This window comes from Paenibacillus rhizoryzae, assembly GCF_059686995.1.
In genome coordinates, this window is sequence record NZ_JCAALT010000005.1 from 288,357 (window position 1) to 403,699 (window position 115,343).

At 50.5% G+C, this 115,343-nt stretch carries 87 protein-coding genes and 1 pseudogene (2 of these 88 cut by a window edge); 21 read left to right on the plus strand and 67 right to left on the minus strand.

What is annotated here, in order from left to right; all coding sequences use genetic code 11:
- Positions 1-193 carry the 3' portion of a hypothetical protein gene (locus AC6ESO_RS16840; RefSeq protein WP_497092360.1) on the plus strand. It extends 98 nt beyond the left edge of the window, so the window shows 193 of its 291 coding nt (coding positions 99-291); its start codon lies beyond the left edge, outside the window; the stop codon is at positions 191-193.
- Complete coding sequence (locus AC6ESO_RS16845; protein ID WP_497092361.1) at positions 186-986, plus strand: phytanoyl-CoA dioxygenase family protein; 801 nt, start codon at positions 186-188, stop codon at positions 984-986. Before AC6ESO_RS16840 ends, AC6ESO_RS16845 begins: the two co-directional genes overlap by 8 nt.
- A 121-nt stretch (positions 987-1,107) precedes the next feature.
- Here AC6ESO_RS16845 and AC6ESO_RS16850 read toward each other — a convergent pair whose 3' ends face one another.
- A complete protein-coding gene (locus AC6ESO_RS16850; protein ID WP_497092362.1) occupies positions 1,108-1,884 on the minus strand; it encodes a helix-turn-helix transcriptional regulator in 777 nt (258 codons plus the stop codon).
- Positions 1,885-2,028: 144 nt separating this feature from the next.
- On the opposite strand from AC6ESO_RS16850, the gene AC6ESO_RS16855 reads away from it, so the two are divergent.
- On the plus strand, positions 2,029-2,889 hold the full coding sequence (locus AC6ESO_RS16855; RefSeq protein ID WP_497092363.1) for a phytanoyl-CoA dioxygenase family protein: 861 nt from the start codon (positions 2,029-2,031) through the stop codon (positions 2,887-2,889).
- A 58-nt stretch (positions 2,890-2,947) separates the two neighbouring features.
- Here AC6ESO_RS16855 and AC6ESO_RS16860 read toward each other — a convergent pair whose 3' ends face one another.
- Positions 2,948-3,793 (minus strand): helix-turn-helix transcriptional regulator, encoded by an 846-nt coding sequence (locus AC6ESO_RS16860; RefSeq protein ID WP_497092364.1) that lies wholly within the window; start codon positions 3,791-3,793, stop codon positions 2,948-2,950.
- Between the two features lie 146 nt (positions 3,794-3,939).
- On the opposite strand from AC6ESO_RS16860, the gene AC6ESO_RS16865 reads away from it, so the two are divergent.
- On the plus strand, positions 3,940-8,379 hold the full coding sequence (locus AC6ESO_RS16865) for a S8 family serine peptidase (RefSeq protein WP_497092365.1): 4,440 nt from the start codon (positions 3,940-3,942) through the stop codon (positions 8,377-8,379).
- 116 nt (positions 8,380-8,495) lie between these two features.
- Positions 8,496-8,951: a hypothetical protein gene (locus tag AC6ESO_RS16870; RefSeq protein ID WP_497092366.1), complete on the plus strand. Its 456-nt coding sequence runs from the start codon at positions 8,496-8,498 to the stop codon at positions 8,949-8,951.
- Here the strand turns inward: AC6ESO_RS16870 and AC6ESO_RS16875 are convergent.
- Genes AC6ESO_RS16875 through AC6ESO_RS16885 form a run of 3 tightly spaced genes read right to left on the minus strand, consistent with a single transcriptional unit; the run spans position 8,935 to position 11,682 of the window.
- Entirely contained in the window at positions 8,935-10,299 is a 1,365-nt protein-coding gene (locus AC6ESO_RS16875; protein WP_497092367.1) for an alkaline phosphatase family protein, read from the minus strand. The genes AC6ESO_RS16870 and AC6ESO_RS16875 overlap by 17 nt on opposite strands.
- Positions 10,300-10,315: 16 nt before the next feature.
- The gene (locus tag AC6ESO_RS16880) at positions 10,316-11,005 is read right to left on the minus strand and encodes a 2-phosphosulfolactate phosphatase (RefSeq protein ID WP_497092368.1); all 690 of its coding nucleotides are present in this window, start codon (positions 11,003-11,005) and stop codon (positions 10,316-10,318) included.
- The gene (locus AC6ESO_RS16885) at positions 11,005-11,682 is read right to left on the minus strand and encodes an HAD-IA family hydrolase (protein WP_497092369.1); all 678 of its coding nucleotides are present in this window, start codon (positions 11,680-11,682) and stop codon (positions 11,005-11,007) included. The genes AC6ESO_RS16880 and AC6ESO_RS16885 overlap by 1 nt, the downstream gene beginning before the upstream one ends.
- Before the next feature lie 250 nt (positions 11,683-11,932).
- Between AC6ESO_RS16885 and AC6ESO_RS16890 the strand changes: the two genes are divergently transcribed.
- Together AC6ESO_RS16890 and AC6ESO_RS16895 are read left to right on the plus strand one after the other, a co-directional pair.
- The gene (locus AC6ESO_RS16890) at positions 11,933-12,667 is read left to right on the plus strand and encodes a response regulator transcription factor (RefSeq protein ID WP_497092370.1); all 735 of its coding nucleotides are present in this window, start codon (positions 11,933-11,935) and stop codon (positions 12,665-12,667) included.
- On the plus strand, positions 12,660-14,459 hold the full coding sequence (locus tag AC6ESO_RS16895) for a sensor histidine kinase (protein WP_497092371.1): 1,800 nt from the start codon (positions 12,660-12,662) through the stop codon (positions 14,457-14,459). Before AC6ESO_RS16890 ends, AC6ESO_RS16895 begins: the two co-directional genes overlap by 8 nt.
- Before the next feature lie 56 nt (positions 14,460-14,515).
- On the opposite strand, the gene AC6ESO_RS16900 is transcribed toward AC6ESO_RS16895, so the two are convergent.
- The 3 genes from AC6ESO_RS16900 to AC6ESO_RS16910 all read right to left on the minus strand — a co-directional run bounded on the left by AC6ESO_RS16900 (position 14,516) and on the right by AC6ESO_RS16910 (position 21,087).
- Positions 14,516-18,097 carry a hypothetical protein gene (locus AC6ESO_RS16900; RefSeq protein ID WP_497092372.1) on the minus strand — a complete coding sequence of 1,194 codons (3,582 nt, stop codon included), beginning with the start codon at positions 18,095-18,097 and terminating at the stop codon, positions 14,516-14,518.
- 18 nt (positions 18,098-18,115) lie between these two features.
- Positions 18,116-19,654: an S-layer homology domain-containing protein gene (locus AC6ESO_RS16905; protein ID WP_497092373.1), complete on the minus strand. Its 1,539-nt coding sequence runs from the start codon at positions 19,652-19,654 to the stop codon at positions 18,116-18,118.
- A gap of 137 nt (positions 19,655-19,791) precedes the next feature.
- On the minus strand, positions 19,792-21,087 hold the full coding sequence (locus tag AC6ESO_RS16910) for a Gfo/Idh/MocA family oxidoreductase (RefSeq protein WP_497092374.1): 1,296 nt from the start codon (positions 21,085-21,087) through the stop codon (positions 19,792-19,794).
- Between the two features lie 598 nt (positions 21,088-21,685).
- Here AC6ESO_RS16910 and AC6ESO_RS16915 point away from each other — a divergent pair.
- Together AC6ESO_RS16915 and AC6ESO_RS16920 are read left to right on the plus strand one after the other, a co-directional pair.
- The gene (locus tag AC6ESO_RS16915; RefSeq protein ID WP_497092375.1) at positions 21,686-26,443 is read left to right on the plus strand and encodes an S-layer homology domain-containing protein; all 4,758 of its coding nucleotides are present in this window, start codon (positions 21,686-21,688) and stop codon (positions 26,441-26,443) included.
- A 587-nt stretch (positions 26,444-27,030) separates the two neighbouring features.
- The gene (locus tag AC6ESO_RS16920) at positions 27,031-34,641 is read left to right on the plus strand and encodes an S-layer homology domain-containing protein (protein ID WP_497092376.1); all 7,611 of its coding nucleotides are present in this window, start codon (positions 27,031-27,033) and stop codon (positions 34,639-34,641) included.
- Between the two features lie 169 nt (positions 34,642-34,810).
- Here the strand turns inward: AC6ESO_RS16920 and AC6ESO_RS16925 are convergent, their stop codons facing one another.
- The 21 genes from AC6ESO_RS16925 to AC6ESO_RS17025 all read right to left on the minus strand — a co-directional run bounded on the left by AC6ESO_RS16925 (position 34,811) and on the right by AC6ESO_RS17025 (position 57,760).
- Positions 34,811-35,584, minus strand: coding sequence for an MgtC/SapB family protein (locus AC6ESO_RS16925; RefSeq protein ID WP_497092377.1), 774 nt, complete (start codon positions 35,582-35,584; stop codon positions 34,811-34,813).
- A 28-nt stretch (positions 35,585-35,612) separates the two neighbouring features.
- Entirely contained in the window at positions 35,613-36,548 is a 936-nt protein-coding gene (locus AC6ESO_RS16930; protein WP_497092378.1) for a U32 family peptidase, read from the minus strand.
- 14 nt (positions 36,549-36,562) lie between these two features.
- Positions 36,563-37,729: a M20 family metallopeptidase gene (locus AC6ESO_RS16935; RefSeq protein ID WP_497092379.1), complete on the minus strand. Its 1,167-nt coding sequence runs from the start codon at positions 37,727-37,729 to the stop codon at positions 36,563-36,565.
- Between the two features lie 19 nt (positions 37,730-37,748).
- Positions 37,749-38,513, minus strand: coding sequence for an SDR family NAD(P)-dependent oxidoreductase (locus AC6ESO_RS16940; protein ID WP_497092380.1), 765 nt, complete (start codon positions 38,511-38,513; stop codon positions 37,749-37,751).
- Between the two features lie 40 nt (positions 38,514-38,553).
- The gene (gene gucD / locus AC6ESO_RS16945) at positions 38,554-40,020 is read right to left on the minus strand and encodes an alpha-ketoglutaric semialdehyde dehydrogenase GucD (protein WP_497092381.1); all 1,467 of its coding nucleotides are present in this window, start codon (positions 40,018-40,020) and stop codon (positions 38,554-38,556) included.
- A 23-nt stretch (positions 40,021-40,043) separates the two neighbouring features.
- Entirely contained in the window at positions 40,044-41,765 is a 1,722-nt protein-coding gene (locus tag AC6ESO_RS16950; RefSeq protein ID WP_497092382.1) for a dihydroxy-acid dehydratase, read from the minus strand.
- Between the two features lie 51 nt (positions 41,766-41,816).
- A complete protein-coding gene (locus AC6ESO_RS16955) occupies positions 41,817-42,704 on the minus strand; it encodes an SMP-30/gluconolactonase/LRE family protein (RefSeq protein WP_497092383.1) in 888 nt (295 codons plus the stop codon).
- Positions 42,701-43,582 carry a protein phosphatase 2C domain-containing protein gene (locus tag AC6ESO_RS16960; RefSeq protein WP_497092384.1) on the minus strand — a complete coding sequence of 294 codons (882 nt, stop codon included), beginning with the start codon at positions 43,580-43,582 and terminating at the stop codon, positions 42,701-42,703. Before AC6ESO_RS16960 ends, AC6ESO_RS16955 begins: the two co-directional genes overlap by 4 nt.
- Positions 43,572-44,132, minus strand: coding sequence for a GNAT family N-acetyltransferase (locus tag AC6ESO_RS16965; protein ID WP_497092385.1), 561 nt, complete (start codon positions 44,130-44,132; stop codon positions 43,572-43,574). Before AC6ESO_RS16965 ends, AC6ESO_RS16960 begins: the two co-directional genes overlap by 11 nt.
- Positions 44,129-45,361: a Gfo/Idh/MocA family oxidoreductase gene (locus AC6ESO_RS16970; protein WP_497092386.1), complete on the minus strand. Its 1,233-nt coding sequence runs from the start codon at positions 45,359-45,361 to the stop codon at positions 44,129-44,131. Before AC6ESO_RS16970 ends, AC6ESO_RS16965 begins: the two co-directional genes overlap by 4 nt.
- A 40-nt stretch (positions 45,362-45,401) precedes the next feature.
- Complete coding sequence (locus AC6ESO_RS16975) at positions 45,402-46,529, minus strand: GNAT family N-acetyltransferase (RefSeq protein ID WP_497092387.1); 1,128 nt, start codon at positions 46,527-46,529, stop codon at positions 45,402-45,404.
- Positions 46,530-46,620: 91 nt separating this feature from the next.
- Positions 46,621-48,030, minus strand: coding sequence for an NTP transferase domain-containing protein (locus tag AC6ESO_RS16980; RefSeq protein WP_497092388.1), 1,410 nt, complete (start codon positions 48,028-48,030; stop codon positions 46,621-46,623).
- A gap of 16 nt (positions 48,031-48,046) precedes the next feature.
- The gene (locus AC6ESO_RS16985; RefSeq protein ID WP_494821278.1) at positions 48,047-48,895 is read right to left on the minus strand and encodes an ABC transporter permease subunit; all 849 of its coding nucleotides are present in this window, start codon (positions 48,893-48,895) and stop codon (positions 48,047-48,049) included.
- Between the two features lie 33 nt (positions 48,896-48,928).
- A complete protein-coding gene (locus tag AC6ESO_RS16990; protein ID WP_497092389.1) occupies positions 48,929-49,810 on the minus strand; it encodes a carbohydrate ABC transporter permease in 882 nt (293 codons plus the stop codon).
- Positions 49,811-49,884: 74 nt separating this feature from the next.
- Positions 49,885-51,189, minus strand: coding sequence for an ABC transporter substrate-binding protein (locus tag AC6ESO_RS16995; RefSeq protein WP_497092390.1), 1,305 nt, complete (start codon positions 51,187-51,189; stop codon positions 49,885-49,887).
- Positions 51,190-51,211: 22 nt separating this feature from the next.
- Positions 51,212-52,858, minus strand: coding sequence for a protein O-GlcNAcase (locus AC6ESO_RS17000; protein WP_497092391.1), 1,647 nt, complete (start codon positions 52,856-52,858; stop codon positions 51,212-51,214).
- A complete protein-coding gene (locus AC6ESO_RS17005) occupies positions 52,855-53,592 on the minus strand; it encodes a sugar isomerase domain-containing protein (RefSeq protein WP_497092392.1) in 738 nt (245 codons plus the stop codon). The genes AC6ESO_RS17000 and AC6ESO_RS17005 overlap by 4 nt, the downstream gene beginning before the upstream one ends.
- A 1-nt stretch (position 53,593) precedes the next feature.
- Positions 53,594-54,574 (minus strand): BadF/BadG/BcrA/BcrD ATPase family protein, encoded by a 981-nt coding sequence (locus AC6ESO_RS17010; RefSeq protein ID WP_497092393.1) that lies wholly within the window; start codon positions 54,572-54,574, stop codon positions 53,594-53,596.
- 347 nt (positions 54,575-54,921) lie between these two features.
- Positions 54,922-55,761, minus strand: coding sequence for a sugar phosphate isomerase/epimerase family protein (locus AC6ESO_RS17015; protein ID WP_497092394.1), 840 nt, complete (start codon positions 55,759-55,761; stop codon positions 54,922-54,924).
- A 24-nt stretch (positions 55,762-55,785) separates the two neighbouring features.
- Entirely contained in the window at positions 55,786-56,667 is an 882-nt protein-coding gene (locus AC6ESO_RS17020) for a sugar phosphate isomerase/epimerase family protein (protein WP_497092395.1), read from the minus strand.
- A gap of 22 nt (positions 56,668-56,689) precedes the next feature.
- Positions 56,690-57,760 carry a Gfo/Idh/MocA family protein gene (locus AC6ESO_RS17025; protein ID WP_497092396.1) on the minus strand — a complete coding sequence of 357 codons (1,071 nt, stop codon included), beginning with the start codon at positions 57,758-57,760 and terminating at the stop codon, positions 56,690-56,692.
- A gap of 81 nt (positions 57,761-57,841) precedes the next feature.
- On the opposite strand from AC6ESO_RS17025, the gene AC6ESO_RS17030 reads away from it, so the two are divergent.
- Complete coding sequence (locus tag AC6ESO_RS17030; RefSeq protein WP_497092397.1) at positions 57,842-58,699, plus strand: helix-turn-helix domain-containing protein; 858 nt, start codon at positions 57,842-57,844, stop codon at positions 58,697-58,699.
- 60 nt (positions 58,700-58,759) lie between these two features.
- On the opposite strand, the gene AC6ESO_RS17035 is transcribed toward AC6ESO_RS17030, so the two are convergent.
- The gene (locus AC6ESO_RS17035; RefSeq protein ID WP_497092398.1) at positions 58,760-59,347 is read right to left on the minus strand and encodes a guanylate kinase; all 588 of its coding nucleotides are present in this window, start codon (positions 59,345-59,347) and stop codon (positions 58,760-58,762) included.
- A gap of 287 nt (positions 59,348-59,634) precedes the next feature.
- Between AC6ESO_RS17035 and AC6ESO_RS17040 the strand changes: the two genes are divergently transcribed.
- The 4 genes from AC6ESO_RS17040 (at position 59,635) to AC6ESO_RS17055 (ending at position 63,130) form a co-directional block, all read left to right on the plus strand.
- The gene (locus AC6ESO_RS17040; RefSeq protein ID WP_497092399.1) at positions 59,635-60,465 is read left to right on the plus strand and encodes a hypothetical protein; all 831 of its coding nucleotides are present in this window, start codon (positions 59,635-59,637) and stop codon (positions 60,463-60,465) included.
- A 76-nt stretch (positions 60,466-60,541) separates the two neighbouring features.
- Entirely contained in the window at positions 60,542-61,834 is a 1,293-nt protein-coding gene (locus AC6ESO_RS17045; RefSeq protein WP_497092400.1) for a LysM peptidoglycan-binding domain-containing protein, read from the plus strand.
- Between the two features lie 295 nt (positions 61,835-62,129).
- Positions 62,130-62,357 (plus strand): PspC domain-containing protein, encoded by a 228-nt coding sequence (locus AC6ESO_RS17050; protein ID WP_494821291.1) that lies wholly within the window; start codon positions 62,130-62,132, stop codon positions 62,355-62,357.
- Positions 62,358-62,428: 71 nt separating this feature from the next.
- Positions 62,429-63,130 carry a PspA/IM30 family protein gene (locus tag AC6ESO_RS17055; RefSeq protein WP_497092401.1) on the plus strand — a complete coding sequence of 234 codons (702 nt, stop codon included), beginning with the start codon at positions 62,429-62,431 and terminating at the stop codon, positions 63,128-63,130.
- A gap of 81 nt (positions 63,131-63,211) precedes the next feature.
- Here AC6ESO_RS17055 and AC6ESO_RS17060 read toward each other — a convergent pair whose 3' ends face one another.
- On the minus strand, positions 63,212-63,877 hold the full coding sequence (locus AC6ESO_RS17060) for an HAD family hydrolase (RefSeq protein ID WP_497092402.1): 666 nt from the start codon (positions 63,875-63,877) through the stop codon (positions 63,212-63,214).
- A 129-nt stretch (positions 63,878-64,006) separates the two neighbouring features.
- On the minus strand, positions 64,007-64,501 hold the full coding sequence (locus AC6ESO_RS17065; RefSeq protein ID WP_494821294.1) for a hypothetical protein: 495 nt from the start codon (positions 64,499-64,501) through the stop codon (positions 64,007-64,009).
- A gap of 158 nt (positions 64,502-64,659) precedes the next feature.
- On the opposite strand from AC6ESO_RS17065, the gene AC6ESO_RS17070 reads away from it, so the two are divergent.
- The 5 genes from AC6ESO_RS17070 (at position 64,660) to AC6ESO_RS17090 (ending at position 68,272) form a co-directional block, all read left to right on the plus strand.
- Positions 64,660-64,848 (plus strand): hypothetical protein, encoded by a 189-nt coding sequence (locus AC6ESO_RS17070; protein ID WP_497092403.1) that lies wholly within the window; start codon positions 64,660-64,662, stop codon positions 64,846-64,848.
- A 142-nt stretch (positions 64,849-64,990) separates the two neighbouring features.
- The gene (locus AC6ESO_RS17075) at positions 64,991-65,926 is read left to right on the plus strand and encodes a helix-turn-helix transcriptional regulator (RefSeq protein ID WP_497092580.1); all 936 of its coding nucleotides are present in this window, start codon (positions 64,991-64,993) and stop codon (positions 65,924-65,926) included.
- A complete protein-coding gene (locus AC6ESO_RS17080; protein WP_497092404.1) occupies positions 65,923-66,924 on the plus strand; it encodes a hypothetical protein in 1,002 nt (333 codons plus the stop codon). The genes AC6ESO_RS17075 and AC6ESO_RS17080 overlap by 4 nt, the downstream gene beginning before the upstream one ends.
- Before the next feature lie 25 nt (positions 66,925-66,949).
- Positions 66,950-67,948 (plus strand): hypothetical protein, encoded by a 999-nt coding sequence (locus tag AC6ESO_RS17085; RefSeq protein ID WP_497092405.1) that lies wholly within the window; start codon positions 66,950-66,952, stop codon positions 67,946-67,948.
- A gap of 102 nt (positions 67,949-68,050) precedes the next feature.
- The gene (locus tag AC6ESO_RS17090) at positions 68,051-68,272 is read left to right on the plus strand and encodes a hypothetical protein (RefSeq protein WP_497092406.1); all 222 of its coding nucleotides are present in this window, start codon (positions 68,051-68,053) and stop codon (positions 68,270-68,272) included.
- 47 nt (positions 68,273-68,319) lie between these two features.
- On the opposite strand, the gene infC is transcribed toward AC6ESO_RS17090, so the two are convergent.
- The 23 genes from infC to AC6ESO_RS17205 form a co-directional block, all read right to left on the minus strand.
- A complete protein-coding gene (gene infC / locus AC6ESO_RS17095; protein WP_497092407.1) occupies positions 68,320-68,808 on the minus strand; it encodes a translation initiation factor IF-3 in 489 nt (162 codons plus the stop codon).
- A gap of 23 nt (positions 68,809-68,831) precedes the next feature.
- A complete protein-coding gene (locus AC6ESO_RS17100) occupies positions 68,832-69,242 on the minus strand; it encodes a GtrA family protein (RefSeq protein ID WP_497092408.1) in 411 nt (136 codons plus the stop codon).
- Positions 69,239-70,228: a glycosyltransferase family 2 protein gene (locus AC6ESO_RS17105; RefSeq protein WP_497092409.1), complete on the minus strand. Its 990-nt coding sequence runs from the start codon at positions 70,226-70,228 to the stop codon at positions 69,239-69,241. The genes AC6ESO_RS17100 and AC6ESO_RS17105 overlap by 4 nt, the downstream gene beginning before the upstream one ends.
- Positions 70,215-71,846: an ArnT family glycosyltransferase gene (locus AC6ESO_RS17110; protein ID WP_497092410.1), complete on the minus strand. Its 1,632-nt coding sequence runs from the start codon at positions 71,844-71,846 to the stop codon at positions 70,215-70,217. The genes AC6ESO_RS17105 and AC6ESO_RS17110 overlap by 14 nt, the downstream gene beginning before the upstream one ends.
- Before the next feature lie 38 nt (positions 71,847-71,884).
- The gene (locus AC6ESO_RS17115) at positions 71,885-73,930 is read right to left on the minus strand and encodes a cyclic di-GMP-binding domain-containing protein, MshE-related (RefSeq protein WP_497092411.1); all 2,046 of its coding nucleotides are present in this window, start codon (positions 73,928-73,930) and stop codon (positions 71,885-71,887) included.
- 22 nt (positions 73,931-73,952) lie between these two features.
- Entirely contained in the window at positions 73,953-75,314 is a 1,362-nt protein-coding gene (locus AC6ESO_RS17120) for a sugar phosphate nucleotidyltransferase (RefSeq protein ID WP_497092412.1), read from the minus strand.
- Positions 75,315-75,562: 248 nt separating this feature from the next.
- On the minus strand, positions 75,563-76,891 hold the full coding sequence (locus AC6ESO_RS17125) for a translocation protein TolB (protein ID WP_497092413.1): 1,329 nt from the start codon (positions 76,889-76,891) through the stop codon (positions 75,563-75,565).
- A 132-nt stretch (positions 76,892-77,023) separates the two neighbouring features.
- A complete protein-coding gene (locus AC6ESO_RS17130) occupies positions 77,024-77,905 on the minus strand; it encodes an NAD-dependent epimerase/dehydratase family protein (protein WP_497092414.1) in 882 nt (293 codons plus the stop codon).
- Positions 77,906-78,027: 122 nt separating this feature from the next.
- Positions 78,028-78,315 (minus strand): late competence development ComFB family protein, encoded by a 288-nt coding sequence (locus AC6ESO_RS17135; RefSeq protein ID WP_494821307.1) that lies wholly within the window; start codon positions 78,313-78,315, stop codon positions 78,028-78,030.
- Between the two features lie 118 nt (positions 78,316-78,433).
- Positions 78,434-79,501, minus strand: coding sequence for a glycoside hydrolase family 76 protein (locus AC6ESO_RS17140; RefSeq protein ID WP_497092415.1), 1,068 nt, complete (start codon positions 79,499-79,501; stop codon positions 78,434-78,436).
- Positions 79,502-79,528: 27 nt separating this feature from the next.
- The gene (locus tag AC6ESO_RS17145; protein WP_497092416.1) at positions 79,529-80,677 is read right to left on the minus strand and encodes a glycoside hydrolase family 76 protein; all 1,149 of its coding nucleotides are present in this window, start codon (positions 80,675-80,677) and stop codon (positions 79,529-79,531) included.
- A gap of 141 nt (positions 80,678-80,818) precedes the next feature.
- Complete coding sequence (locus AC6ESO_RS17150; protein WP_497092417.1) at positions 80,819-82,351, minus strand: glycoside hydrolase family 76 protein; 1,533 nt, start codon at positions 82,349-82,351, stop codon at positions 80,819-80,821.
- Between the two features lie 133 nt (positions 82,352-82,484).
- Positions 82,485-83,363: a carbohydrate ABC transporter permease gene (locus AC6ESO_RS17155; protein ID WP_497092581.1), complete on the minus strand. Its 879-nt coding sequence runs from the start codon at positions 83,361-83,363 to the stop codon at positions 82,485-82,487.
- 69 nt (positions 83,364-83,432) lie between these two features.
- Positions 83,433-84,320, minus strand: coding sequence for a carbohydrate ABC transporter permease (locus tag AC6ESO_RS17160; protein ID WP_497092418.1), 888 nt, complete (start codon positions 84,318-84,320; stop codon positions 83,433-83,435).
- Positions 84,321-84,422: 102 nt separating this feature from the next.
- On the minus strand, positions 84,423-85,754 hold the full coding sequence (locus tag AC6ESO_RS17165) for an ABC transporter substrate-binding protein (RefSeq protein ID WP_497092419.1): 1,332 nt from the start codon (positions 85,752-85,754) through the stop codon (positions 84,423-84,425).
- 265 nt (positions 85,755-86,019) lie between these two features.
- Positions 86,020-87,192 carry a GntR family transcriptional regulator gene (locus AC6ESO_RS17170; RefSeq protein ID WP_497092420.1) on the minus strand — a complete coding sequence of 391 codons (1,173 nt, stop codon included), beginning with the start codon at positions 87,190-87,192 and terminating at the stop codon, positions 86,020-86,022.
- 214 nt (positions 87,193-87,406) lie between these two features.
- On the minus strand, positions 87,407-87,577 hold the full coding sequence (locus AC6ESO_RS17175) for a hypothetical protein (protein ID WP_177246080.1): 171 nt from the start codon (positions 87,575-87,577) through the stop codon (positions 87,407-87,409).
- Between the two features lie 354 nt (positions 87,578-87,931).
- Complete coding sequence (locus tag AC6ESO_RS17180) at positions 87,932-88,654, minus strand: YwaF family protein (protein ID WP_497092421.1); 723 nt, start codon at positions 88,652-88,654, stop codon at positions 87,932-87,934.
- Between the two features lie 489 nt (positions 88,655-89,143).
- Complete coding sequence (locus tag AC6ESO_RS17185; protein WP_494821310.1) at positions 89,144-90,028, minus strand: ABC transporter permease subunit; 885 nt, start codon at positions 90,026-90,028, stop codon at positions 89,144-89,146.
- A gap of 18 nt (positions 90,029-90,046) precedes the next feature.
- Positions 90,047-90,904, minus strand: coding sequence for an ABC transporter permease (locus AC6ESO_RS17190; RefSeq protein ID WP_497092582.1), 858 nt, complete (start codon positions 90,902-90,904; stop codon positions 90,047-90,049).
- Between the two features lie 119 nt (positions 90,905-91,023).
- On the minus strand, positions 91,024-92,784 hold the full coding sequence (locus AC6ESO_RS17195) for an extracellular solute-binding protein (RefSeq protein ID WP_497092422.1): 1,761 nt from the start codon (positions 92,782-92,784) through the stop codon (positions 91,024-91,026).
- A 173-nt stretch (positions 92,785-92,957) separates the two neighbouring features.
- Positions 92,958-94,571, minus strand: a complete 1,614-nt coding sequence (locus AC6ESO_RS17200) for a response regulator (RefSeq protein ID WP_497092423.1) — start codon at positions 94,569-94,571, stop codon at positions 92,958-92,960.
- Entirely contained in the window at positions 94,546-96,327 is a 1,782-nt protein-coding gene (locus AC6ESO_RS17205) for a sensor histidine kinase (RefSeq protein ID WP_497092424.1), read from the minus strand. Before AC6ESO_RS17205 ends, AC6ESO_RS17200 begins: the two co-directional genes overlap by 26 nt.
- 255 nt (positions 96,328-96,582) lie before the next feature.
- On the opposite strand from AC6ESO_RS17205, the gene AC6ESO_RS17210 reads away from it, so the two are divergent.
- A complete protein-coding gene (locus AC6ESO_RS17210; RefSeq protein ID WP_497092425.1) occupies positions 96,583-97,602 on the plus strand; it encodes an LLM class flavin-dependent oxidoreductase in 1,020 nt (339 codons plus the stop codon).
- A gap of 68 nt (positions 97,603-97,670) precedes the next feature.
- Here the strand turns inward: AC6ESO_RS17210 and AC6ESO_RS17215 are convergent, their stop codons facing one another.
- From AC6ESO_RS17215 to AC6ESO_RS17260, 10 genes and pseudogenes are all read right to left on the minus strand, one after another.
- Entirely contained in the window at positions 97,671-98,090 is a 420-nt protein-coding gene (locus AC6ESO_RS17215) for an NUDIX hydrolase (RefSeq protein ID WP_497092426.1), read from the minus strand.
- 29 nt (positions 98,091-98,119) lie between these two features.
- Positions 98,120-98,710: a hypothetical protein gene (locus AC6ESO_RS17220; RefSeq protein ID WP_497092427.1), complete on the minus strand. Its 591-nt coding sequence runs from the start codon at positions 98,708-98,710 to the stop codon at positions 98,120-98,122.
- A gap of 67 nt (positions 98,711-98,777) precedes the next feature.
- The gene (locus tag AC6ESO_RS17225; RefSeq protein ID WP_497092428.1) at positions 98,778-99,839 is read right to left on the minus strand and encodes a S66 family peptidase; all 1,062 of its coding nucleotides are present in this window, start codon (positions 99,837-99,839) and stop codon (positions 98,778-98,780) included.
- A 20-nt stretch (positions 99,840-99,859) separates the two neighbouring features.
- A pseudogene (locus AC6ESO_RS17230) lies at positions 99,860-100,723 on the minus strand (SDR family NAD(P)-dependent oxidoreductase).
- A gap of 25 nt (positions 100,724-100,748) precedes the next feature.
- Positions 100,749-101,732, minus strand: coding sequence for a phosphotransferase family protein (locus AC6ESO_RS17235; protein ID WP_497092429.1), 984 nt, complete (start codon positions 101,730-101,732; stop codon positions 100,749-100,751).
- A gap of 412 nt (positions 101,733-102,144) precedes the next feature.
- Complete coding sequence (locus AC6ESO_RS17240; RefSeq protein WP_497092430.1) at positions 102,145-103,953, minus strand: ABC transporter ATP-binding protein; 1,809 nt, start codon at positions 103,951-103,953, stop codon at positions 102,145-102,147.
- Positions 103,954-104,115: 162 nt separating this feature from the next.
- Positions 104,116-105,858, minus strand: a complete 1,743-nt coding sequence (locus tag AC6ESO_RS17245; RefSeq protein WP_497092431.1) for an ABC transporter ATP-binding protein — start codon at positions 105,856-105,858, stop codon at positions 104,116-104,118.
- 35 nt (positions 105,859-105,893) lie between these two features.
- Positions 105,894-108,218, minus strand: a complete 2,325-nt coding sequence (locus AC6ESO_RS17250) for a hypothetical protein (RefSeq protein ID WP_497092432.1) — start codon at positions 108,216-108,218, stop codon at positions 105,894-105,896.
- A 174-nt stretch (positions 108,219-108,392) separates the two neighbouring features.
- Entirely contained in the window at positions 108,393-109,301 is a 909-nt protein-coding gene (locus tag AC6ESO_RS17255; RefSeq protein ID WP_497092433.1) for a DMT family transporter, read from the minus strand.
- A 23-nt stretch (positions 109,302-109,324) separates the two neighbouring features.
- Positions 109,325-109,642, minus strand: a complete 318-nt coding sequence (locus tag AC6ESO_RS17260) for an MGMT family protein (protein WP_091224408.1) — start codon at positions 109,640-109,642, stop codon at positions 109,325-109,327.
- 163 nt (positions 109,643-109,805) lie between these two features.
- On the opposite strand from AC6ESO_RS17260, the gene AC6ESO_RS17265 reads away from it, so the two are divergent.
- Entirely contained in the window at positions 109,806-111,038 is a 1,233-nt protein-coding gene (locus AC6ESO_RS17265) for an aminopeptidase (protein WP_497092434.1), read from the plus strand.
- Positions 111,039-111,093: 55 nt separating this feature from the next.
- On the opposite strand, the gene AC6ESO_RS17270 is transcribed toward AC6ESO_RS17265, so the two are convergent.
- Positions 111,094-113,685: an S-layer homology domain-containing protein gene (locus tag AC6ESO_RS17270; protein WP_497092435.1), complete on the minus strand. Its 2,592-nt coding sequence runs from the start codon at positions 113,683-113,685 to the stop codon at positions 111,094-111,096.
- Positions 113,686-113,889: 204 nt separating this feature from the next.
- Positions 113,890-115,343: the 3' portion of an S-layer homology domain-containing protein gene (locus AC6ESO_RS17275; RefSeq protein ID WP_497092436.1), read on the minus strand. It continues 3,283 nt past the right edge of the window; the window shows 1,454 of its 4,737 coding nt (coding positions 3,284-4,737); its start codon lies beyond the right edge, outside the window; the stop codon is at positions 113,890-113,892.

The window sequence follows — 115,343 nt, forward strand, 5'->3', positions numbered from 1 at the left end:
TGCGGATGCACTGCCCATGAACACCGGCGACTCCAACGAGCCGCCATACAAATCCGTTCTCCATGCCATGAGAGATGGCTGGAATGTCATCCAGGTCCCTTCGCTGCCGCACTATCCCGCAGGACAGGAACATGATACCGGCCATCTGCCTTACGAATATGTACTTGAGAGGAAGGTGCCCGTACATGAGTAGCTTGAACATGACGCCGGCAGATCCGAAACATCTGCTCACTGCTGCGCAAATGGCTAAGTTCGTCACGGACGGATTTCTGCTGCTGGATGCCTTCATCCCTCAGCACCTGAACGAGCTGGTTTATAAGGAGCAAATTCAGCACAGCCAGGGCCATATGTTCTGGAAGGAATCCAAGCATATCCGCAGCGTATTCGAATTGCCTGAGGTACAGGGCATTATTCAAAGCTTGGTCGGGCTCGAGCCTGTATACGACCATTCTTTTCAGCATATCGTTCCTGCGAACTACCCGATCGCGCAGGATTGGCACGGCGATTCCATCATTGATGTCCGGCCGTATGCCTTCGATATCCAGCTGTTCTACTTCTCGCACGACGCTCCGCCGGAGATGGGACCGACCCTTATTCTGCCGGGCTCCCATTTGCGCAAGATCAACACCTTCAGTCTCGCAAGGTACAAAAATATTACCGGTCAACGGCAGCTCGCAGGCAAAGCCGGCTCGCTCGCCATTCTCCATCATGGCATCTGGCACTGCGCGCAGCCGAACTATACGGACAAGACCCGCTACGTCTTCAAGCTCCGCTTGCGTCCGGGCCAGGAGCAGCGCGGTCTGTTCAATCTCGAAGGCTACCGCGATCCGGAAGTCGCCCGTATTATCCAGCAGGGCTACCAGCGCTGGCAGGGCAACGAAGACCGCCTCGATCATATGCAGCGGGCGAAATTGTGGCGTTATGTAACCGGCGACGACGATGTCGATGTGTCCTTCGAAGGTGCGCTGACTCGGATGGGCATCTAACGGCTAGCGACTAACGTTTGGCGTTCAGCAAAGTAACATCCAGCATTAGCTTTCAGCTAGGTTGTTCTCCCAATAACGAAGCCCTCTGCTTCCGCTAATCCGCGAAAGAGAGGGCTTTTTATCATGGGATCGCTTCTTGCGGGGCAAGACTCTTCGTTCTTCTCCGATAAACGACTGGCTGCTCGCCTGTTAGCTCCCTGAAAAGTCTGCTGAACTGCGACGTCGTAGAGAAGCCGCAATCCATCGCAATGGCAGCCAGCTTCTTATCGGTATTGGCGAGCTCCAGCTTCGCTTGATTGACACGCCGCTGGATCAAATACTGGACCGGCGAGAGACCTGTGCTGCGCTTGAACAGATGCCTGAAATAATCGTAGCTGTAGCCGGTGATTTGCGCCAATTGCGGCATATTCAGCTTCTGGCTGTAATTCTCATCGATATACAGCCTCGCGTGCAGCAGCTTCTCGCTATCCGGCAGCGCGGATACTCTTTTTCCCGTACGCTCCAATTCAATTACAACAAGCTGTGTGAGGACATCCAGTTTGACGCTGAACAGCGGCTTCTTCTCCAGCATTTCGTGCTTCATCTGCAGCAGCAGCGTTAATAAGGTCTGGTTCGCATCATCCATGTAAATGCCATTGGCAAGCGGAATCGGATAATCGTCGTACGTAAACCCGATAAAAATCACTTCCGTCTCCGTATCATGACGCTCGTCATGCAGATGATCCGGCCTCGTTAACGTAATCGTATTCGCGCTGTAGGGGTACCATTCCCCGTTCAAATTCATCATACCGGTGCCGCTTACATAATAAACGAGCTCATAGCAGTTATGCTTATGCAAGTCCACGTAGGTGTCCGGCTTATGTGTGAAATAAAACAAAAAATCGAACTGACACTGCATGCTCGGCCCGCCTCTCCAAATAACCGAATCGTGCTAGAAAAGAACCGTTTGATTGTCGCTGTCCCCCGCGTCTTCGTTTACATTTATTGTATTCGAAGCTCATTATACAACCACTTAGTAGTATTGAGAAGGAGTGCAGCGGACATGAGTGCATGGCGTGACGGACTTACCGAAGATGAGGTGCGGCAATATTGGGAGGATGGGTTTCTCGTGTATGACGATGCGCTTACGGCCGAGGAGGTCGAGCTCTACCGGACGATTTGCGCAAGCGATGCCGTTGTATCCCATCGCTCGCAAGCGACGTATAAGCAAGAAACGGTTCATCTGCTTGGTTTAACGACAATGCATCCGGCGCTGCTGGATTTGGCAAGACATCCTGCTATCGTATCCAAAATCATTCCGCTCCTCGGGCCGGACATTCAAATTCAGCATTCGAAGCTGGCTACGAAACCGCCGGCCAAGGGACTTGGCGAATTCCCGTGGCATCAGGATTTTGCCTTCTACCCGCATACCAACACGGATTTGCTGTCGGTCATGATCATGCTGGACGACGCGACGCCGGAGAATGGATGCATGCAAATGGTCAAGGGAAGCCACAAGCTAGGGCTGCTTGATCACTCGATGGACGGTTATTTTGTCGCAGGCTGCCAGGAGCCGCAGTATTGGGAGGATGCAGCGGATCAGACCGTGCAAATTACGCCAAAAGCAGGAGGAATCAGCATTCACCATTGCTTGACGCTGCACGGCTCCCCTGTCAATCTATCCGGAAATGAACGCAGAGGCATCGTGATTTCGTACCGGGCCGATGATGCCTATCAGCTCGCGGATAATTTGTTCAACGACACGGGCATTATGGTCTGCGGTGAGCGCAAGGAGTTAGTACGGTGCGAGTCTGCGACTTATCGTTTGCCGAAGCGCCATCAGCCGCTCTCGAAGTCCGGAACCTATCGACCGTTCGGAACCGCTTGGAATCAGGTCGGCAGCGAAGTGACCGATTATTCCTAGCAACAATAAGCCCTCCACAGTCGCCAAACGGCGATCGTAGAGGGCTTTTAACGCTCCGTTACTGCTGAGGTGACTGCTCACGCATTACTTTGCGGTAGTCGCTGGGGCTGACGCCGGTGTGCTGCTTGAACATTTTGGAGAATTGATATAACGAGCTGCCTATCCGCTCTGCCGCTTCGGAAACGGACATGTCGGTCGACTGCATCCACTGCTTCGCTTTCTCCATCCGCCGCTGGTTCAAATACTGAATCGGCGAGCAGCCGGTTACCGACTTAAACACGCGAATGAAGTAATTCGGGTGAAAATGGACAAGCTCCGCCAGCCGATCCAGCCTCACGTCATCGGCCAAATGATGATCCAAATAAGCCAGCACCTGGCTAACCTTATCCAGCGACCCGCCAGCCTCGGATTGGCGCAGACGCGCTTCGCCTCCCTGCTCCAGAAACTCGCACAGCAGCTCCTGCAGCAGCAGCTTCGCCCGAAGCATGGAGGTCAGCCCATTCTCCCGGTAGTGGCGCACAAGCTCGCCGAACCGCTCCGACGTCGCCGCCTGATCCGGAACATCGACGCAGCTTGGCGCCTCCAATAGTTGAAAGAGCTCCTGCTCCCCCGCTTTTGCATTGAAGTGGCAGAAGAATTTGCTGAACACCCGCTCCTCCAGTGTACGCACCGACAGCATCGTTCCGGCAGGCAGAATGACAAGCTGTCCGCGCTTCGGATACAGCTCCTCATCGCCAATTCGAACATGCCCTCCGTCCCCCAGAAAATAATAGAGCCGATTGAAATCCGACAACACATCCATATGGTACCAGCTTGAGGTGCAAGTGAAGAATGCCGCCTCCGATATATGCATATGCAGGTTCGAAATATAGCTGCCCAGCGCTTCTCTTTGCAAGCTTAACAAACCCCGCTCCCGTTCCTACGTGTATTTAGCTCATCCTCCTAATCTACTACAATTTAGGAAAAATTGAATAGGCAACTTGCTAGAGTCGTGCTAGAATTTTATACGATACAGTTTGTATATATAAGTTTGCGAAGGAGAGACGCTATTTGTCATTAAAAAGACTGATCAAAACGACCTCAGTCAGCTTATGCTCAACACTTCTCGCCACCCTACTCTTGCAGCAAGTCGCATCCGCACAATCTTTAACGACCTCAACGATTAGTCCGAATCTCATCCACTTCAACAGCCAGTCAAGCAGCCTGCCCGCCTCCCTCTCACCTAAGTCATCTGCCCGCAAACCTGCCTTTATCTCACCTCATTTGCATACCGGATCATCCGCAGTCACTCGCGTCATCGTTCAACTTAGCAGCCAACCCATAGCTGCAGGTCAATTCGCTGCAAAATCAGGCATCAGCTCGCTTGCAGCCGAATCGTCGGAGAGCTCGCTTCGAACGGAACAAACCGGTTTTATCAACACAGCGCTTACTAAAGGCATCAATCTCAAGGTTAACTACCGCTTCAATACGGTATTGAACGGTCTCGAGGTGTCCGTGCCTGCTAATCAAATACCACAGCTAGCCAAGCTGCCGGGCGTGCTTTCCATTTACGAGAACCGTACCTATACGAGCATTCCGGTGACGGAGCCCACAGCGGCTGAAGAAGATACGCCTTACGACATCAACCCGATCCATCAGATCGGCGCTGATGCCGCTTGGGCAAAAGGCCTTACCGGTAAGGGACTCAAAGTCGGCGTTATCGACACCGGTGTTGATTATTTGCATCCGGATTTAGCCGGTGCCTATAAAGGCGGTTATGACTCCGCCAACGCAGACAATGATCCTTACGAAGACTACGGTTTAGCTTCATCAGAGCATGGGACGCATGTATCCGGCACCATTGTCGGTAGAGCGGCCAATCCTACCTCAAGTGTTGTACAGAAGGGGATCGCGTACGAATCTGATCTGTATGTCTATAAAGTATTGTCGGCCGATGCCAGCGGCAATGCCACAGGTACAACAGCAACCGTCATCGACGGCATCGAGCATGCTGTTAAGGACGGTATGGACGTTATTAATTTGTCTCTCGGCGCTGACGGAGACTTGGATCCAAACTCGCCGGATGCCATTGCCGTTAATAATGCCGTTCTCTCCGGCATTGTAGTCGTTATCGCAAACGGTAACGCCGGTGATGGTTATCCCTACTATTACACGATGGGAACGCCGGCCTCCTCACAGCTTGGCATTTCTGTAGGTGCTGCGGACAGTCCGGGAAGCCGTTTTGCAGCTGACGCTGTAAGCTCGCTAAGCAGCACATCCTATGAGCTTCATGCCATGGGCTGGCGGACGGCCGAGGAGAATTTTGAAGAAACGCTTGGCCCGGCACCACTAAATGCAGTGTATGTCGGCCTTGGTGCTGAGGCTGATTATACGAACTTGGATGTAACCGGAAAAGTAGTTGTGATTTCCCGAGGCACGCTCGCGTTCGTTGACAAAATCGCAATTGCCAAGAGCCACGGCGCCAAAGCAGCCGTTATCTTCAACGGCAATGCCAAGGCGGGTAACCCTGCTGAGGCTGACCTCTCGGCCTCCCTTACAGGTCGTGACGGCTTCATCGGAGAGAATGGTTTCCTTGGAGACAGTTTCGATTTCATCCCGACCTATGACATGTCCGGTGTGGAAGGCCGTGCTTTTGCAAACGCCATCTTAGCTAATCCTGGCACGGCTCTTACACTGACGTTCAGCGGCTTCGAAAGCGCTATGGCCAGCGGCGACCATATGGTTGCTTTTAGCTCCAGAGGACCAAACTCGGACGGCATTTACGGGATTAAACCGGATTTTGCCGCACCGGGCTACAGTATTATGTCCACATGGCCGAAGTATGCCAAATATGACCCGGAAGCTACCTATGAGGAAGCTTACAACCGTATCTCCGGAACGAGCATGGCAACGCCTCATGTTGCCGGTCTATCCTTGCTGCTGCTGCAAGAGCATCCGGATTGGAGTCCTTTCGATATACGCGCTGCATTAGCGAATACGTCGGACACGCTTTACGATCAGGATGGCGTGCAATATGACGTATACACGCAAGGCGCGGGCCGCGTTAATGTCGCGAATGCGATTGAGACGCCTGCTTTGCTGCAGACGATTGACGAACTGACGATCTATGACAAGAACCTTAAGCCGGTCCAAGTGACTAACTATGGCGACTCTGCTAGCTTCGGTTTAATGCACGCTGGCGATCAAGCCGCGACTGAACAGTTGCAGCTGAAGAACACTTCTGATGCCGACGTGTCTTACCATGCTTCGATTGTTTTGCATAAAGACCTGTATTCGTATCTCGATACGCCTGACCCGAGTGCTCTTGACGTTCAACTAACAGGATTGACTGACGGGGTGATAACGGCTTCCGCTCAAGCAGCGGCACCATTTGCACTTACGCTTGCACCTCATGCGGATGCTGCGGAAGGGATTTATGAAGGCGAAGTGGTGCTTGAGAGCGCCGGGCTGCCTGAACTGCATCTTCCTTTTGCGGTTCATGTCGGGGAGCAAACACCGGATAATGGTTATGGCGTACAGGATGTCGAGCTGTCGCCTAAAGTCATTTCCCCTCCTTTCGAAGGAATTGATGGTGTGCCGGAGTCGATGAAACTAAGCTTTGACTTACGCGCTCCTGATGCTTACGGAATCGATGTCCGCGTGTACAATTTGGAAGATCAATTCATCGGCTACCTTATGCTTTATACCAACACCGACGAGGCTGGAAATCTGGTTCCTCTACAACCGGATATCTACGAGATTACGGATTTGACTACAACCTACTTGGCCGTCGATGAAGAAGGCAATATTAAGTTCGATGATCAGGATGAACCGGTCTTGGGTGAGCTTGCTGACGGTACTTATCGTTTAGAAATAGCTGCCCCGGTACTCGGGGAAGATGGCAAACCGCTCGTGGATGAGAACAATATAGGGTACGCCTACTCTACACTCGCCACCTTCTCTGTTCACTCCTACGGCGCACTGGTTCAGGCGGCGGCGAATGCTGTTGCAGAAGATCGCTCCTATACGACCGTCCTTAATCAACCCGTTCTGTCCTTTCGGGCAACGGATGGGATCTCCTATCAGGTTACAACTAGCAGTGTACCTGATCTGATTGACAACGCGGGTATTCTTAGAGCATTCCCGAACGCCACCACAAAAGTAGATCTTACCGTAACCATTGCTTCTTCCGTTTCACCGGAAGTCAAAACAACCCTCGTTAAATCGGTCGATCTTACGGCAGTCAGTTACGGCGGTGGGTTCATTCCTAGTTCCCCGGCGATCGCTAATGATAGCCCAACGATCGCGAAGCTGCTGGAGCAAGGACAGCACGCTTCCTTCCTCAACTCCTCTACTTCAACAACTGGAACAACGTTGAAAGTAACCATTTCGGATGATGAGCTGAAGAAAGCGTTGCAGGAAGCCTCCCCTGCACCTGCTGCATTCGTCCTGAAAGTGAACGCCGACGAGAAGCAGCAGGCGGCGCTGGAGCTGACACCTGCACAATTGAAGCTGCTAGCTGGCGCAACTGCTGGCAGCACCGTTATTTTGACAACAGGTTCATCGTCGATCTCACTTCCGGTGTCCCTGTTCGCGAATCTTCCTGCTGATGCATCCGTTCGCGTGACAATTGCAGCAGACGGAGCCGCTGCGGATACATTCAAGACGGAATACCCTGGTGCCGTTATTATTGGAACACCGATTTCCTTCGAAGTGGATACCTTGACGGATAAAGGAGCAACTCCACTTCCGGTACCGATTACGACGCTAATTAAGCGCACCTTCACTGTGAAAGGCAATAGTGATGTGGATAGACTCGGCGTATTATTCGAGGAGAACGGCAGCTACTTCTCTGCTCCGGCCGCCTCTGAAACTCACGCGGATGGTACCATTACGGTTGTAGTGAGCCGCCCAGGTCTTTCTACTTACGCCGCGGCTTACCGGAATACGGCCTTTACGGATATTAAGTTCTCATGGGCCAAGTCGGCTATTCAAGCACTTTCGGATACGTTCCTGCTCAACGGCGTAACTTCTACAACCTTCGCGCCAAAACAGCAAGTCACGCGTGCCGAATTCGCTGTCATGCTTGCTCGTGCACTTGGCCTGCAATCGTCGGACGCGAAGTCCACCTTTGCCGACGTGCCTCAGGATGCTTGGTATGCAAATGGAGTCGCCGCAGCCGTGGAAGCCGGACTAGTGAAAGGCGACGATAAAGGCTTATTCAAGCCAAATGCTCCAATCAGCAGACAGGATCTATCGGTCATCCTGGCTCGCGCGCTGAAACTGCTTCAAGTACCTGCTTCAACGCTTCCGCCGCATACGGCGTATCACGATGAAGCCGATATCGCTTCGTATGCAGCGGATAGCATTGCACTCGTGACAAACAGCGGCCTGATGAAGGGCATCGACCTGAATGGCGAAGCGAACTTCCAGCCAACGGTTCCTGTCACTCGCGAAACAGCGGCAAGTGTGATTTATAACCTGCTGCGTGAGGCGAAGCTAATCAATTAATGAGTGGTGAGAAAGCCGTAACCCCCGCAGCGCGGGAGTTACGGCTTTTTTAATGCGACATGCTGGTGGCAACATAAAGCAGTTGCTGATCGTTATAAGGGATAGAGGTGAGTGCGATGAAGAAAATATGGGGTTTGCTGGTTGTTTGCCTACTGTTCATGGCCATGGTTTGTATCGGCTGCTCGCGAGGAGAACAGTCGACCTCTGAAGCGATCTCGACTGAACCACCCCATGCTTTCGGGGTTGCCGATCAGGTAGAGGTTCCGCTTATTAAAGGCTCCTACCAATGGAATAACGCCATCGCAGACGCGCCAGCTCCCGACATGCTGGTCCGTGATTCGAAGGTTTATACCGTTAACTCTCGATCAGCAGTAACGATCTCTTTTCACAGTGGACCGAAGCCAACGGAAACTTGGGCCGGGATTTGGGTCAATCAGAATTTCACGCCATTAACGAAACAAGACGGTGAGTTCCTGCTTCCGTCTGAACCCGGCCAATACATTCTCGTCGCAGGCGGAAAGTGGCCGGAAGGCGAATGCAGCTACGCCGCGATTATTAAGGTCGTTGATTAGTTTCGCGCAGCTCTGGCCGGATCGCTTCGGATAGAATCCTGCCGTCGAAGCCGGCTTCATCTCGAAGACCGATCAAATGGCAAACCGTCGGAGCAATATCGACAATGCTGCATGGCTTATCGGAAACATAGCCTTGTTTGAAGCTCCCGCCGACTCCCAAACAAAAAGCATGAACGTCATAGGGACTAGCCGTGCCGTGCGTCGCATGAATTGCGGAGGACGTCAGCGCATAAATCGTACCCGGCACTCCGTATTCATTCGCTGAATGATCCCATTTGGGCTGAACCGCAAGCAGAGGAGCGCGAGTGTGGTGAATCGGGCCGAGCAAATGCCGGAGCGGAAGAACATCAGGCAAATCGCAGAGTGAAGACTCCCCGGCGTAAACGGTATCACACCACTTCTGGGCCTGCAGCCATTCAACAAGAGAAATGATTTCCTCCACTGACGGCGCTTGCCCAGCCTCAGCATAAATAGAGTGCCCCGCTGCGACAAACCGAGATTTAAGCCCTAACTCTTCGTATGCCTTCTGAAGATGTTCCTGCAACGACCCCTGTGCTTGAAGTGTCGAATGGCCGTGATCGCTAATCAGAAAGATATCCAACTGATCCATTAAACCTTCTGTCTCCACGGCCTTTAGCACTTCCGATACGCAATGATCGATCAGCTGGAGCGCTTCTTTATTTGCCGGAGACCCAAGCCCGTAATCGTGCTGGCTCGCATCCGGTTCGGATAGCCATAAGACCATCACTTGGTTATCCGGGTTTTGCAATTGATTGTCGATCAAGGCCCGCACCGCCCACAACGCGCGCTCCTTCTTTACGCGGCTTTGCTCTTCCGGAACGGGGCCAAGTCGGTCATGCTGCTGCTCGAGCTCGCGTCGACCATACCAAGAAGACGGATTGATGACCGTTTCAGGATGATTCAAGTTCCACAATAACGAGGCACCAGGCGAGCTGGAGGCGGCTACGGCAAGACATTTGCCCTGTGCATGAAGCCGATCTCCCAAGGTCGGAACCAGAATGAAAGGCTCAAGCATGCTCTCTCGGTAAGTCAGCAGATGCTTATCGTTTCCGGTTTGGACAAATCCGTCTTGCCCAAAGCCGGGGACATATTTCAAATTACCGACTACGCCGTGCCTGCCAGGGTAACAGCCGGTCGTAAGCGTTGTCATACTGACCCGCGTTTCCGACGGATAAGCGGCATGAAACGAAGTGAAGAGCGTGCCGCGTTGTATGAGCTCGGCATAGGTGGGCATTAGCTCAAGGTCAATACTATCCGGCCTCAGCCCGTCCGTTCCTATAATCAGTACCCGGCGATTACCTGCATGTCCATTAACAAGTGATTGCATCTTATCCCACTCCCTATCACACTTTATGAAGCTTCACCAAAGCGTCTCCGTAAGGCACGGCTTTTAACACAAAGGAGAACCGATCCAGACTTAAGCACAGATCAAAGTCTTCAGCCGGTGCAGAGGCCTCGCCGCGAACATCAAGGAATTTCCCGGTCTTGCTATCATGACGTAAATAGTTAACGATGGCATCATAATCGTTCGGCTTCCCTTCCAACGCGTTCTTCACATAATTCGCGAACAGCGTATCTTCATCAGCCTCTTCAAGGGCTTCCCAGCCCATGCACACCAAGGATACGTAATCCGGATTTTTCGCACGGATATAATCGATAATGGCCTGCGCGTTAACGAAACTTCCGGTAATGATTTCATCGGCATGAATCGCGTTTACGATCCCCTGCGTCCCTGCACTTGTCGTATGCACGACGGTTCTTCCGAGAAGATTAGCAGCTTGAACAGCAGCCGGGGAGTTGCCGTAATCGAAGCCCGGCTGAATGACTCCGCCTCTTTCGCCCATCAGAATGAATGCAGGATTCTCTTCCTTGAGCTTATAAGCCATCTCGATGCTGCCGATCGGAACCAAGTTTTCTGCACCGTTATTCATAACATAGCAAGCAACGGAGAAAGCCCGGAAGACATCGATAATGACAGTTAAGCCTTTCGCTTGCCTGGCCCCTTCTACAAACTGATAAATATTGATTTCCATCAGCCGTTCATCTCCTTTCCGCGAACCGCTACGTTTAATCGTGTTTTCAATTCCAGCAAGTCATCCATAATGACGTCTGCTTGTGCAAGCTCATCTTCTTGAGCAAAGTCAAACCGACAGCCAATCGAAAGCAAGCCATTATTTTGGGCCGCCATAATATCAATAAGCCTGTCACCTACTACTGCAGCATCAGCAATGTTGTACTTGTTCAAAATATGGAATACTAAGTCGGCCTTATTCTCCGATTGTATCTGCCCAATACTGAACGTTTCAGTCACCCATTGATCCAGCTTGTAATAGCTTACGATCGTATTCAGATACTCCTTATCCCCGTTACTCGCTATATAGATGGAGCATCCCGCCTGTTTCAAGTAATCGAACACCTCATAGACATGCGGATATAGGGCACCGCTTCCATTAAGAATGTTCTTCTTTAGCTGCTCGTGGAAAATATCATTAGCACGCTGCCTGATCACGTTTGAATGCTCCGGCAGCAGTGTCTCCCATACAACTTGCAGAGGAACCCCCATAATATCACGATACTTCTGGGTTGGGGTTTCACCTGACCATTCATGATTAGTCCTCAAATAATCAAACGTTTCATTTAGAGATAAATCCAAAATTTTATCCGTTTGAAACAACGTCCCATCCATATCGAAAATGATTGCTTCCGTCATATCGCGCTCTCCCATTCTCGTTCAACTTAACCCACAATTTCAGTTTAAAATAGGTTGGAATGGAGTGATACTGCGGACAAGTTGCAATTCCTATCTTTATATGCGCATCTATAACCCGATAATCTATCACCTTTTGTTAAAGCTATCCATAATTGGTGTGTTACTTTGTTAATTCTGTATAACTGACTTTAGATGTTGTATACTTTCTGAGAGTTCGAAGATCCCTGGAAATGGTTCGAGGAGGCATCATATGTACACTTTGATGATTGTGGATGACGAAATTGAAATCCGCACCGGTTTGAAAAATTATTTTCCATGGAATGATATTGGTTACGAAGTAGTATGCGAAGCGGAAAACGGCCGCCAAGCTTTAGAACTGCTTAAAGAGCATCAGGTTGATGTTATTCTTAGCGATATTATGATGCCGGTTATGACGGGGCTTGAGCTGGCCAAAGAGCTGCACGACAACGAGTCTACTATCAAATTGGTATTTCTAAGCGGCTACTCGGACTTTCAGTATGCCAAGCAAGCTATGACCTACAGCGTGAAGAACTATCTCGTGAAACCTACCGTCTATAAAGAGCTCGTTGAAGTGTTCCAGGTCTTAAAATCGGAATTGGATAAAGTACGCATCAAATCCGAGCCGCAGCTTGAAGAAGCAGATCCAAAGCAGGAAAACCGCTATATTGCTGCTATAAAAAAGTATATAGACGAGCATTACACTAATGTTAATCTTGAAAGCGCATCCAATCATGTGCACTTGAACCATTCCTACACAAGCAAGCTATTCAAGCAGCAGACAGGCATCACGTTCATGGACTATGTCATACAGGTCAAAATGCAGAAAGCAGCCGAGCTGCTGGCTGACCCGAAGTATAAAACCTATGAGATCAGTGAAATGCTGGGCTATACGAATCCGCATAATTTTACCCGGTCCTTCAAGCGGATCTACGGCAAAAGCCCGAGGGATTACCGAAATGGATAGAAGTCGGCTTACAACGGCTCATCGTTCCATGCTTGGCCATCTCGTCACCTTATTAATCCCCATGCTGGTTCCGTTGCTGATCTTGGGGTCTCTTTCTACTTTTCTTATAAAACTCTATATTCAAGATCAGATTGATGCCAATGATGAAGCCAACTTGTCCCAAACTAAATCCTATATGGAGCTTTCCTTTCGCGAGATGGATTCCCTCAGCGCGAACTTCTCCGCAAACCCGGGTCTAAGCGTAGCCATGAAGGACATCTTTGACACCGGACAGATCACTGGAAGCAATTTCGATCTGCTTAAGGTTATCCGTAATTTCGTCGATTCAACGGTCTATGCGAATCCTTTCATTTACTCGCTCTATATTTATTTCGATAACGAGGACAAGCGCTTCTTATCCTCGGTTACCGGCTTGAATACCGTAGATAAATTCTATGATCATGAATGGTACTCGCTATATAACAATCATACCAACGAACGCGTGTGGACGGAGAACCGCATCCTGAAAAGGCGTGCCTCCGATGCCGGAACGCGCGTTATCTCGATCTATAATAGGCTGCATCTTAACAATGGCGGCGGTGTTGTCGTCATGAATATTAAAGCCGAATATATCGAATCGCTGCTTCACCAGCTTCCTACGGTCAATGGCCAAAGCATTCTTCTAATGGATAAGCAGAACCATACCATTGCCAAGAATTCTGAGCTCAACTACTTGCCATTCGTCGATTATAACGTTCTGAACAGCAATGAATCGTTCTCACGGGATATGGGGATAAATGGCCGCACGTATAAGATTAAAATGCTGACGTCATCACGTTTTGGCTGGAAGTTTGTCTCGATTGTTCCCAAATCCGCACTTTACTCGCTTCCGAGCAAGCTTAGACTGCTGACCGGACTGCTGCTGCTCATTTCCACCTTGATCGGATTGTTTCTCGCTTACTCCTTATCGAAGAGAAAATACCGCACGCTTCAAATGGTCAATGCCATTCTCCAAGCCGCTGAACGCGGCAAACCGCTGCCGCAAGTGGTTTCAGGCACGAAGAACGATACTTACGGCTATATTACGGAGAATATTGTAAAGAAATTCGTTGAGAACGAGTTTCTCACGGTGCAACTATCTGAGCGCAAATACAAGTTGCAAGTCATGGAGTTTATTGCCCTTCATGCTCAGCTTAACCCGCATTTCTTATACAATACATTGGAAACGATTTACTGGAAGGTTGCCAGCTATACGGGCAAACCTAATGAAGCCAATGAAATGATCGAGAATCTCTCGGGTGTGCTTAGATATTCCTTAGACAGCTCCGTACCCTTTGTTCCGCTGCAAACAGAGGTGAAGTTTACCATGCGTTACGTGGACATTCAGAATATCAGGTACAAAGAGAAATTTGATGTCATCTGGCGCATCGATGAGGCTGTGGCCGACTGCGATGTGATGAAGCTGATTTTGCAGCCGATTATCGAGAACAGCATTTACCATGGCATTCGGATGAAGAATGGAAAAACTACACTCCGGATAAAAGCAGAAATGGTCGGTGATTATTTAAGACTCACCGTCACGGACACCGGTGTTGGGATGGATAAGGCGCGGAAGCGGGAGGTGCTGGCCAAGCTGGATTCCGAGATTGAAGGCGGCCAACACATCGGACTGCATAATACGCATAAACGATTGAAAATTACGTATGGCGATCAATACGGGATATCGATTCTAAGCAAGAAGGACTGGGGAACTTCAATCTGCCTTACGTTCCCGATCCGGAAACAACCTGAGTCAGTATCAAAGATATCGTAATAAGGGCAGCCGATTGTCGGCTGCCCTTCCCTTTTGTCTTTACCGATGTTTCATCATTACGAGCCGGCGTTCAAGGATACACTGCCCGTTACGCCGCTTGCTCCACCAAGCACTACCTTTAAGTCAAGAGCCTGCGCTCCGCTGTTAGAAAGCGCCTGGATCGTCGCAGGGGTAAGGATGATCGTCAGCAGTCCGTTTGTTTCGTTGAACGTTTGCGGAGCCACAAAGGACGTAGTGTAATCAACGCCGTATACCAAGGTTTGGCTGCCAGCCGTGATCGAAGAAACATACGTAGTTCCGGTCGATCCGCGGCCTGCATTAACCGTGATGGAAACCGGTGCAGAACCGTCAACGCCGAAGCTAGCGCTTGTTGTTACGAAACTAGGCATTACCGAATATGGCGCTTGAACCGTTTGAACAGGCTGCTGCTCTGTAATGATGCCGTTAGCTACGCCAACCCAATAGCAAGTTGTAAAGATGGACGGATCGTACAATAGGCCGAAGCTTTGATTCACATAACCGGAAGTACCGCCAGTCCAATTCTTAGAGAACGGAGTAATTACGCTATTGTTGTTATCCACGAATGATGAGCTGCTGTCATCTCTCGTTTGCCAAGCATTATACTTCGTTGAGCCTCTCTCATCGAGCGGAAGCACTCTGGTCGATTCCGGCGTATCGCTAATAAGCATATCGTCGCCGGCTTTAGTGAAGAAATAGTCCGTTCTGTTTGCATAGTTGTTCGTCGCCATGTTGCCGGTGCCATATTGAGGGATACGCGAGAGTATCCACGTGTCGTGCTTCACGAGGGCATCGATTCTTGAATCATTAGGATTCATGATTTTTTGCAAATACGTATACGCTGGAATACCTGAATATGCGAGAACTTCATCATAGGCGTTACCATATGCTTTTTGGATGGCTGGATATTGCACATCATCTTTCGCTGCAAGCGCGAGGGGATAGTATGTTTCAAACATCATCATCGCATCGCCATGATTGTAACTTAATCTTCCCGCATCCTTGTTCATCAGCTGATTATAGAATTCAATTTGGAGCTGAACCAGCGCAATATCTTTTCTCAAGGCATCGCCTTTATCTCCCGTAGGATCACCATGTAAATCAAACTCGTCGTCAAAGATAAGCAGCGAGTTTAGGAGATACGGGGATCGCTCCGTAGAAGGCAGCGACTTCAGGTAATCCTCAACTGAAGTGTTATCGCTCACAGCCAGTGCCGCGGTAGCCGCCTTTATGTACCACTGATTGTCCTTAATCCACATTTCATGCTCTTTATCTTTAATCTCCTTCAAGTTCTGCATGAAGGAAATATAACCCGAACCGTTACGATCCGCAGCCTTCGGAACCGGATTGCCCTTCAGATCGACCGTCGTTGAATCATCCGAAGCAGTGTGCAGCGGCGAGAAGGCGGGCAGTACATAACCATCCATCGCGTAGTTTGTGCCTGCGAATATTTTGTTATACTCATTGGAAAATTTCGTATAGAAGTAAGCATAGTTATGCTCTTCTGCCGGATTGCCATTGCGAGTTACCCAGGAATCCATGTCGTGAAGCACAGGCACATCCGTTGTATCTGCGGACACATCTTGCAAGATTTCCATCGTAACGCGGATAAACATCGTAATTTCCGCTGCATCCAGTGGTGCATCAGCGAAAAATTCGTTTTGTTGAATACCGTCATTGTTCGAGTATGGATTCGTTCCTCTGTCGGTATTAAAGTAGTCCGCGTACCACTTTGCCCAAGACGAGTTCTGGCCGTGCGGATCGATTAGCATGTAGCCATTGTCGATAATCGTATTTAATTCAACCGTCGCGCAATCGCGAAGCGTTGCAAGAATTTTCTCATCCTGCTCCCTAATATTCTGTGGCGTATTCGGATTAGCAAGCTCCGGCTCCAGCACATAGTGGTACAAGGAGAAGTACGTCGAGAAATCACCTGTAGGCTCTTCCGATGAAGGATGGTTATAAACCATAAGGCCCAGATTTTTATTCGTGCCGTCGCCGACAAGTCTTCCCAATGCAAGATCACTGATTCCGCCATAGGATTGATGCGTTGGGTTCACCGGGTCCGGTGAAGTGATCAGTGCCATAAGGTCTGGGTAGCGATCACTCACATTTTGTGTGACTTGATATTCGTAGTTCCAGTCGCCGACTTGCGTGCTGGTAGCAGAGTTATAATCCTGGGACTGATAAATCGTCTTCCCATTCGTTGCATGCGCACTCTTGGCAATGGTCGGGTAAGGGCCATCTTTACCCAAGATATACCCACTTGAGAAAGAAGCGTCTCCTTTGGACGAAAGGTCGTAGCCTTGCCAAGGCGCAGCGGCGTCATTCGCAGCAACGGCAGCGTTTGTAGCCGGTGTATTCGGCGACTGTTCATCTGTTAAGCCTTTATTGGCCGAAAGGTTCGGATTGTACTCGTGAATAGGGAGTCCATCGCCGAAGAATCGGGAATACGGATACCACTGAATGGGGTCCTCTTTCCGATCCAAGTCCGAGTTATGCCCGTAAGTGAACACATCTCCGATTTGAATTTTTGATTTATCGGTATTTTCCGGCGCTTTAGCGAAATTATACTTATTTCTTCCATCATCCGTTGAACTTCCAATTTCATTAATGCTTCTAGCCGGCGTACCGTTGTTCAATCCATTGATCTTGGTCAGCAGCATTAGCATCGAAGAGGTACGAATCAGATTGGAACGCGCTTCTTGCTTCGCCAAAATATCATTAGCGGTTGGATTCTGTAATTTGGCTAAATAGTCGTACCTAGCCCCTTCGCCAATGCTGTTGAAACCAGACCAATAAGCGAAGTTGTTGGTTGGTCGGCTCGTTTCACCATAAGTACGGCCTGATGAATCTTGAAAATAATTCTTGCCGCTAACATTCCGGTTTGGCGACACCTTGGAGACATATCCGGGACCGTTATCGGAAGTATCATTACCGTAATCTTGTACAAGACCGGATTGGTCACCAATTGCGCCCTGACTGTCAAAGGCGCCACGCGTATATTCCATGTTGGCTGCCTGCTCCGCCAACGTTTGCAGAACGAATTTCACATGTGTTGCGCCTTGGCTGTTCTGAATCCAAACGCCATGATTGCCATCGGACATTATACCTGTAATGGTGTTCTTGGCATCGTTCGTTGCGTCAAACACATATCGGTTCCCGGATAAGTATTGGAAAACATCATTGGCATCGGATGCGCCAAAGTCAATCCGTACCAACCCTTTCGGATTGACGACAACCCAGTACACGCCATCAGCATCCTTGAAGGCGATCGATACTTGGTTGCCTAGTCCCGTTGCAGCAAGAACGCTGCCCGGAAGGTCAAACGGAAGCACACTATTGTTGGACAATACCGATTGTTTATCATAGTTATCCTTTGTTATCCAATTTGCGGCATACTTGCTATTTGCTCCTCCTGGAATACGGGCATCACCATTTGGGAAATAGTTGATTTGTTTTGTATAATGCGCAGCCAGTTGCTGAACGACTGGAGCAGGTGCCGTAATGGAGTTTCCAGACGCAAAAACACCGGAGGGAACCGACGATGCCGTTAACAATGATACGGAAGCTAATGTAAGTTTCGTCCATAGATGTTTAGTTGATTTATGCTTTTTCATTGTTTAATCTCCCCCTCTCTATAGGCCTTGTACCGCTGAATTTAAGATATGAGTGACTTGTGTGTGAGCATAATCAACCGGCGTATTTGGTGCTGTCGGCATTGTTACACTACCCGACAACACCCACATGCCGTAAGCGCCGTCCGGAATAATCATATCGACGTTAGGGTACCCTAACGCATCTTCCCCAAATTCTTTAAAAGAGCCGCTCGCATTGGAACGATACACGAGTTCCGTCTTCGTTCCGATCCACAAGTTCTTCTTGTCGTCCATGTAAGAGGTCGTCACATTGGACCCTAGAAGAATGGGGAATACATTTGGCGAAATGCCAAACAGATCATCCGTAATCACATTCTTTTGCCCGTTTAATAGATCTGTCTCGCCGCGCAATTCCGTAATGTAGGATTTAACGTTTTGAGGGACGTTAGCGCTTGAAAGAGCATCTTGCCACGAGCCAAACGTCTTAATCGGCGCTTGGTTAACATTCGTATCAATAGGGATATTGACTGGCTGGCCTCCATCATTGCCGTTTCCAACGGTTGCAACGATGCCCGTTCCAATCGTAACGCGATCAGGCTGCGGGTTAATGACCGTGCCGTTCGCATTGACAATCGCTGATTGAATTTTACCTTTACCTGCCACGTTTGCAGTGGAATTAACCTTAAGCGTATTTAGCGAGGAGTCCGCATCCAAACTCATATCCGTAATCCCTTGCCGATTTGCGATATTCGTCGTTCCGCTGACAGACGAGCCGATAAAGTTAACGCCTTTTGCATGAACGATGCTTAGATCTCCTGTTATTCGTGTATGATCCAATACAACAGGATCATGGTCTAGGCTGTCCGTGATATAAACATCGCCCGTGATGGTGATGTTCTTGAGAACAGCACCTGGTAGGGCGATCGTAACATTACCAGAGACATCTGCAGGCAGCTTCGCGAGGTCTTCGGGCGTTCTGATTAAGACCCCCATCACCCGATCCGTCATCACAATCGATTCCGCGCGCGTAATATTGGCTTGCGGATCGAAGTCACCGTTTCTTCCTTCAATAAAGCCTTTAGAGGCCAACAGTGAAACTGCATCCGAAGCCCAAGCGGAGATTTGAGAGCCATCGTTAAAGCTTGCGTGCTGCGAGCCGGAAACGATTTGGAACGCCCGCGAAATCATTACAGCTGCTTCTTGACGACTAATCGGCTTGTTTGGGTTCGCATGATGCTCCGAATCCCCAGTTAAGAAGCCTGCCGCCGACGCTTTTTGAAGCTCCGAAAAATACCATGCACCCGGAGTTGCATCTGTAAAGCCTTGAGCTCCGGCAGTGCTCTGCAGGATGAAAATCCGGTTAAGCATAGTGGCAAATTCCGCACGAGTAACAGCCTGGTTCGGATTCAAATGACCGTTAGCATCACCTTGGAGCAATCCATTTGATGTCCAATTCCGCAATTCGTTCGCAGCCCAATGACCTGAACTATCCTCCGCTGAACCTACTGTCGCCGTACTCGCAAACAACATGCTGCCAAGGACAAATGATGCAACTGTTCTAGCTACTTTCTTCTCCATTCTCTGTGCTCCTTTTCCCCCTGATATTTGAAATTGCACATCGATATATTCGAGATATATTAAAGCGCTTTAATTCTCGCGCTTAAAAAGCGCATGCAAAATACAACATTTCTATTTTGCATGCGGCCTGATGTCCCTTAATAATGAAATGAAACCAGATTCTTCACGTTCACGGGAAGTCCTGTACGGATCGATTGGTTAGCCGCGATTCCCGTCAATATCGAGCGAGCTCCGTCGATATGGTTGGCCGCTCTTTTGAATCGGTCTTCCTGTGGTTCACCGAACAAATCGCGCAGCAGCACCGGATCGCCGCCGCCATGCCCGCCATCGCCGTCTTCAACCGGAACCTCATACGGGTGAGCAAATACCGGATGAACGATAATGGATTGCGTTTCTAGCGCTCCTTCATCCGCCTTGTTGCCGCCGGAGTTAATGTAGGCGCGTTCTAGGATTTCCATCTCGATGCGGCCTTTCGTGCCGTTAAACGCAATGCGATAGCCTTCATATGGCAAAAAGGCGTTCAAGGAGTAGGTCAAGATCGCGTTATTATTGTAGCGGACGATAACGCCCATGGAATCCTCTATGCTAATGCCGTCGCTGAAGACGCTTTGGTCACGTTTGTAGCCATCCTCATGCTCTGCGTTTAGATACATGTTTTGTAGATACTCATTCCCATCCAGCTGCAATGAGAACGGATCGTCACTGGCGATCGGATTGCCCGTACCCCGGTCATAGAACTGGGTGACGCCGCGCTTCTCCGCATTATCTCTGCCGTAGAAGGCCAAGTTGCCAAACGCAAATACCGTTTCAGGCTGCGCGCCAATCCAGAAATTGACCAAATCAAAATGATGCGTCGACTTGTGTACCAGAAGTCCGCCGCTGTTGCGCTTGTCGCGATGCCATCTGCGGAAATAATCGGCGCCGTGACGGGTATCGAGCATCCATTCGAAGTGAACAGATACTACGTCGCCAATCACGCCATCTTCAATCAGCTCTCGAGCCTTCGTGTGATGTGGCGCATAGCGGTAATTGAACGCTACTCTGACGCTGCGGCCCGTACGCTCAACCGCATCCAGGATATCCTGGCATTTGTTCTCCTCTATCGTCATCGGTTTCTCGGTGATAACGTCGCAGCCTAGCTCCATAGCGCGAATGATATACACATGGTGCGTACGGTCAACGCTGGTGACGATGACCGTGTCAGGTTGCTCTTTTGCGATCATTTCATCGAACTGCTCCGATTTATAGGTGGATACCGCTTTCGATCCGTAGTTCTCAACCAACAGCCGATTGGCATAATTCATGCGCGTTTGATTGATGTCGCAGAATGCGAGCAGTTCCGAAGTCTCCTTATAATCCGTTGCAATAGCCGCATAGAAAAATTCCGCCCGTCCTCCAGCGCCTACGATGACATACTTCTTTTTGCTGCTCATTCTTCTGTCTCCTCTACTTAAGTTAAAAAGCAAAAGCTATCCTTGCACGACTACAGGCAGCACTATTCGAAGCGCTTACAATGCTTCCGTTAGAACGCTTTTAATACCGCTTTCATAGTGGGTTAATGAATTACACAGCAAATTATAAGCGAGCCATACAAGCGTTAATACTCACCTATTTTGGTAAATACTATCAATCCATGCTCAAAATCCCACACAATACTATTAAATCATGTCGAAACCTATCATTTATGGGCGTGAGTAGGTCAAAACCAATCCTCATACGTTTTCCATCATTGAACGCCATACAATTTCAACGCCAGTGACGCTCAGCGATATGACTTTAAATGAAGACTCTGTATTTTGGAAGCCCTACGATATAGGGTGCGGAAAGCAATAAATGACACAGAAATGATTGTTTTGATCAAATAACGATAGATAATGACAACTTAGCACAATTGGAAAAAATAAAGCCGTCAATAGATGATTGAATATGCTAAATCAACTAACTAGGAATAGGTTCAATAGTTCGACATAATTGAAAGCGGATTCATAATTGAGGTGTCAGTCAAATAATCAAAAAGAGGGTGTACGGAGAATGTCGAGAAAACCATCGAGAAAAACATCGAAGAAAACTTCGCAGGTCATTTCTTCACTCGTAATTGGCAGTATGTTGATCACGAGCACAACAGCTTTGGCAAGTCCTACTACGCCAAGTCCAACTTCGGCAAATTCAGCGCAAGATGTCTCCACGCATTGGGCAGCTAAGGAGCTGCAAAAATGGATGGACAACGGCTTATTGAAAGGCGATGAACACGGCCAATTAAATCCTAACGCAGCTATCACGCGTGCGGAATTCATTACGATTTTAAATCGCGTCTTCAATCTTCAAAGTACTGCCGGCTCAAAAACCTTTGCTGACGCTAATCCTAGCGATTGGTATTACGAAGAGCTTCAAAAGGCTTCAGCGGCTGGATTATTGATGGGCGACGCCGGTAATAATGCGAATCCCAAAGCAGCAATTACTCGCCAAGAAGCAGCTGTCCTCATTTCGAGAGGCTTCCAAGTTGTTGCCGGAACCGGCAGCTCGAATTTCAGCGATTCTTCCGCAATCGCAGCCTGGGCTGCAGAAGCGGTTTCCTCTCTTTCATCTAAGGGCTATTTGCACGGAAGAGGCAGTAACGACTTTGCGCCTCAAGCTAATATCACGCGAGCCGAATCCTTTGTTATGACGGACCGCGTAATGGGTACGTTGGTTAGAACGCCTGAGGACCTAGCTAACCTTGCTTCACCGATCACGGGCAATATTACAATCGCGCTTCCAGGCGCTGTTCTGAAGGATCTTCAAATTAACGGCGATGTCTATGTCATTGATGCTGCGGCATCATCTCCGGTTGTATTCGATCACGTTAAGGTAAACGGCGATCTAAGCGTTGTCTCTGCGAAAAACGTAAACCTGGTGGGATCATCCGTAGCAGGTACAACGAATGTAAAAGACACCCATGCTACTGCGTCCCTTAACCTGGACGCTGCATCCTCTCTTAACATGCTGGTCCTGAACTCGGCTGCCAACGTTTCCGGTGAAGGCAGCATTCAAACCGCTACTATTAATGCAAACGGTACTACTATTGCTCAAGAACCAGCACATGTTACTGTTTCAGCTGGATTGACTGCAACGGTTGCGGGTAAGACCGTAACCGATACACCGGTAACACCGGTAATACCTGTAACACCTGTAACACCTGTAACACCTGTAACACCTGTAACACCGGTAGCTGGACCATCCGTTTCCGATGAAGTTACAACTTCTACTCCTACTCCGGTGGTTGATGCTATTTCTACAGGCACTTCTGTAGCTATGTATAGCACTCAAGTCACTCGCTTGCAGCCGACTGGATTGGATGTAACTAAGGCTATCCAGTGGACAACGTCTGATCCGTATGTTGCTTATGTGGACACAATCGGTAACGCAGCTGGTGATTTCTCCGGTAAAGTTCTTAGTGTTTCTGCAGGTACTGCTACAATTACTGGTAAACAAGGTGTTAACACCGTTACTGTAACTGTAACCGTAACAAACGATCCTAAGTTGAAAACGAATTTAGAAAAAGTCGTTTACTATTACAATGCTAAAGATCCTCTGATTCCTGATTTCTCTAACGCGCCTGAGCTTAAGACGGACACGTTAATAGCCCCTGACGGTAAGGCTTGGCCTTCAGCACACTATGTCGGCTATGTTAATGGCGAGAATGGCGTGAAGTGGCTGCTATCGAACGATAATTTATTTAAATCCGTGGATGGACTTAAATTAGCGTTAGGTTCCAACATTGCGCCATTAACTAGAGGCATCGTTGCTGATGCAGTAACGCTATATGATCCTAATTTATATGCTGCTGACCAAATTCAGTACCTTGAGGGTGGAAGATACATTCCTCAAATGTACAACAAGGATGGCGGCAATGATACCTCTGGATCATTCTCCTATATTGATAAAGATAAAAAACAACAAACTGGTTCATACAACGCATCAGAGGTTATCTCGAAGATCATGCCTGATGGCAATAATGGGCTTTGGATCCTAGGCGATAGAGGCAATGCAACTCACATTGTGAGAAAACAGCTGTCGCTGATGGCTAAGTCACTGGTTCAAGAAGAAATTTCAAGAAACTTTGCAGACCGATTCGGCTTCCAATCCGGCTCGATATCGTTCAACTCGAAGGACGATATGCTTAAAGCGATCATGAACGCTGATAAAGGCGCTGGTAGCTTTATCGGGGATACGGACAATGACGGCCTATGGACCACCATGTACGCTTCCGGAGAAATCTGGAGATATAACTACATGAAGTCCGAGTATGGCGATAACGACGCTAGAACAATTGATGCGAAAGCTTCCGCTACGCGTGCTGTTGAATCAATCGTTACGCTTGGCTACATTTCCGGTATGCAGCTTAAGGTTCCTTCCAAGAACAATGTTAACGACCCTTCCATCTACACCTTATTAGGAGGAGCAAATCCTGATGGTTCTGATGAAGGAAAACCGGTGTTTGTTGATGCCAATGGCAACTATACGTTGACCGATACAGGCAAGCCTGCTTCCGCCGGTTTCTTCGCAAGAAGCTATAAGGTTGCCGGTAAGAACAACGGCGCTAGTTCAGCTGATAGTAATCCAGGCGTAAACTCTGCTTGGCTGCAAAAGAAGGCCGGATCCACTACGGATATCAACGGAAAAACGGTCAACTACTCCTCACCAAACGGTGTATTGAAAGCGTATGACACTGTTTCTGTTCCATCCAGACTTGTTAAGGTTTATGCCGACCTAAACGGTGGTGGATCGGAAAATACAGAAAATAACCTGGATAGCAGCAATGTGTATTATAAAGCTACCACTTCTACAGATGAGTTGGTTGGTCATTACTTTACACTTGATCTTGCTTACAGTGCTTTCAAAGACAGCGATCCTGAGCTAGCTGCTCTAATCAAGAATGACATGATTAACCACACCAATACGATTATTTTGAACAACTACTATCAAGTGAGTGTAACGGGCGAAAACCCGGTAGAGTCTCGTTTCAATCCTTCTAACCCTGCTGAATACGCTGCTAAAGGCAATGGATTAAATTATCCGTCGGTTCCTACGAAATGGGCGAATATGAATCCAGAGTTCCTTGATGGTGTTTCTAATGCTTGGGGAAGAAATGACTATGAGGATGGCCCGCTAAATGCAGCGCTTGCCCTGCAAATGCTTGTCGTTGCAAAGGATATGGGGACTTATACAGCCGCTGAGAAAGCTGCTCTTGCTACTCAAGGCGTAATAGCTACTAAGCCGCTTGATTATGCAAACGAACTAAATGTTATGGACGGCGTTGCTCCTACAGACCCTGCCAATGCTCATAACGATTACGAAACAAGATATCCGAAATCTTACTTCTCCACTTCTCTACTTGACATGTCTCAGCAATATCTATCGAGATACTTCGGTATTGCTGCTCATAACGGAGATGGAATGGGTCAGAACGGCGTTTCTCATGAAGCTTATATGAACTATTCGGACGAAGAAGAAGAAGCTCTAGCATACTACACGCTATCTCACCATGCTGATGCTTCTAATGCGGAAGGTATTGCAAAAGGAATGAATGAATGGTGGTACAACGAGAAACGCGAGAAAAACCCATTCATGACCACTTTCTATGCAGCATCTCTCGGTGCATTGAAGGATAAAGGCTTTGACATTGGTTCTCCAACTGTTGATCTTGCCGGTTCCGTCTGGCAGATGACTCGTATTCCGAATAACTTCATGAACTGGGATGTTCTTGCAGCCAACAGAAACGATGTAACGCATGTTGCACCTGATTTCATGGTTGACCAGCTCATTCCTCGCGATGAAGTGATGATGTCTAAATATAACACGAACATATTCGGTACGATGGATAGAAGAACAATTGATTCCGGCACCTCGAAATCCATGGAGTCTTCGACCGTTATTTCGATGCCTTATTGGTTGACGAAGAATCCAGAAGATGCGGCTTATGTAAATGCTCTGGGAACAGCTATTACTGCTCCGGTCAACAATGGAACAGAAAGCCTGACTTATCCTACTAATGTTGCTACGGTGAACCCTGGTGCGAACTACAATGCAGCTACACACACCTTTACTGTTAATGTCGGTGACTCTGTAAAGCTTGATGCGATCACAACCGGCTATATCAAAAACGTTTCATGGCTGACAGACGCTTGGAATCAGTCAGGCTATGTTGGTGGAAAGCCTATGCAAGTGAATGCTGACCCAAGTAAATTCCAAGTAATCGACCTGAGAACTTTAGCCGCAAATGGTGAAGTTGGACACGTTGATGCAACCGGTATCAGCGTGGCGGGCGAACACTATGGGGCTTATGCAACAGGTCTCAAACCGGGAACCGTTACGGTTACCGCATACGTAATCGACGGATTCTTCAGAACTCCGAAAACAATCACGTATACGATTAATGTGGTTGATCCTAAAGCAAGTGCAGTAGCGGCATCTCCTGCTTCTGTTACGGCAAGCAGCTTTGCTTATCCAGCATGGCTGATTGCGGAAATGAACAAACCTAACCTAAACACAGATGGCAACCCATTTGTAAGTGTTATTTATTCTTCCTCTTCTGAGACAGATGGTACAGTTAATCCTGTAACAGGTGAAATCACTTATTTGACTGGTAATGCATTCAAAGTAATCGCAACTGTTGCCTATTCCGATACAACAGTAAATGCTGATCCAGACAATGATCCGGATGCTTATGATGATTTAGGTGCTAGATTTGAAGAAGACAGCCATGTAATGACGTTTGCATGCCCTGTTCAAAAACCAGCAACTCCGTAACTTTGATCTTGCTTATGTACTCATGTAATAACAGCACATACCATAGGTAAATGGTATGTGCTGCGCTTTAAAAAAAGTTTCAGAAAAGTTCCCATAGTGATGTTTCTAAAACCCCGAAATTGGATTTGAGTCTCCTACACTTAACCGTGTATTTAGATTAAAACCAATCGAGGGGTTTTTTTATGCAATAAAAGGTTTAACACGACCTAGTATCCCTATTGCCGAAAGAGTCAAGCTTCGCCCCCTCAAAAGGAGTGAATTCTCTTTTCTACGCACGGGAATCCTTACGTATCCAATCAATGCAAAATGCTTTTATATGAAGTCGCGAATTATCGACACGAAAATGATTATATTAATCAATAAAATGATAGATAATAACAATTTTCAATATTTTTTCAAAAAAAATGCGCCAATTAAAGATTGAAATTGTTAAATGAGCTACCTACAAACGACTAAAAGAGTGGAGCATAATGAGACTTATCATGCAGACTGGTTGAATATGGTTCTCGCATGTTGCTTTACACCATAATTGTAAGCGCTTCAAATGTAGGTGCAATGCCAGAAATCCAACTAAAGGAGCACAGAGAATGCCGAGAAAAACGAGAAAAACCTCGCAAGTCATTTCTTCAATTGCTATTGGCAGCATGTTGCTATCAAGCACAGCAGCTTTTGCAAGTCCTTCTCAAGATGTCTCTACGCAAGGACCAGCGAAAGAAGATGTCTCTACTCACTGGGCAGCGAAAGAACTGCAAAAATGGTCATCCATTGGCTTATTAAAAGGCGATGCTAATGGCAATCTAAACCCTAACGAGGCTATTACTCGTGCGGAATTTATTACGATTCTGGATCGCGTTTTCAATCTTCAAAGCACGGCTGGTTCCAAAACTTTTGCCGACTCTCATCCTGGCGATTGGTATTATGCAGAGCTTCAAAAGGCTTCTGCAGCCGGATTACTAAACGGTGATGCAAGCAACAATGCGAATCCTAAAGCTGCAATTACTCGTCAAGAAGCTGCTGCACTGATTTCAAGAGGATTCCAAGTAGTTGCTGGTACAAATAACACTACTTTCAGTGATTCTTCGGCGATAGCCAAGTGGGCTTCAGAAGCCGTTTCTGCTCTTGCGTCTAAAGGTTATCTAAACGGAAGAGGCAAGGGTAATTTTAATCCTCTTGCTACGATTACCCGTGCCGAATCGTTCGTAATGACGGATCGCGTGATGGGGACGTTAATCAGAACGCCAGAGGATCTTGCTAACCTGCCGTCTACGATTATTGGAAACGTTACCATAGCTCTTCCCGGCGCTGTTCTGAAAGATCTTACTATTTCCGGCGATGTTTATGTCATTGATGCTGCGGCGACATCTCCCGTTGTTTTGAATCACGTCAAGGTAACCGGCGATCTTAGTGTTGTCTCTGCGAAAAGCTTAAATCTAGTGGGCTCCTCCGTTTCCGGTACAACGAATGTAAGAGATACTCAATCTGTTACATCGCTTAACCTGGACGCCGACTCCTCACTTAACACACTGGTCCTGAATACATCTGCAAATGTTTCCGGTGAAGGCAGCATTCAAACAGCTATCATCAATGCGAACGGAAGCACAATCACCCAGCAGCCTGTTCACGTTACAGTAGCTGCTGACGTTTCATCTATTGTTGCTGGTAAGACTATAACCGATTCAACTCCTGCTGGCGGAGATATTGGCGGCGGTACTGGCGGTGCTGGTGGCAGTACTTCTAACGATTCCACGCCTGTTGTTCCTAGTATTTCTACTGGAACCACGGTTAGTATGTACAGCACTCAAATTACTCATTTGCAGCCTGCAGGATTGAATCTAACCCAACCGATCAAATGGACAACCTCTGATCCGTATGTGGCCTATGTAGACACGATCGGTAACGAGGCTGGCAATTATGCCGGTAAACTGATTGGCGTTTCCGCAGGAACAGCCACGATTACAGGCGTACAAGGCGGCACGACCGTCAAGGTGGCTGTCAACGTAAATAATGATCCGCAACTAGCGACTAATTTAGAAAAATTGGTTTACTATTACCAAGCTGGCGACAGTCAGATTCCAGCTTTTCCTAATGTTGCGGCACTCAATAACACAAGCCTTACTCCCCCTACCGGAAAAACCTGGCCTGCGTCTAGCTATGCCGGATACCTTGAAGGCTCAAATGGCGTCAAATGGATGTTGGCTTCCGACATGCATTCCGTCACGCTGTACGATCCGAACTTGAATCCGATCGACCAAATTCAATACCTGCAAGGCGGCAGATATCTGCCTCAAAATGCATCCGGCGCCACTCAGCCTGTCAGTAAGATCATGACAGATGGAAACGGCGGGCTTTGGATCCAAGACGCCGATGGAGATGCGACTCACATCGTAAGAAAACAGGTATCCCTTAGCGGCAAAGCTATGCTTGAGCAAGAGATCATGAGAAATTTTGATGATCGATTCGGCATGACAAGCAATGATACCAATACCACCTCCTACGCTAACAAAATTGCTGCGATCATGGGCAAGAAAGATGCCAGTGACCTTGACTTCAAGGTTGAGGTTGGTGATAATGACGGTTCGATTACGGCTACTTTCGGCAGAAGCCAAATTTTCTACTATAAGAACATGCTGAGCAAATACGGTCCAAGCGATGAGCGAACTAAAGATGCGCTGAAAGCTGCTACTCGAACAACAGAGGCTGCTGCTTTACTGCCTTATATTTCCGGCAGACAAATGAAAGTGCCAGCCAAAGAAGAGGCAAAATCTTATATTCTTCAGCTGCTAGGCGCTAACCTTGACGGATCTGATGAAGGTAAGCCGGTTTACCTGAATACTAACGGAAAGTATACGTTAACCGATACGGGCAAACCTGCTCCAGATGGTTTCTTGCCTCGTACCTTCACCGTAATTCCGAAAGGACAAGATACTTCTAAGCTGGGAGACAGCGCATTCTTACAAAAAGGTGCGGGTACAGCAACAGATATCAATGGTAAAGAAGTAGCCTATTCTAAGCTTATAAATGTGAACGTCTCTGCGGCTAAAGAACAAAAAAATCAATACAGTGCTTTGAAAGCTTACGATACCGTTCCTGTTCCGCAGCGCTTGTCCAAGCTGTATGATCCAAACGGAAACATACCTGAAAACACGATTTATTACAAAGACTCCACAAGCTCTGATGAGTTGAACAATGACGTTTCGTTCTATACGCTCGCGTATCAGACATTCAGAAATACAGATCCGGAGCTCGCTTCTCTGCTGAAAACAGCAATTGTCACGATTGCCAACCATACCATCATCAACAATTACCACATCGCAGGTATCAGTGCGAACAAGAGCCGTGATTTGTATCCTGATTATCAAACCGGCGGTACTAAATCAAGCATAGGCTTCGTAAATTCGGGCAACGGTTTGAATGTGCCTAACTATCACACGAGATGGGGTAACTTCGAACCGGAGTTCATGGATGGAGCTAGCGATCCGATCGGCGGGTCCGACTATGAGGATGGTCCGCTGAATATGGCCATTGGTCTGGAAGTCCTCCAGCTCGCCATGATGGTTGATAAGGATACCGCAATTCCTTATTACAATGGAAACGGATATTATACGCCAAAGCCTATCGATTTCATGGAAGAGTATCGTACGCTGGTCGACCCTGTTAAATATAAAGAGAGATACCCGCGCGCTATTAACTCTACTTCCGCTCTCGATACGATGCAGCAATACATGACGAGATATTTCAGCATCGCTGAGCATAACGGTGATGACTTCGGCGCGCCTGGTACGAGCTTCGAGGCCTACTTGAATACAGGCGATGAACACAAGATGATTAACATTATGTACTCGCTTGTCAATACAATGCCCGATGATCCCGACCCTGCTGTTCTACAAGCTTACAAAACGACATTCGATCAATGGTGGTATAACGTCAAAAGATATAGAGACGCGTGGGCAACCTATTATCATGCGCTTATCCTGGCAAAATTCAAGCAGTTGGGCATTGATGTATCCCATGATGAGGTAGATATCGCTGGCGCTAACCATAGCTTAAGCCGCTTCCCAACTAATGGCGGACACTGGGATGTTGACAATACGGACCGAACGGATGTCACCTATTTGATTTATGGCGACTCTACCGGATGGATGGACCAGGCATTGCCAAGAGATGAAATGCGCAGCTATACGGTCGGTGAAGATTTGTTCGATCCAAACCAAGGCGGCAAATTGTCCCTATACAACCAAGTTGCGTTCGTCCTGCCTCATTGGATGTCCATTCTTCCTGAAAATATTCAAATGATCCATACTTTAGGCTCAAATGCAAAACCTAATAACGGCCCTGCTCCCGCTATTAAAGATGCTGCCACTAATGCTGCAACAGTTAACCTGACTTTAAACGTCGGTGAACAAAAAACACTAAACGTTACCGGTACTGAAAACGCTTATGTGAAGAACATCATCTGGAACACAAGCTCATGGACGCAAGATACACAAACGATTGACTTGAAAAACTTGTATTCTTATGATGCTCTTGAGCAGAAGCAATTCTTCCCGGCACAAGTAACTGCCGTACAGCCTGGCACAACAACGGTTACAGCATTGACTGCCGATGGATTCTCTCCTGCACCGAAAACCGTTGTTTATAACATTACAGTTGTAGACCCTAATTCGAGTGCAACCGCAAAGGATCTCACTCAAGTTACCGCTTCTGATTTTGCATATCCTGCTTGGCTTCAAGAAGCCATGGCGGAGCAAGATCTGAATACAAATGGACACCGGAGTGTATCAGTTGCCTATTCTTCTTCTGACGAAACAGCAGGCACAGTCGACCCTGCAACCGGCACAATCACATACTTGACTGATATTCCATTCAATGTCATGGCTACCGTTACGTATAGTGATATGACGATAAATGGAGACCCAATGTTTGAGAAGAGCCATGTGTTGACGTTTGTATGTCCTGTGTTTACTAATTTACCAATTGTAAACCTGCAAAGCACAAAGATCACTCATCTACAGCCTGAAGGGTTCGACTTGACGCAGCCCATTAAATGGACAACGTCTGATCCATATGTAGCGTATGTCGACACAGTCGGCAACGATTCCGGCAATTATGCCGGCAAAGTGCTAGTCGTTTCTGCCGGAGCATCTAGAATTACAGCTGTTCAAGGCGCAAAAACCGCTACGTTTATTGTTAACGTGACCAATGACCCTGCTATCGCGACTAACTTAGAAAAGCTCGTTTACTACTACAGTGTCGGGGACAGTGAGATTCCCAAAATCTTTAAAACCGCAACACTCAATAACACAAGTGTGGAAGCGCCTGCGGGAAGAAGCTGGCCTGCGGCAAGTTATGCCGGATACCTTGACGGCTCAAACGGCGTAAAATGGATGATGGCTTCCGATATGGCTTCCGTCACGCTGTATGATCCGAACATGAGCAATCCAAGCGATCAAATTCAATACCTGCAAGGCGGAAGATATATTCCGCAAAATGCAGCTGGCTCGACTCAAGCGATCAGCCAAATAATGACAGACATTGATGGCGGTCTTTGGATTAAAGACGCTGCCGGAAATGCGACTCACATCGTAAGGAAACAGCTTTCGCTTCAAGCCAAGGCGCTGCTGCAAGAAGAAGTTTCCAGAAACATTATCGATCGGTTCGGCTATCAATCCGGCGGGGGCTCTATTGGTTTTGCTTCGCAAGCCGATAAGCTTGCGGCGATTATGGGAAACAAAGACCAAACCGATATTGTGCGCGGCTTGAATGGCACTGATAATGACGGAACTTGGACATCTTTGTACGGCATGGGAGAGCTTGCGCGCTATAACTACATGAGAGCCACATACGGCGAATCGGATGCTAGAACGATCGATGCCAAAGCTTCAGCTACTCGCGCAACTGAGGCTGTTACGCTTCTGGCTTATATTTCCGGCAGACAGCTGAAGGTCCCTGCCAAAGAGGAAGTTCAGCCTTATGTACTGACGCTGCTGCATGCTAACCTAGATGGATCTGACGAAGGCAAGCCCGTATTCATGAAAGCGGATGGTACCTTTACGCTTGATCCTAACGGCAACCAACCTGTTCCGGACGGTTATATCTCTCGTTCTTACGATATTGGACCGGATGCAACTACCCGTCCTGCCGTTATGCATGATTCGAACCGCTGGCTGCACAAAGATGCCGGCACAGCTGTAGATATCAATGGCAATACAGTACACTACGCGGCACTGCTCGATGCTTCCAGCAACTCCAACAGCACGAACTATGCTGCGTTGAAATCTTATGCCAATATGCCTGTTCCTGAACGTCTCAGAAAGTTATACGATCCGAACCTTAATATCGCCGACAACAGAGTTTATTACAAGGACGATACAAGCTCTGACGAACTGGTTGCGGATTACGCGTTCTATAACATGGCTTACGACACATTCAAGACGGTAGATCCGGAGCTCGCCGGCCTGATCAAAACTGCAGTTACCGCCAATATGAACAGCATTATCATTAATAACTACTATCTGGCAGGTTTGGGACCTCGTATCGCGATTTCTCCGGATTTCAGAATCGGCGGCTCCAAATATGACGACGGCTTTACAACTCAAGCAAGCGGTAATGGTCTTAACTTCCCTGCCATTCCATCGAAATGGGGCAATTTCAACCCTGAGTTCCTGGATGGTTCCAATAATATTTGGGGCAGAAGCGACTATGAGGATGGTCCGTTGAATGCTTTGATTGTTTTCGAAATGCTTCAGACGGCTATGAAATTTGCGAAAGACAACTCCGTAGCCGCATATTCGAATGACACATTCAAATCGCCGACTCCGCTTGACTATGAAGCTGAATTTAACACCATGGCTACATCCAGCCTGTACAAGGAAAGATATGCAAATACACCTAACTCGACTTCCTTACTGGATATGATTCAACAATATCATAGCCGCTATTTCGGAATCTCCGCCCATAACGGCGACGATTTAGGGGTACCGGGCGTTTCATTCGAGAACTACCTCAACTATTCCGATGAGGAAGAAGAAGCTAGCGTATTCTTCGGAATCGCAGCCACACTGCCTGATCAGGTACAACCGGATGTTCTGAATGCGTATCATAATGCCATTAATCAATGGTGGTATAACGAGAAGAGAAGCAAGAACCCGTTCCTGACCAATTTCTACGCTGTATCGTTAGCTCTTTTGAAAGCCAAAGGTGTAGATACCAGTACGGATCAGGTGGATACCGATGCCGCTGCTTGGGCGCTGACGCGTATGCCGAGCAACCTCGGATATTGGGACGTAAACGCATCTGGCAGAAATGATGTAACGAAACTACTCGGCGGCGCTGCCAACGATAGCTGGGTTGACCAGCTGCTTCCTCGAGATGAATTTAGAATGACGAAATACAACGGAACTTGGTTCGATCCAGATGGCGGCAACGATATAACAGCCATGGAATCTTCAACCGCAATATCGACGCCTTTCTGGTTCGCTATGGATCCTACGAATGCAGCGCTTATCGCACAGCTGGGCAATGCGGCGACTCACCCTGTCAACGCTCCAGTTCCTGCTATTAGCGATGCGGTTACGAGCACCAAGGACGTAAACATTACGCTGCAAGTCGGAGAAAGCAAAAACTTGGACGTTACAGGCAGTGAAAGCTCCTATATCAAAAACATTTCATGGGTTACAGATTCTTGGAATGACGAGAATAACCAAACCCTGGATCTGAGAACAAGATATGAAGCTGCTAAGAATGCAACGCTCTACGGTGCCGTCATTACCGGTTTGAAAGCCGGTACGGCTACAGTTACCGCCATGACTAGCGACGGAGGCTTTGCTGCTCCACGTACCGTCGTTTACCATGTAACGATTGTCGATGCTAATGCTACGGCGGATGCTACATTGCCAGCTAATGTTTCTGACGCTCAGTTTGCTTATCCTGCATGGCTTGCAGCTGCGTGGACTGATGCTGACAAAAACACGGATGGTCACTCGTATATTTCTGTGAAATATACTTCTAGCAACACTTCTGCAGGTACTGTAAATCCATCAACCGGAATAATCACTTACTTGAATAACACTCCATTCAACATCATAGCTACTGTAACGTACAGCGATATGACAATAAATGGGGATCCCATGTTTGAGAAGAACAGTCATGTAATGACGTTTGTATGTCCCGTTCAAGATCCGCCCGTAAATATTAATTAATATCGCTCGTGTAGTAAAGGAATAACAAGACATCTTCGATTATGATGTCACTAAAGAAGCCTTAGTCCGGTAATCCGGACTAAGGCTTTTTAGTTTTGCCTATGCCCATGCTGGGCGTACTACCACAAAAAGGCGCTGACCGCAGCCGGTCAGCGCCTTTTTCCCCGTATCATTTTTGATAATGCGATGGCTGAAGGTGCGCTTGCCGCCCCTTCATTTGCTTGGCGCTTAGCTGTTGCGGCGCTTGCAGCGAAATCACTTCATCATGTGCGGAGATGCTTTCCATAGCAAGAAGCAGCTTCTCCTGATTTGAGTTTTTGAAGCTGAAATGAAGATCGATAACCTGTCCGGTTTCTCCGCTGCTATCCGATTTCTCATCTTTCTTGGTATAGAATTTGTAGATGGACAAACCGCTTCCCTCGAAAGCGGACACGATGCTCCCAAGACTGCCGGTCCGCAAGTTTACCTTCACTACGATCTCCTGTACGCGTTTAGCGTGCATCCAATGCTTCTCCAGCTTGTTTAACCCGAATAAGCTTACTAATACAAATACAGTCGATACCATAGCAACGAAGTAAAACCCTGAACCCACGCACAGACCGATCGCGGCTACCACCCAGATGGAAGCCGCCGTCGTCAGCCCGCTTACCGACGAGCCATTGCGAAGAATAGCCCCGGCGCCGAGAAAGCCGATGCCGCTAATCACTTGCGCGGCGAGTCGCGCCGGGTCCAATCTTACGTTGCTCTCGGTAACGAATTCTGCAAAGCCGTATATCGACAACAGCATGATGATCGTTGAACCGATGCATACGAGTATATGCGTCCGAAATCCGGCAGCATGATTACTCCACTCCCGCTCCAATCCGATCAGTCCGCCAAGCGCGGTCGCGCAAAGAAGACGCAACACCATTTCCGTATGCGAGATATGCCATACATCCGACATGCCTTTCCCTTCTTTCGCCTTCGACTTCTTATTCAGCAGTGCATGGAATGCCCAAATCTTGTGCTCCCGGATTAGAGATGATTAATTCCGGATTATACCGCTGAATGAAGTCATAGCCAATCCGAGCACGGCGAACCCGCTCTCTAGAGAGCTTGACAACGGTATCTTCCAGATGCGTGCCCGACGGATACACATTAGGCGCGTTGCGTAAACCAAACTTCACATATACCGGAGCGGCCACCCGAATAATTTCGCAAATGTCATAATAACGAATGAAGCCACCGAAGTCGTCGGGAACCTCGATATAGAGATCGATCGGCATATCGACCGCTTGACGGATAGCGGATAGTTTCGCTAGCGTCAGATCGGTCGGAACGTTGTACGTATCTGCCCCTAATTGCTCCATCAGTCGTACGGAGATCGGATTACAGGCTCCCATTGACACGGATACTTTGACGACCAGATCGGCTGGGAGCTCCCCGGCTTTCTTAAGCTCGTTCACAGCCCACAGAACACCCTCATCGGCCACGAGAATGCCGCGAATGCCGTGCTCGCAAGCCCGCTTCACATCCTCAATGGAATAAACAACCTGATCCATGCCCGATGCGCGCAGACCGATGCTCTTCCCGCCGGCATTGGCGGACTGAGCGTATATATCGAAAGAGGCCCGCGGACCCGTAAAGAGGCTGACTTCGATCTGATGCTGATTGGCGATTCTCGCCATATCCTTAAGCTCTTGATCCAGAAGAAGCATGATTCCGCTGCCTTGGGAAACGCGGTGCACGGGAACTGCAAACTCTTTCGCGGCATCTACGACCGCTTGCAGAGAGGCCGGTCCCTCTACGGAAGGAATCTCGATCCGGTATTGCGCCCCATCGGGAAACCTCTTCGTGGAGCTAGGCAGGTCGTGCATATCCCCATCCGGCAGTGCCAGCTTGCTCAAAAACTGCTTCGTCTCTTGCATCAGAATGAAACCTCCTAAGATTGACTCATATATTCCTGTATAAATTGCAAATACACCTGCGCCGTTTGCTCTAAATCTGACAGACGTACGAATTCCTTGTCTCCATGCGAGCTGCTTTGATCGGGACCATGGCAAACGGTAGGAATACCGAGTCCGTTGACGAAGAATCCCGCATCAGTGACCACCTTCTTGCCAACCAACGGAAGCTCCGCGCCTTGAACCTTGTGCATCGCTTCTTGAAGCGCAGATACGGCTGGGTCGTGCTTATCAATCCGATAGCCATCCCTGACCTTGCGCAGGTCCAGTTCGATGTTTACTTGGTACTGCTCGGCAATCTCATCCAATACTCCGCGCAATTCCGCCTCTACTTCGTCGAAGGAGATAAGCGGATCGATTCTTCGAACGCCTACAAGATCTGCCCGATTGGGATGCTGATTGTAAAATTGCCCGCTGTGCAGCGAACCGATAAAATACGAGGCATAACCAATATCTTCGATGTAATGCTGCTCCAATTGGAGATTTAGCTCGTTTAGCCTGCGAACAATCTCGGCGGCTACCGTAATCGGGTGAGGGGTGCCCGGAGCCGTATAAAGCTGATGGGACGGATCTCCGTCTCTGCGAATCATGATTTCGAAGGTAGCCGACCCCAATTGCGCTATCGTGCAATCGTATCTTGCCCCCTCCATGACAATAGCCGCATCGGCATGAAGCTTGACGTTATCGATCAAAGCGGCGAGATCTTCCCCTCTTCCGCCAGGGCTCTCATGCATACTGTTGGCAACGATGATCACCTTACCGGGCAGCTGTGCTTTGTTCTCGCGCAGCACGCGCAGCACTTCAACGATGCACGCAAGGGATCCCTTCATATCGCAGGCGCCTCTCCCGTGAATAATCCCATCTTCAAGCCGAGCCGGCTCATGCTCCAGCGGGACCACGTCCATGTGTCCATTGAACAAGATCGTCTTCCCTGTCCCGGATAAATCGCCTTCGAAAGTAGCGACAAGTGTTGGATTATTAGGAATGAATTCATAGCGTTCTACTTTGCAGCCCGCTTCCACGAGCATGCTTTCATACGCCGTTGCAACTATCCTTGTATCTCCGGTCGGGCTTGCAATGCTGACCAAACGCATTGTATCCGCCGCAATTCGCTCCGCATCGATTTGCTGCCAAAGTTTCTCCATCTCGCCTCGGTCCCTCCCTCTAAATTTCGCCGGCATTCGCCAAATGGCCGCCATCGACGATCAACGTCGTTCCCGTAATATACGAGGACTCGTCGGAAGCCAGAAATAAGAACGCGTTCGCCGCTTCCTCAATCGTCCCCAATCTCCCCATAGGCGTCCTCGATGTAATCGTTGGAATCGAAGGATCCTTCTTCCGCAGCTCACGGTCCAGCGGTGTGTCAATAAAGCCCGGCGCAACCGCATTGACTCGAATGCCGTATTGGGCCAGCTCTACGGCCAGCGATTGCGTCAGCAGCACGCCTCCGCCTTTGGAGGCATTGTAATGCGCAAGCTTGGAGCTGCCGCTCAATCCGTTTTTGGAGCTCATGTTCACGATACTTCCCTTGATTCCCTGAGCGACCATTCTGCTCACAACCTGCTTCGTCAGACGGAATACCGCGCTTAGGTTGACGTCCAGGATCCGCTCCCAATTCTCATCGGAAATGTCCAGGAACGATTCGCGAACGGCGATTCCCGCATTATTGACCAGAATGTCAACTGCTCCGAAACGGGAGAAAATGAGCTCCACCGTCTCCGTTAAGCGCTGCTTGTCTCGTAAGTCACAAGCGAATGCGAGAATATCATAGCCTTCGTTCCTCCACTGCTCCGAAGCCGCCAGCATAGCCGATTCGTTATGGTCGATGACGGCGACTAAGGCGCCTTCCCGCAGGAAGCGATCCACGATCCCATGACCGATTCCTTGCGCGCCGCCCGTCACGATCACGCGTTTGCCTGCTAATCGCATCAGAATTACCTCCTCTACTCTATGCTTGAATCCATATACGCTAAGGCTTCATGAACACTGTTTTGATGGACGTATAGAATTCGATCGCCGCTTGCCCCTGCTCCCTTGAACCGGAGCTGGATTGCTTCATGCCACCGAACGGGGCTTGCAGCTCGACGCCCGCACTCTCGGCATTTATGCGAACAAGGCCGGCGTCCATTTCACGTATGAATGTCATCGCACGGCCGACATCTCGCGTGAATAAGGAGGCGCTCAAGCCATACCGCGATCCGTTGGCCACGTGCAGCGCTTCCTCGAGCGTTTCCACTTTCATCAGCGCCAGCACGGGACCGAAAATTTCCTCTTGCGCAATTACCATACCCGGCTTTACATGCTCGAACAGCGTAGGCAGCACGTAGAAGCCTTGCTCGTAATCTTCTCCTTGCATTCTTGAACCGCCGTGAAGCAGAGTCGCACCCTCGGCAGATCCCTTCTCGATATAGGAAAGCACGGTCTCCATCTGGTTTTCACTGGCGCAAGGCCCCATCCACGTATCCTGAACCATCCCTGGACCGACCTTGATCTGTCTTACTTTGTGAAGCAGCTTTTCCTTAAAAGTCTCGTAAACACCGCTCATAACAATAACCCGGCTGGTGCACGTGCATTTCTGCCCCGTTGATTTCAAGCCGCCGCTGATCGTTGCGTCCACAGCCATATCGACATCCGCATCGTCGCAGACGATAACCGGGTTCTTCCCGCCCATCTCCAGCTGGTATTTCGCTCCGCGCGCAACCGCACCGAGTGCCACTTTCTTGCCGACGCTATCCGAACCGGTGAAGGAAATGCCGTCGACGTCCGGATGATCGATAATGCCTTGCCCGATAACCGAGCCGGAACCCGTCACAAGGTTCAACGCTCCAGCGGGCAGCCCCGCTTCAGCGAAGCATTCCACAACCTTCGCCGCCGTGACCGCCGCATCTTGCGCTGGCTTGAAGACAACCGTATTACCGTACACGAGTGCCGGAGCTATTTTCCAAATCGGAATCGCCACAGGGAAATTCCAAGGGGTAATCAATCCGACGACGCCAAGCGGCTCGCGAGTCGTAAACATCAAGCCGTCCGGATCGGTTGACGGGATGACGTCACCGTTCTTCCGCATTCCCTCTCCGGCGTAATAACGAAGAATCGCTACCCCCCGGGCAGTCTCGCCTCTTGCCTCTGCCAACGTTTTGCCCATTTCTCTCGTCAGCGTCTCCGCAATATCGGCTATTCGGCTTTCAAGTACGTTCGCTGCTTTGAATAAAAAGTCACCTCTTGCCGGTGCGGACAATTTACGCCAGGACGACGCGGCTCTTCTTGCGGCGGCAACGGCTTGATCCAAATCCTCCTTGCCAGACTTCTGGCAGTAGCCTACCGTTTCATGGCGGTCGGCTGGGTTGATGCTCGCTTCTACATTTCCGGATACCGAAGCCGTCCAATGACCATCGATATAGTTGCCGAATGTTTGCTTTTCTGTTTGAACCGTCACAGTCTAATCCTCCTCTATAGATGTTAGCCTCTTCCGACAACCGGCGGAACAAGCTTGACTTCCGAGCTGTCTCTCGGACGCAAATGCTTAAAATCGCAGCCTTCATGCGCTTGCAGCACCTGATCCTCATAGATCCGCATAAACCCTCGCTTATGAGGAGACTCAGGGGGCAGCCATCGGGCCCGTCTCTCCGCCAGCGTCTTGTCATCGACGTTTAATTGGATGACCCCGTTATCGAGATCAACCCCAATTTCATCACCATTGCGGACGATCGCGAGCGGTCCTCCAAGCGCGGCTTCAGGGGAGACATGAAGAATGACCGTTCCATAGCTCGTGCCGCTCATCCTGGCATCGCTAATGCGCACCATATCGCGCACCCCTAATTTCAGCAGCTTGTTCGGGATCGGAATCATCCCCCATTCCGGCATGCCCGCACCGATTGGGCCGCAATTCTTCATGATCAGAACAGAATCCGCGCTCACGTCCAAGTCTTCATCGTTAATTCTGGCCAGCATGTCCGCGTAGTCTTCGAATACGACGGCTCTTCCGATGAAACATTTAAATGTAAGGGAGCTCGCCGCTCTCTTCAGAATGGCGCCATCCGGCGCTAAACTGCCCTTAAACACCTTAAATCCGGATTGCTCCTTGAAAGGCTGATCTACGGAGGAGATAACCTCGGGTGTATACACCTCGAAGTAATCGTATTCTTCCGAAATCATCCTTCCAGTAACGCTCAAAGCATCACCGTCCAGCATCGGCAGCAATTGCTTGATCGCCGCTCCAATGCCCCCCGCCACATGGAAATCGTCCATATTATAGGCTCCGCTCGGCTGCAAATTCACAATCAGAGGAACGTCCCGCGATAGTTCCTCGTAGGCATCTAAGCTTAAGCTTATGCCTAAACGACCGGCGATTGCCGTCAAATGAATGATGGCATTGCTGGAGCCTCCGAGCGCGGCAAGGAGCTTAATCGCATTATGAAACGCCGCTTCCGTCATGAGCTTGGACGGACGAAGCTCTGCCCGCACCATCTCCACAATCCTCCGTCCCGTCCGCTCCGCCGCCGCGTAACGCGCAGCATGATGGGCGGGAATACTCGCCGTTCCCGGCAGCATCATGCCGAGCATCTCCGAGAGGCTCTTCATCGTCGAAGCGGTTCCCATTACCGGGCAGCCGCCCAAGCTGCAGGAAATATTCGTCTCGAGCTCCTGCCACTGACGATCGGATACCAATCCGGCGTTGTAATCGTCCAAGTATTTCCATGTATCAGTGCCATAATTGACTGTTTTCCCTTGCATATGCGCAGAAGCGCGGTGTCCCGCAGCCAATTGAATGGCCGGGATGTCGCAGCTTGCCGCAGCCATCAGCTGCGCGGGCGTCGTCTTGTCGCATTCGGACAGAAGAACCGCACCGTCAATTGGCAGTGAACGAATCATTTCTTCAATATCCATCGACATCAAATTACGGTAAGGCAAATCGGACGGCTTCATAAAGTCCGATGGCGTTGAGATTGCATGCATCTCCATCGGGTACCCTCCAGCCATGAGCACGCCGCGTTTCACATACTCAACAAGCTGCTTGTGCGGCAAGTTGCAATTCGTGAAATCGTTCCACGAATTGAAGATACCGATAATCGGTTTGCCCATGTACGATTCCGGCAGATGTCCCATTGCCCGCATAGACGAACGGTGCTCGAACGTATGGTCAGGCTTCCCGTCAAACCATTCCTGACTGCGCAATATCATGCCTCCATCCCCATCCTCTTCTGCTCTCTTTTCTACTCTTGCTTCTGCCCGCTATCCCTTGAAAACATTGGGTGCTTTCCCTCTTATCCCGAGCTTTATTGCGAATAAACCTCCAGCGAGCGGCTGCAGTGCGAGCTCCTCCTCGCTAAGACCGGCTCGTGCCGTTGTGATGAACAACGTATCCAGCTGCTCACCGCCGAAAGCGCAGGATGTGACGTTGGACGCCGGTACAACGACGGTATCCAGCCGTTCCCCCGTGGCGGGGTTCCATCTCGATACCTGCCCTCCATTCCAATGGGCAACCCATAACATCCCTTCTTCATCGATCGTCATGCCGTCGGGAAAGCCTTCGTTAGCCGGGATCGTAATGACGACCGTCCTACCGCTTAACGCTCCCGAGCCAAGCTCGTAATCGAACGCGTCTACCTGCCGGGTCAGCGTGTCGATATAGTACATCTTCCTTCCATCCTCGCTCCATGCGATCCCGTTCGAGCAGCTAATGCCACCGAACTCACGGCGCAAGCTCAAATCTGGATTCAAGCAATACAGCGCGCCTTCAGGAAGATTGCGTTCCGACATCGTTCCTACCCAGAATCGGCCGTCAGGACTGCATTTGCCGTCATTGAAGCGAATATAACGGGACGGAGAGCCCGGCTCCTGAAGGAACGTGAGCAGCTCCGTATCCGGATCGAGCGCGTACAAGCCGTTTCTCAGCGCCAGAATAACTCCGTGCTTCTCCCGCAGTGCCACAGCGCTTACCTGCTGACCTACATCAATCGAGCGGTTATGCTGCCTGAGCGAATCATAGCAATGAAGGCGCTGACCCATAATATCGACCCAATAAAGACAATGCCCGGACGCGTCCCAGCAAGGGCCTTCGCCGAGCAAAGCTTGTGCATCTATAACTAGTTTTAATTCCGCTTCGCCCACTCGGATCATTTCAGCTCCACAATGACTGCCGACTTGTCATCCGATTTCTTATGGCGCGGGTACTTCATGCACAAGGAGTCGAGTTCTTCCTGTTCGGCCAACTGCGACATATAAGCTTCAATTCCCCGATCGTCCAGTTCTTCCAAGAATTTCTCCCACTTCCTCGGGTCCTCATCATTCTCGATGAAATGAAACATGCCGTCGGAAACCGCATAAATCCGCCTCACGTTCGCCCGTGAAATATGACCGTACTCCATAAAGTAAGCAAGGAGGGGATCGCCGTTCATAACCGAATAACCTTCCGGCGTGTTCGCTTTATTGCGATTGATGATTGCGATGGGCCGCATGCGAGTGCTGATTTCCTCATCCGTCAACGTTCCGTATTCTTTCATCTCTTGCAGCGCCATTAAAGACTGGTGATCAAAGCCGGCCACCTGGTTGCGGCTTAATACACGGATGCTGCCGTCAGTGTAGCGCGCGAATAACATACAATCACCGCTTTGTACGAATTCAAAGTGGTTTTCATGGATCTTCACAACCGCGAATACCGCCCCCCACCGCTTCCATTTGGCCGATATATCGACGCCGGCCTCCTGCATTCGCACCAGTAAACGCGAATTCGCCCTGAGAACCGCCGTTCTCAGATCGAAGTCCGGTGCAGACACACCTAGCTCCTTAGCTAGCAGCTGGGCGGCAATCCATCCCCCCGTATTCCCTTCCTCATCGCTGTAACCGGACATGGAGGATACCCCGTCAACAACGCCGTAAGTACGATTCCGTTCGTTCAGTACGAGAGCATCTTCATTCGGTTTATCCAATTTGCCCGGTCTTGTAGCAGCTTGGATCGTCAACGCCGGAAGTGGGTTTGACCGTGTGTTATCGCTCATCTCGATCACTCGCTTCCACGAACGCGACATTCAGCTTACGATAAACTTGCTTCCACCGTTCTTGCAGCTCCGCCCCTTCATAAGCAGGCTGGTATCCTAATTTCAAATAAATATGAATGGCGGACAGGCGAAAATCGTCTGTTTCGAGAACGGCATGCTTCTTGCCGTCTTCCCGCATCCGGTGCAAGGCTGCAAGACTGATGCTATATCCAAGTCCAAGGCCTGCATATGCGGGATCGACGCCTACCATATGCAAATAGCCGCAATCTGCTTCCCATTGCGGCTCCTGCCAAGCACAAGCCGTAGCGACAGGCTTCTCCTGATCGCAGATGAACAGCACGCGACCTGGCTTGAAGAAGGGATGGGATGCGATTTTTCGCTTGAAATCTCGGTTCCAGCCGAATGATTTCTCCACAATAGACTCCCAGTTCGACTCGTCGCCCGGTTCGAAATGCCGAAGATGAAATCCTTCAGGCAATACCAAGGCAGGCAACTCAGACAAGCTCGCTAAACGCATTGCCAGCTGAGGCAGCTTTCTTTCCTCCATCATCTGCTCTTCACTCCACTTCTGCGGAAATCAGGAAATGCAACCGGCTGTCCGTTGTTAGCTTGCGACTGCATCGAGAGCGGAAAGATGCTGCTCCACGTCACCGCATCGTATACATCGACAAGCGGCTTTCTCCGTTCATGAATTGCGGATACAAATTCCTCCAGCACAAAGAAATCGCCCCCGCCGTGTCCGGAGCCCTGCGCTTGTTCCTCCCAGCGTCTCCAAATCGGATGATCGAACTCAGGCTGATACTTGGCCAGAGAATCCCACATCTCATCGCGCTCATCATCCGCACGTCGCCCCGCTGTACCTTCCTCTTGCACGGAACGCCCTCTGAACCACACCAGATCGTCTTCCTGATCGTGACGCCGGGACAGATAAGCACCTTCCGTTCCCTGTACGACGTAATGGCGCATATTATGCGGACGCGCGGAAGTCCAATCCACTCGCAATGTGATCAGTACGCCATTATCGGTTATGATATTCGTGACGGCAGAGTCCCCTTGCTTCCAATAGTCCGTTTGTGACGCGGGATGGTCTTTGCCGAACTTTTCTTGATAATAGTTTTGCAGAGAACGAGAGTTCGAAGCGAATGTCGACATACTCTTCATCCGATCTCCGCCGTCCTCGTTAAGTCCCAGCCAGTGAGAAATTGGCCCGATCGAATGGGTTGGGTAATTCATTCCGTTATACGTATGGTGAAGGTCTCCGCGCCATGTCAACGAGCCATCCTTATGATGGACCCTATACCGCAAATCGTGGATATAGCCCCCTTCCAAATACGTAAGCTCACCGAACATCTTTTGCTCCGCCATGTATTTGACCGCTAAATTGGAGCGCGCGAAGCAATAATTCTCGGCCATCATATAGGTCAGTCCGGTCTTCTCTACCGTTTCAACAAGTTCCCAAGCGTCATCAAGCGTTTGTGCAGCAATGACTTCGCATAGCACGTGCTTGCCTGCCTTAAGGGCATCTATGGATTGCCTAGCGTGCAGCAGCATCGGACTAGCCAGGAAAACAGCGTCGATATCCGGGCTTTGCAGCATCAGCTCATAGCTTCGATAGGTTTCGATCCAAGGATAATTGTCTTTCCATTGCTGGGTAACCTCGTCGCTGATATCGCAGATCGCAACGAGATGGAGCCGGTCCGAAAGCGCAGCAAGCGTGCGTTTGAACCGTCCTCCCCGGTTGCCTCCGACGATGGCCAGGCGCAGCGGTTGATTGGTCATAACGGTAGCCTCCTAGGTTATATTCGTATTTTGGCTGAGACTAGACGAAATTCAGCCCATTCGGTTTCGGGAACGGAATAGGAACGATAGCCTCCCAATCCTTCTTCAACGCAGCCGGAATCTGCCCGATGGGCTGCACATCGAACAGCAACGATAGCAGTTCAGCAGCTGTCATCGGATACTCTTGGCCGTACCACTCGAGACGAATCGCGCCTTCGGAATCCGTATACGCAACCGGACACGAAGCTCCGAATAGCGGAGAAAGCTGCTCAAGCAGCGCCTCTGCGTCAAGAATAAACGCTGTGCCGTCGTTATGCTCCGCCTTGGCGGCAAGCTCTAGTGACCGCAAAAAGGTGAGCAATCCTTCTTCATGTGCCTCAACCGTAATGTTTAAGACGCTGCAGCCGGCTGCTTGCATGCCATGAGCTGCGAGCATCAGAACGGCCTCCGGTTCGCCTGCCCATTCAATTAAGGATGGTTCGTCAAAAGGCCGCGCAGCGCCTGGAACAGCCAGGACGGCAAATGCAGCCGGTCCACGGTCTCCCTCCGCCACCCAAATAGCTGGTCGCAGTCTGCCTATGCTTGCCGTCGGCGCGGCTTTCAACAGCGCTGCCATATCCCATAAGCTTTGCTCGAAGCGAATGCTGCGGGTATGGGCCAGCTTCCGAAACGCAAACCAGTCGCTCGGCTTCATTGCCCGGAACCGATAACCGTTCGAACGATTCTTCCCCATAAGCTCATCAGCCTTGACATTGCTCAGTGTAAACGTCTCGACGCGGCCGAACGGCCGGCATCCGAACCGCTCATACAGTCCTCCCTCACCCGATACCAGCATGAGTGCAGCACCTGCCTCGCGGCCATGATCCGCCAACAAACGGAGCAGCCGTCCTGCATGCCCCTTTCCGCGGAAAGCGGGATCCGTACATACCGCTCCCACGGAATATACGGCAAGTTCCACCTCATGGATCCGGATAACAGACGGCACGAAGCCGACGAAGGTCACGAGACGCCCATCGATGAAACAGCCAAAGGACTGCCCCAGACTGACTGAGAAAACATTGGGGAACGCCTCCCCCATAGATACTTGATTCGGAGCTAGGAAAACGGCATCTGCCAGACTGATCGCCTCTTCCATCTCATCCTCCGATACGAGTCTATACTCCACCACGATTGCACCCCCTATGAAAAGGAAAAGAGCGCACGCTACAAGATTTTACTCCTGAGCATTCCGCTCTCTTACAAGGTTCCTATTTCTTCACTTACCAGCCGTATCTCGACGGCCCCCATTCCTTGCGGACGAGGTCCTGTTTCACATAAAGCAGAGTACGGTTAGGCACATCTTCTTCCAGAATGACGCCCGAGCCTACGATACTATAGACTCCGACCTTAACGCCCGGCATGAGAATGGCATTTACGCCCGTTCGAACAAAGTCACCTAAATAAATGGCATCGCTGTGCTCGCTAGGCGTCTCCTTGCGTCCTTTGATGCGATGGGTCGTTCTGCCGTCATCGAACCGTAAAGTTCCGCATACTGTTGCTGCACCAAGGTCAGTAGAGGTACCGATAACCCCGTAAAACTCCATATAGTGGTACAAGTAAACGGTGTTAAAAATAACGCCTTCCAGCTCCGCACAGTGGTTAATGACGCAGTGGTCGCCAACTGTTGTACCCTCGGATAAGAAGCAATAGTTCCCAATATAGGTATCATTGCCGACGATATGATTCCCCTTCAGAATGGCACCATTCTCAATGACCGTCCGGTCTCCGACGATGATGTTGCCTTCGATGATGACATTGCGACCGATTTTGCTGCCTGCACCCAGCTGCACATAACCGTCGATCGATGCACTGGGATCAATAGAGGCACCCTCTGCAAGGACATTAGCCGTAAGCTTCGCACAGGATTTGCGCGCAACATGCTCATTGGCTAACAGGATATGCCACGGCTTGTCTAAGTCTACAAAATCACCTGTCGTCTCAACGGCCCGTACCGCATAGCCGTCATTCATACAATCCAGGAGCGACATCTCGAGGTGTGCCTCTAACGGAGGCATCATCCCTACCTGAACGCTTGTAAACAAGCCGGAATTGCCGCTTGCATAAGACCAGAATTCTTGACTGCAGGCGAATGCGCTAAAGCGATGCGTGTAGCCGCCGCGAGGATGTCCCATAATATGCTGGACAAAGCCTTGCTCTAGCTTGCAGCAAATCCAATCCGAGGGGGATTGCTCCTGCAGCGGATTGACAAGCACAGCGGCAATCTCCCGCTCCGATCGCAGGCCAAACGAAGCCAGCAACCCTCCGATGTCAGCAGGATCTAGCAGCGTGTCTCCGTACAATACGAGGAACTCGGCCGCATCCCCTGCCGCTGCTCTTGCAGCAGACAGCGATAGCGCCGTGCCTTGCCCCTTCTCATCGGCAACCACGATAATTTCAACATCCTCACGTGCACCTGCATGCTGCCTGCTCTCTCGGAAATAATTACGAATCTGCCCGTGCAGCTTGCCGCCGACAATTACGATTCTCGTAAACCCGAGCTCCTTGAGCGACTCCACCTGATGCGCAATAATCGGCTTGGTTGCGACAGGTATCATCGCCTTCGGCCGGATTTCCGCAAAGGGCCACATCTTGGTTCCTGGCCCAGCCGCTAAAATAATCGCTGTTTTCATACTGCGTTATGCTCCCTTATTTTAAGGATCCTTCCGTCAATCCGCTTACGATATGTTTATGGAAGAAGATATAAATCATAATCATCGGGATGGTAATGATCGTAAGTGCCGAGAACAACAATTTATAATCCGTCAAATGCTTGCTTGAAAAGGCAAGCAAGCCTACAGGAATTGTCTTTAGACTGTCACTTTGAACATACAGCAAAGCAAGCAGCAGCTCATTCCATGCATTCAACGAAGAGAAGATAGCAACTGTCGCCAAACTTGGAATGAGCAGCGGCATAATAACACTCGCAAACATGCGTAAATCCGTACATCCGTCGATTCTTGCCGCTTCCATCATTTCTTTCGGGATCGAATCGAGATACGCTTTAAGCAAGAAAATCGCAAGCGGAAGTCCCATCCCGACATAAGGCAGAATTAGTGCATAATACGTATTTTTAATATGCATATGATCAAAAAGATAGTTCTGCGCAATAAAGAACGACTGCAGCGGCATGAACAAACCAAACACAAATAACAGCAGCATGAATTTGCTTCCCATAAATTTCAGCTTGCTGAAAGCAAACGACGCTAAGCTTGCAAACAGTAAGATAAAAGCGACTGTCAGCGAGGTCACGATCACGCTGTTAAGCACATAGGTGTTCATGCCGCCGATTTTCCAAGCCTCCGACCAGTTATGGAAATCGATTTTGTTCGGAAGCGAGAATGGCTTGTTGAAAATCTCGCTATTTCCGCGGAATGAAGAAAATAGCATCCAAATCATTGGATAGAAGTAAATCAGTGAGAACAAGCTCATGAATACATAAAAAGCCATTCGATAACCAAGATTGCTGCCACTTTTGCGCACTGTGTATGTTTCCATGCCTAAGCCCCTCTTTCATTCCGTCGACTGCAATTAATACTCCAGCTTTTCATTCTCATTGCGCTTTAACATGTTCAATAGTAAACCGACGCCAACGACAACAAGCGTCATGATAACAGCCAAAGCAGAACCGTAGCCGATGCTCCCGTTGGTAAACACGACCTTAACCAAATACGTGGTTACAATTTCAGTAGCGTTGTACGGGCCGCCATTTGTCATAACATAGAATAGGTCAAACCCTTGGAAACCGCCAAGAATACATAGGGTAAGCGCAACTTCCACCAAATTTTTAATCATTGGAATTTTGATTTTGAAGAAGATGTCTCTCTCCGTCGCGCCGTCCAGATAAGCAGATTCATAAATATCGTTTGGAATACGCTGGATGCCTGCATAAAAAATCGTCATGTAGAATCCGGCATAGGACCATCCGGAAACGATACAGAGCGCATATAGCGCGGTGTGCGGATTGCCCAGCCATACCTGTGTCCAGCTATCCAGACCTACTAATTTCAATATGGCATTCAATAAACCGAAGTCCGAATTATATACAAACCTCCACATAAAGGAGGTAACCAGCATTGGCAGCATAACCGGTGTAAAGAACGCAACACGGAACAGGCCCGAACCCTTTAATTTCACGGTAATTAGCCCCGCCAGCAAAAGACCGGCAAACACTTCAAGAAAGATCGTCAGCACGATGTAGATGAAAATATGCCAGTAAGACACAAGGTAAATATGATCGTGAAATGCCCGAATATAATTGTCAATGCCGATGAATTTCATGGCTCCGAAGCCGTTCCAGTCATAGAAGCTGAAGATGAACGTCATTACAATCGGAAGCAGGATGGTAAAGGAGAATAAGAGTACTGCCGGCCCAGTGAACAAATACGGTGTTATGCGAAATTTTTTTTGCACTACTTCCTGACCTCCTGATGTCTGAAATGAATAAGCCGGCGACTTGCTACAGGCGCCGGCTTACAGGGCAAGCTTTATTTTTTGAGAGGAGCAATTTTGGCATCCAATTTAGCCAGTGCTGCTTCCGGAGTGCTCACGCCGCCGAGAACTTCGGCCGTAGCGGAGTTTAGTGCATCTGCAACTTCCAGGTTGTAGCCGGTATCGGGAGGAGATACGACTGACTTTGTATTGTCCATCATAGCTTTAAGCTTCAAGATTGTAGGGTTGGTCTCTGGTTCCGATCCCGGAGCAATCATGGATGAGCCGGCTTTGCTCAGCATCGTAACCACTTCAGGCGATTCAAACAGTTTCAAATAATCGACAGCGGCTTGAATATGTTTGGAATTCTTGTTGACGACATAGCCTTCCAAAACGCCGATTACGCTTCCTTGGTCACCCTTACCGTCAGTCATCGTCGGCATATTGAAGTAGTCGTACTCCATATCCGGCGCATGATCTTTAGCTCCGGAAACAAACCATCCGCCTGATGGATACATGGCAGCTTTCCCGTTGAAGAACAAGGCAGCGCCTTCATCATCGTTAATACCGTTAACGCTGTCGTTAATGTATTGTTTATCCCAAATTTCCTTCATATAGCTCATGGCCTTAGCGAATTCAGGCGTGTTAAACGGAGCCTTCATTTCCATCGCGTCAGCATAAGCCTGTTCTCCGACGACCCGGGAGATCAAATGGGCGTTCCAGTTGCCAGCCGTCCACAAATCCTTGTTGCCCGTCGTAATCGGCGTGTAATTAGCGGCTTTAAGCTTCGCGCAATCAGCCATAAACTCGTCCCATGTAGCAGGAGGCTGCGTTATGCCTACTTCGCTAAAGATTTTTTTGTTGTACCACATCACGTTCGTAACTTGGGCATCCGTCGGAATCATATATTTCTTGCCGTCGAACACCATGCCAACGAAATTGCCTTCTGTAAACTTCCCTTTTAGGCCGTCTTCTTCCAAATAACTCGATAGGTCTGCTGCAAATCCATCATGTACTCTCGTCTTCAGCCTGTCGCCGGCCCATTCAAAATAAATGTCCGGTGCATTCTCGCCATTTAGCAAGCTAGGCAGCCCCATCGTTTGATACAATTGAGGATCTTGCAGAACGAATTCAACCGTAACGTTCGGATGCGCCTTCTCATACATGTCCTTCACTTGATTCCATACCTTGAGCATGTCATCGCCCGGAGAGCCGTCAGCGAGTCGAATCGTGAACTTCTCGTCGCTGTTGCCTGCTTTTGTATCGGCAGCTGTGTTCGTGTCTGAATTCGATGTTCCGGAGCACCCTGTAAGTGCTGCAATGGATGTCATAAGCGTGAGTCCAATAATTGCTTTTTTCATTTTATAAACCCCTCTCAGATGGTTATTCAATGGTAAAATATCGATCAAGCACTTTATTCAAGAAAGAAAAAAGCACATCGGCAAACACATACGTGAGATCACCGCGATACCGCTCATAATTGAGGCGGACCTGTTCGAGATCGTTTGGATTCTGACTGCGAATATAGTCCACGCAATCCTTCAGCACTGCGCATCCGGCAGAGAATTTAACAAGCCAGCGCTGGAGTTCCTTCTGCAGCAGCTGATTCTCCATGCCATTCAATAAACATGCTGCAGAATCGCTCATCTTGGTGATGAACTGTTCCAATTCGTCGATGGCTTGCTCACGGTCCCCATAAAAGTAAGCAAAGTTAAATCGAGTCAATTCAGCGGCGAGCATCGGCGAGTCAGTCAGATACAAGCAAGAATAGCGAACGTTATCTGCAAATTGGAGCATATGCTCGTAATCCGCTTGACCGACGGCCTCTTCCAGCGCCTCGCGCCAGCTCGCTTCCGGATCATACCGCTCCGGGTTCCATAAGTAAGCTGCGATTGTCGCATAAGCAATTTTGGAGCTTTCGGCATACTCCATCCCGTTTGCAATAACGCCTCGTGCAAATCGGTATAAATGACGATCTCTCTGGCGGTAGGGGCCGATATGCATCTCATCCGTCATTTCCACGTCGTTTACTGGATAGTTATCCCAATAGAGCGGTTTTCGATGCGTTTGCTGTGTAAACACGGCAGCTTCGCTAAGTGTAATCTCCGGCGAACAAATATTACGTCCGGTCCAAAATAACTCTATACTTGGATGGATGCGGCTGCCTAGCTGAGAGATATACCGCTCGTCTCCTTTCCCCCAATATTGCGTAGGGCAGACTACAAGACGAATTCCTTCATTCCACTTCATGATTTCCGTATAGAAGCGATTAACTAATCGTACATGTGCTTCTACTAGATCACTGTAAATCCGGCTATCTTCCTGATGTTGAAGCTCCTCCGGAATGTCATCGAGCAGCAAGCAGAAGTGTTTCACCCCGAGCTCGTAGATTTGACCGACTTTACGAACGAGTGCGGCAAAATCCTCTTCGCTTGAATAACGCATGGACAGCCCCGGAGCAATGCTGTAGTAGAATGTAAGCCCAAGTGTAGCAGCCTCGCCAAAAACGCTGCTTAGCCTGGAATAAGATTCTTCATCGTAAAGGTCCTGCCACCGCTCCCGATGATAGAGGTCATCCTTAGGTCCGTATACGTACGTATTCATATTGTGCGAAGCAATAAAGCGAAGCATGTTTAAACGCTGCTCATCATTCCAGGGTTGTCCATAGAATCCTTCGATAATCCCTCTGATCGGAAACAACGGATAGTCGAATTTCACACCTTCCTGCCATTGTCCGCGCTTCATCATTTGCCTAATGGCATTCAGCGCGTATCGGAGTCCTCGTTCACCTGAATAGGTAATGGTCACCTCGCAATGAGGCGGCTCACCTTTGATCGCCAGCTCGTAAATCTCATCGGAGATTGAACACGTTTCTTCAATATAGCTAAATCTCGCTTCAGTTGACTCCAAAGCTGTAATTTGGATATCACCTTTATTGTCGGTGATATAGGAAAACCCATTGCTTTCACACCAGCTCCGAATGATCCCGCTGTTCGCTCCTAGCGACGAAATGCTGGTCAAGGTTGTCATAGGCTCCGAACAACTCCTTTATACTTTTTGATGAGGCGGTGATTATGTGCCTCTCCTTCATCCATATTGCTGCTGGCGAACAGATCCGGCATGATTCCCCGCTGCACGAGAAGCTCTACCACTTCTGCCGCTATCGCGTTCACGATACAAGCCCCGAGTACGGTAGAAGTTGGTGATACTTTGATAGACAATCCTGAAACTTCCACCGACGCATCGCCGATGCATCCATGATTGTCGATCACCACATCACTGACTTCATGCAGCCGTTTGCCGCTGCTATGTCTGGATGATGATGCTTCTGCATGCTTAAGGCTCGTAATGGCGATGACCTTTAATCCACTGGTCTTCGCTTCTAAGGCCATCTCAATGTTCACCGCATTTCTACCGGAATTGGATGCGATAAGGATAACGTCGCCTTCTTGAGCAGACTGCTGCTTGAAAAGAACAGCCGCAAGCCCCTCCAACCGTTCCAAATCCGTGCTTTGTACTGCATTTCGGTGCAGCATCAATCCTTCTTCCATGATCGGATTCACGCATGCTAACCCGCCTGCACGATAGAACAGTTCCTCCGCGAGCATATGAGAATGGCCTGTTCCGAACACGTGCAAGGTTCGGCCTGCTTCAATCGCATCGGCAATCAGATGTGCAGCCTGGCTCAAATGCGCCTGTTCTTCCGACTTCAGCCTGCCGATTAAATCCAATACCCCGTCTATATACTGCAATCCTGCGTTCACTTTAGACCTCCTTCTGTAAGGCATAGGTTACTTTCATGCGTTCTTGTACGGATGGCTCCAATAACAGCTTGTTTTCGTGAAAGCAAGCGAAGATCGCGCCAAATTCCGGCGGGAACTCGATTCTCCTCACTGCGGATAGAGGACAATTTTGATTCAGCAGTCGTTTGAATTCCCCGTAGATATAGTTGTTTTTAGTCATAACGCTTCCACTTGCTCCGATGGGTACGCCCTTAATGTTCAACCTCTTCTCCAGCTCCATCGCATGGTTAGCGAGATCGTGCGCCGCCTGCTTTACCAGCCTCAGCGAAACCTCATCCCCTAATTCAGCGCATAGGGCAACCTCGGAGGCAAAGCCGGCAATAAGATGTCGATCTAATGGGGGATTATAAAATTTTTCGATGAGTTTCCTCATCTCCCGGACCGCGAAATATCGCTTCAATGCCTCACTGAGCGCGGTCGTTTGAGCCAGTCCTTCTTCAGCAGCCACTGCTGCTTGAATCCCTTGAAGTGCAATGTGATATGCACTCCCTTGATCCCCGAGCAAATAGCCATAGCCTCCGATGGTTAGGAGTTCATCGGCCATCCCCTTAGCGATCCCCATCGAGCCGGTTCCGCTGATGATCAATATGCCTGGTTTACCGATCGTCATAGCCATTAATGCGATATACGTATCACTGTGCATATAAACGCTCCGGCTATTGATGATGCCTGTGGTAAACTCATCAGTTACCGCTGCCGTCGCTTCTTGGCTCAGGGCAGAATTTCCGATGAATACGCTTTCAAATTCGTCTATCTTTACTATTTCTGATACCCGATTCATGACTTGTTTGAGATTTTCGCGCGCTCGTTTCATGCCCATCGAATAGAAATTAATTGATCCGCCTATTACCTTTGCCAAGACGTTTCCTTCCATATCGACTGCGATCGCGGTCGATCGGGTACCACCACCGTCAATGCCTACAAAAACTTCTTTTCTTGCCATTGCACTACACTCCTAATTCGTTAGCGCTTTGATGACGAGAACTACGTTCTGCTGCGAACGCGCTTTCATGCAGCTTCAATACTTGTAATGACTTCAGTTTAGAACAGGTTGAGGCTCATCGGTACTAAGGGAGAATGGTAAAACCAATCTTTGTATGCGAATCTGCAGGCAAGAAATCTATCACTCTTTGACATATTCAATCCTATTTCGATTTTAGATGTCATCATTCCGTAGTTTTGGGCTTTCTTCGCTGCAGTACGGTACGTCATATTCGCATTACCTCCGCAAACAAAAAACCCCGGACCACCATGCGCAACCATGCATGGTGGTCCGGGGTTCATCTCAACTTACTTCGCTGCAGCAACGGCTTGCGCCAGCTTCTCTACCGCTCTGGCTGTGCCGCTCTTCTGCTCTTCCAGGCCTTCGTACTCGACGCTCATCCAGCCGTCGTAGCCTACGCCGGCCAGCTTGGCGACGATCGAGGCAACGCCAACGTCGCCTTCCGTCGGCACAGTGCCAACGAATGGCTGGCCGCTAAGCGCGCGCAGCACGCCTTCCTTCTGATCTTCGCCCACGCGCGCGAAGTCTTTGGCATGCACGTGGCGGATCAACGGATGCAGCGCTTCGAAAGCTTGTGCCGGCACATCGTCGACGAGCAAGAAATTGCCCATGTCGAAGGTGCTGCGCAGCGCCGGCGAACCGACCAATGTGATGATATCCTGCACCTGCTCCGATTTCCCGGCGAAGATGCCGTGGTTCTCCAAGCAGAGCACGACGCCCTTGCTCTCTGCATATGCAGCGCCTTGCGCCAGCCCTTCCACGATCCAGCCTTTCGCCTGCTCGTAGCTAATGCCTTCCTTGCGATCGCCCGCAAACACCCGAACGACCTCTGCGCCGAACTCGACTGCCATATCAACAGCCAATATGATATCCTGCAGCTGCACCTCACGCTCTTCAGCCGTCGTTTTCACGAAATCATTGCAAGCCCCGAAGCATGCCAGCTTAATGCCCGTGCGAGCCAATGCTTCGCGAACCGCAGGCACGTCGCTCTCCTTATTCCAGAACACGCTGAGCAGCTCCACGCCTTGCGCGCCAACCGATGCGGCGTAATCGATAAAGTCCGCATTTTGCCAGGATCCGTCGTACAAATATTTATGGCAGCTCCATACACTAATTGCGATTTTCATTGTCCATATCCCCCGATCAGCACCCTAGCGGTACTGTTTAATAAACTCGACCGCTCTGCGAATATCCAGCTCCGGCTTCGCGCCGACTTCACGTTCGATAGTCAAGTAACCTGTATAACCAATGGACTGCAAGGCAGCAAAATAGGCATTAAAATCAACAGCGCCCTCGCCAAGCGGCACCTCTTCAAAATCCAATCCGCCGGCAGCCATCTCCGCAATATGCTCATGCGTCATTTTCTGATAGCCTAGGAACCCGTACACCTGGCGCGGATCGACCACACGCAGTCTGCGGCCATCCTTCACATGGGTATGCACGATATAATCCTTCAGCGTAATCACGCCTTGTACCGGATCATCCCCGGTGACCATAACCATATTCGCAGGATCGAAGTTAACGGAAACGCCGTTCGTGCTCAGCGTGTCTAGGAAGCTCTTCAAGTGGGCGGCCGGTTCCGGACCTGTCTCAATCGCAAAATAAGCATTCAAGCTCTTCGCATATTGCCCAAGCTCCTCGCATGCCTGCTGCATCGCCGCATAGATTGCACTGTTCTTATCGTCCGGTACGATACCGATATGCGTCGTCACGATGTTGGTGCCGAGCTCGACAGCCAGATCAAGAATTCGCTTGGATTGCTCCACTTTCTGCGGATTGGCTGCAGCATCTTGGAAGCCATGTCCACCCAGATCGCCGCATAGTGCCGAGATATCCAGCCCCAGTCCGTCGATAAGCGAACGCATCTCGCGTCTGGCGTTTGCATCCATATTCGCAGGGTCCATCTCACCGGATACCGCATAGATTTGCACGCCTTCTGCGCCGACTTCTTTAGCCTTCAACAATCCTTCACGGACGCCAATACCGAAGCTGTCCACAATAACGCCTATTTTATTGGATAAATGAATCGTCATCGCTCATTAACAACCCTTCTGTTTAAAAATGAATTTCGGTCCCTTTTGCAGCCGACTCATAGATTGCGCACAGCATGCGCGTTACTTCTACGCCATCTTGAACAGGGCTCAACGTCTCTGTACGGCCAAGGCAGCCGTTGATGAAATGTCCGATTTCACGGCCGAACGCATCGTTGAAATCAAACGTAGCGTGATCCACCTGCGGCGTCGTATTCACGATCGTATTGTGTTTCTCGCCCATAATAACAAGCGCCGGCTCTACTTCTGCTCCGCCTTGATCGCCATATAGCTTCACGGACAGTTCATCCTTCTGCGCATGCAGCGTGAAGCTGACATCCACCATTAAGGAAGCACCGTTCTCGAAGCGGATAATCGCATTTGCCAAATCTTCGACATCGTTCTTCTCTGCATCATAATCCGCGGCTTTATAGAAGCCCAGATTCTTAATGTGCGAACGGTTGCCGAGTTTACGGTACGTATTGCCGCTGACCGACTTCACCTTCGGTTTGCCCATGAGGTACCAGCAGATATCAATAATATGAACGCCAAGATCGATCAGCGGACCGCCGCCGGATCGTTCAATATCGGAGAACCAGCCGCCCGGGTTACCAAGTCTGCGGAGGCATGTTGCTTTCGCATAGTAGATTTCGCCAAGATCGCCGGCATCGATAAAGCGTTTCAGAACCTCAATGCTCGAAGCATAACGGCGCACAAAACCAACCTGCAGCAATTTGCCCGTGGCTTCAACTGCCGCTTGTACGCGTTCCGCCTCTTCGACTGTTTTGCAAAGCGGCTTCTCGCACAAAACATGCTTGCCCGCTTCCAGCGCGGCAATCGCGATCTCAGCATGGGTGTTATTCCAAGTACAAATACTTACGGCATCAATGCCGGGATCAGCAAGCAGCTCACGATAATCCGTGTAGATCTTAGCAGCGCCATACTTGTCGGCCGCCGCTTGAGCACGCGCCTCGTTCTTATCGCAAATCGCTACAAGAACAGCATCCTTGTTGGAAGCATAGGCCCCCAGATGCGCACCCGAAATCGAACCGGCACCAATTACGCCTATATTTAACTTCTTTTCCGCTGTTGTCATGATTTGATCAACCTTTCCCTTCTGTAATCGTTTTCGTTATAATGAGTTTACCTTGTGATGAAGGATGGGAGAATGCACACCATGCCAACCTACATGGACAATATGATCAGTCCGCTTCCAATGCGCCTGTTCGACTGCATGGTTGATGTGAAGAAGCTGCGCGTGAAATCGCTGATGATCACGAACGCCGGCCATTTGCCCGGACGCACTTCCAGGCGGGAGAACGCCGAATTTGACCGTTGGTCATTCGTATATATCGGAGCAGGTCGCGGATACTACCAAACCGACTCTGAGGATCGGCAAATTGTCGAGGCCGGATCGCTCTTCTGTTTGTACCCCGGCGCGGTGTTTCAATACGGACCGGAGACGGATGGCTACTGGGATGAGTATTATTTTGCACTCGAGGGCGAACGTGTAGAAGAATGGCTTGCGAACTGGTACGAGCATCCCGAGCTCGTGAAATTCGTCGGAACCGACGAGAGCTTCCTGAGCAAAATCGAGCTCATCTTCCAGCTCATGGACAGCGCCGTTCCCGCCAATCAAGATCGAGCCGCGCTCGCGCTGGAATCGCTGCTCTTCGACATGTCGCTGCGCTTCAATCAGACGCAGACGAGCAGCCGCGCCTTGTTCGTGCATAACCTGCTGGACGACTTGTCCAGCACCGTCTACCAGCCGCTCGACAGCATCGCGCTCGCAGCACGGCATCATATCTCGATTCCGACGTTAAGACGAATCGTGCACGACTATACGGGTTATCCGCTTGGCGAGTTTGTTCACCGGCTCAAAGTAGCGGAGGCCAAGAAGCTGCTTCTCAACACGGACAAAACCGTCATGGAAATCGCGTCGCTCCTGGGCTATTCGGACATGTTTTACTTCTCCCGATTGTTCAAAAAGCTAACGGATACGGCACCGACGACTTATCGCTCCCGGATGGGATAACGAGATGACCAAAAGCCCGCCCCTTACGAAAAGGGACGGGCTCATACGTCGTTCATTTCACTAATCACGTTCTTCCAAATTCCGATCCAAATAACTCTCCAGCGTGTTGGAAATTTCAAATACGGTATGCGCAAGGTCATAGTTCTCGAAAGCGTGCTCGCACCGAGATTGATAGCGGATCGCGGTTTCATATTGATCCAAATTGGATTTTATGATGTCGGGGTCGATTCCCTCTTGGGTTTGCCTCTCCTGTACGGTTCGCCGATCTGCATAAATGAACAGCCGCACTACCCGCTCACCATACATATCCTTCAGCGCATGGGCACCTTCGTGATTCAGGATCAAATAGATGCTGCCGCCCTTCTTCAGGCTGTACGCAATGTCTTTGCCCCGTAACCCGTAGCGATTCCCATTGACGGTAACGCTTTCAATAAAATCGCCGTCGGCATCGAATTGATCATACAGTTCAGGGGTGATGAAGTGATAATCCTGACCGTTCACTTCTCCCGAACGTGGTCTGCGTGTCGCATACGAGATTACCTTGGTAATACCGAGTGTTGTGCCTACACTGTCAGCTACTGTCTTGCGTCCGGAGCCGTCCGGTCCCGTAAATACGAAAATCAGCTCGCGATCCTTCTGTTCACTCATCGTCACAGCCTCCTGAACTCTTGGATTGGTCTATCCGTTCGGGGTGTAGCAGGGCGAAAACTTCAGGCTTGGAATCTGTTATTTCATTATAGCTTAAACCAGTAAAATCCAGCAATCGTCGACTTCACAAACCGATTGACTTTTTCCTGCGGATAGGATACATTTTACAAAATAAACAAAATAAGTTCTCTTACGTTGGAAGCACCCGTAAGCAAAGGCTATCATGCCTTTCTTGCGGGTGCTTTTGCGTTTACAAGGGGGACCCGTCCAAGGAGGAACTGATCACTATGTTACATTCTATGATGAGAAAGCCGATTTCAGCCGTACTACTTGCTCTGCTCGCACTATTGATCTCCATGCCTGCTACCGTCTCCGCATCATCCGTGAAGCTGACCGAATCGGCCCAAAACAAGCTCTCGAAGCAAATAACCGCCGCAAGCTACAGCATGAAGCAGAATCTCACGGCTCAATCGCTAAACCTGACTGCCGTTCAGCAGAAGGAAGATTTGCTCGATACCGCGATTGCTTCCCTCCATTACTACAATGGCCATGCACTTACCGCGATCCGTGCCCGGATCAGCCAGATCGATGCCGCGAAGATCAGCAAGCTTACGCAAGACGTAGCTCAAACCAAAGAACGGTATCAACCGCTGTTTGCGATGTACACGTCGTTAAATACCCAAATCAAAGACGCCAAGTTCCTCAAGATGAAGCAGCTGGCTGCCTTGCTTCAGATTCAAGCGGATCTGTTAAAGCCCTCCACGCAGCTTGCCCGCACTGAAATACGCATCAAGGAAGAGATCCTTAAGTCCGCAAAGGCTGCCACTGCGAATACGATCAAGCATTTGCGCGCCAAACTCGCCGAGACTGATCCGCTGCGAAGTCAGATTACATCGGTCCAATCCGTTATTTCCGGCACGAAGAAGAATATATCGCCTGTCGTCAAAACGTTAAACGAGACGATCAAAGCAAACTCCTACGAAGGCACGCTCCAATCGTTAACCACACTCGTATCTATTTCACGTACGATTGTGGAGCAGAAACAGCGAGTCAGCGCTTTTGAAGCGCGTATTTCCGATATCATCCGTGCAACGAACGCTGAAATTCCGACCAAATAACGCCTTTGCCCATTGACATGTGCGGCAGTAGAACGGAATAGCATGTAAGAGGTGAGTTCCGGGAGGAGGGGAATCGATGCAAATTCATGTCGTTCAGGCGGGACAGACGCTTTACCGGTTGTCACAGGCGTACGGGGTACCCGTTACAGACATCACTTCAGCGAATGAGATTTCGCCGGCCGATACATTGGTGATCGGACAGGCACTCGTTATTCCGATTGTCGGGCAATACTACTGGGTGCTTCCGGGGGATACGCTAACGAGCATCGCCGGGAAATTCGGCACCACGGCTGACACACTTGCTGCAGTCAATAACATCGGGATCAATAGTACGCTGCAGATCGGCCATCGCCTCTATATCCCGCCAATTCCGAAACGCAACGCTGTGATCAATGCCTACATTGATCCACGAGGGACGACGGTCTCCCCTGCCTTAACGGAAGCAGCCCGAAACGCAGCTCCGCTTCTTACCTATTTGGCACCTTCAAGCTTCCGCATCCAGCGCGACGGCACGCTCGCCCTGCCTCCGCTTGGCGATCTCGAATCCATTGCACGGCGTTATCGTACAGCGATGATGATGACGATCACCAATTTGGAAGGCGATCAATTCAGCGCGGAGCTTGGTCAGCTCATTCTGAACGACCCGGCTCTGCAGAATAAACTGATCGCTACCATCCTAGACACCGCGAAACGTCTGAATTATAAGGACATCCATTTCGATCTGGAGCACCTCCGTCCTGAAGATAAGGAAGCCTACAACCGCTTTCTGCGCAAAGCTGTCGTCCCGATCCACAAGGCCGGACTCACCATGTCCACGGCGCTCGCTCCCAAAACAAGCGCTACCCAGCAAGGCGCATGGTATTCGGCCCATGATTACAAAGCCCATGGACAGATCGCTGACTTTGTCATCATCATGACCTATGAGTGGGGATACAGCGGCGGGCCGCCAATGCCCGTCTCTCCGATCGGTCCGGTTCGAACGGTGCTGGAGTACGCGCTCACGGAGATTCCGGCGAACAAGATCGTCATGGGGCAAAACTTATATGGCTATGACTGGACACTGCCCTACGTAGCCGGCGGCGCCTATGCCCGGGCCATTAGTCCGCAAGCAGCTATTGCCCTCGCAAGACAATATAACGCCCAGATCCTATACGACTACACCGCTCAAGCGCCGAATTTCTCCTATTGGGATGCTAATGGTAAAGAGCATAAGGTATGGTTTGAGGATGCCCGTTCTATTCAAGCAAAATTCAACCTGCTTAAACAACTCAAGCTCCGCGGCATTAGCTATTGGAAGCTGGGTCTCAGCTTCCCGCAGAACTGGTTGTTAATCGAAGATAATTTTAATGTCGTTAAACTGCTGCCTTAGCATCGGTGCAACGGCGGCCTAGTGGCGATAATGAGCACTCCAATGACAGCTTCGGCCATGCGCCGAGCTGGATACGGAGTGCTTATTTGTCATGCTCAGCGGCCTGAGGTCGGAGGCTTCCCCCGCCTTAAGGCCAGCATGAAGAACAGCCGCCAGACGGTTTCGAGGAAGGCCGTCCTATTTTAAACTAAGGATATCAGTTAAACGTCATCACCATACGACAGAACATACCTTCACAATAGACGGCACTAACTCAACTACTACACAAACACAAACCTAAAGGAGATGTTTCAACATGAAAAAGCTTTACCGCTCTACTTTGAATCGCAAATTGACTGGTCTATCCGGCGGCCTTGGTGATTGGCTCGGCGTTGATCCAACCATCATCCGACTTGTTCTCATCGTATCCGGCGTATTTAGCCTTGGCACAACGCTGCTCGTGTACATCGTCGCAAGTTTGATTGTACCGAAAGCGCCGTTCGAGGTTTTGTCCCCGGACAGCCCTTTCCACTTTCACGTCTAACCTGAAGGAAGAAACACGCAGTCATTAAGCCAGACAACACTATAAAAACCAAAACTAGGAGATGTTCAACAATGGGATTGCTAAATCGAATTTTCAATATTACACAAGCAGCTGCTAACGAATTGCTCGACAAGCTGGAAGATCCGGCCATGATGCTCAACCAATATGTGCGCGGCATGCAAGAAGAGATCGCAACTGCACAGCAGGAGCTGTTCAAACAAGAAGCGATGGTTAAAGGACTTGCACAGCAAGCTAACGATGCAGCGGTAATGGCAGAGCACAGCGAAGCTAAAGCACTCGATGCCATGAGAGCCGGCAATGAAGCTACGGCGCGCGAGGCATTAACGGCGAAGCTGCATTACACCGAGAAAGCGCAAGAATATTCGCAATGGATCGAGAAAGCGAAGCTGACGATCGCTGAGCTGACACAGCGGCTTGAGAAAGCCCGTGCGGAGCTCCCTCTGCTGCTCAAGAAACGCGAAGAGCTGCTTGCGCGCATTCAGCAAACGGCAGCGAAGTCCCGCTCCGGCATGCCAAGCTTCAGCATGGGCCGTGCCAGCCTCGAAGGCGGATCCGCTTCACGCGGCTTCCAGCGTATCGAAGAGAAAATCGCCCAATGGGAAGCCCATGTGGCCATGAACCGCCAACCGTACGGCGCAGGCTACAGCGATTCGTATGGCGCACCTACTGCGAATACAGCAGGCACGCCTGCAAAAGATGCGCTAATCAATGAGCAAATGGAACAGCTGCGCAGAAAGCTTCCAACGGAATAAGGCTACTAGAACAACCTAAAAAGCCTCCCATCGGGAGGCTTTTTAGGTTCCGCTATTGGCGGCTCTGTCTAAGCTGTCCATCTACAGCTGCTCAAGCAGCCCCGCCAATGTCTGATTCTCATACCCCGTAATCCGAACATCCGCCTGCGACAAATCCATATGCGAGGTGATCGGATTCGGAACCGCGATCGCCTTCAGGCCTGCAGCCTTGGCTGCCTTCAGTCCGTTCAGGGAATCCTCCACCGCAACAGCCTCGAACGGCTGAACGCCAAGCGCTTCAACCGCCAATCGGTAAAGCGCCGGATCGGGCTTTACTAACTCGACATCGTCTCTTGTATAAATCGTCTCAAAATAACCGGCGATGCCTTGTTCCCTTAGATGTCTGTTGATCCATCCCCGATCGGAGCTCGATGCAAGGCCGATTCGCAGCCCAAGCTGCTTCGCTTCTTCCAGCAGCGCCAGAACGCCGGGGCGAAGCTTCACGTCACGAAGCGATTCGTCATGCAGCACCTCGAAACGCTCCTTAAGCGCAGCCCTGTCGAGTTCCTTCCCCGCAAGTTCCTGCAAGTCCTCATACGGATCGAAAGGTCCGCCTATTGTCCCTACGCAAAGTGCCCATCTCTCCAGTGGCAGCATATGGCCATGCTCCTCATAAATCCGGCAAAACGCATCATAGGCGCATGATTCGGTATCCACCAGCGTACCATCGAAATCAAATACAATTGCTCGAATCGTCGACGACGACATAGCATCTCCCCCATTTCCGTTACCCTGATCGTAGTCCAACGGCCTCCTCTATGTAAATAGCAAAAAGAAACACTTCATCATAATAAAAAACCGCCGGCGATCACAGCCGGGCGGTTCTCTTTGAGCCGATTATAGAAGAAAGAAGCCTTCTTCCTGCAAATATTGTTCAGCTTCTTCATAGGTTTCGAGCACCATCTCGAGGTTAGGTCCGGCATACACGTACCACAGATCATCCTCATGCTTCAAAATAAGCGACTGCTTCTCGGGTCCGAACCAAGTCGAGGCATGTACCTCGCCGCGCGGGGCAGCAGCAGCCTTGGCGCTCTTCGAGGTCGGCTCCGGCGCACGGTAGGATAGCGAACGAATGGACTCCTCTACCAATTGACGGAACGCATCGGCTTCATAGCCGCGGATGTTTACAAACCCCTTCTCATCCGTATCATAGCCGCGCAAATGTCCGGCATACACGTACCCATTTCCATTCGGGTGCAGGTGGAACGCCACATTTTTCTTATCGTACAGACTTTCATCATACTGATAATTCACACGGCCGAGTGACACGTCCTTCCGCTTGAGCTCAGGAAAGGACTCCAAAATCGAAAGCTTCTGGTCAAAACTGAGCATAATCGCCTCCGGGGAACGGTAATATTTGCTGTGATTATACCACAGCAGCTGCGCAAGACAAAACTAGCACCATGTACTGATACGACATTTTATGTCGCATCAGCTATTTTATACTTAATCCTGTAATCACTTCAGCTTTCGAAAGAGGGTCACTACCAATGGCAAAAACAAAACGCGGGCGTGTACTGTGGAGCCTTCCTTCTCGCGGCCGCGGCACTTGTCCGGTCTGCAGCAGAACACGTACCAAACTGCTCTATCCTCGGGCTAAAACAGACGGATCTACGGTAAAAGTATGTAAACGATGCATCCATTCTCCGCAGGATTCCGTAGATCGCATTTCCGGTTAGACGGCAGCCCGTTCTCCATCCGGGGGACGGGTCACTATTTCGGACTCAAACTTTGCTTGTCAGTCGAAGGCTTCGGATGATGTAATACATACAGTGGCAGCGTTTGAACGTTCGATTTAAAGGAGGGTACGACTTGAGCAACATGCACCGAATCAGGTGGTTCGATAGTCAGATCAGAGAGGGCAAGTACCCGAGCAGCACGCAGCTGGCTCAGCAATTCGAAATCTCGAAGCGCCAGGCGCAGCGCGATATCGAGTATTTGACCTACTCGCTCTCAGCCCCCTTGCTTTATGTCGCTAAATACCGCGGATATTGCTACGAGAATAAAACATACGCGCTTCCCTTGCTCTATATGACCGACGAGGAGAAGAAGGTGTTAAAATATTTAGCCTACCGCTATCGTCAGTACAATTACGATAATGCAGCATCGGTAAATCGTGTCGCGCATTTGCTTGACCGCTTCTCAGAGGAGGAAGCGGAATCCGAAGCGCTTGTTCAACGGCTGCCCATCTTCGAAACCAATCCGCAGCTCATTCACGCCTTTGAACGGCTTACCTATGCGATTTCGCAGCATTTCATCGTACGGGTCACCTATCGGGATGAATCCGGGCTGCAGCAGTTGTCCATACGCCCGCTCAAACTAGTGAGTCATTACAATAGCGACTATGTGATTGCCTATATCGAAGAAGCAGACAAGCAGCGTTTATTGCGGCTCAATGGCATCAGCAGCGTGGATGTATCCTCTACGAGGTTCGAGCCCATGGATGCAGAAACGCTGGAATGGGGTGCCGGCGGTTCCACGGCGGCAGGCTCGCCGCAGCGCAAGCCTTACACAGCACAAGTAAAGCTGGCTCAGCCCATCGCCTCGGGATCCTGGCACGGATATCGTATACGCGCCTCCACGCCTGATCAGGCGTTATATACAGTGGAATTTCATGAAATTGAATCCTTCCTACATCATTTGATGGTGTCCCCTTGGGAGGCACTGCTCGCACCGCGATGGCTTCGAGACCAGCTCGATGCGCTTTGCAGACGAACACTGGAACGGTTAGGAGAAGGAGGCGCAGCGACAACATGACGCGCGTATTGCTGGATGGCATCACCATGAAAAGACAATCCAAGTCGTACATCGACAGCCTGTATGCCATATTATCGGCGGCGAATCTATTTGATGGCCCTAAATATAAGCTTGCCGGTCTCACCGGAATGGCTTTCAAATTCACGGTCCATGAGCGGCTGCTGCCCCTATCGGTATCCGCTTATGGGCAATGGGGTGACGAGCACTCCCCAGCCATCCGAAATCTCGGTCTGTATACGGTTTGGGATGCGGGCCGCACACGTCACCCCACCTTCTCTTACTACCAGCAGGATGCTGTCACATGGGTCAAACAATCGCTTGATGACGGGCTCGGTGTCATCTACTGGATTCCGGAGTTTGGCGTCATCTGCGGTTACGACGATGACGATGCCGTTTTTTACGTCCAAGACGGACATTCCTCCGACTATCAAATCGTGCTGTACGATAATCTCGGCTTAAACTTCACCGGCTTCTGGTACTGTCAGATCGTCGGTGAACGGATGGAGCCCCCGCTCGCTGATATGGTACTGGAATCGCTGCGGGTCGCCATTCACGACTGGGATACTCCATACAAAACACGGCCGAATACCGATATCGCTTCCGGGAAGCTCGCGTACACCTTCCTGCGGAATGGACTGCAAAGCGGAGATTACGATGAGGGCGGCGCCGTTTACATCATGGATGACTATATGTACACGCGTGAAGAAATCGCCTCTTATCTGCGAGATGTCTCGGGGACGTTTAACGGACTGGAGAAGGCCGCTTCCGCTTACGAGGAGCTGCTTCTGCTGCTTCCTCGCATGAAGACGTGCATCAAGGAGAATGGCACAGTAGGCAGGCATATTGACCTTTTAAGCCGAGATGCGTTGTGCGAGCTGATGCATCGTGCCGAGGAGCTTGAGGAGCGAGCCATTACGGTATTCCGGATGATCTCGGAGCGTTATCCGGATTTGAGTCGATCAACAATTCGCAGATGGGGCGTTGCCACGCCGCGTTAATTTAAGGGAGGAGGTGCCCCTGCTCATGGCGCCGACAAGACTAGTAGGTTTACAGCTCACATTGCAATCCCATTCGTATATCGATGCGATGCACGCTGTTCTCGTCCATCAAGGTTTCTTCACGCAATCCAAATCGATGCTGGCAGGTATGACCTCGATGGGCTTTCGTTTTACTATCCATCGCAGGCTGGCCGCACCCTCCGCTACGGCTTACAACTGGCTGGCGGAGCATTTTCTGGCTGCCGATTTCATTGGCATGACCAGCGCGCAGCATGCGGGTTTCAACTTCGATCATGCCTTCCCTTTATATCAGAAGCACGCGCTTCGGGCTATTAAAGAGTCCCTTGACCGCGGCGCCGGCGCGATCTTCTGGAAGGATGCATTCGTCATCGCCGCCGGATACGACGATGCTTCGCAGGTTCTTCTGTTTTCGGATGGTTCGGAAGCTGATGGGGCGCTTAATCAACTGCCCTATGCGGATTTCGGACGCAGCGGCGACTCCCCTTACTGGTACTATCAACGCATCGAAAATCAGATCGCGCTTGATCCGCATGAGGTGTACCGGGAGTCGCTCATGCAAGCGATTCACTACTGGGAATCGCATGATGCGCTGCTGCCGGCAAGCGAATACGCCTGCGGTGAGCAGGCCTACATCGCGCTGATCGAGCTGCTGGAGCATGGTGAATACGATCCAGCCGAAGCGCCGGCGGTGATTCGCACATATGCCGCAGCTAAGCAGGATATCGCTTCGTATACAGACGCGCTCGGGCTCATCTGGCCCGGCTGCCAGCCGATCGCAGCTTGTTACGCTAAGGTGAGCGAGATGTGGGGTCAGCTGTTGGAGGAAATGGGCGCCGCATCCGGCAATGGTTACGCTGATAGGGATGGCGATACTGCTTATGCCGGCCGACTGGCCTCTCTGCTTAGGGAAGCCAAAGGTCACGAGAAAGAAGCCATTACACGGATCAAGCAGTTCATGCGGGAAACGGTCCATAACCGATTTCATGATATTGCGCTGCGATAATTGGAACTTGTTGCTTATTTTGGTTGTAACCTCACATCGCGGGGCACAATAGGAGTGAATTGTGACAGACACGAATACTCCAAGCAAAGGTGGGCCTAAGCAATGCGTAACCGAGAGCAGTACCAAGACAGAGAAGCATACAACGAAACCTCTAATACGGCGGCGGGCATCAATACGCCGCTAGACCATCAGGACACCAGCCCTCTGGACATGATTAGCCATGCGATTGAAGAAATCGTCGACAACGTCCAGCATGCCTTTGACGGCGCGGATAATAATGAAGAGCAGCGCTACTCCAACCACGCAGACGGACACTCGTTCTAGCGCCAAACAATAAAGGGGCATCCGCCAATTAAACGGATGCCCCTTTATTATTGCAACGGCAGTACGCGTACCGCGGCCTGTTTGCCGCTTAGCTGAATGCCCGTCTCCTTCTTCCCGCTTCCGGAAAGGTCCTTCAGCAGCTGCTCAAGCAGCTCCTTCGCCTTAGGTCCTTCCTTCCCTTGGATACGAACGACAAGCTCAACGGCATTGCCGGAAGCCAGCAGCTTCTCGCACTGGCGCAGCTTCGTGTCGTAATCATGCTCTTCGATATGCGGCGTCAGCCGGATTTCCTTCGCTTTAAGCGGCTGATCCTTCTTCCGCTCCTCGCGCTTCGCTGCCGATGCGTTCTGCTTGGCTGCCCCTCTGCTGATCAGCTTGCAAGGCGGCGGGCTGCTCATCAGAGACGTGCAGACCAAGTCAACCTTATACTCTCTTGCAAGCGCCAGCGCTTCCTCACGGGAGACAACGCCAAGCGGCTCGCCATTTAACCCCGTCAACAGCACCTCGGATGCTTTTATTTGCTCATTCACGATCATGCCATAACCGCCCCTTTCTTTTTCTAGTGGGTTCTCTCCGACGATAAAGCCGTCGTTTCGCCGCTGCGGAACGTCCAATAATAATTCAGGACAAAGTTAAACAAAGGAATGACGACCGTGACCAGCAGCTGGCCGACGGTATATCGTAAGTGCATTCCTTCAACCGCGACATACATGATGCCGGTATTTAACATTAACCCGCTTACGGACACGACCGTATACTTGACTATCGCGCGTAATCCGGAAGGCGCGGAGGAGAACGTCCAATTTTGATTCAAATAATAAGATACCGCCAATACAGCAATAAAGCCGATTGCCGATGCCAGAACGGGATGGAAGTGAAGCCGTTCGACCAAGGCGATGAGCGATATAAAGTGAAGAGCCGTTCCGATAATGCCAACAACACCGTACTTGATCATGATCTTAAGTTTCATGTTTCCTCAATGCTTGCGGCCGCTTCCGCATGATAATCAAACTTGTCCCTGGAGGCTCTTCCATGGGCAGCTTCCCTTATGAAATAGCGAGGTCTGCCCTTCACTTCCTGATAGATCGAAGCCACGTACTCCCCTATTATACCAAGCGAGATTAGGATGAGACTACCCGTAAAGAGAAGGAGCAGGATGACCGTCGTAAATCCGCTTACGGCCGTGCCCATGAAATAACGAACCAACGTTTGAATACCCAAGAGGACGGAACCAACCAAGAAGATCACACCGAATAAGTTTACGACTCGTAACGGGATGGATGAGAAGGCTACAATTGCTTGTACCGCGAGTTTAATGAGGCTAAATAGGCTCCACTGGCTGTCCCCCCCGATCCGCTCCGGCACCTCGAAGGGAATTTGCGCGCGTTCAAAACCGACCCACGCCGTCATTCCTCGGAAGAATAGGTTTCGCTCAGGCATAAGCTTCCACGCATCTACGATCCTGCGATCGAGCAGTTTGAAATCGGAGGCTCCGCGCAAGTCCATGCCGGATAATCGATTCAGTAAGCTGTAAAAGAGCGATGCGCCAAGCGCTTTATCGAATCGTTCTTTGCCGCGGCTCACTTTGACGCATTCGACGATTTGTTTGCCCTCATGCCTCCATAGATGGATCATCTGGGATAGCAAGCTCGGGGGGTGCTGCATATCAGAGTCCATAATAATGACGGCTCTTCCCTTCGCCTGATCGAGGCCGGCGCAAAGCGCATATTCTTTGCCGAAATTGCGGCTGAGCCTATAGGAATACAGCTCAGGCAATTGCTGACCGAGAGATGACAGCTTGCTCCACGTCTCGTCCCCGGAGCCGTCATCAATGACGATGATTTCGAAAGAGGATGTCGTCTTCTGCAATTGTTCCGCGACGGTTCGAAGCGAACCGGCGATATGAACCGCTTCGTTATAGACGGGGATCACGACCGAAATTTCAATGTCCTTCAATTGTTTGTTCCCCCTTTACCACCTTGTATAATCGCCATTCATAACGATGCATGGGATCTTCAAAGCTTTTATAGAACGTGGCAAACTCGCTGCCGTGTTCGAATAAGTTCGGATAGGTCTTATTAATCGTGCTGTACACAGGCAAACGCGGAATTAATATATAATCAATCCCATTTCCATTCGGATCAGAAACGGCATCTCTAAAATCATAATCGCTCGTAATCATGAATCGTTTCGGATATTTACTGTTCACGATGATCATGAACGATGCGGCGCTATCGGTTAGAATCGTATCGTTCTGCAGATTCTCGTCCAGCCATTTGGCTACCGAGCGATCCAATTGGATGCTTTTAATATGCCGGCCCTGCTTGTACGTAAGGAATGTATTCTCATCCGGCGCAATGAGCGGATTCGTCAAGGCATAAGTGAGCAAACCAACCGTCACGACAAGGCTGCTCAGCACAACCGCGCAATTTCGGAAGTTTATTTTCACTTTGCTTAACTCATAGGGCAACCAAGCTACCGTTATCGGATACACATACATGAAGTAACGGAACCATGCGAACGAAGACGAGTTTAACAGCAACAGAAACTGCAATGCGGGAATGGAACAAAACACGAGAAAGAGAACCACGATATCCCACTTGAAAAGCCTCTTGTTCATCACCCTCAGGATAATAACGCCGAAAAGAGGGGCCGAGAACCACGCTGTTTTCTTGATGCAGAGCCATAACGCAAGTAATGGGCTGTTGAATATTTTCTCAAAGTTTGCGTCTGCCTTTAGCGAATCGGACTGCGCGACATTCGAATATTCCGAATTCAAGAAATAAAGCGGATTGTGCATGATCGTATAGTTAAAGAAAATCCAGATGAGACCCGAGAATACGACCGGAAGAAGAAGAAGGATCCAAGTCGCCTCGATATGATGGTACTTCCGTTTGAATCGAAGCTTCCTTGATTCCTCTTGGCCAGTTTGGCCGAAAACAAACCAGATCACGACGAATACCGCGCACGCCATCGCAAATCCTACCGGTACCGCTTCATATCTCGTCCAGAAGGCGAGAGCCAAAGCAAAGCCCGCCTTCACCAGGCTGGTCGAGTCCCTCCGTTCCATCCAATCCGTAAACTGAATCATGGCATAGAGCAGGAAAAATAAATAAGGAGAATCGCTTAAGCCATTTACGCCGAACAAGAAAATAAACGGGTTCAGCGAGTACAGGATCACAATGCTCAGCGTTAACCACTTCGGCAAGCCGAAACGGATTCCCGTCTTGTATAACAACATGGACGCGAGTCCCGAGAAGATGCTGCTGACAACGACCGCGGCAAGCGCGTGGGACGCTAAAGCAGGGAACACGGGATAGAGCAGAAGAACGACTAGATCCAATAAACTCGGCAGCGGGGTCCAGACGAACCCGATCGCGCCTAAATGGGGATCCCGGCTATAGAGGACATAAAATGCATTCGCGACGCGGCTGACCGAGTCGGAATGCATGTATCCTTGCGAATAGCTGATATAGAAACCTACCGCGAACGCGGTCAGGCTGACGAATAAGAACAAGATCCAAGCTAGCAGCCTGTCCGCCCTGCTTTGCTGCTGCGGAGATGTATGAATCATTATGGTTTGCGAGCCTCCATCTGTAAGGTAAGCAGCGGCTATGCACCGATCTTTTCACTTGCGCTCGCAGGTGCATGCCCATGCGTTGTTTTCTCCCAATAAAAAGGATTGGTAATGAGTTGAATGCCTGCTTTGACCGCCGCGATACTAATCAGTATCCAATAAATCGGCGTGAGCAGCGTGTATTTGACGTTACCGAACGAGAATACCGAGTTGTTCTTGTTTTGCAACTGCTCGGTAATGCGATAGATGCCCATCGTATTGCTGTAGACAAAGAGAAAGTTCCCGCAGAACAGCTCAACGGCGGCAAAGTAATAAATCGGACCCGGGAAGAACAACGAAATCGCATCCACCTTACCCAAGTACCAAACCACGAGCATCACCCAGAAAATCGGATTCAACAGCGGAAGCATCGGCGTCGCCAAGATCATGACTTGGAATCCGATAAATCCTTTGGTGCCGATTTCTCTCCATAGCTTGATCGGGTTTCGCATATGCACAAGCCATGTTTGCATATATCCCTTGATCCATCTGGAGCGTTGGCGAATCCAGTTGCCTAGCCGGCTGTTGGCTTCTTCCCATGTATGAGAATCGACGATAGCCGTCTTGTAGCCCGCCTTGTAAAGCCGTACCCCCAAATCCGCATCCTCGGTCACGTTATACGGATCCCAGGCATTTAACTTTTTAAGCACGCTCATCTTAAAGTGATTCGAAGTCCCTCCGAGAGGAATCGGAATGTCCAATTGCATGACACCCGGCAGCAATAGTTCGAACCACATGCTGTATTCGTGCGTAAACCATCTGGTTAAAATGTTTTGCTCGCTGTTGAAATAGTTCAGCTTCGCCTGAATACAGCAGCAATTATCGGGCTCTTGCATGAAAGCCAGATGGACTTTCTTGAGTTGATCGGGGTCGGGTCTATCTTCCGCATCGTAGATGACCACGTATTCTCCGTATGCCCGAATCAGCCCGTAGTTACAGGCTTTCGGTTTAGTTTTGGGAAGGCTGTGCGGTACGACAAGAACCGTATAATAGGCCGGTAAATTCATCGCTTTCAGCATTTCCTGCGCTTCCGTATCGTCTTCCTCAATAAGCAGTCTTACGTCGAGTTTGGCTTTCGGGTAATCCAAGCCCTCGATATTCTGAAGCAATTGGGGAATGACGGCGCTCTCCTTGTACATTGGCACTAATATCGTGTAGACCGGAAGCGTTCGTTCATCGATCTCATCGATCTGCTGCGGCGTAAAACGAAGCTGAGAAGACTGCTTCATGCCGAACAAGATAATGGTGTATTTGAAAACGGACATGCCGATATAGGCGATTTGAATAATGATGTTCACAATGATTAACGTCCAAAGCCAATTCCATAGTAACCCGCCGAGTAAAACCGCAACGGTAATGCCGAACATGAGCCATTGGGAAGACATAATTGTAATGTGTGCTGAATTCTCGGGCTGCGCGAGCATGAGCTTCGTCGTGCTTTCATCCATGAGCTCCTGCTCATAGGCAGCTTTCCAGAAGAACTCCATTTCTTCGCGGGTAGCCAAGACTTGTTCTACCGCTTGTCCGAGGTGCTGTTCGAGCTCGACCAGCTGTTCTGCCGTTAGAATCGAACCCACGGCTACTAACAATCGGTTCTTATCGTTATTAATAATAATGGCGTTAAAGGCTCTGGCCGTCGATTCGGGCAGCTTCAGCTCTTGTTCGATCGAGAATTCGCTCCCAATCCGCCCTATTTGATTCTGCGTCGCGATGGCTCTATATAGCCGATCCGGCTCAATGTAACGCAAAGACAACAGAATATCGCCCAGCACGCCGCCGCTTTTTTGCTGGAAAGCAAGGGCATTGCTCAGTTGTTCCTGCGTAATTTCACCTGTCTGCACCAGCATTTCGCCAAGCCGCCCTTTGGAAGCGACCTTCTTTGTTGCCAATTGAATGTTCTCGCGATCAATATGGAATAACTCCGCAATAATATCGCCGATCCGACCGCCGAATTTGGCTTGGTAGTCAACGGCCTCCTGCAATTGGGCTTCTGTTATTAAGCCTTCCTTCAGAAGGGCATCACCGATTCTTACAACCTGCATGCTTGCGGTCATCCTTTCCTTGCTACTTTCGTTCTTCCCAATCGAATTCATGCCGGCATATATCGGAGTCGCTTATTTGCTCGCCGATTTGAACCTCAATAAAGTTAACAGCCTCTATGGCTTTAATGGCATGTTTGGAACCGGCTTGTATATGGATGACATCTCCGGCTTTCGCCTGAAATCTCCGGTCGTCTACCAGAACCTCCGCCGTTCCGCTGATGAAGGTCCATATTTCATCCCGAAACTCGTGCTCGTGATAACTCATCAGTTTACCTGCCCAAATATGAACGCGTTTCGTTACGACCTGACGGTTTGGTTGCTGATTTTCCTGGTCGATGATGCGATACCAGCCATATTCGGTTTCTTCGTACATAGGACGCGCGGAAATGGACTGTACCAGATCCTTTACCTTTGGACTGGCCTCCCGGTCAATCACCAGGATTCCGTCCGGACTTGCGGCAACGATCGCATCCGATATGCCCATCACGACGACAGGTATTTGCAATTCGTTAATAATATAGGTGTTCACGCTATCGTCGCTGATGATGCCCTTCCCATTCAAATGATGAGGCATCGTATCGGTCCACTCATCCCATGTGCCCAAGTCGTTCCATTTCCCATCATACGGATACACGACAACATTCCGTTCCCGTTCTACAACTTTATAGTCGAAGCTGATCGACGGCAGGGTAGGATATTGGCGCTGGAGACGCTCATAATCGACCGGCCACGATTCCGCCTTAATCAAGTCCAGGACATACTGCAATCGATAAGCAAAAACGCCGCAATTCCAAAGGGCTCCTTGATTAATTAACGCGGATGCTTCCTCCGTGGAGGGCTTTTCTACAAATCTATCAATTTGAAGCAGCGTGGATTGTTCGTGAATGGTGCTCGCGAGAATGTAACCGAATTTCTCGGATGGGTGCGTTGGCTTTAACCCCATTAATCCAAGATTACCCACGGTGCCTTCAAATTGAATAGCTAGTTGCTTAATCGAGGCGAAAAAATCGTCATCCGCATCGACGTCGACGGGCATAACCACGATCACTTCGTCGGCACAGACCTTCAATTTGCTGCTTAGAAAGCTGGATGCCAGGCAAATAGCGGGATATGTATCCCTTCGGCTCGGCTCAAGAACAAGGGGAACCTCTTCCCCGATTTGAGCTTGAATGATTTCCTGCTGATCTTTACTGGCCGCTATGACTGTATATTCGGCAAGGCCATGTTCCTCCAGCTTTGCCCAAACGCGCTGAATCATCGAGGTTTGAACATCTTCCGAGGGATCTTGGGCAGCCATGACCCTCATAAATTGCTTCGAGCGGTAATCATTAGACAGGGGCCATAATCTTTTTCCTGACCCCCCGGATAAAAGGATGATTCGCATATGGTTCTCCTCTATTGGTAAGAAAATCGGATGGAGTTATAGGACTTAAGTAACACACACACTTCTACTATAAAGGTAGATACCCGAAAATCATTCATTTAGTTTCTTCCAAGTTATATTTAAATTGTGGTAAGAATGTCATTTCTTTTGCTTAAAGGAAGATGTACGCAAACTTAGTTTGGACATAGAAAATAGCCTCAAAGTCAAAAGCATTGATTTCGAGGCTATTTTGCGCGCATTTAATTACACTATTTACTAAAAAATTTCAGTACTGAATTCCAATTCCATTGCTCATAGTAATTAGTACCGATATCGATGTTTGCGATCCACTGCGCGGCCTTCTTCTCCCCTTGACCGGCAGGTACCAGAAGCACATTGGCCATGCTGCGATTCGATCTTACCCAGCTAAGTCCGTCCGTTCCAAGCGAAACCGGACCATAATCCCCGTAGCCCTCTGCGCTCTTCGTGATCCGTTTCTGCTGTCCCCCTTCCAATTTCACGTTCACCAGGCTTGGAAAAGGTCGATTCCCAGAGCTATCCGGTCCTTCGCTCGCCTTCGCCCGCGAAACGACGATGTCCACCGGACTTCGCCAGGTGAAATCCTGATCGACAAAACCTGCCGGCGTAAAATCATTCCTCAGCTGAATCTCCGGAACGTTCGTCACGCGCAGCTGTTTATTCGACGAGGCTTCTCGGCCAATTCCGCCGATATAAGCCAGCGCCTCGTCTTGTGGCGACCATTGTATCCAGTTGGCGTGGTTCACCATCTGATCGACCGGCTTGAATACGGAACCGTCGACCGCCAGCACACACAATGTGTTGCTATCTGCCGATAGGGAAGCGGTAGGAATAGCAAGGAACGCCATCCATTTGCCGCTGGCTGACCACTTGAACACGCTTGTTCCCACGACAGGCAATTCGTTCAACTGCGAAGGCAGCACATACAGCTCCTTCGTTTGAACGGAGTCAGCCCCGGGCTGCATCGTAAGCTGCATAATGCGCACAGGCGTCTGGCCGTTAAACTCCGCTTGCGTCGATGCCACAAACCCGTCACCGCCCGGCAGCCAAGCATAGTTGCTGATATTCCCAATCGTCGAGCTCACTTCCACCGGTTTCGCAGCTTCCTGCTGGTCAACGACATAGAGCCGCTGCTGTTCCTCGAAAGCGAGCAATAGCCGATTCGGCGACCATTTATAATTGCGCCCGCCGTTCGCGGAAAGCAAATGCTTCGACCCTGTCGATATCTCCAGCATCCACAGCTCATTCGATTGCTCCCCGGCCGCATATGCAAGCCATTGTCCGTCATAAGACCACTTCGGCGAAATGACATGCTCCGCTTGCGTGAGCTGTTTCTCATTGCCGTCCACCTTCACCCACAGTGCGCCCCCGCGCACAAACGCAGCCATCAGCGGCGGTTTCACCTGCTCTTGCCCCTGCTCCTGCGCTGGCGACGGCTCTGCCTGCACGACCGTCCCCTTCATCCCGGTCAGCGTAACACCTATAACAACCGTAAGCAGAGCAGCTATTAGTCCATTCCAAGTCACTCGGCCTGTATGTGTAAATCGATTCTTCTTCATATACCCTCCATCTGTTCCTCATTTTCCGAAGTAGTATGGACTGTTTTTCCAATTAATATGAGCGACAACCTCCCCTGTACAAATAGAAAAGCTGCCGAACATCGCAATTCTGCGACACTCGGCAGCTAAATGTTATTTCTTCTCCTGTGCTATACGCTCAATCAGCGGCGGCATCCAATCGTTAAGCTCGCGGAACTTGTAGCCGGCCGCTTCCGCTTTGGCCGTATCCATGTACCACGGCTCCGGCACGCCAAACGGCGAGCTATGCTGCTCATCGGTTTCCAGCGCCACGTAAGCTTGCTGACCCGTCGCTTTCTCGATCCATGCCACAATGCCGCCCGGCGAAATCTCCCCGCGAGAGCATGCGTTGAACGGGCCGGTCTCCGTATTGCGGCCCAGCCAGTCCAGAAACGCGGCCGCTTCATCCGCATCGATGAAAGACATCACCGCGTCGGCATTCGGAATGCCGAGCGGCAGCCCCTGCTGTACATGCTCCACATGGAAGTGCAGCCGCCTTGTGTAATCATCGTCTCCTAGCACAATCGGGAAACGAACTGCGGCGACGGGGAAAGAAGCCTTTTGGAAGAAGACCGTTTCAACTAACCGCTTGCCTTCCCCATAGTTGATCTCCGATGGATAGGGCTGCGGAATCGGATACGTCAACGAATCAAAGTACGACTCCGATTTACGCGGCTCCCCGAACGGATAGACGCTAAGCGTCGAGGTCACAATATATTTACCGATGCGACCTTCGAATAGCTTAACCGCCTCCTCAGCCTCACCCGGTTTATAGCAGATGTTGTCATACACGACATCGTAACGCGCTTCTCCAATCGCGGACGCCAGCGCCTCCGCATTCGTCCGATCGACCAGCAGATGCTGCACACGATCGCCGAATGGATGTCCTTGCGCTCCCCGGGTTACGATCGTAACCTGATCGCCCGCTTCCAGCAGACGTTCCACCAGCTTCTTGCCAAAAAAACGCGTACCGCCCAATACCAGCACTTGACGCATAACTCCCACTCCTTCTATAGCCGTATGTCTCTATCTTGCCATATTTTGCAGCTGCTTCGCAAAAAGCCGCGTTATAATCATAGAAAACCACCCGCTCATAAAACGAACGGATGGTTGGCATCTCACTTATGATTCGGTTTTAACTCGATCACTTTAATGGCTTCCGTAATTTCGCGCAACACATCGGACTGCTGCTGCGGGTTCAAATAGTGCGCTTTAATATAAGCCTCTCCCTCTTGGGAAGAGGTGTAATGAGTAGGAAGATGATTGAGTGATAAGAGTAATATATCCAGCTTGCATCGGTCACAGCCACATTTGAGGATTCCCGTCTTCACATAATGCTCCTCCAACACAGCCGCCACAATAGGTTCCATGACATTCAATACAGGCAAACTCCCGGAATAATTCATTCGCACGCTCCCATGCTAGTCTTTGACATCCATTATACTGGATTTTGTTTCCTAGCACAGCGGAATTTTATACGAATCTCTATATGGCAAATAGATAGACTGCACCTAAAACAACAACCTATATAGCCTCATTGGACAAAGCCTCACGGCCGCTTGCTCGTTCCAATGCAGCCAACTGCTCCAAGAGCATGATTCCGCTAAGCTGCGTGCTCAGCGTAACCCGTTCCGCAGGCTTCGAGCTCCAGTCCGTATTGAACACGCAGCGGCCCTCATCGCGACCTTGCTCCCAGAGAGATACGGCGTTTCGCATTAGCAGTGGCAAGGCAGCGCTAAACGATGCAGGAGTTTCCTTTGCAAGCTCGCCCAAGTAGCGGACAAGTATGCCTTTGAATAATCCGCCATCGCCGTCTTGCTCATCCGGAAGCAGCCCGCTCCCCGAATGAAGAAGCTCTTTCTCTGACGCAGTCGCAGTACGCATCGCATCCTCAAGATAAACCTGCTCCCCGGTTATTCGGAACAATTCCACAGCGGCACCAATGAAAACGCCTTGGCAGTACGTGAATTTCCATTCCTTATCGATTGCACCGTCGCCTTCCCGATTCATCCCATCCCATACGAAGCCGTTGTCCGGGTTTACGAGATTTCGCTTCAGCCAGCTGTATATCTTCTCGGCCCAATGCAGATCCTCCGCACGGCCGAATTGCTTATACAAACGTGCGGCTAAGATCGCCGCCGGCCCATTCGCAGGTGTATTCTTGTAATCCAGCTGTGATTTCTGCCAAGCAATGCCGCCGCCCATATGGTCGTTCCAGCCCGTCTGAATATCTTCCCATAGCAGCAATGCCGCCGCTTTATACTTCTCTACGCCAAGCGCCTCATACGCGCGCAGCCATGCGATCGCCATCCACTCCATGTCGTCGTACAGCTCATTCGGGAAAGCACCGCCATTGCGCGCCAGCAGCCCCTCATAAATCTCCTCCAACAGAAGTGCGTATCTCGCATCCTTCGTCCGCTCATAGCCGTCTACCAGCGCATCTACCGCATGCGCCATCCACCAGTAATGAAAGATTGTATTGCAAGCCCCGCCGGGACAAGGAATTTCGATATCAAACAACCGAATAGCAGGGTTCCAAAATAAATCTGACAGCGCCTGCTGCGCCTCTTCCGCACGACTTTCCCATATCATGTCCATCACTCTCCTGCTATTCCGAAGTTATTGTTTCTCTAGCCGCGCCGCCTGCTCAAGAAGCATAACCGCGCTGAGCTGTGTACTCAGCTGAACGACCGTGTCAGGTGTTTGTGCCCAAGAATTGCTAAACAGTGCTTTCTCTTTCCCTTTGCCGTATTCCCATAAGCTATCCGCATTCGTTAGCAGCATCCCACTGAGTTCCTTCTGCGAAGGGTCCAGCTCGATTAATTCACCGATGTATCGGACGAGCACGCCTTTGAATAACCCGCCATCCCCATCCCCTTCAGAAGGCAGCATTCCGGTTGCCGGCGACAAGAAGTCCTGCTTCAAGTTACCTGCCGTCTTCCGCGCATCGTCCAGATACGACTGCTCCTTCGTGATGCGGTACAGTTCTACCCCTGCGCCGATATAGACACCTTGGCCATAAGTGAATTTCCAATCTTTATCGATGGCGCCATCACCTTGACGGTTTATGCCATCCCAGACGAGTCCTGTTGCCGGGTCGACAAGCGTCTTCTTCTGCCAGTCATATAATTTCTTCGCCCAAGCCAGATCAGCTTTATCTTGTGTATGTTCATATATTCGTGCCGCCAAAATTATCGCAGGCGCGTTTGCCGGCGTATTCTTGTAGTCCATTTGCTCTTTGCGCCACGCGATGCCGCCGCCCATCTCGTCGTTCCAGCCGGTCTGGATTTCCTGCCAAAGCGCGAGCGCCGCTTGCTTATACCGATCGTCCTCTGTCGCATCGAAAGCTCGCAGCCAAGCGAGCGCCATCCATTCCATGTCATCGTAGTAATCGTTAATGAAGAATCCTGCGTTGCGGTCGAGAATACCTTGATACAGCTTGCCGAGCTGCTCGGCATATTTCGCGCTACCTGTCCGATCATACCCGTCAACCAGGACATCCACCGCGTGAGCAAGCCACCAATAATTGAACGGATCGGTGCATAGCTGCGCGATACATGGCGATGCATTATTGAACAAGCCCCGTTTCTCATCCCAGAACGACTGCTCCAGCTCCTGCTGCGCCAGGTCTGCCCGTTCGCTCCATACCGAAGCCGCGCCGCCTCCCGTCAGTGTCGTTCCCAAACCAAGCCGCCATGCGGCAAGTCCAGCTATAAGGATGACCGCGGCCGTAATTGCTAGTAAAATGCTTTTGCCGTTTCGCATCATGGATGCCGATTCACCAACCTTGCCTGTATTGATGACGCCGCGGCCGCAGCCGCAGCCGCCACAGCAGCAGCAGCAGGACTGCCGCTACTGCGAGTGAGGCTGCGCGCACTTGCAAGCCCAGCCGGGGCGTCTTACCGTTTCTTATAAACCGGAAATTTTATCGATGTTCACATAATTGCCGTTGCCTTTGCTGCTGTCGAAGCCGATGACGATGGTATTGAAGCCCGCATTCAAATTCGCGCTGAACGTCACCGTGCTCCAGGTTCCCCAGCTGCCTGTACCGGCAAAGCTGAGATTGTTCGCGACGATCGTTCCGTTAACCGAGATATAACGGCTCGAATTGCCCGCCCCGCCTGCAAATCGAATCGTTACCGTCCGCGTCGAAGCGGAGTTCTGATTCACGTTGAACGTTATCGCGCCCGCCGTGTTCCACCCCGCCAAATAACCGCGGCCTGTAAAGCCGGACTGCGAGCTTTCGGAGATGATGGAGCCGCTCTTGAGCGCATTTTCCGCTTCGTAGGTGCCGTTTCCCGCAATATAGCCTGTGTAGTTATCCGCCGGCGTGAACTGTAGAATCGACGCGCCAGCCGCAGCAGCCAAGCTTTGTACATACCCGGATCCGGTCGCCCCCGTCCAGTCGCTACCGATAACGTTGTCGCTCGCGCGCCGGTGATTGAACGCCTGCGTCGCATTCTGCTGCAGGAAGTTGAGATACGACGAATTGCCGGTCGCGATCCGCAGCTTGTTCAGGTTGCGGGCGAATATCATTTTGAACCCTGCTCCGTCATTCTCTCCCTCGTACAGCAGCGAGTAGGATAAAGTCATCTTGTTTATGACGTAATCCGCCGCATTGTTCGCATCCGTCAAATAGCTGCTCGTGCCTGTCGCCTGGTACATCGCGAGTGCCGCGCCTAGGAAGGTGCCGTAGTTATACGTAAAATCCCAGTTGATCACGGTTCCGCTGCCGCTGCCTTCCACGTGGTCGTTCACCTTGCTGCCGGACACAAGCCTCGACTTGATCCAGTTATAGAGGGTCGTCGCCTTGGTGAGGTATGCGCTATCGCCGGTCGCGTTCTTCAGCTTGATGGCCGTCATGACCATCGGCGCGTTCGTCGCCATGTTCTTCTGCGGAGACGTGCCGTCGCGCTTCCACCAGATGCCGCCGCTGTACGTGCTGTCATTGAACGCATAGATTTGATCGAACAAGAACGATGCCCGATTGCGATATTCCGCCGTGCCCGTAATTTCGTACGCCCGCATGCAGGCCAGCGCCCACCAGCCGAGGTCATCATTGAACTGGTTATCCAATAAGTTCGTGTATTTTGCGTTAAAACCGGTGTAGATGTCGTCGATCATCGTCCGGTACGTGCTGCTGCCGGTCCGTTCGTAAGCATCCATAACCGTTTCCCACAACTGCGCTTCCCACCAAAAGTCGGTGTACAAGCCGCCGTTCGGTCCATGCGCATGCGCCGAGTGGATGACGTGATCGCTGTTCGTGTAGAAATATTTTGCCGATGCGTCGTAGAAGGTGTTAACGAAGCCGTTCATCGCCGTGTCCGCATTCGCGGATGTAAAGGCGTTAGCCTCCTTGCTCCCCCCGATAACGGGGAACATGAGTGTCGCTGCCAACAGGGCGGCTGCGACTTTCTTACCCAAACTTGCCATTGCTTTCATCACATGCACTCCTCACAAATGGATTCCATTACCGCGAAGCGTATTGCAGCTCGTGATGGATATGGAAGGCCCAGCGCTATGCGCCTTTGAGCCTTATCACCCCCTTTCAGGGAAGCAATAGAAGTTAACCGGCTTAACCCTTCACGCCGCTAAAGGCAATTCCTTGGACAAAATATTTCTGCAGCAGCAGGAAGAGCACCAGAATTGGCAGCACCGCGATGAGCGCCCCGGCCATCATTGGCCCGAAATCGGTCTGATGGTTGTAGGAGAATGCCTGCAGCCCCATCTGAATGGTTGCCTTCTCCGGATCATTCAAGATAATCATCGGCCACAGGAAGCTGTTCCAGCCCGCTTGGAAGGTGAAGATCGACAGCGTGGCAAGCGCCGGCTTCGTCAGCGGTAAGTAAATATTCCAGAAGATGCGGAATTCCTTGCACCCTTCGATCCGCGCCATCTCCATCATGTCGGACGGCAGCGTCAGGAAGAACTGCCTCATGAAGAACACCGCGAACGAGCCCGACGCCCCTGGCAAAATAATGCCCCAAAACGAATTCAGAAACCCGTTTCCGCCCGCGCCAAGCAGGTCATTTCCGCCAATGAGAGGGAAATGCTTCAGCACGTAGAAGCTTGGAATCATCGTAACAATGCCCGGAATCATCATCGCTGCCAGCAAGATGCGGAAGATCGGCTGGCTTAGTTTGAAATTCAGCTTCGCAAAGGCGTATCCGCTCAGCGAGCCGAAGAACAAGTTCGCCAGCACTCCGGAAGCCGCCAGAAGAAACGAGTTCCAGAAATACAATCCGAACGGAACGGTCGTAAACGCGCTCCGGTAATGTTCCAGCGTAAGTGTAGATGGAATCCACTTGATCGGCATGGAGAAGATCTCGTCGCTCGGTTTAAACGAGGTGATGAGACTCCAGAAGAAAGGCAGAAACATCATGACAGATAACGTAATGGTCACGATGTAGAACAACACCGTCCCTACCGCTTTGCGAACGGAATGAGAGCTGATTGTGCCCGTCCCTTGATTCGGGGCTAGGCGATTGATTACTTGCTGCTGCGCCATGCTTGCGCCCCCTCCTTACACGATCGACTCTTCGGATTTGTTAACACGCATATTAATGAACGAGAAGATAAGTATGGCAATTGCTAGTATGAAGGCTTGTGCAGAGGCATAACCCATTTGCAATTGGTTAAAGCCCTGCTGATAGATGAGATAGACCGGGGTTTTCGTCACGTTGCCCGGACCGCCTTGCGTAAGCACGAAGGCTTGATCGAACAGCTGCAGTGCCCCGATGATGGACATGGTGCTGACGAGGAAAGTAGTCGGACGCAGCTGCGGCCATGTAATATAGCGGAAGCGGTCAAACGCCGTTGCGCCGTCGAGCTTCGCCGATTCATACAAGTAATCCGGTACACCTTGCAGACCGGCAATATAGATGACCATGTTGGAGCCGACACTCTGCCAAAGCGTGACCATGATGATCGAAAACATCGCCGTTTCAGTCTGTGCAAGCCAAGCAGGTCCAAGGATGCCGAAGTAGCTAAGAATGTTATTGACTAGACCGAACTCCGGGTGGAGCAGCCAAATCCAAACCGTAGCCGCAGCTACTGCGGACGTTAAGGTTGGTAAATAGTTCATCGTGCGGAACAGCTTCACGCCAAACCGTTTGAAGTTCAGAAGCAGCGCGAGCAGCAAGGAAATCATAATATTTAACGGGATAAAAATAACGGCATAATAGCACACATTCTTGAACGTTTGCCAGAACAGCACATCGTCCACCAGCCGCTTATAATTGTCGGCGCCGACAAAGTCCATTCGGCTGACGACATCATAATTCGTAAAGCTTAAATAAAGGGCCATGACGACCGGAATGACAGTAAATGCGAGAAACAGCAGCAACGTCGGAGTGATGAAGAGGTATGCCGTTTTTGCCTGATGCCGGTTCAGTTTGCCTATGGAAGCCATGATAGCCGATTCCTCCTTCCGCTTGCAGCACGTAATGACAGCTTAAAGTACAGAGAAGGGAGGTATCTCCCCCTCCCTTCCCGCACTTGCCTATGAACTTCCTTATTTCACAACAGCATTATCGGATAGCAGTTGATCGCCGCGCTGCTGCGCTTTCTTGAGCGTATCCTCAAGGTTTTGCTTCGATTGTTGGAACAGCTGCAGATTAGGTATCAGCGCATCGCCTTCCATGACGGAGTAGCCTGGGTGCGCCGGACGGATTTTCGCGAATTCGAGCGTATCCAGAAACGGCTTCCAGAATGGATCGTCCTTGAAGAACGGATCTTCGAGCGCCGGCTTGAAGCCCGGGATGTTAAGGCTTGTTTTGGCCCACAGAAGAGCATTGTCTTTGTTTGCCGTCCACCATTTGATGAATTCCCATGCTTCTGCTTGATGTTTGGATCCTTCAGGAATAACAAGACCGAAGCCGCCCATTACGCTGCCTTTGTCCCCGTTCGGTCCTACCGGCGGAGGTGCGATACCGAAATCGAGGTCTTTGCCGTATTTCTTATAGGTGCTCAGCATCCATGGACCTGTATATTGCATCGCGAGCTTGCCGGTTACGAAAGCATCCGTCCCTTCGCCCAACCCTTGCTCGAAGCCGACTTTATACACTTTGTCGGTGTTCAGCAGGCGATCCCAATACTGCAGAACGGCTTTGCCTTGATCGTTATTGAAGTTGGTCTTCGTGCCGTCTTCACTCAGCATTTGACCCCCTGCTTGCTGCAGGTACATGTTAAACAGTCCGTTGTCGCCAAGCGAGAAGCCCGCTACCTCCAGCTTATTGCCGTTCCACTTGGTTGTCTTGATAGCAGCCTGCTCCAGCTCATCCCATGTTGTCGGCGGTTGATTGATTCCTGCATCGGTAAGGATCTTCTTGTTGTAGAAGAGTGCGCGTGCATCTACAGTGAGAGGCAGTCCGTATAATTTATCTTGGAATGAGAGCTCTTTGAGTGCTTCGCCGTAGAAATCATCCTTATTAAGGCCATCCTTCGCCATAAACTCATCCACAGGGTGAAGTACGTTCTTCGGTGCATAAAGGGAAGTTCTCCATCTGTCCCAGAACAGAATATCCGGTGAGCCGCCTGAAGTGGCAGCGGTTAGGAATTTCGTAATCATATCTTGCTGCAGAACGTATTTGACGCGAATTTTATCTTGCGATTTATTGAATGCGTCCACCATGGTTTCAAACTGCTTCTGACCTTCGCCGCCCCAATCGCCCCAAAATGTAAGTTCAACCGGTTCCGATGAAGCTGAATTCGAGCTGTTGTTAGTCGATGCGCTGTTAGTGGCATTCGTATTGTCGTTGCTATTGCTGTTGCTGTTGCTTCCGCATCCGGATGCCGCCACGACAACTACTGCTGCAAGTGCCGTTAAAGAAATCCACTTTTTCACTATAACTGCCTCCCTTTTTATGTGCTTGCGATTGCCGCCAAGGGCTTCAGCCCTCGAAACCGCGGTTGATATTTCATTTATAAACCGCTTACATTTTTCATTATATTGGCATGCATCTAGTATGTCAATATAAATATGTATAACATTTAATTAATGTTGTTATACTAAATAATTTAAATGGTATATTAATAGAAGAAGCCTATGAACGATATCAACTATCGCTCACAGGCTTTTATGTTTCATAGAGATGCCCTGATAAAGCTGGTTATCTTGCTCTCGCCCTTGCCGGACCTGTCGAATCTCCCGGTATCAGTGTGGCCTCCAGCAGCGTTCGATTAGGAGGCATGTAACCTTCGCGCAGCTTAAGCACATTCTCATAGGCGGTTTTCCCCATGCCGAACTGATTCTGCTGCAGATGGGTCAGCGGGAAGCCGCCGTTTATCTCCGGACTGTCAAAACAAATGACGGAGATATCTCCGGGAACGGACAGCCCCATCTCGCTTGCAGCACGAAGCGCAAGCTGTGCAATGTTATATTCGGTTGCGAAAATCGCCGTAATTTGCGGGTATTGGCGCAGGTGCGCAATGATTTTCTCAATATCGCGAATGCGGTTCTCTTCGGCGTTGCCCTGCGGCAGCGCCGACATAATATCATCAATCCACAGCTCGCGATCAACCATGATGCCCTTCTCCGCATGCGCCTGAATGAAGCCCTCGATCCGATCCTCGATGGCGGTTGTATCCCTAGGCGGAGGGGTCAGGAATACAATGGATTTGTGGCCGAGCTCGAAGAGATAATTCGTGCCTTTGATGGCCGCCTTCACATTGTCTGTGCTGATCGAACCGGCAGATATGCCTTTCAGATGACGGTCTATGAGTACGAACGGAAACTTCATAATAGCAAGCTTGAGTATCTCCGCATTGAAATATTCTCCTTGCGCCGGGAAAATAATAAGCCCGTCTACGCCAAGCTCCAGCAAGCCTTGGATGGCTTCTTCCTCATAGGAGGGGATGCCGAAGGAGCGGCGCAATACCAAGTAACTGTCATTCTCGCGAGAGGCTTCCTCCATTCCATAGATGAGCCCCGTACCGTAGCTGTCAGCAAAATCGGTAATGACAAGCCCGATCAGCAGCTTGCCACCCGTATTGCGCGGCGTCGTATGCTGATGATGGGAAGCACCGCTTGACGGCTTCACGGCTGCCTTATCCTGTGACTCGGCAACGAAGGAGCCGCGTCCCGGCTGGCGAATAATATACCCTTCGTTCGCCAACAGTTCCAGCGCCTTCTTGCTAGTAATTCGGCTGACACCATGCTCATCGCCAAGCTCTTTCTCCGAAGGCACCCGGTCGCCAACCTCGTACTTCCGTTCTATAATTTGATCGCGAAGTGTTTCGAATATCTTCTCATACATCGGTTTGGATGCGGACTCATTCGACATAGTTGAACCTCCATGAAATCACAATTGCTCCACCGCCTTAACCGACGACGGTTCGGTTCGAGCTTATTTTATACCAATATATCATGATATATGCGATTTGCCAAGATGAAATGATATATCGACCTCTCTGGGATGGATAAAAGAACTCCCCGCCTGTAGATGACGATCTACTGTGCGGGGAGTGCGGTTATAAGCAATCTATGTCTGCTGCCGATTAGGTCGAAGCCACCACTAATTCTTGTTTAAGAAAGGCAATAAACCGTTTCGACTCTTCAAGCGTCAATTGCTGGCCAAATTGCGTAAACTGAAATTTCTCTGCGATTTCATTGTCCGACAGATGAAGTTGATTAACAAGTGACTGGACTTCCTTACTAATGGTTGTCATCTAATCCTCTCCCTCTTATGCATTCGCTAACCTGATCATAGCAGCAGAGTTTCAGATAACTATTAGAATTGTATAAGCCAATTATTAGGTTTAAGAACCCGAATTGCGCCCCGAGGCTTACGGGTGATCTCCCCGCACTTCACGCACGCTAACGAATCCTAGAAGCCTTATTTCAACAAAATAACGGGTTTTGAAATTCCAACGAATCCCGGAGGTCCTATTCGCGGTCAAAAGCCCTTGTTTCGTTACATTTCGCCACAATAAGCCTCCTACGATTCGTTAGATTTAATAAATGACTAATTTCGCGCGAATAAGACCTGTAGGATTCGTTAGCGCGAAACGGCGGCAGCAACATCACTTCCTTCTCCACCGAACAAACGGCAGATACATCAGCGTGAATATAAGCAGCGCAATGAGCTCCTCCACGGCCAAATAGTAGGGATACGGCCCCAATAAATCGAGCAATGAAGCACCTTCCGGCTTGTGCCGCAGGAACATATAGTTGGCATCTAACAAGTAATCCGTGCCTCCCACAACAACGAGGAGGACATTGAGGAAAATCATCGTAATCCCGATCGACTTCCAGGTTGGCCGGTAGCCTTCAATCCAGGTCAAATACAGCGGCGCGAGGATAATCGCGATATGAACAACGAAGAAGTGAAAGTAACGGAAATGCGGGAACGGATAATCCAGGTCCGGTGTCAGCATCGCCTGCAGCGCCCCGCCAATTCCGGCGAAGAAGACGATTTGATACAAGAGCCGGCTTCGTGTGACTAGCATGATTATAGCGAGCAATTGCGAAATACTGCATAGCTCGAGCGGCAGCGTATATCGGACATCCCATAGCCCCTGGTCGGCATACCAGAAATAGAGGATCACTTGAGGGACAATCAGCCCTACCAGAATAACGAAATGGACGGTCGTTTTAGCTGATATGTGCAGCCTGATCTTTGACTTGAACCCGAACAAGAGAAGAGCCAGTACCACCATAATCGCGAGCACCGCCATGTGCGAGCTGGAGTAAGCAATGAAATGCTCTGTCGTATGACGCGAGAAAAATGAAGCTATGTCGCCCATCCCCCTTTGAAGTTAACTGACACCCATGGATATAATTGGCTATCTCAGGCGGTAACTCCTTCATTAAGCGCGCTAAGGGAATTCAACTTTGATGTGCATGGCGTGCGCGGTGGGAACATCGTAGTGTTTTCCGACCCATCTTCGGACTCTCGGTCAACGTAGGCAATGAAACTGAGGTACTTTCAGCGCTGAGAGTAGCATTTCTGAACTCTCGGCGCCATTCAGCGACCTTTTCGACGCTGGGAGTTCCATTTTCGAACTCTCAGCGTACGTAGGCGGTGAAACCGAGTTACTTTCAGGGCTGAGAGTCGCATTTTCGAACTCTCGGCACTATTCAGTGACCATTTAAAGGCTGAGAGTTCGATTTCCGAACTCTCAGCATCCACAGAGGCGCTATCGCGGTACTTTCAGTTAAGCGCCGCACTCCCTTCTGCAAACAGCAAAAAGGCCACCGACACATAAGATCGGCAGCCCAGCATTTCACCAACTCTATTCCTTCACGCTTCCAAGCACAATCCCTTTCATGAAGAACCGCTGCAGAAACGGATACACCATCAAGATCGGCAGCGCGCCGAGGAAGATCTGCGCCGCCTTCGCGGTCCGGTCGTTCACCTCGGTGAGCGACTTCATGTCCGCCGAGGACATCAGCGTCAAATCCCGGTTAATGACGACCGTCTGCAGGTAACTTTGCAGCGGGTAATGATCCGGCGAGTTCATGAAGATCAGCCCGTCAAACCAGGAATTCCAGTGGTTAACCGTTGCGAACAAGGTGATCGTCGCCAGCGCCGGCAGCGACAGCGGAAGGTAAATCCGCCACAGCGTCGTCCAATGTCCGGCACCATCCATAAACGCCGCTTCCTCCAGCTCCTTCGGCAGCCCGCGGAAGAAGTTCAGCAGCAGGATAACGTTGAACACGGGTACTGCGCCTGGCAGCACCATCGCCCAGATACTATCCATAATGCCGGTGTATTTGATCGTCATATAGAGCGGAATCAGACCGCCGCTGAATAGAATCGTGATGACGAACACCCAAGCGTAGAACGTCCGAAAGGCGAATTTCTTTGCTTCCTTAGCAAGCGGATACGCAATCAGCACAGTGAGCAGCATATTGACCGGAATACCAAGTGCAACCCGCTTCAAGGTAACGAGAATGGATTTGAAGAACGCCGGTTTGTGCAATACATATTCATAGGAGCTCAGCGAGAACTGCACCGGCCAAAGCTTGACATAACCCGCCTGAGCAGCCGCGCTTGAACTGAACGAAATAGCAAGGACGTGGATAATCGGCAAAATACATAGCAAACCGAGACAGGCAAGAAAGACGTAGTTAAAGGATAGAAACAATCTGCGACTAACCGTGTAATACTCCAGCACTCCCGCCCTCTCCTCTCATCAGAAAATACGATAATTGGCGAATCGATAAGCCAAATAGTAGGACAATGATATGCTGAAAAGCGAGACGACCGATCTAAATATACCTACCGCTGTCGCGACCCCATACTGTGCATCGACCAGACCGATTCGATAGACGAAAGTATCGATGATATCCCCCGTCTCGTACACCTGCGGGCTATATAAATTAAACACCTGGTCAAACCCGGCGTTCAGCACGTTTCCTAAGCTTAAGGTCATTAACAAGATAATAATCGGCATCATCCCCGGCAGCGTTACATGCTGCGTCTGTTTCCAACGGCCTGCCCCATCGACGATAGCCGCTTCGTACAGCGTCGGATTAATGCTCGTTAATGCCGCTAAATAAACGATTGTATTGAAGCCAAACTCCTTCCAGGTATCCGTGATCACCAGTACATAACGGAACCAGTTATTATCCCCAAGAAAATAAATCGGCTCAATGCCGACCCACCCCAGCACTTGATTGACAATCCCGCTCGTCGGCGACAATATATCGATCAGAATGCCCCCGAGAATGATCCATGACAGAAAGTGAGGCAAATACACAACCGTCTGTATCCCGCGTTTGAATACTTCCTTGCGCACCTCGTTCAGAAGCAGTGCAGTAACGATAGGTGCAATTAAGCCGGCAACGATTTTCATAATGGCGATCAAGATCGTATTCCATACAATCTGTCTGGACTCCGGCATTTCCATCACATAACGGAAGTTATCCAATCCAACCCATTTGGAATGAATGACGCCTATAGCGGGCTTGAACTTCTCGAAGGCAATGACAAAGCCTAACATTGGACCGTAGCTATAAATCAGTATGAGGATGAGACCCGGCAAAATCATCAAGTGCAGCGGAAGCTGTCCGCTCCAATTTTTACGTAACAAAGCGTTCCCTCCCTGCCCTGCTTAGTAGAAAAACGGGGGAAGACGTCGCTCCCCCCGCCTGCATCAACTACGCCTACTTATTTGTTCTTCGCCCAATCGTTCACTTCTTGCGTGATTTCATCGCCGCCAAGCTTTTTCCACTCTTCGACGAATTTATCGAACGTATCGAGCGAATCACCCATAATGATCTTCGTGAACGTCTCAAGCTCTCTCTTCTGGAGGTTCGATTCTTTCTCGACCATCGCAGGCGTTGGAGCACCGTAGAACTCGGTCAGCTTGAGCGCTTTGCCGCTAACATATTGATCGATGACTTTGAACGAGCCTTCTTTGCCGAAGATGCGCTCATACGCCCAGTTCAGCGGTTCTTTGCTTGATCCGTCCATCCAAGAAGCGGTCTTATCATACATATCCTTTTCTTCCGGATTAAGGGCAGATGTATCTTTGCTGTCCAGCGCAGCCGTCACATGGAGGTAGATATCCAGGTTTTTACGAGCCGGCCATGCTTGGAACGGCATGTTTTTGAATTTCTCGAATCCTTCACTAGTGAAGTATTTCGCATAATTCTCTGGCGTTGTTGTTTCACCCCAGCCGGTCTCAACGAACAGGTTGATCATTTTGAGCAGCGCTTCCGGATGCTCGGCACCCTTCTTCACGACAAAATACTGCCCTGTCGAGAAGCCGACTTGCGGTGTAACCGGTTGATCGTCGGCAGAAGCAAGCGGGTACGACTGCCACTGCGCATTCGGGTCGTTCTTCTTATTGTCAACGAGCGGCCATAGCGGATTCCACATTTGACCGAACTGCATGCCGATTTTGCCCGATGCTGTCAATTCCGCTTCTTTACCGCCGTCTTTAACGCCGAACTCTTTGTCAATTTGACCTTTCTTGTACAGCTCTTGCAGAACGCCGAGCGCAGTCTTCATCTCAGGCTGGATGCTGCCGTAGACAATATTGCCGCTTGCGTCTTTGATCCATGATTTCGGATAAGCGTGGTAGCTGTTCATAAGACCTGTAATATCGGCAAAGCCGCCGTATAGGTCTTTGTTCATCGCGATGCCGTAGGAGTTAGCTTTTCCGTCGCCGTCCGGATCCTTCGCCGTGAATGCCTCGGAAATCGCCAGCACGTCAGCCATCGATTGCGGCGGCTGAAGGCCAAGCTTGTCGAGCCAATCCTTGCGAATCCAGATCATCCCCGCTCCATCCATGGAAGAGCCGGTGTTCGGAATCGCCATCAGCTTGCCGCCGAACGTAGCAGAAGCGAGCGCGGCCGGGCCGTCTTGATTGAGAATTTCCTTGAGGAAAGGTGAAGCGTATTTCTCATAGGTAGCTGTCAGATCTTCAAGCTCATCGGCTTCCTGCAGCTGTTTGAGCTGCTTGGCATTAACCGGAATGAATGCCGGCAGGTCGCCTGAAGCGATGGAAACGTTCATCTTCTGCTCGCCTTGGCCGCCCGGCTGATCGCCGCTGACAACCCAGTCGTATTTCACATTGATGCCCAGCTTCTCTTGGAGAGCCTGCGTCCACATGTTGTTGTCGATTGTTTGGCCTTCCATGAACTTGAACGTATCGTTGATGATACGCACGCTTGTGATGTCGATCGGCGGATCGTACTTGCCGAAGTAGGGATCAGGCTCTGCCGCCGGTGCCGGCTCATTCGTGTTCGTGTTGGTATCCGTGCTGTTGCTCGTATCTGCCGTATTCGTCGATGTATTGGTTTTGTCATCCCCTGTGGAATTGGAAGTATTCTTGTTGTTGTTATTCCCCGAGCTGCAAGCGGTTACAAAAATGAAAATAAAAGTCATAAGCAGAACCGCAGTCCATTTGAATGGCTTTCGCATTCCCCTAGCCTCCCTTTTATTTTGCAAGCTTCCTTCTCCTTCAGTATAGAATGACGGCGCTTTGCTTCACTATGGAACAATCTATAGATTCGTGGTCTCCTGTATAGGAATCGCGAAAGGTGGGACGGGAACCCCAAGAATCGGACAACAATCCCTGCCCTTCGCTCAGACAGCTATTCCCTTGCCCGATATTCCTGCGGAGTCAGCTGAATTCGTTTCTTGAAGAAGCGGATAAAATAACCCGATGTCTCGAAACCGACCTTGTCGGCAATCTCATGAATTTTGAGAGGCGTTGCCGTGAGCAGTTCTTTCGCTTTCTCGAGACGCAGCTCGGCGATGTATTCCGAGAGGTTCGTGCCTGTCTGCTGTTTGTAGAGAACCGACAGGTAGGCGGGGTTTAGGTAGACGATTTCGGATAAGCTCGTAAGCGACAGATCACCGCCCAGATTGCCCCTTATATATTGATGCAGCCGCGCAATTAACTGATGGGTCCGTTCATGCTGGATGGATCTGCGCCTTGTATAGATCATGGATGCCGTCTGAAGCAGATAGCTCAGCGACGCCTCTCGCGATTGATGGGCGGAGAGATTCATGAGTCCATCCGTAATAGCGGCATCCCCTTCGCCAGTCAGCGCTTCCCCGCCTTGCGTCAGCTGACTAAGCAGCAAATTGGCAATGGCATAGTAAACAAGCGCATATTCGGCATATTGAGTAGGCAGTGCGGTATAGTGTTTAATCACCTCAGCGAATGCCTCCTCGGTACCGTCTTCCAGCAACCGCTCCAGCTGCAGCATTAATGTTCGCAGCGGCGGCAGGGCAGCCTGAGGAGCGCCCCCCTCCTCGCGTTGGTCCAAGATCAGCAGCATGCGATCCCTCGTGCCGAGTCCGACAACCAATCTCTTCTTCATCTGCTCATATACATGCGGCAGCTGCTCCCACTCCGCAGGCTGTGCGCCGCAAATAAGCGAGACAGGCAGATGCAGCAACCGGTCACAGGTATGCTGGATCGATTCCATAGTGCCTTGCACGAAGCTGACCGTGTCGCGCCACGTATCGCTGGTGTACTCACCGGTTGCCGGTTGCAGGAAGCAGACAAAATGATGCATATCTATGCTCGCGGTAAATACCGCAAGCGGGGCATAGTATTCGGAAGCGATATTTTGGACGGCATAGAGCATTAATGCTCTGTCATGGTAGCTCCCTTGTCCCCAACGGTCGATGCGACCGATAAGCGGAATAACAGGGGCGTCGCTGCGCAGCGGAATGCGCAGCTCCTGCAGCTTCTCTTCCGTCACAGTAGGATGAACGCCGTTCGACTCCAGCACCGCCATCAGCCAATCCCGGTGCAGCAGCGGCAGCGCCCGGTTCAATTGGTCTTTGGCCTGCAGCATGAATTGTTGACTCTGCGACTCCGCGGCCAAACTATCAATCGCTTTGCGAATGCTGCGAATAATGGCCTCGTCGCCTTCGGTCTTGAGAATATAGTCAATGGAGCCTGTCCGAATGGCCAGCTGCGCGGTTTCCAGGTTATGAATGCCGGTGAGGAAAATCACTTTGCACCGCGGCCACTGCGCCACAATCCGCTGCTGGAGCTCAAGTCCGGTCATGCCCGGCATGCGCACGTCGCTGAGCACAATGTCGATCTTCGTTCTCGCCAGCCACTCCAGCGCTTCCTCCGGGGAGTAGGCCCGGTAGAGGTCCAGCTCCAAATCCGGGGTGTCCTCGATCATCTCATACAGGCCGTCTACCGTGAATTTCTCGTCATCCACAATCAATAAGCGGTTCATCCTCTGCACCAGCCTCCCTCGGAATCGTCATCGTCACTTTGAGGCCTCGCTCCTCCCCCAAGCTGAGCGTCAAACCGCCGCCCCCATATTTGATAATAATGCGCCGATGGACATTAAGCAGACCGGTATGCTCTGTGGGCTGCGCTTTGTCGAGCAAACTCAATTGCAGCTCGCGCAGCTTCTCTTCATCCATGTTCTCCCCGTTGTCGGTGATGGAAATCTCGATAGCCCTCGGTTTCGTGCTGAACTCGACTGTAATTAAACCATTCCTGCGCTTATGTTCCAAGCCATGGTTATAGGCGTTCTCGATAATCGGCTGGACGATGAGACGAGGGACCGGGAACGCGCGCAGCTCCTCAGGCACCTCTTCAAACTCCACCGTAATCCGCTCGGAGAAACGGATCGATTGGATTTCCGCATAAGTACGGGCATGGTGAATCTCGCTTGCCAGCGGCACCTCATCCGAGCCGTCGCGCGTAATGTATTGAAAATATTCACCCAGATGCTTCGTGAAGTAAATTACGTTCTCATGGTCTCGCTGCTGGGCCATTCGGTACAGAATAAAATAGCTGTTGTACAGAAAATGCGGGTTAATTTGCGACTGCAGATGACGCAGCTCCGCCAGACGGGCCAGATACTGCTGCTCGTAGACTTCATGGACAAGCACATCCAGCCGCTTCACCATGCCGTTAAATTGGCCGTACAAATAGCCGAATTCATCCTGCAGCGGGTAATGGACCTCCAGGTTGAATTGCCCCTGTTCGATGCGCCGGAATGAACGGACAAGCCGCTTTAGCGGTTGATGAATGATGAGGTAAATACTGTAGGAGAACAGCAGCACCAGAAAGACGGACATCGCAGACAGCACATAGAACCAGAACCGGTAGACCTGCAGGGATGCGTTTACTTTGTTCGCCGGCACATACATTAGCAAGGTCATGTCGAGCCGCGAGGAATGATTGGAAACCACCAGATAGGACTGGTCTTTCCATTCCACCGACTGCAGCTTGCCTTCTTCCGCCGCTACTTCCTCGAGCTGAAAATCATGAATGAGCTCCTCATCCACCGCGTCCGATCCGCCTGTAATCAGAAAAGGCTGCTTGTTTCCAACCAGCGCCGTATGGCCGCCTTCATTCGTAAACTCCTGCAGTACCTTACTTAATTCAGGGCGTGAAATTTCAATGGCAAGAAGGAAGACAGGACTTCTGCGGCTTGAGATAGCCGGGTCGGGATATGGAATACTAATGAAGAGCCGGTCCTTCCACAATAGAAAAGGAGACTCGAACCGATTCGTCGACTTGCTCAGCGCGATGAACTGCGCCTCATCAAAATTGCCGATGACGTTGGCATTGGCAGACACGGTGCGGTTCATAGCGGGTATGAAGGCAATGGCATTATTCACGAATTTACTGGATTTCTGAAGGGCATCCAAGCGGCTCTTGAGCCGCAGCTGCGCTTGCATCTTCTCGATCTCCGACATCACCTCGGAGGAGGAGGACAGCTTTAGCAAATCGTCGTCATTGACATACTCCTGCAGCTGCCGGATGGCACTGTCGATGTCGAATTCCAGCATGTTCATATATAGGGAGGTTCGCGATACAAGGGAGTCCGTAATTTCTTTCTGGACGTGGGAGGAGCCGGTCTCGTTCATTTTCCAGCTGATGATATAAAGCGGTGTGAGGGTAACAAGGAAAGTGAGGACAAGCTTGGGTAAAATAGACACAGAAGCGATGCGTTTCAGGATGTTCAGCAGCATTTGCCACCCCCGGCATAGTAGTTGCTTCTATCAGGCAGGAAACGCTCCACCTGTGATGGGAACAACAATCAGGAGGAGTATCCTACATAATTCTCCACAAATCGCCAGTTACCTCCCCGACGGATTGATGTATAATTGTTATTTACTAGTAATTAGTTAGCTGCTTGAATAAACTTTGAGGGTGTTCCATAATAAAGGGAATCGATGGTTCACTCCCTCACCTAAACTACGATCATACAGGAGGTCATATCAACGATGACTGATTCTATAAAAGTTCCTCTGTCTGTATTAGACTTGGCACCGGTTCTCGATGTCGGGACACCGGCGGACGCGTTCCGCAATACGCTCGACCTCGCCCGTCACGCCGAGCGTCTTGGCTACAACCGCTACTGGCTCGCCGAGCACCATAACATGGCGGGCATCGCAAGCTCGGCTACCTCGGTCGTCATCGGCTATGTGGCCGGCGGCACGAAACGGATTCGCGTCGGCTCCGGCGGCATTATGCTGCCGAACCATTCGCCGCTTGTCATCGCCGAGCAGTTCGGCACGCTGGAGTCGATGTATCCGGGCCGGATCGATCTTGGCCTTGGCCGCGCGCCCGGCTCTGATCAGACGACAGCACGCGCGCTTCGCCGCGATCTGGCTTCGAACGGGCAGGAGTTCCCGGAGCTGCTTGCCGAGCTGCGCGCTTTCTTCCATCCGCCGGCGGATTCCTTAAGGCCTGTCCGCGCAACGCCGGGCGAAGGCTTGGATGTGCCGATCTGGCTGCTCGGCTCGAGCGGCTTCAGCGCAAAGCTGGCAGGCGAACTCGGACTGCCATTCTCATTCGCGAGCCATTTTGCACCGGAGTATTTGATGCAGGCTATCCATCTCTATCGCAGCAGCTTCCGTCCTTCCGAAGTGCTCGCGAAGCCCTATGTCATGATCGGCATCAACATCGTTGCCGCAGAGACCGATGAGGAAGCAAGCTTCCTTGCGACTTCGCAGCAGCAGCAATTCCTCAGCCTCATTCGCGGCCGTCCGGGCAAGCTGCAGCCGCCGATCGAGAACATGGATGAGCTGTGGATGCCGCATGAGCGGGAAGCCCTGCAATCCAGAGCCAGGTACGGGATTACCGGAAACAAGGAAACCGTGGCTGCTCGCCTGCGTGAAATTCTAAGCGAAACGATGGTCGACGAGCTCATCGTCACCTCCCAGATTTACGATCATACTGCGCGTCTGCGGTCCTATGAGATCGTGGCTGAAGCTGCAGGCTTGGAAGGTTCAACGAACTAAATCCTTGTAAATAAAACGCCCTTTACTAAGCCGCTTCTAGGCGGAATTTAGTAAAGGGCGTTTGTTATTCACGTCTCATCCATCGCAAGAACCTTGCTCATGTTCACCTGCTCAATCATATGCCCGATGTTGCCTTCGCCGGCATATAGCGACATGTCGAAGAAATCATGATGAAGCTCCGACCAATAGAGCTCATTCTCATCGCCTGCCACCTGGACATCCCGCTTCAGCTTGCCTGCGTAAACCTCCACGTAACACTCCTGTAGATAATAGGTGAAGTCCATGACATGATGCAAAGTGACATCCGCTTGAGTGATCCCGGTTTCTTCCGCCAGCTCACGATATGCTGCTTCTATCCCCGATTCTCCGGGTTCGATTTTGCCGCCAACCAAGTTGCTTAATCCTTTATACGGCTCCTTCAGTCGCCTGCACATAAGCAGCCGTTCCTCATCCTTGCTGTAAATCATCAGCACATTATATCCCTGCAAACGCGAGCGCCCTCCCACATAGGACTCTTTTATTGAAAAGAAATCTTCTTCGTCGCTATAGCCTTGCCATCTTGACCGACAGCTTCCAGGTTTACATCTCGATCTGCGACCCGCTCATCCGCCAGTGCATACCAGAGTCGGAGTGGTTTGGTGTCTACGACGGTCGCTTTCGCTTGGACCTGTTTATCTCCATCTTGAAACGTAACGTTTATGGATCCGATTCGCTCATCGGTTATAACTCCGTACACCATTGTCGGTACCAATGCGATTTCGCCGGTAAATCCGTCATCCGCAAGGTAAGCCTTGATGCTGCCGTATTCCGCCGACTGCTTCATCACCCATTTGCCAAAAATGTTCTTTTTCAACAACCCGTAGCCCATATCCGTTACCGAAAGGTCCTTGGCCGCACTTACCGCCTGGTCCTCCGGCACGCTCAAATAGAAAGCCAACGTATCCTGATCCGCTTTCGTTTGATACAGGACCTGCACCTTCTTCATATGGCCCTTATTGAGCACTTCTTCCACGGTTGAGCTGTTGCGCGTGCCCATGAATGTATTGAGCAGAAGCAGCACGAGCACTGCACCCAGCACATAGTAGATCCTCTTGCCTTTAAATACCATTGCCTATCCCTACCTTCCGAAGCTTCCTAACACCGAATGTTCGGTAGCTTCCCCACTGCACATCCTGCTATACAAAAGATTGCTTAACCGTCCCTTTGCCCGCTTCCACTTCGATCTCCGCATAAGCTCCGTTAATCAGCGTGATCTGCGGCGGAACATGCCCGCAATCGACGTCAATCACAATAGGCAGTCCGAGCTCAGCGGCCAAGTCGGTGTACACGTCCTCAATGGTGTAATTCTCGACCGGTCTATTTGCAGGACTGCGCCCGAACAGAATGCCGGAGCAGTTCTCGAACCAGCCGGCCAGCTTCATCTGGACCAGCGACCGGCGTACATCCGCGGTGTTCAGCTCGCAATTCTCCAGCACCCAGACCACCGGCTCCCCGGGCATGTATTGCTCTCTGAACTGCCGAACATCACCGTACGGCGTGCCGATCAGATGCCGGACGACATCGATGCAGCCCGCGAGCAGTCTTCCTTTTATGACTGTTTTGCCGCTGAACCGCTCATCGTGCTCACCGCCAGGTGATTCGATCCCCCCGCTTGGCAGCACTTTGCGCCAATAGGTTGGTTCCGTGAGGTTAAATACATTAGGGTGGTCGTTCACCCAGTCCTTCTGATAATGAAGCGAAGAATGCTGCACACAGGATTCGCCGGCTTTAGTGGATAGAACGGATTGCCACATAGCAGTCGTCTCATCGGGCACTACTCCTCTGAGGTCCACAATATTCGTGCCATGCGCCGTCGCTATTCCGGTCTTGAGCGTAATTGCAAGCAGCAGTACGCTCAGATCGGAATACCCGAGCACCCATTTGGCGGGCAGATGATCATAGTCTACCTGATCCACCATCTCAATCAACAATTCGCCGCCCCAAGGCGGAATGATTAAATCGACTCCGCCATCCTGCATCATCGCATTAAATTCTTGCGCACGTACGGCCGCCGGAGCGGATTTCGCTTTATTTTGCGTATAGGTTGTCGCGCCATACTGAATGGTGAACCCTCTCTCGCCGAGTCGTTCACTAACCTGCTCCAGCAGCCCATGTGCCGCCGGATCTACACCGGACGAAGGTGCCGTAACCCCGATCGTAGCCCCCTCAGCCATCCAAGGATATTGAATCGTCCCCATCTCCGTGCCCTCCCCATCTATTAGATTGAATAGGTGAACCCCGTCGCTTGCTCGCTCCACGCCCAGAATCGGCCGGCCTCATCTGCGGATGCTGCCAGCTTCGCAACCGCGCTTGGCTTCAGCTTGTAGAAATAATCACCGGACTTGCCGCCAATCTCTGTCGCAGCCGCACTCGCTAAGAACACCGCTGTCGCCGAGCCCTGCTCCGCCGTCAGGAAGAACGGCCGCATCAGCTTATGAACGAGACCGCCGAATCCCGTGTTCCGGTTCACACCAATATCGGTTGAAACCACACCAGGATGCAGCGCATAGACCGGGATGCCGGTTCCGCTTAATTTACGGGCAAGCTCCTTCGTGAACCAAATGTTCGCGATCTTCGAGCGGCTGTATGCGCGCCAGACCGTGAAGCTCTTGGTCATCCCCGGATCTGCATAGTCCATCGCGCCGATCTTATGTGCGCCGGAAGAGACATTGACGATCCGCGCCGATTCGCTCATACGCAGCAACGGCAGCAGCAGTCCCGTCAGCAGATAATGCCCCAGATGGTTCACGCCAAGCTGCCGCTCGAACCCATCTGCCGTTTCTTCCCGCTTCAACGTAATGATGCCCGCATTGTTGACCAGCACGTCGAGATGGCTTGTCCGGCTTGCCAGCTCCGCCGCAGCCTCTCGGATGCTCGCGAAGGAAGCCAGGTCGCACAGCAGCAGCTCCGCGTCTCCGCGATCGGATTTGCGGTTCACGTAGTCGACTGCCGCCTATTCCTTCTCCCGATTTCGCGCAAGCATGAATACTTTCATACCGTGCTCCGCTGCAAGCATCGCCGCTGTTGCCCTACCCATACCGCCGCTTGCGCCGGTCACTAGCGCAATCCTATTGTTCGTCATCTACCGGAGTCACTCCTTACAGGGATTATGATTGCGTGACTAACATGTCGACGCATTGCTCGAAATTGTCCAGCGTCTCCTTCAATTGTTCCTGCAGCTGCTTAATGGACCATTTGCCGTCAACGCCCGCGAGACGCCGCAGATCACCGTCAATCAGCAGCACCATCCATAACGAGAATAGCGCCGTGAATAAGTAATAGCCTTGCTTGAATGAATCTGCGTCCAGCTTGATTCCATGATTCGCGCTATGAAGCAAATACCGGTTCAGCAGCTCTTCGCGCAGCGCAGGCGTCATGGCCTTCGGGAACACGGGATGCGTGGAATCGATCAAGTGGTACAGATCCCAGTAACGGCTATTCAGATGCGCATGCTCCCAATCGAGCACGCTGACAGCCCCCTTCACCCGCGCATAGTTGCCAAGGTGTAGATCGCCATGCGAGATCACGTTTCTCTGCCAGTGCCGGGTGGCAGTCTCCGATCGCATCATCAGCGACTCCAGATGCTGCAGGACTGACTCTGCATCTTCGAACCTTGTCGCCAGCGCATCCAGCAGCTCATCACGGCGGCCCCGATCCATCGCCTGTTTCGCAATGTCCTCGACGAATGGCTTCGGCCCAAGCAGTTGATGCTGCTGCAGATGTTCAACAGGCAAGGCATGCCACCACGCCACATGCGAGATGAGTTCGAGCGCGGCGTTCTCTTCGAATTGGTGTTCAAGTGGCCCGAGATCCTCGAACAGCTGCCAGCTCTTCTCGCTTGCAGCAAGCTCTGAGCCTGCCAGCAGCTGCGGATAAATGACAGGGAAAGACATCCCCTTCAATATATGTTCATACACCCAGGCCTCTTGCCCAAGCTGACTTTCATTCGTTAACGGCTTGAAGATATAGCTTTCTTCCGGCGACACATAGACGCGCTCCACGCACTTCCCGTTCGTCCCGGTATAGAGAATATCTCTTCTCCAGATTCGTCGATCATCCAGCGTCCCATCCGGCCGTACGATTTCTTTCAACGCGCGCCACCTCCATTGCCGGGAAACCTTCCCATATACCGCCTATTGTACATGGAAAACGAGATAGATGAAACGACCATCGGCACGATATCGCGGGAAGATTGCTACTACGCTGCATAGCGGTATGGCGGCGTGGCGACTGATGGTTGGCGCATGCCGATACATGTTTGTCGGCTATGTGCCCTATTCTTGGAAATGCTGCACATATTGCAACACTTTGCGTTTACTAGGCTTGCTTGATGCCCATCCGCTCAGAAATGTTGCATTTCCAGCAACATAAGCTACTCTATAACCCTCTTACTGGCCCATTTGTTGCACTTTATGCAACAATCGATCGCCCCCTGCTATATCGTTCAACAATAAAGGACCGTCTCAAAAGTCGACTTGCACGCTTTTGAAACGGTCCTCCTATTTACGAACTCTTACTCGCCGCAGCAGCGGCCGCGGCGTTGTCCGATCCGCTTAGCGTATCCGTTGAAGCCGGCGGCGCCTGCTCGCCCGTTTGCAGTTGATACATCTTAAAGTATCGGCCCTGCAGCGCCATTAGCTCGCGATGATTGCCCCGCTCCACGATCTCGCCGCGGTGCAGCACGAGAATCTGATCCGCCTCGCGGATGGTCGAGAGACGGTGCGCAATCACAAGCGTTGTGCGCCCTTCGCTAACAACCTTCAGCGCTTGCTGAATCAGGCCTTCCGTTTCGCTGTCGATGCTTGCCGTCGCCTCATCCAAGATCAGAATGGAAGGGTCGAACGCCAGCGCCCGAGCAAATGAGATCAGCTGCCGCTGCCCCGAAGACAGCGTGCTCCCGCGTTCAACGACCTGCTCATCATAGCCGCCGGGCAGCTGCTCGATGAACGGCGCGGCGCCGACTTCGCGCAGCGCATCCTTCACGCGGTCGATGCTAATATCCTTGTTGTACAAGCTGACATTGAACTTGATATCGCCTGCGAACAAGAACGGATCCTGCAGCACGATGCCCATATGCTTGCGCAGAGCCTGCTTGGAGAAGCTGCTGATATCGCGTCCATCGATGGTGATAACACCTTGCTGCGGCTCATAGAAGCCGAGCAGCAGGTTCATGATGGAGCTTTTGCCTGAGCCGGTATGGCCGACAAGCGCAACCGTCTCGCCTCTTCGCGCCTCAAACGAGATGCCCTTCAGCACATTCTCGCCTTCCTTATAAGCGAAGGTCACGTTGTCGAATTTCACAACGCCTTCCGGGCGGTTAACGCCTGCCGTATCTTCAACTTCCTTGCCTTCGATGTCCATAATCGCGAACACCTTCTCGGCCGAAACGAAAGCCCGCTGCGCATTGGTCAGCTGATCGAATATCCCGATAATCGGCTGGAAGATCCGGCCCATATAATCAATAAATGCGTAGAACACCCCGAAGGAAATCGCCGTCTGCAGCGACTCTCTTCCGAAATACCACACCACATAAGCAGTAACCAAGCTGCCGATGGTGCCTACGATATTACGTGAGGACAGAGAAAATACCCGAAACTGTTTGACTTGATTCACATAACGGTCTTCGTTCAGCACCTCGAACTCCGCGATCGTCACCTTTTCCCTGCGAAACGCTTGAATGATCGGCATGACGACAATCGATTCATTGATCATCGCGTTCATATCGCTCAACCGAGCACGCATGATGGTGATGAAGATCTTCGAATATTTCAAATGCACATACATGATGACAACGAACAGCGGAGGCAGCAGCAGCGCGAACAGCGCGAGGCGTGCATCCAAGATAAACAGCGCCGTGTAAATCCCCGCCAGCTGCACAAGACTGACGACGAAGGTCGCCATGAAGCTCATAAACAGATCACGTACAGCTTCGGTGTCATTCGCGATACGCGAGACGACCTGTCCAATCGGCGTGTTGTCAAAATACTTCAGCGGTATACGTCCGATATGCCGCATCAAGTCGATCCGCATGTTCTTAATGATGCGCAGCGCTGTTGCTTGCAGCAGATACGACTGCGAAAAGTTACATACGCTGGCTGTAAGCAGCAGCCCCATGTAGAGGCCCAGCAGCTTTAGTACTGCGCCGATATCTCGTTCATCGACCGATAGATGCTTGTCGATGATGGTTTTGGTAATGTACGGCCCGCCAAGTTCAGCGCCGACCGCGATGCAAAGGATGAGCAGCGCCGCAATAATACGGTATTTGTAGACGAGTGCATAGCCGAGAAGCCTTCTCGTCGTGGATGGATTCATAGCTACCTCCTGAATTCGGATGCCCGTAAGCGGGCTAATTTGTTGGCGATCAAGTTTGGGCGTTGCCGCTCTTTCCCGACAGACCTAGCTCACACCGGCCACTGGCCGTGCCTAGTATTGACAGACCTAGCTCACACCGGCCACTGGCCGTGCCTAGTATTGCTAGTCCTCCAAGCTCGCTTCCATCTGCTGTCGGTCCCATTGCTGTCTGTACCAGCCGCCGAAATGCATCAGCTCTTCATGTGTGCCTTCTTCCACGATACGCCCTTCATCCAGCACAAGAATCCAATCCGCATGGCTGACGGCAGACAGGCGGTGTGTTGCGATAAAGGTTGTTTTGCCTGCCCGCTCCTGGCGGATATGATGCAGGATGCGGCTTTCCGTTCTGGCATCTACGGCCGACAGAGCATCATCCAGCAGCAAAATCTCCGAATCAATGAGCAGCGCCCTCGCGATGGCAAGCCGCTGCTTCTGTCCGCCGGAGAGCATGACGCCGTTCTCGCCGACAATCGTGCCAAGTCCTTCCGGCATCGTGGCGATATCTGAGGTGAAGGATGCCATTTCGACCGCCTTCGCGATTTCGGCTTCCGAAGCCTTCGGTTTGCCAAGCGCGATATTGTCGCTGATGGATTTCGAGAGCAGCAAATGCTCCTGCGGCACATAAGCGATCCAGCGTTTCACTTGGTCGATGGCGATGCGCTCAACCGGCACTCCCGAGATAAACAGCTTGTCCGAATCGACGGGGTACTGTCTTAGCAGCTGCTTCAGCAGCGTACTCTTCCCGCTTCCCGTACGACCGACGATGCCAAGAGTTTGACCCCGCTCAAGGGTAAACGATACCTCACGCAAACTAGGCTGATTAGCCGTTGGATAGGTAAACGTAAGTCCCTTCATTTCAATCGTCGTCGGGACAGCCACCTCTACAGGCGAAGCTGCATCCACAAGATCCGGTTCCTGCTTAAACGCCTGCTCCAACCGGTCCGCGGAAGCACTCCCCCGCTGAAGCACGTTGATAAATTCGCCGAAGGAAATCATCGGCCAAATTAACATCCCTAAATAAATATTAAAGGAGATTAACTGTCCCAGCGTGATCTCATCGTGAAACACCAGATAGCTGCCATAGCCAATGCCGATGGAGTAGCTGACGCCTACAATAAGCGAGATCAGCGGCTGAAACAGCGCATTAAGAATAGAAACTTCACGGTTGCGATCCATAACCTCCGTCGTCACCCGGTCAAAGGCAGTCAGATCATGCTCCTCCTGCACGTAGGAACGAACCACCCGGATACCTGAGATCGATTCCAGCGCATGATTGTTCATTTTGCCAAAAGCATCCTGAGCCGCCATGAACCGCACCCGCACTCGCTGTCCCAGCTTGTTGATAACGACGGCCAACAGCGGCAGCGGAATTAATGCCGCTAACATAAGCTTGTAGTCGATCAACGAAATCATCGTAATGATGACGACCGATGCGCCAACGAGCGTATTCACGAGCGTCATAACCCCGTACCCGGCCGTGTTGCCGATGGCGAGAATATCGTTGGTTGCCAGCGCCATCAGCTGACCGGTGTTGTTGCGCTGGAAGAACGACGGCGTCATGCGGGTCAGATGCGCCAGAAAACGCCCGCGCAGCAGCTTCTCGATCAGCACCGAGTTGCCGAACAACGTTGTGATCCAAATATAAACGAGCACATATAAGAGCAATGAGAGACTAACGAGCAGCAGCACGGTGCTGCTCAGCTGAGAAGCCGTCAGCGTATGCTCGCGGATTCGGTCGATGGTGTTCCCGATCATTTTCGGCGGAACCGTCGTTAACAAGCTGACCACCGTCATTAAGCTGATGGCCAGCGTGTAATGCATCCATCTGAGTTTGAAGAACCACTGAAGCCGTGTCACGAAAGACAAGATATTGCCCCCTTTATTCATTCTGCCAAAAGCTACTACTTCGATTGTACCTCTTGCTGCGGGATTGCACCAACAGGTACAGCCATGTACCATCCGGGCCTATCCGTTTGTTCAACCGAATACCCCTCGATATCAACTACGATTGCCGCAGCTTGATCATCCGCACCTCGCACAACAACCTCCAACTTGTCGCTCGGTAACAAGGACATCAGCTTGATCGTCATCTTATCCGTACCAAATTCCATATCGGTCACAACCAGACCATCAATGCCAATGGCTTGTCTGCCCGTTAAATCGATCAAGAGATCCCCGTATCGTTTCTTCAGCCTGGCGGCCGTCACTAAGGCACTGCCCGTCCCCCAATGGAAACCGCTTTGATAGGATCTCTCATCGAAGCCCCCGTGGCCGTAATTCTCGGCAGAGCTCCCGTGCACCTCGAATTGCGTTGCCGTCCCTGCGTAATTACGAGGGCATACCTCCGCATTCTCATCCATTACCATCAGCGCAAAAGAAGCTCGTGCCGCCGCAACGGCCCGTCTCAAGAAGTCAAAGCGGCCCGTAACCTCATAATAATTCGCGAGCGTTTCGGCGAACTGGGCTTGTCTGGCATCATTCCACTCCGCATCCGTGTTCATTACGCCGAAGCCGCCAAAGGCATAGAGACTAATAAACGGCGGGTTCCATACCTGCTGATAGAGTGACAACAAATGAATGCAAAACTTGCCTGCTTCCAAGTATTCCAATCGTTCCGTTAAAGAATAGACGACTCGGAATGCTTCCGCACACCATTGGATGGCTAGCGTGTTCTGACCATACATGCAAGTAAACGGATCGTAGTAATCCAGGGATTTACTCGAACAAGAATAATAGAGCTCGAAGTCCTCGAATTTTTGCTCCGGAAGAACATGTTGAATCAAGTAATCCGCACCGCGTATTGCCGCAAGCCGCGCCTTCTCATGTTCCTCCTGCGGCACCGCGCCTGCCAGCAGTTCCTCACCCACAAACCATACGGCAAGCGCTCCCGAAGCGCTGTTGTTCAGCCGGGGATCTGCGGACAGATCCGATTTGTTCACCCAGCATGGAAAGCCGCCTTCATCACTTTGATGAGCAAAGAGAAAACCTCTCAAGCCGCTGAGAAACTCATCTGCCCCGCTGACTCCACCGTACTCCCTCACATAGCTCCGCAGCCAGATCGCGGACCATGCGCAATCCGGCACACTGTATAGCTGCTGCCCGCCTCCATGACCGCTGGATGCTGCCCATTCCCCCGTTTGCGGCCTATAAATCGTAGGAAATATCCCTTCTTGTTGGGGAGCTGCAACCAAGCATTCGGCAATTTGCGCTGCTTTATCCACCCATGCATTCCGATTCAGCCTCAATCCGAAATCCGCAAGCTCCACGGCCGTACGCATATTGTTGAACCACGAATGAAACCAGAGATCATCCGGATACTCGCGCCCGCTCATCACGCCGTCTTCTCTTCGATAAGTGGTCAGCGTTATACCGCCCGTCTTTTCTGCCGCTGGTCCTTGTCTCCACAAATATTGCAGCGCCATGCCGTTCCCATACTGCGCATATTTCTCAAATCTTACCGTCTGCGGAACTACGCTCGTTTCATAGTCCGGCGCATTCGTGTTCCATAGCAGTGATGCTGCGCTGTCTATAATTTGAACCGGTGTACAGCCTTCAAAAACAAGTAAATAAAACGAGAGCTTAATCCCCTCCTCCGCCTTTACGCTGAAGGGTTGGCCATCCGGCTTATAGTAGGTATGCTCTGTGGGCACAAGGGATTTTATTCCATACTCAATGACAGGCGCCTTCGCGTCGCCAAGATTCTGCGTATCCGAGAAACGTAAATCCAAGTAACGATGCCACTGCGGATATTCGTTGAGCTCGCGCAAATCCGGAACCAGTACCGCCCCATAACGCTCCGCCGTCAGGATCACTGCAGGAGATCGGAATACATGCTGACCGGACACATGCTCGGGCTTTGCTTTAATATTCGGAATCCAGTGGAAGCTGCGCTTCGCCTCATCCCACAGTTCCGGAGCATCCTGCAGGAAGCCGAAGCTGATCGCGAATTTGTCGATCTCACAGGAGTGGTCCGGTGTATAGAGCAGCTGCACTTTGCGAACATCTAGTAAACCTTGCGATGCAAGCTCCCTTATAGGTTCAAATTCGAATACCTGCGGCGCTTCCGCCAACTTCAACAAGCCCTCGTCCAAACGGAATTCATGCTCAGCGCCGTTAGCGTCTCCACGCACTGCCTCTGCATCTGCGAGCGTCCTGCTTCCTACCTTTATCGCTTTAAGCCCGGTGGAAAGGATCCGCTCTGTGTCGAACATCCCATTGTACCTCATATCTATTCTCCCTCCCTGTATTCTTATAGTAATTTGCCGGAAATTGGATATATCCTTCTACCCGTAACAACCGAACCTCACGATATGGCCAAAAGCAAACCCGCCATCAAGCTGCAACCAAACTGACAGCCAAAGGCGGGTCTATCGTCTGAACCTATCGTTACAAGAGCTTGTTCAATGAGCACTTCGCGGCTTCAACGCAGCCTCTCGTCTCGGTTTCCGGCTTGCCAGGAAGACGCCGAAGAGAATAATAACAAGCCCGGCGAGCATGTTCCACTTGATTGCTTCGTTTAGCAGGACCGAACCCCAGATCAGCGCCGTGGAGGGCACCAAATACGTGACCATCGAAGCGAATTCTGCACTGCCCTTCTCGACCATATAGTAGAACAAGATGTAGGCCAAACCCGAACCAAATATCCCAAGCCCGATAATATGCGGTACATTGCTCATATCGGTCAAATGCGGCCATGTAATGGATTCTGTAGAGAAAGCGAGTGTACCGCTGACGATCGCACTGCTAAGCAGCGTGCCATATGTAATTTGGTACATCGAGCAGCCTCGAACAGACAGTCTTTTGGACAATTGCGATCCTACTGCATAACAGAACGTTGCGGTGAGCATGCCGATTAAGCCAATGCCGTTGACCGACAGCAGCGCGCCGGGCCGAATGCCGAGCAGAATCACTAAACCGATTGTGGCTACGCCAATGCCAACCCACTGCATGTAATGCGACTTGCTCCGGAAGAAGAGAATGCCCACGATAATCGTCCACACCGGCGTCATCGCATTCAAGATCGAAGCCATGCTGCTCGTCAAATGCTGCTCGCTGAATCCGATCAGCGTCCAAGGCAGCGCCGTATTGATCAGGGCCATAATAAACATCGCCGGCCACGGCAGGCTCCGGAAGGCGAAAGGCTTCTTGAAGATCAGCATAATGAGCAGCACGACAGCCAGTCCGCAGGATGAACGCAGAAACGCGATCGACCACGGGCCAAAGTCATGCAGCAATAGTTTGATAAAATAAAACGAACCGCCCCAAATGAGACTTAACAGCAGAAGCGCAACATAGATGAGTCTGGGCAACCTGTAATCCTTCTTTCTATTCCTTAATAATTCGGTTCAGGTTCGAATCGGTATTCCCCCAAATCGATCGTGCCGGCAGGACTTACATACACGCCTTCGCCTTCAAGCAGGACACGCTGCATATAGCGCCCTTCACCGTCGCCGATGGCGATCTCGCCTTTTCCGTTAATGACGCGGTGCCACGGCAATCCATGCTTCTCGCTCATGGAATGAAGAATGCGAACCACTTGCCTCGCCCCTCTTGGGCTGCCGGCCTGTGCCGCGATCTGACCGTACGTCATGACCGTGCCTGATGGGATATTCGCGATAACTGCAATGACTTGTTGCGTAAATGGTGTCATGACGCACCTCCTTTAATCTCTATTAGTATACACCCTACACAGCCCGCCCCTGCAAGCAAAGTTGAGCATTCTCCCCGTTTACCCTCGGCAAAATTCCCCCCTTAGGGAAAAGGTAGGCTTATATGTTAGAATAAATTTATTCTGTCCCGTAGGAGTGAGTCTATTGCCTAATTTTCAAGAGAAACTCGAGCGTTACGCAGCTCTTGCTGTTGAGGTCGGCGTAAATGTCCAGCCCGGCCAAACCTTAGTTATTAGTACATCCCTGTCATGCGCGCCTTTCGTGCGTCTTGTCGTGAAGAAAGCTTATGAAGTCGGCGCCAAAAACGTACACGTAGAGTGGAATGACGATGTCGTCACTCGCACCAAATACGAGCTTGCCCCAGACGAAGCTTTCACAGAATATCCGGAGTGGCGTGCGAAGGGCTGGGAGCAAATGGCTGCCGATAACGCGGCATTCCTCAGCATCATCGCACCTAACCCGGATCTGCTGAAAGGCACGAAGCCTGAGCGGATCGCGAATGCGAACAAAGCGGCAGGTATCGCGCTGAAGACGTGGAGAAGCTACACGATGTCCGACAAAGTCAGCTGGTCCATCGTTGCCGTTCCATCCCCGGATTGGGCAGCAAAAGTGTTCCCTGATGTGGAGCCAAGCAAGCAAGAGGATGCGCTCTGGGATGCGATCTTCGCAGCAACCCGCATGAACGAAGAAGATCCGGTTGCCGCTTGGAAGTCGCACATTGAAGTGCTGGATACAAAAGCATCGCACTTGAACGAGAAGAAATTCCGCAAGCTGCATTACACAGCTCCGGGAACGGATCTCACGATTGAGCTAGCACCGGGCCATATCTGGATCAGCGCAGGCAGCGAGAACGCGAAAGGCGATATCTTCGTAGCAAACATGCCTACAGAGGAAGTCTTCACGGCTCCGCTCAGAGGCGGCGTGAACGGCACCGTGTCCAGCACGAAGCCGCTTAGCTACGGCGGCAACCTGATCAAGGATTTCTCGCTGACGTTCAAGGATGGTCAAATCGTTGACGTGCAAGCCGAAGAAGGACTTGAAGTGCTTAAGAACCTTGTCGGCACGGACGAAGGCGCCGCTTACCTCGGCGAAGTCGCGCTCGTTCCCCATCGTTCCCCAATCTCGGATACGAACCTCGTGTTCTACAACACGCTGTTTGACGAGAATGCTTCCTGTCACTTGGCGATCGGCAAAGCCTATGCCTTCTGTATCGAAGGCGGCAAAACGATGTCCGAAGACGAGCAAGTCGCTAACGGCCTGAACAACAGCCTTGTCCACGTTGACTTCATGATCGGCTCCGCTGAGCTGAACATCGAAGGCGAACGCGTTGACGGCACGAAAGAAACGCTGTTCCGCAACGGCAACTGGGCGTTCTAATAAGCAGGGCGTAAAAAAGCACCAATCCACTTCAGGATTGGTGCTTTTCACTGTATTACAGCTTCGCGATCAGAAGCGCTGCTTCCGCGCGGGTCGCATAGCCATCCGGAAGGAAGCTGTTATGCTCGCGTCCCTTGATGAAGCCTAGTTTGAATGCCGTATTCACAGCATTTTCAGCCCAGGCACTGATAGAGCTCTGATCTGCAAACGCCGCATCTTCCGACTGTACATCTGCTTTCTTGCTTGAGATAAGCTCGTATGCTTTCATCAGCATGACGACCATCTCTTCGCGCGTTACTTTCGCATCCGGCGCAAATGTTGTCGCGGTACGTCCTTGTACAATTCCTGCTTCAGCAGCAGCTGTAACTTCATCTGCATACCATTTGCCGCTTGCTACGTCGCTGAACTTATTCTCGCTGCTTGCTTTAAGGTTCAGCTTGCGTGCCAGGAATGCCGCGAACTCAGCGCGAGTCACTTCTCTCGTTGGTCCAAACAACGATTCGGTTACGCCTTCTACCACGTGCGCTGCGGAAAGCTTCGCAATAGCGTCCGCTGCCCAGTGGGTTGCGCTAATATCGCTGTAGGTTTTCTTAAACTCCAGAACCGCGTATTTACTGAAGTGGCTTACATCCGCTACCAAGAAGCCATCTACCAATTTGCCGCCGACATACTCCAGCTTACCATCGTCGCCGATGTAGTAAACGCCTAGCAGATCGGTCTTTGCACCATCAGCTACTTTCAACTTCAGCGTAATCGGAGCATCGAACTTGGACAGCTTCACTTCTTTGCCATCCTTGGTCTTGATGGAGAGCGTAAAGTCATAAACATCTCCGGCGAGTTTCACGTTCGTGTTTATAGACTCACTGATCGCGGATTGAGCCTCTTCCTTCGTTACCTTATCGAAGGAGAACGAGATTTGCGCGTCCTTCAACTCGTCTGAAGAAACCAAGCTCTGCAGTTTCGTTATCAGTTCACTTGGAATCACGGCGGACAGTTGATCATTACCAACTGTCACCTGTTCCACGTCCCTGAATGCATCCGTACTCGCCGGAAGCAGTACTCCGGTATCTTCCTTGCCAAGCGATACATTCACTTTGCCATCTTCACCCTTCAGGTCACCTGGAGTAACTACTTTCTTACCAGGGACATCGGGCGGCGTCGATGGAATGAATACAAATCCTCCACTGTTAGAGCTGGCTTGAGGAGTAGGGTATACAAATGCTTGCAGAGACTCATTACCTACTTTATCCACTGCGGAAACATTTACATGATAAACTTTTCCATTCGCAAGCCCCGTCAAGTTGTAGCTATTGTTCTTTATTGGATTCGGAGTAAGCAATTCTCCATCGAGGTAAACATAATAGCCCGCTAAATCCTCTTCTTTATTTGCGTCCCATGTTACACTTATTTGTCCGTCACCGACTGTGCTTTGCAGACTTGTCGGTTTCGCTGGCGGGGTAACGTCACCTACATTAAATGAACTCGAATATCCAAAATCTAGAGGAGGTTCAACATCAAGACCTGAGTCGTACATCACTAAGGAGAAAGACATAAACATGTGACTGGAATTGGCATTAGGTAAACTAATCTCGTCTGTACTCGATTCGGACATTCGGAGTGTGAACGTATCATGTATATCTAAATCTCCCGAAAATTGCATCTGAAGTAAAAAGTAGGAATTCTCATCTTCATACACAACTAGATCCGTTATCGGTACTACCGTTCCATCACTCTTCACTACCTCCAAGTCAGAGGCGGACAATGCCTCCCGGTTGATATGAAATGGAACACTAGCACTAGGCGCGTTCTTCTTGTACTCATAGGCAAGGCCCAAACCCACAAATAAATAGTTGGAAGAACCGACTGAATAATTCGTATCATCTGAGTTTCCCAACGGGTTAAGCCTTACAATGGGATCCCCCGGCTGTAACGTATAGCCTTTCGACTTGTTATTAATGTCTACGTCAATCGAATTAAACGTGCTAGGCAATCTTATCGTAAATACATTACTCATCGGAGATTCTTGGCCCGCTTTATCGACGGCAATGACTGAAAAGCTCTGCATACTTAGCGGCTGCAAACCCGTAAACTCGAACCCTTTATTTTTCGTTTCCCCTACCTTTTCCCCATTGAGATACACATCGTAATGGGATAAATCAATAATTGTCTCTGAATTCCACCAGCCTATAGACAACGTCAAAATGTGATTTTTATCAAACCCATATCCATATCCTTGAGACATTACCGGTGCTGCCGGAACATCATCATGCTCCATGGAATAATAGACATCATCACGAACGGATGGTGTAATTTCCGTCTTTTTCTCACCCTCGGATACCGTTATTTTGTCAATAACCCTACCCAATCCAAGATTTCCGTTAATCCGGTAGGAGTACACAGCATCACGAACAGAATGAGGATCTTGCACGACAAAATCATTCGTCAAATCGATGGTATTCCCGTCTTCGTCCATCGTCAGTCCAACAGTATCGGAATCGGTATAGATTGAACCCGAAATTTGACCTGTCGACGCATCATACTCAATCTTAATCACGCTTGCTGCAAAGGCGAGTATCGGCATACTAATACTCAGTATCAGAATCATAAGTATAGCAATACTGATTTTGCGTAAACGATTTGGCTTCAATTAGGCCCCTCCTAATATTGGATACATCCTATCCCATATTAAGTCTATCTCTTCCAATTTACAATAATAATAGTAGATATTTTCTCCTATTTTCTCAATTAATAGTGTCGAAACAGTAGACCTTCCGGATGTGCCAATAGACGGAGTTTCCGGAACGTAAAAAGCACCAATCCTTAAGAGGATTAGTGCTTTTTACTTACAAGTTTAGAGCTTAGCAATCAGAAGCGCTGCTTCTGCGCGCGTTGCATAGCCTTTAGGTAGGAAGCTGTTTTGCTCGCGTCCCTTGATGAAGCCAAGCTTGAATGCTGCATTCACAGCATTTGCAGCCCATGCGCTGATGGAGCTCTGATCCGCAAATGCCGCATCAGCCGACTGAACATCCGCTTTCTTGCCTGAGATAACCTCGTATGCTTTCATCAACATAACGACCATCTCTTCTCGCGTTACTTTTGCATCCGGCGCAAATGTAGTAGCAGTACGCCCTTGCACAATTCCCGCTTCGGCTGCTGCAGTCACTTCATCTGCATACCATTTGCCGCTTGCTACGTCGCTGAACTTATTCTCGCCGCTTGCTTTCAGGTTCAGCTTGCGTGCCAGGAACGCTGCAAACTCAGCACGAGTGACTTCTTTCTTCGGTCCAAACAACGAATCGGTTACGCCTTCTACCACATGCTCTGCAGAAAGCTTCGCAATGGCATCCGCTGCCCAGTGGGTTGCGCTTATATCGCTGTAGCTCTTCTTGAATTCCAGAACCGCGTATTTACTGAAGTGACTTACGTCTGCAACCAAGAAACCGTCTACCAATTTGCCGCCAACATACTCCAGCTTACCATCGTCGCCGATGTAGTACACGCCGAGTAGTTCTGTGTTGGCTCCATCAGCAACCTTCAGCTTCAGCGTAATTGGAGCATCAAATTTGGACAACTTCACTTCTTTGCCGTCTTTTGTCTTAATAGAGAGCGTGAATTCAAAAACATCTCCGGCTAGTTTCACATTGGTATTCGCCGTTCCGGCACCACCATTAAGCACGGATTTAACAGTGTCTTCTGATGCTTTCTCGAAGGAGAACGAGATTTGTGCATCCTTCAATGCATCTGCAGGTATCATCCCTTGCAGCTCCGTAATCAACTCATTCGGAATCACTGCAGACACCGTATCATTTCCGACCGTAATTTCACTTGCGCCGGTATATGCATCGGCGCTTGCCGGAAGTAGTACACCTGAGTCATCTTTTCCAAGCTCGACAATTACTTTATCTCCATCTTTCTTAAGATCGCCTGGAGCTACTACTGTGGTACCCGGTACTTCAGGAGTGGACGGCATAATAATTCCTCCGCCCCCACCAATTATAATGCTTACGTGTGGCGTTGCGCTTACCGAAGCTTGCTCCGACTCATTGCCGGATTTATCTACTGCAGCAACCTTGATTTGATACGCCTTGCCATTTTCCAAATCGTTAAGCTTAAGACTTGTCGCTGTGATTGGGCTTGCCGTCACCAACGTGCCATCCCGATATACGTAATATCCGGCCAAGTCTGCTTCCGTATTCGCTGCCCAGGACACGGTTACATTGCCGTCACCTTCAGAAGCTTGCAATCCTGTCGGTTTCTTTGGTGCTGTTTGATCGTGTGGCGTAGCGCTGACTGCAGCTTGCTCCG

What these genes read in the sequence shown, in the direction of transcription:
- AC6ESO_RS16845 (WP_497092361.1), top strand. Translation starts at nt 186, where the DNA reads ATGAGTAGCTTGAACATGACGCCGGCAGATCCGAAACATCTGCTCACT.
- AC6ESO_RS16850 (WP_497092362.1), bottom strand. Translation starts at nt 1,884, where the DNA reads ATGCAGTGTCAGTTCGATTTTTTGTTTTATTTCACACATAAGCCGGAC.
- AC6ESO_RS16855 (WP_497092363.1), top strand. Translation starts at nt 2,029, where the DNA reads ATGAGTGCATGGCGTGACGGACTTACCGAAGATGAGGTGCGGCAATAT.
- AC6ESO_RS16870 (WP_497092366.1), top strand. Translation starts at nt 8,496, where the DNA reads ATGAAGAAAATATGGGGTTTGCTGGTTGTTTGCCTACTGTTCATGGCC.
- AC6ESO_RS16875 (WP_497092367.1), bottom strand. Translation starts at nt 10,299, where the DNA reads ATGCAATCACTTGTTAATGGACATGCAGGTAATCGCCGGGTACTGATT.
- AC6ESO_RS16880 (WP_497092368.1), bottom strand. Translation starts at nt 11,005, where the DNA reads ATGGAAATCAATATTTATCAGTTTGTAGAAGGGGCCAGGCAAGCGAAA.
- AC6ESO_RS16885 (WP_497092369.1), bottom strand. Translation starts at nt 11,682, where the DNA reads ATGACGGAAGCAATCATTTTCGATATGGATGGGACGTTGTTTCAAACG.
- AC6ESO_RS16890 (WP_497092370.1), top strand. Translation starts at nt 11,933, where the DNA reads ATGTACACTTTGATGATTGTGGATGACGAAATTGAAATCCGCACCGGT.
- AC6ESO_RS16895 (WP_497092371.1), top strand. Translation starts at nt 12,660, where the DNA reads ATGGATAGAAGTCGGCTTACAACGGCTCATCGTTCCATGCTTGGCCAT.
- AC6ESO_RS16900 (WP_497092372.1), bottom strand. Translation starts at nt 18,097, where the DNA reads ATGAAAAAGCATAAATCAACTAAACATCTATGGACGAAACTTACATTA.
- AC6ESO_RS16905 (WP_497092373.1), bottom strand. Translation starts at nt 19,654, where the DNA reads ATGGAGAAGAAAGTAGCTAGAACAGTTGCATCATTTGTCCTTGGCAGC.
- AC6ESO_RS16910 (WP_497092374.1), bottom strand. Translation starts at nt 21,087, where the DNA reads ATGAGCAGCAAAAAGAAGTATGTCATCGTAGGCGCTGGAGGACGGGCG.
- AC6ESO_RS16915 (WP_497092375.1), top strand. Translation starts at nt 21,686, where the DNA reads ATGTCGAGAAAACCATCGAGAAAAACATCGAAGAAAACTTCGCAGGTC.
- AC6ESO_RS16920 (WP_497092376.1), top strand. Translation starts at nt 27,031, where the DNA reads ATGCCGAGAAAAACGAGAAAAACCTCGCAAGTCATTTCTTCAATTGCT.
- AC6ESO_RS16925 (WP_497092377.1), bottom strand. Translation starts at nt 35,584, where the DNA reads ATGTCGGATGTATGGCATATCTCGCATACGGAAATGGTGTTGCGTCTT.
- AC6ESO_RS16930 (WP_497092378.1), bottom strand. Translation starts at nt 36,548, where the DNA reads ATGCAAGAGACGAAGCAGTTTTTGAGCAAGCTGGCACTGCCGGATGGG.
- AC6ESO_RS16935 (WP_497092379.1), bottom strand. Translation starts at nt 37,729, where the DNA reads ATGGAGAAACTTTGGCAGCAAATCGATGCGGAGCGAATTGCGGCGGAT.
- AC6ESO_RS16940 (WP_497092380.1), bottom strand. Translation starts at nt 38,513, where the DNA reads ATGCGATTAGCAGGCAAACGCGTGATCGTGACGGGCGGCGCGCAAGGA.
- AC6ESO_RS16950 (WP_497092382.1), bottom strand. Translation starts at nt 41,765, where the DNA reads ATGATATTGCGCAGTCAGGAATGGTTTGACGGGAAGCCTGACCATACG.
- AC6ESO_RS16955 (WP_497092383.1), bottom strand. Translation starts at nt 42,704, where the DNA reads ATGATCCGAGTGGGCGAAGCGGAATTAAAACTAGTTATAGATGCACAA.
- AC6ESO_RS16960 (WP_497092384.1), bottom strand. Translation starts at nt 43,582, where the DNA reads ATGAGCGATAACACACGGTCAAACCCACTTCCGGCGTTGACGATCCAA.
- AC6ESO_RS16965 (WP_497092385.1), bottom strand. Translation starts at nt 44,132, where the DNA reads ATGATGGAGGAAAGAAAGCTGCCTCAGCTGGCAATGCGTTTAGCGAGC.
- AC6ESO_RS16970 (WP_497092386.1), bottom strand. Translation starts at nt 45,361, where the DNA reads ATGACCAATCAACCGCTGCGCCTGGCCATCGTCGGAGGCAACCGGGGA.
- AC6ESO_RS16980 (WP_497092388.1), bottom strand. Translation starts at nt 48,030, where the DNA reads ATGAAAACAGCGATTATTTTAGCGGCTGGGCCAGGAACCAAGATGTGG.
- AC6ESO_RS16985 (WP_494821278.1), bottom strand. Translation starts at nt 48,895, where the DNA reads ATGGAAACATACACAGTGCGCAAAAGTGGCAGCAATCTTGGTTATCGA.
- AC6ESO_RS16995 (WP_497092390.1), bottom strand. Translation starts at nt 51,189, where the DNA reads ATGAAAAAAGCAATTATTGGACTCACGCTTATGACATCCATTGCAGCA.
- AC6ESO_RS17000 (WP_497092391.1), bottom strand. Translation starts at nt 52,858, where the DNA reads ATGACAACCTTGACCAGCATTTCGTCGCTAGGAGCGAACAGCGGGATC.
- AC6ESO_RS17010 (WP_497092393.1), bottom strand. Translation starts at nt 54,574, where the DNA reads ATGGCAAGAAAAGAAGTTTTTGTAGGCATTGACGGTGGTGGTACCCGA.
- AC6ESO_RS17015 (WP_497092394.1), bottom strand. Translation starts at nt 55,761, where the DNA reads ATGAAAATCGCAATTAGTGTATGGAGCTGCCATAAATATTTGTACGAC.
- AC6ESO_RS17020 (WP_497092395.1), bottom strand. Translation starts at nt 56,667, where the DNA reads ATGACGATTCATTTATCCAATAAAATAGGCGTTATTGTGGACAGCTTC.
- AC6ESO_RS17025 (WP_497092396.1), bottom strand. Translation starts at nt 57,760, where the DNA reads ATGACAACAGCGGAAAAGAAGTTAAATATAGGCGTAATTGGTGCCGGT.
- AC6ESO_RS17030 (WP_497092397.1), top strand. Translation starts at nt 57,842, where the DNA reads ATGCCAACCTACATGGACAATATGATCAGTCCGCTTCCAATGCGCCTG.
- AC6ESO_RS17035 (WP_497092398.1), bottom strand. Translation starts at nt 59,347, where the DNA reads ATGAGTGAACAGAAGGATCGCGAGCTGATTTTCGTATTTACGGGACCG.
- AC6ESO_RS17040 (WP_497092399.1), top strand. Translation starts at nt 59,635, where the DNA reads ATGTTACATTCTATGATGAGAAAGCCGATTTCAGCCGTACTACTTGCT.
- AC6ESO_RS17045 (WP_497092400.1), top strand. Translation starts at nt 60,542, where the DNA reads ATGCAAATTCATGTCGTTCAGGCGGGACAGACGCTTTACCGGTTGTCA.
- AC6ESO_RS17050 (WP_494821291.1), top strand. Translation starts at nt 62,130, where the DNA reads ATGAAAAAGCTTTACCGCTCTACTTTGAATCGCAAATTGACTGGTCTA.
- AC6ESO_RS17055 (WP_497092401.1), top strand. Translation starts at nt 62,429, where the DNA reads ATGGGATTGCTAAATCGAATTTTCAATATTACACAAGCAGCTGCTAAC.
- AC6ESO_RS17060 (WP_497092402.1), bottom strand. Translation starts at nt 63,877, where the DNA reads ATGTCGTCGTCGACGATTCGAGCAATTGTATTTGATTTCGATGGTACG.
- AC6ESO_RS17065 (WP_494821294.1), bottom strand. Translation starts at nt 64,501, where the DNA reads ATGCTCAGTTTTGACCAGAAGCTTTCGATTTTGGAGTCCTTTCCTGAG.
- AC6ESO_RS17070 (WP_497092403.1), top strand. Translation starts at nt 64,660, where the DNA reads ATGGCAAAAACAAAACGCGGGCGTGTACTGTGGAGCCTTCCTTCTCGC.
- AC6ESO_RS17075 (WP_497092580.1), top strand. Translation starts at nt 64,991, where the DNA reads ATGCACCGAATCAGGTGGTTCGATAGTCAGATCAGAGAGGGCAAGTAC.
- AC6ESO_RS17080 (WP_497092404.1), top strand. Translation starts at nt 65,923, where the DNA reads ATGACGCGCGTATTGCTGGATGGCATCACCATGAAAAGACAATCCAAG.
- AC6ESO_RS17085 (WP_497092405.1), top strand. Translation starts at nt 66,950, where the DNA reads ATGGCGCCGACAAGACTAGTAGGTTTACAGCTCACATTGCAATCCCAT.
- AC6ESO_RS17090 (WP_497092406.1), top strand. Translation starts at nt 68,051, where the DNA reads ATGCGTAACCGAGAGCAGTACCAAGACAGAGAAGCATACAACGAAACC.
- infC (WP_497092407.1), bottom strand. Translation starts at nt 68,808, where the DNA reads ATGATCGTGAATGAGCAAATAAAAGCATCCGAGGTGCTGTTGACGGGG.
- AC6ESO_RS17100 (WP_497092408.1), bottom strand. Translation starts at nt 69,242, where the DNA reads ATGAAACTTAAGATCATGATCAAGTACGGTGTTGTTGGCATTATCGGA.
- AC6ESO_RS17110 (WP_497092410.1), bottom strand. Translation starts at nt 71,846, where the DNA reads ATGATTCATACATCTCCGCAGCAGCAAAGCAGGGCGGACAGGCTGCTA.
- AC6ESO_RS17115 (WP_497092411.1), bottom strand. Translation starts at nt 73,930, where the DNA reads ATGCAGGTTGTAAGAATCGGTGATGCCCTTCTGAAGGAAGGCTTAATA.
- AC6ESO_RS17120 (WP_497092412.1), bottom strand. Translation starts at nt 75,314, where the DNA reads ATGCGAATCATCCTTTTATCCGGGGGGTCAGGAAAAAGATTATGGCCC.
- AC6ESO_RS17125 (WP_497092413.1), bottom strand. Translation starts at nt 76,891, where the DNA reads ATGAAGAAGAATCGATTTACACATACAGGCCGAGTGACTTGGAATGGA.
- AC6ESO_RS17130 (WP_497092414.1), bottom strand. Translation starts at nt 77,905, where the DNA reads ATGCGTCAAGTGCTGGTATTGGGCGGTACGCGTTTTTTTGGCAAGAAG.
- AC6ESO_RS17135 (WP_494821307.1), bottom strand. Translation starts at nt 78,315, where the DNA reads ATGAATTATTCCGGGAGTTTGCCTGTATTGAATGTCATGGAACCTATT.
- AC6ESO_RS17140 (WP_497092415.1), bottom strand. Translation starts at nt 79,501, where the DNA reads ATGATATGGGAAAGTCGTGCGGAAGAGGCGCAGCAGGCGCTGTCAGAT.
- AC6ESO_RS17145 (WP_497092416.1), bottom strand. Translation starts at nt 80,677, where the DNA reads ATGATGCGAAACGGCAAAAGCATTTTACTAGCAATTACGGCCGCGGTC.
- AC6ESO_RS17150 (WP_497092417.1), bottom strand. Translation starts at nt 82,351, where the DNA reads ATGAAAGCAATGGCAAGTTTGGGTAAGAAAGTCGCAGCCGCCCTGTTG.
- AC6ESO_RS17160 (WP_497092418.1), bottom strand. Translation starts at nt 84,320, where the DNA reads ATGGCTTCCATAGGCAAACTGAACCGGCATCAGGCAAAAACGGCATAC.
- AC6ESO_RS17170 (WP_497092420.1), bottom strand. Translation starts at nt 87,192, where the DNA reads ATGTCGAATGAGTCCGCATCCAAACCGATGTATGAGAAGATATTCGAA.
- AC6ESO_RS17175 (WP_177246080.1), bottom strand. Translation starts at nt 87,577, where the DNA reads ATGACAACCATTAGTAAGGAAGTCCAGTCACTTGTTAATCAACTTCAT.
- AC6ESO_RS17180 (WP_497092421.1), bottom strand. Translation starts at nt 88,654, where the DNA reads ATGGGCGACATAGCTTCATTTTTCTCGCGTCATACGACAGAGCATTTC.
- AC6ESO_RS17190 (WP_497092582.1), bottom strand. Translation starts at nt 90,904, where the DNA reads ATGATTTTGCCGGGTCTCATCCTCATACTGATTTATAGCTACGGTCCA.
- AC6ESO_RS17195 (WP_497092422.1), bottom strand. Translation starts at nt 92,784, where the DNA reads ATGCGAAAGCCATTCAAATGGACTGCGGTTCTGCTTATGACTTTTATT.
- AC6ESO_RS17200 (WP_497092423.1), bottom strand. Translation starts at nt 94,571, where the DNA reads ATGAACCGCTTATTGATTGTGGATGACGAGAAATTCACGGTAGACGGC.
- AC6ESO_RS17205 (WP_497092424.1), bottom strand. Translation starts at nt 96,327, where the DNA reads ATGCTGCTGAACATCCTGAAACGCATCGCTTCTGTGTCTATTTTACCC.
- AC6ESO_RS17210 (WP_497092425.1), top strand. Translation starts at nt 96,583, where the DNA reads ATGACTGATTCTATAAAAGTTCCTCTGTCTGTATTAGACTTGGCACCG.
- AC6ESO_RS17220 (WP_497092427.1), bottom strand. Translation starts at nt 98,710, where the DNA reads ATGGTATTTAAAGGCAAGAGGATCTACTATGTGCTGGGTGCAGTGCTC.
- AC6ESO_RS17225 (WP_497092428.1), bottom strand. Translation starts at nt 99,839, where the DNA reads ATGGGGACGATTCAATATCCTTGGATGGCTGAGGGGGCTACGATCGGG.
- AC6ESO_RS17240 (WP_497092430.1), bottom strand. Translation starts at nt 103,953, where the DNA reads ATGAATCCATCCACGACGAGAAGGCTTCTCGGCTATGCACTCGTCTAC.
- AC6ESO_RS17250 (WP_497092432.1), bottom strand. Translation starts at nt 108,218, where the DNA reads ATGAGGTACAATGGGATGTTCGACACAGAGCGGATCCTTTCCACCGGG.
- AC6ESO_RS17260 (WP_091224408.1), bottom strand. Translation starts at nt 109,642, where the DNA reads ATGACACCATTTACGCAACAAGTCATTGCAGTTATCGCGAATATCCCA.